The organism is Sphingomonas qomolangmaensis, from assembly GCF_024496245.1.
Classification (GTDB): Bacteria; Pseudomonadota; Alphaproteobacteria; order Sphingomonadales; family Sphingomonadaceae; genus Sphingomonas; species Sphingomonas qomolangmaensis.
The window spans coordinates 965,836-1,081,178 of record NZ_CP101740.1 but is presented as its reverse complement, the minus strand read 5'-3'; the positions used below and the strand labels follow the sequence as shown (position 1 = coordinate 1,081,178).

Below are 115,343 nucleotides of genomic sequence, written 5' to 3'. Positions count from 1 at the left end.
CAGCCGGACGCGGTTGCAGCCCTGGCAGAAATTGCCGGTGAGCGGCGAGATTAGCCCGAGCCGCGTCGACGATCCGTCGACCTGCCAATAGCGTGCTGGGCCGCCGCTATCGTGCGCGTTGCGCACCAGCGCGAAGCGCTGGGCCAGCGTATCGAATACGCGCGTCAGCGGCACGAAGCGGTCGGCGCGATCCTCGTCGATCGCGCCCAGCGGCATCGTCTCGATCAGCGTGAGGTCGTGACCTTCGGCAACGGTCCAGGCGAGGATCGCAGGAAGTTCGTCTTCGTTCAGCCCCTTGAGTGCGACGGTGTTGATCTTCACCGCGATCCCCGCCGCGGTTGCCGCGCGGATGCCCGCAAGCACTTGTCGCAGGTCACCATGGCGGGTGATGTGGCGGAAGCGATCGGGGTCGATACTGTCGAGGCTGACGTTGATCCGCCGCACCCCGGCATCGGCGAGCGCACCGGCGTGTTCGACCAGCCGGGTGCCGTTGGTGGTCATCGTCAATTCGTCGAGCCCGGTGCCGACATGTCGTCCCAGGCGGCGGACAAGGTCGATCGCGTCGCGGCGGACCAACGGCTCGCCGCCGGTGAGCCGGATCTTGCTAACCCCGCGCTCGATGAAGCGTTCGGCGATCAGCGCCATTTCGTCGAGGCTGAGCAGCGCCGATCGCGGCAGGAAGCTCATCTTTTCGGCCATGCAATAGCGACAGCGCAGATCGCACCGATCGGTGACCGAAACGCGCAGATAGCGGATGGTCCGCCCGTGGCGATCGATCAGGGCGGGGGAATTCGGCATCGCGCTACAGCTAAGGCCTGCCCGGCGATGGCACAAGGTGGCGAACCCTTGGGCCAATGTGGCGGCCAGCGTGGATTGGCGCGCGGGGCGGACGCGGCTAAACCCATGGCTCGGCGCGACCTTGTGCCGGGGGAACCCATGCGCACGTGACACAAGCCGATACCTCCGCTGCGCCCCATCTTCCGCTGTTCATCCTGTCGTTTCGGCAGCGTGACGAACTTGCTGCGCTGGCGGCGCGCGGCGGCTGGCGCGTGGTCGCGGCGCGGCGCGACGAGGCGGTCGAGCGGCGGTTTCGCGCGAGCGGCGCCGAACTGGCGGTGGTAGATGCGCGCGGGTCGCTGGCACAAGGACTGGCGGCGGTAGCGGCGCTGGCGGGCGCCGGCGCGTCACGGCCCGAGGCGATCCTGGCATGCGTTTCGCGCGGCGACGTTGGAGCGCTGGGCGATTTCTATTCGGCAGGCGCAACGCATTTCCTGGTCAGCCCGATCGCCGAGGCCGAGTTCCTGCACGCGCTGCGTTTTGCCAGGCGCGGGATCGCCGATGCCGAACGCGCCGAAGACAGGCCCGCCGACATGCTGGGGTGGCGCTACGACCCCGCGCGGCGGACGGTGCAGCTGACCCCCGCGCTGGCGGCGGTGCTCGAGCTGGGCGAGACTCAGACGGTGCGCGCGCTGCTGCGTAAGATCACGCGCGACGAACGCGGGATGCTCGCGCGCGCACTACAACGGCTTGCCGGCGGCACCGTTACGGCCTTCGCGCATGATCTGTCGCCGCTGGGTCGCGTGGTCCAGCACCTGCAGCGCGACGCGCGCACCGGGCGGCTGCAGTCGCTCGTCGAGCCGCTGGGCAATCCGCCCGACGTCGGCGCGGTGCTGCGCGAGACGATGCCTGCGGTGCGCGACGAGCAGGGTGCGCGGCAATGGATCGATCACGCGCTTCTGGCGGGTACTGCGCTACAGGTCGCGGTGGTGACGCTCGCGCGGTTCGATGTCGTCAACATGGCGTATGGCCGCGCGGCAGGTGACCGGCTGCTGCGCGCGGCGGCCAAGCGGATCGAGGAGGCGGCATCGGCGGTGCTGGGGCGGCGGGCGATGGTCGCCAGGCTGGGCGGCGCCGATTTTGCGGTGGCGACGCGCGAGGGCGCGGACGACCTTGGGCGCGTGACGCTGGCGGTGGGGGCAGCGCTGGGGCGGCCGTTCGTGGTGGGCGGCGAGATGGTGCCGATGGGCGCACGGATCGCGACCGCGGCGAGCGCCGAGGGCGACGACGCAACCGCATTGCTCCGCCGTGTCGGCGATGCGCTTGACTCGCGGAGGGGCGAGAGCGGGCGCGACCAGATCGAGCGGCTGGCAACCGAATTGCGCCAGGCGATGGAAGCGGGGCAGGTCGACATCCTGTTCCAGCCGCAGGTGGTGATCGCGACCGGAGCGATCGTCGGGGCCGAGGCGCTGGCGCGCTGGCAGCATCCGGTGCTGGGCGAATTGGGCGCCGAGCTACTGTTCGCGGCCGCCGACCGCGCGGGGCTTGCGCTGGCTTTGTCCGAGCATGTCCAGGCGCTGGCGCTGCGCCGCGCGGCGGGCTGGCCCGCGGCGCTGGGGCGATTGCGGCTGGCGATCAACATCACCGCGGGCGACATGGCCAAGCCCGACTTCGCCGATATCCTGCTCGGGCGGATCGACGCCAGCGGCTTCCCGCGTTCGCGACTGACGATCGAGATCACCGAGAGCGGGTTGATCGAGGAACTCGGCGAAGCAGCGCGGCTTCTCGCCGAACTGCGCCGAGCGGGATGCCGGGTGGCGATCGACGATTTCGGCACCGGCTATTCGAGCCTTGCCTATCTGAAGGCACTGCCGCTCGATTATCTCAAGATCGACAAGCAATTGAGCCAGGATATCGAAGGCACCCCGCGCGACCGGATCGTGGTGCGCGGGGTGATCGACATGGCGCGCTCGCTCGGGCTGGCGGTGATCGCCGAGGGGGTCGAGACCGACGTGCAGCTCGACCTGCTGGCCAAGGAAGGGTGCCAGTATTTCCAGGGGTTCCTGTGCGCGCCCCCGGTCGACGTGGCGGCGCTGGTGGCATTGGTGGAGGGACGGCAATGATCGGATTATGGGCGGTGCCGGTGCTGGTCGCGGTGGCGCAGGTGCCCGAGCCGAGGGTGGCGATCGAAGCGGCGATGCGCGATTCGGCAGCAGGATGGAATGCGGGCGACCTCGACCGGTTCCTGGCGGTATATTCGGATGATCCCGCGACCAGCTTTACCGGGGCCAAGGGTTTGGTGCGTGGCAAGGCGGCGATCCGCGCCCGCTATATCGCGGGGTATCCGGCGATCTTCGGCCCGGCGGCGAAGCACGAGGCGATCCCGGTGCTGTCGTTCGTGTTCGAGGATTTCCGGCTGCTGGGCGAGGGCCACGCGCTGCTCACCGCGCGGTGGCGGCTGGGCGAGGGCCAGACCGGCATGACGACGCTGGTGTTCCGGAGTGAGGATACAGGCTGGCGGATCGTGGCGGACCATAGCAGCTGAGCGGCAACCCCTCTTTCCGTTCGTGCTGAGCTTGTCGAAGCACCGTTCTTCTCGCGTTGGCAGAAGAAGAACGGCGTTTCGACAAGCTCAATGCGAACGGGGAGGGGAACTACCCCGCCGCCTTTGCCAGCCCCCGTGTGATTTGCAGCGCGGCGTTCAGCCTTGCCTTGGGGTTCGCGAACGGGCGGGTGATTGCCAGCTTCATGTCGGGGCGCAGCTTCGCCGACCCCTCGAGCCGCGCGACATAGGCGAGCAGCCCGTCGACATTGGGGAACCGGTCGGCATGGAACGCCACCAAAGCCCCGCGCGGGCCAATATCGAGCTTGGCGATGCACGCGCGCTTGGCGTTGAGCTTGGCTTCCATCAGCACCAGCAGATTCTCGGTCGGCTCGGGCAGCTTGCCGAAGCGGTCGATCATCTCGGCGGCGAACGCCTCGATCCCCGGGCGATCGTCGACATCGTTGAGGCGGCGATACAGCGCCATCCGCAGGTCGAGATCGGGGACGAAGGTTTCGGGGATCAGGATCGGCGCATCGACGGTGATTTGCGGGCTGAACTCGCCGGGCTGCAATTCGCCATCGTCGCGAGTGCGGCCCGCCTTGGCGTCCATGATCGCCTCCTCCAGCATCGACTGGTAGAGTTCGTAGCCGACTTCGCGAATATGGCCGGTCTGTTCGTCGCCGAGCAGATTGCCCGCGCCGCGAATATCGAGATCGTGGCTGGCGAGCTGGAAGCCTGCGCCCAATGATTCGAGGTCTGAGAGCACCTTCAGGCGTTTGTCGGCCGCCACGGTCATCAACCGCTCGGCGGGCGTCGTCATATAGGCATAGGCGCGGGTCTTGCCGCGCCCGACGCGGCCGCGAAGCTGGTATAGCTGGGCGAGGCCGAACTTGTCGGCGCGGTTGATGATCATCGTGTTGGCGCTCGGGATATCGAGCCCGCTTTCAACGATCGTGGTCGACACCAGCACCTCGAACTTCTTGTCGTAGAAGGCCGACATGCGCTCCTCGACCTCGGTCGGGGCCATCTGGCCATGCGCGACCACGTAGCGAATTTCGGGGACTTCGCGGCGCAGATAGTCCTCGATGTCGGGCAGGTCGGCGATCTTGGGCGTGACGAAATAGGCCTGGCCGCCGCGATAATGCTCGCGCAGCAGCGCCTCGCGCACCACCACCGGGTCCCAGGGCATGACATAGGTGCGAACCGCCAGGCGATCGACCGGCGGGGTCTGGATCACCGACAGGTCGCGCAGGCCCGACATCGCCATTTGCAGCGTGCGCGGGATCGGGGTGGCGGTGAGCGTCAGGACGTGGACATCGGCCTTCAGCGCCTTCAGCCGCTCCTTGTGGGTCACGCCGAAGCGCTGTTCCTCGTCGACGACGACCAGGCCGAGCCGCTTGAAGTCGATCCCCTTCGACAGCAGCGCATGGGTGCCGATGACGATATCGACCTGGCCGTCGGCAAGCCCTTCCTTCACCCCCTTGGCCTCGTTGGCGGGGACGAGGCGCGAGAGGCGACCGATGCGGATCGGGAAGCCTTCGAAACGCTGGCTGAAATTGGTGTAATGCTGGCGCGCGAGCAGCGTCGTGGGGCACACGACCGCGACCTGCATCCCCGCCATCGCCGCGACGAAGGCGGCGCGCAGGGCGACTTCGGTCTTGCCAAAGCCGACATCGCCGACGACCAGCCGGTCCATCGGCTTGCCCGCCGAAAGATCGCCCAGCACATCCTCGATCGCGCGGTCCTGATCCTCGGTTTCCTCATAGGGAAAGCGATCGAGGAACGAGGGATAGCCGCTCGAATCGGGTTCGGCGATCTGGCCGGGGCGGGTGGCGCGCTTGGCGGCGACGATGATGAGTTCGCCCGCGATTTCGCGGATCCGCTCCTTCATCTTCGATTTGCGGCGCTGCCATGCCTCGCCGCCCAGTCGATCGAGCGTGGCGGCTTCCTCGCCCGATCCGTAGCGTGACAGGACGTCGAGATTTTCGACCGGCACGTACAGCTTGTCGCCGCCGGCATATTCGAGCGCAACGCAATCATGCGGGCTCTGCCCGACGGGGATCGAGGTCAGCCCCTTGTAGCGGCCGATGCCGTGATCGACATGGACGACGAGGTCGCCCGGCGACAGCGACGACAATTCGGCGAGGAAGGCGTCGGTCGATTTCTTGCGCTTGGTCCGGCGGATCAGCCGGTCACCGAGCATGTCCTGTTCGGTGAGCACCGCGATGCCGGGGGCGGTGAAGCCGTGATCGAGCGGCAGGACGATGAGCGCGACCTTGCCCGCGTCCTTTGCGGCGAGGCCGAGCGCTTCCTGCCAGCTTTCGGCATGGGCCGCGCCCTTGAGGCCATGATCGGCGAGCAAGCCGCCCAGCCGTTCGCGCGCGCCGATCGAATAGCTGGCTAGGATCGGCTTGCGGCCCTCCTTGCGCAGCTTGGCGACGTGCGCGACCACGGCTTCGTACACGTTCGCCTGCGCGGTGCGTTCGGGGGCGAAGTCGCGCGGGCCGTCGACTTCGAAATCGAGCACGGTGGCGCTGGCGGGTTCGTGGAAATGGCTGATCAGATGCGCGCGCGCTTCCTTGAGCAGCCCGGCCCATTCGTCAGCGAGCAGGTAAAGCTGGTCGGTGCCGAGCGGGCGATAGCTGCCGACATCGGTGCTCTGCGCGCGGACGCGGTTGGCCTGATAATCGGCGATCCCCTCGAATCGCGAATCGGCGGCGGCGGGGGCGTTGGCATCTCGGACGACGACGGCATCGTCGGGGAGGTGGTCGAACAGCGTTTCGAGCCGTTCCTCGAACAGCGGCAGCCAATGTTCCATGCCCGCGAGCCGCCGGCCTTCGCTCACTGCCTGGTATAGCGGATCGCCGGTCGCGGTGGCGCCGAAGCGTTCGCGGTAGCGGCTGCGGAAGCGCTTGATGCTGGCTTCATCGAGCAAAGCTTCGGAGGCGGGGAGCAGGGTGAAGCCGTCGATCCGCCCGGTGGTGCGCTGGTCGGTGGGGTCGAAGGTGCGGACGCTTTCGATCTCGTCGCCGAAAAAATCGAGCCGCAGCGCCGAATCGCTGCCCGACGGCCATAGATCGACCAGCCCGCCGCGCACCGCGAATTCGCCCGAGTCATGCACCGTGTCGGTACGCAGATAACCATTGGCCGACAGCAATTCGGCGAGCCGCGCGAGCGAGATCCGCTCGCCGGGGGCGAGCCGCGCGACGAGCTGGCGGATGCGGAACGGGGTGAGCGTGCGCTGGGTCGCGGCGTTGACGGTGGTCAGGAACAGCCGCGGGCGGGTGGGCCGGGTCTGGATCGCGTGCAGCGCGCCCAGCCGTTCGGACATGGTACGCAGCGACGGGCTGGCGCGGTCATAGGGCAGGCAATCCCAGGCCGGGAATTGCAGCACTTCGATTTCGGGCGCGAAGAACGGCACGGTGCCCGCAATCGCGCGCATCTCTGCATCGTCCGACGCGATCAGCACCGCGCCACCGGGTGCCGCACGCGCCAGATCGGCGAGCAGGACGGGGACGAAGCCGGCGGCGACGCCCGACAGGGTAAGCGGCTGGCGCGCGCCGAGAACGGTGGAGATGTCGGGCATTTTGCTCTTTGCTCCCCTCCCCGAAAGGGAAGGGTTGGGGGTGGGTGGCGTGCTCGTGGTACGGATGGAGTGGATGCGCGGCGACGCTATCGCCTGGCCTCGACCCACCCCCGGCCCCTCCCTTCCAGGGAGGGGAGATTTCAGCGCGCGATCGGTACGTAGTTGAGCGTTTCCATCGCCTGCATCAGCGTGCCGCGATAGTGGTCGGGCACTGCTTGCGTCCCCATCGCCCACGCCATGATATCGACATCCTGTTCCTCGATCAGCACCTCGAACTGCTCGATCTCGGCGTCGGTCCAGCCGGCGTGATGCTGGTCGAAGAAGCCGCCGATCAGCAGGTCGGCTTCCTTGGTGCCACGATGCCAGGCGCGAAATCGCAGGCGCTTTATTTTCGTATCGCGGTCCATCATCTCTCCAACGCGGATAGACCGGCGGCGCTGGAAGCGGCCGCCGGCTGGTGTATGGGGGCAGATAGGCATGCGACCCGATCTACTCAATCCATTGTTCGCCGAGGTAACCGTCCTGAAGGGGGTGGGGCCGGCGATGGCCAAGCCGCTCGAGCGGCTGAAGCTGTCGCGCGTGGTCGATGTGGCGTTTCATCTGCCCACCGGCTGGATCGATCGCTGCCCGCGCGACGAACTCGACATGGCCGATGCGGGGCGGGTGATCGCGATCCAGCTGACCGCGGTCGACTATAAATCGAGCGCGGGTCGCGGGCCGACGCGCGCGCATGCGGTCGACGCCAAGGGCAATTATGTCAGCCTGGTCTATTTCGGCGGCCATTCGGGCTGGGTGAAGAAATTGCTCCCGCTGGGCGAGCCGCGCTTCGTGTCGGGGAAGCTCGAGCTGTACGGCCAGGAATTGCAGATCGTGCATCCCGACATCGTCGTGCCGCCCGAGGAGGCGAGCACCGTCGGCGGGCGCGAGGCGATCTATCCGCAGGCCGAAGGCATCAACTCGAAGCGCCTAGCCGCCTTCGCCGCGCAGGCGATCGAGCGCGCGCCCGATCTGCCCGAATGGATCGAGCCGAGCCTGAAGGCCAAGCATGGCTGGCCCGGCTGGCGCGAGGCGCTCGCGAACATCCACGCCGATCCCGCCGATGAAAAGGCGCGTGCGCGGCTGGCCTATGACGAGGTGTTCGCCAACCAGCTCGCGCTGCTGCTGGTGCGCGGCGAGGCGCGGTCGAAGCGCGGGCGGACGCTGGTGGGTGACGGGCGGCTGCGCGACCGGCTCGATCTGCCCTATTCGCCGACCGGCGCGCAATCGCGCAGCATCGGCGAGATCGAGGGCGACATGGCGCAGAACCGCCCGATGCTGCGGCTCCTCCAGGGCGATGTCGGATCGGGCAAGACGCTGGTGGCGACGATGGCGTTGCTGATTGCGGTCGAGGGCGGGGCGCAGGGTGCGCTGCTGGCTCCCACTGAAATCCTCGCGCGCCAGCATTACGAGACGCTGTCGCGGACGCTGACGGGCATTGCCACCGTCGCGATCCTGACCGGGCGTGACAAGGGGCGGGTGCGCGAATCGACGTTGATGGGGCTGGCCGACGGATCGATCGACATCCTGATCGGCACGCATGCGATTTTTCAGGACAGCGTGACCTACAAGGCGCTGGGGCTGGTGGTGGTCGACGAGCAGCATCGCTTCGGCGTCGCGCAGCGGATGCTGTTGCAGGCCAAGGCTGCGGTGCCGCCGCATCTGCTGGTGATGACCGCGACGCCGATCCCGCGCACGCTGACGCTGGCGCAATATGGCGAGATGGACGTCAGCCGGCTCGACGAGATGCCGCCAGGCCGCCAGCCGATCGAAACGCGGGTGCTGTCCGAGGAGCGGCTTGCCGAAGTCGTCGAGGCGCTCGGCCGGCATCTGGAGGGCGGGGGGCAGGCCTATTGGGTGTGCCCGCTGGTCGAGGAAAGCGAGACGTCGGACATGGCGGCGGCCGAGATGCGCGCCGAGACGTTGCGGCGGCGCTTCGGCGATGCGGCGGTGGCGCTGGTGCATGGCCGGATGAAGCCGCTCGAAAAGGACGCCGAGATGGCGCGGTTTTCCGAGGCGCGCGCGGGGGTACTGGTGGCGACGACGGTGATCGAGGTTGGCGTGGATGTGCCCAATGCAACGTTGATCGTGATCGAACATGCCGACCGATTCGGGCTGGCGCAGCTCCACCAGTTGCGAGGGCGGGTCGGGCGTGGTGGCGGGAAATCGGTGTGCCTGTTGCTGCGTGGCGGAACGCTCAGTGAAACCTCGCGCGCGCGGCTTGCGCTGATGCGCGAGAGCAATGACGGGTTCCGGATCGCCGAGGAGGATCTGCGGCTGCGCGGCAGCGGCGAATTGCTCGGCACCCGGCAATCGGGCGAGATGACCTTCCGGCTGGCGGCGCCCGAGATGCTCGGCGAGCTGTTGCCGCCGGCGAATAGCGATGCGCGGCTGCTCGTCGATCGCGACGGGGGCTTGAGCGGTGAGCGCGGGCAGGCGGCGCGGGTGGCGCTGTATCTGTTCGAGCGCGACGCCGCGGTGGGGCTGTTGCGGTCCGGATAGCCCCCCACCCGTTCGTTTCGAGCGAAGTCGAGAAGCGGGGCTTCGGGAACGGTTTCTCGCCTTCGCTCGAAACGAACGGTTCCTTCCACGGGCGCCGGAAGATAGGGCACCCTCCATGGGCAATCTCATTCCAATCCTGGCTGCATTGCTTGGCGGCATCGGCCTAGCGGTACAGCCGCCGACCAATGCCGCGCTTGGGCGCAGCGTCGGCTCGGTGCTCGTCGCCGCATTGCTGTCGTTCGCGATCGGCACTGCGATCCTGTTCGCGATCTGGCTGGCCGCCGACCGGACCCCGCTGGCGAACGTACGGAGCGCCAAGCCGTGGATGCTATTGGGCGGGCTGTACGGCGCCTATTTCGTCGCCGCCGCGGCCTTCGCCGCGCCGCGGCTGGGGCTCGCATCGATGCTGACGATCATGATCGCCAGCCAGCTGGTCGCCGCATTGGTGCTCGACCAGTTCGGGCTGTTCGGGCTCGATCGCGCGCCGGTAAGCCTTGCGCGCGTCGCCGGGGTCGTGTTCGTGCTGGTCGGCGTGGTGCTCGTGCGCCGCGGCTGAGGTTCAGCGCTTGAGCATCGTCGCGAGCAGCTCATAATAGGATGCGCGATCGATCGCGACGTCGAAGCTGCAGCCTATCCGCCCGCCCAATGCCCAGCGTATCTCGGCCACCATCACCCCGATCACCGGCAGCGTCACGCGAATGCGCTGTCCCGCGACATAGTTGGTCTCGAGCCGCGCCATCATCCCGTGCGGCGAAATGTTGACGATCTGCAGCGACAGCGGGCGCGCATCGGGACCGAAGCCGCGCGCGCGATAATCGACCAGGTCGCGTTCGACTTCGCGCTGGTCGGCATAGGATACGGCACTGCTCACACACGCCCCCTGGGTACAGTCCGGCGCCGTATCGCCGGGTACATACACCTAGCTCGCCACGCATGAACCGCATGGCAATAGAGGTACTTAACCGGGGGTTAGCCTAGTCCTTGCGCACCAGCAGCCCGTGATGCTTCTTGCCCGCCGACACGCGGACCGGCGCCTCGCCGATCGACACCACCAGCGCTTCGTCCTCGACCTTGACGCCATCGACGCGCGCGCCGCCGCCCTTGATCAGCCGTCGCGCCTCGCCCTTCGACGCCGCGAGCCCCAATGCGACCATCGCATCGACGATGCCGATCGTCGGCTCGGCGAGAGCATGGGTAGGCAGCGCGTCGCCCGCGCTGCCCTCTTCGAAGGTCCGCCGTGCGGTCTCGGCGGCTTCGATCGCGGCGTCGGTCCCGCGGCACAAGGCGGTGGCTTCGTTGGCGAGCAGCTTCTTGGCTTCGTTGATCTCGGCACCGCCGAGCGCCTCGAGCCGCGCGATCTCGTCGAGCGGCAGATCGGTGAACAGCCGCAGGAAGCGGCCAACGTCGCGGTCGTCGGTATTCCGCCAGAACTGCCAATAGTCATAGGCCGAAAGCTGTTCGGGGTTGAGCCACACCGCCCCCGCCATCGTCTTCCCCATCTTGCCGCCATCGGCGGTGGTGATCAGCGGCGTGGTGAGCCCGTACACCTCGGTCGAATCGACGCGGCGCGCGAGTTCGACGCCGTTGACGATGTTGCCCCATTGGTCCGATCCGCCCATCTGCAGCCGGCATTCGGCGCGGCGCGACAGTTCGAGGAAGTCGTATGCCTGCAGGATCATGTAGTTGAATTCGAGGAAGCTCAGCGATTGTTCGCGATCGAGCCGCAGCTTGACCGAATCGAAGCTCAGCATCCGGTTGACAGAGAAATGCTGGCCGATGTCGCGCAGGAACGGGATGTATTCGAGCGCGTCGAGCCATTCGGCGTTGTCGAGCATCAGCGCGTCGGTCGGGCCGTCGCCAAACACAAGAAATCGTTCGAACACCGTCTTGATCGAGGCGATGTTGCTGGCCAGCGTGTCAGGCGTGAGCAGCCGGCGCGCTTCGTCCTTGAAGCTGGGATCGCCGATCTTGCCGGTGCCGCCGCCCATCAGGACGATCGGCTTGTGCCCAGCCTGCTGCAACCGGCGCAGCATCATGATCTGCACCAGGCTGCCGACATGCAGCGACGGCGCGGTGGGATCGAAGCCGATATAGCCGGGTACCACCTGGCGGCATGCCAGCGCATCGAGCGCGGCGGCGTCGGTCTGCTGATGGATATAGCCGCGGTCGGCCAAAGTGCGGAGCAGGTCGGAGGCGAATTGGGTCATAGCGGGTGCCCGATAGCATGTTTCGGCGATGTGCGAAGCCGGGGTTCCTCCCCTACCTTGTCCAGGGAGTGGAGCGACAAGCGGAACGCTCTCGACTTCGCGCGACTGGCCGCGATAGGGGTGGGCGATGACGGACAACACGCGCATGCTGGCGATCGGACTGATGTCGGGCACGTCGCTCGACGGGATCGATGCCGCGCTGATCGAGACCGATGGCGAAGGCTTTGTGCGCGCGCTGGGGTTCGTCGGTAGCGATTATGACGATTCCGACCGCGCGCTGCTGGCGGCGGCGACCGAGGTCGCGCTCGCGATGGCCACGCCCGGCGAGCATCAGGCGATCGCCGCCGCCGAGCGACTGCTGACGACGCGCCACGCCGCTGCGGTCGAGGCGTTGCTTTCGAAGACCGGGATTGCTCGCGAAGAGATCGGCGTCATCGGCTTTCACGGCCAGACGATCGCGCATCGCCCCGATCGTGGCTGGACCTGGCAGCTGGGCGATGGCGCGGCGCTCGCCGCGGTTACCGGCATCGACGTGGTCGGCGACCTGCGCGGTGCCGATGTCGCCGCGGGGGGGCAGGGGGCGCCGCTGCTCCCGGTCTATCATCGTGCGCTGGCGGGCGATCTCGCACGGCCGATCGCGGTGCTCAATCTGGGCGGGGTGGGCAACATCACCTTCATCGGGCAGGCCGACACGCTGATCGCGTTCGACACCGGGCCCGCCAACGGGCTTATCGACTCGTGGGTCGAGGCCGAGCGTGGGCTTCGCTTCGACACCGACGGGGCACTGGCGTCGGCGGGGCGGGTCGACGAGATCGTGCTGACCAACATGCTCGATCATCCCTATTTCGACGCGCCGCCACCCAAGTCGCTCGATCGCAACGATTTCACGATCCAGCCGGCGCGCGGGCTGTCGCTCGAAGACGGCGCGGCGACGCTGACGGCGTTTACCGCGCAGACGGTGGCCGACGCGCTGCGCCATCTGCCAGCACGCCCGCTCCGCCTGCTGGTGGCGGGCGGTGGGCGGCGCAACCCGACGATGCTGGCGATGATCGCGAAGCGGACCGGACTCACCCCCGAGGCGACCGATAGCCTGGGCTGGGACGGCGACGCGGTCGAGGCCGAGGGATTCGCCTATATGGCGGTGCGGTCGCTCCGCCGCCTGCCGATCAGCTATCCGGGCACCACCGGCGTGGCCGCGCCGCTGACCGGCGGGACGCTGCACCGGGCGGCTGCTGCATGATCGCCGGCCTGATCTTCGCCACCGAACCCGCCGACGACCGCCCCGAGGCGCTGGCGGCGACGCTGCCGTTCGGCGGCATGACCTTGCTCGAATACCAGGCGCGGCTGCTGATCGCGGCGGGGGCGTCGCACATGATGGTCGCAGTGGCGCGCGTGACCCCCGCGCTGCTCGGCGCGGTCAACCGGATCACCCGGCGCGGCGTCGCGGTCGACATCGTCCGCTCGGCCGAGGAAGCCGCGGCGCGCGCGCATCCGCTCGCCAGCATCGTCGTGATCGCCGATTCGCTGGTGACCACCGAACTCGCGGTGCGCGCGATCGCCGCGGCGCAGCCCGACACGCTGATGGTGACCACCGATTCGGCGACCCCGGCGGCGGTCGAGCGAGTCGACGCCGATCATGTCTGGGCGGGGCTCGCCTCGCTCACCAGCGCCCGGCTTGCGGAAATCGCCGAGATGCCGCGCGACTATGACTTTCAATCGGGGCTGCTGCGCGTGAGCGTGCAGGGCGGCGCGGCGCAACTGATGCTGCCGGGCTCGGCGAAGCGCGCGGGGCACGGCGTCGTTCGCCACCCCGACCAGCTCGCCAGCCGCAGCAATGCGGTGCTCGCGGCGCTGGCGAACAGCCGGGTCGACTGGCCCGACCGCTTCGTCTTCACGCCGATCTCGCGGCTGGCGCTGCCGCAGATGGTGGCGCGGGGGGTGCCGGTGTGGGCGGTGATCGCGGGCGCAGCGCTGTTCGCCGCCGGCGGCGTGGCCGCGATGCTGTACCGCCATGTCGCCGCGGGACTGGTCGCGATCGTCGTGGCGATCGCGCTGCTGTCGACGGGCTCGCTGCTGAGCTGGCTGCGCGGCGACGATCAGCGCGCCCGAGTGCAGGAGATCGCGATTGCCGCGGCAGCGGGCACCGGCGCATTGCTGACTGGGCTCGCCACCAGCTGGGACGACGGCAACGCCACCGCATCGGTGCTGGCGCTCGGGCTGTTCGCAGCGGTGGCGATCGCCGAACGGACCGCGATCCGCGGGCCGCTATGGTGGGGCAGCCCCTCGGCCTATCTGCTGGTGCTGCTTCCGTTCGTCCTTGCGGGGTTCGCTGCGGCCGGGTTGGCGCTGGCGGCGCTCTATGCGTTGGCAACGCTTTCTGCTGCTGTCGAAATATTGCGGAAAAAGGCTTAGGCTAGCTTTAACGACATTGCGGCTAAGCGAGGGTCGATGGCGCCTTACCAATTCGATATGCGCGAGAGGGAGCCGGTTCCCGCCGATGTGCTGCTCGCCCAGGCGGCAGCGCACGATACCCGCGCGCGCGCGACGGGGATCGCGGCGGCTCGCGATTTCCTCGCCCCCGAAGCGGCGCGCCTCGACGATCGAACGCGGATTGCGCTGGCTACGCTGCTGCGCACGATGATCGGTACCATCGGCGGCGACCTTCACGGCCATGCGATCCGGCTGTTGACCGACCGCGGAGAAACCGAGGCCGCCGAAGCGATTGCCGATATCGCCGTCGAAGGCCTCCTTGCACGGGTCCAGTCGCATCTGCTGGCCCAAGCCGATGTCGCACGCGAATTGCTCGACCGGGTGGCGATGGACCTGCTCACCGAGCGTCTGGCCGATGGCGAATCGGGCGAGCCGGTGCGCCATATCGATCACGCCGATCGGGTCGTCGCCCAACGCGCGGCGGCCCTGCTGGCGGCCGAAAGCCGGCGGCGTACCCCGGTAGATCAGCCGCCCTACGCTACCGATCTGTCGGCCGAGCTGCACGTCCGAACGGTATGGGCAACCTCCGCGGCGATCGCTGCAACTGGCAAAGGCGACGCAGCGACTCACCGCGCGCTTGCCGACGCTGGACTGCGCAGCCTCGCGGCGCACGACGAGGGCATCCGGCTCGAAGCCGCCGCAATTCGGCTGGCGAATGCGATCGACGCCCCCGAGCCCGACCTGCCCATCCTGCTCGAACAGGCGCTGGGCAAGCGCCGCGTCGCGCTGTTCGTGGCGCTGATCGCGAACGGATTGCGGATTGCGTTCGAAGATGTGCGAACGATCGTCGTGCAGCCGGGCGATGTCCGGCTGTGGCTGGTGCTGCGCGCGCTGGCGCTGCCGCGCCCCGCGATTGCGCGGATCGGCTATATGCTCAGCGAGGCCGACCCGCGCCGGGATATCGAGGCGTTCGCCGATCTGCTCGATCCGCTCGCGGCGGTGGCTCCCCAGGATGCGCTGGCAGCGCTCGCGCCATTGAAGCTGCCCCGCGACTATCGCGACGCGCTGGCGGCGCTGGGATCATGAACGTCTTCGACACGCGTCCGGCGCTCGCGCTTGCGCGGCTCGACGAGCATGGGCGGTTGGTCGCTGCCGATCCACGATTGGCGCAGCTCAACGCGCAGGCGGGGGGCGCGATCGGCGCACCCCTGGCGCTGCCCGCGGTGGCGACGGTCGCGCGGCTGGCGCGGCGGCTCGGCATCGCCTTGGCGCGCCCCGCGATCGTCGCCGATGGCGACGACGATCTCGATTTGTGGGTACGTGCCACGCCCGACGACGAGGCGACATTGCTCCAGGTGAGCGGATGGCGGCTGCGCGAGCCGCAACCGCCATCGACCGGCGCTGCGGCGACCGCCGCGTTCGACGAGGCCGATGCGGATTTTCGCTGGGAAAGCGACGCCGCGATGTGCCTTACCGCGCTGTCGGGCGATGATTCGACCTTCGATGCAGACGCGCTGCTGGGCAAACCGATCACCCGCTTTCTGGTCCTCGACGATGAGAGCGACAGCACCGTTGCCATCCTCGCCGCGGCGGCGGCCAGCACGGGGTTCGTCGACCAGCTGGCGACGATCCGCACCAACGGACGGCGGGTACGACTGTCGGCAAGCGCGCGGCTCGACCCGGCGGGGCGCTTCGCCGGGTTTACCGGCGCGGGCCGCCTCGTCATGCCGATCGCCGATGCCGAACCCGCGATCGACGAAGGCGCCCCCGCCTTTCCCGACACCTTCAGCGAGCGGCTCGAACGCGCGCTGCGGATGCCGCTGACGCGGATCGTCGCGCACGCCGACAGCATCGGGGCGCAGGCCGATGGGCCGGTGAAACCCGAATATGTCGAATATGCGCAGGATATCGCCAGCGCCGCGCGGCATCTGATGGGGTTGGTCGACGATCTGGTCGACCTGCAAGCGATCGAGCGCGCCGATTTCCGGGTCGAGGTCGAGCCGATCGACCTCGCCGACGTCGCCCGCCGCGCCGGCGGCCTGTTGTCGGTACGCGCGGCGAACGCCGATGTGCGGATCGACCGCCCCGATTTTGCCGACACGCTGGCGGCGCGCGGCGAGTTCCGGCGCGCGCTGCAGATCCTGGTCAATCTGGTCGGCAATGCCGTGCGCTATTCGCCGCCCGGCGGCACCGTGTCGATCGCGCTCGAGAAGGTGGGCAGCCAGGCGCGCGTGACCGTGGCCGATCAGGGCAAGGGGATCGCCAACGGCGACCATCACCGCATCTTCGAAAAGTTCGGCCGGGTCGATCCCAACGAACCCGGCGGCACCGGGCTGGGACTGTATATCGCGCGGCGGCTGGCGCGGGCGATGGGGGGCGAGCTTTCGGTCGAAAGCGCGCCTGGACAAGGCGCTCGGTTCACGCTGGCGCTGCCGGCGGGCGACTAAGCCCGCGAGCGTTCAGCGGAGGCGGCGGGCGACCAAGACGAGTACCAGTCCCAGCACCGCCAGGATCGAGCCGTTGAGCACCCAGGGTCGCTGATCAACCATGAAGCTCGAGGCCGGCCAGCGGACGATGCCGAGCCCCTGACCGATCCACAACATCCCCATCAGCGCCATCGCGACGCCGACGATCATCAGGATACGCCGGCGCCGCATCGGCTCAGCGCTTGTCGACGGGAACATAGTCGCGCTGCGCCGGCCCGGTGTACAGCTGGCGCGGGCGACCGATCTTCTGCTCGGGGTCCGAGATCATCTCGTTCCATTGCGCGACCCAGCCGACGGTGCGGGCGAGCGCGAACAGCGCGGTGAACATCGTCGTCGGGAAACCGATCGCCGACAGGATCACGCCCGAATAGAAATCGACGTTGGGGAACAGCTTCTTCTCGACGAAATAATCGTCCTTCAGCGCGATTTCCTCGAGCTGCAGCGCGGTTTCGAACACCGGATCGTTGACGCCGAGCGATTCGAACACTTCGCGCACCGTCTTCTGCATCACCGTCGCGCGCGGATCGTAGTTCTTGTACACGCGGTGACCGAAGCCCATCAGGCGGAACGGATCGTTCTTGTCCTTGGCGCGTGCGATATATTCGGGAATCTTGTCGGGGGTACCGATCTCGCGCAGCATGTTGAGCGCGGCTTCGTTGGCGCCGCCATGCGCCGGACCCCACAGGCAGGCGATGCCCGCGGCGATGCACGCGAACGGGTTGGCGCCCGACGAACCGGCGAGCCGGACGGTCGAGGTCGATGCGTTCTGTTCGTGATCGGCATGGAGGATGAAGATGCGGTCTAGCGCGCGCTCGACGACGGGGTTCACCTCATAGGGCTCGGCGGGTACGCCGAAGGTCATGCGCAGGAAGTTGCCGGTGTAGCTCAGCGAATTGTCGGGATAGAGGAAGGGCTGCCCGACCGAATATTTATACGCCATCGCGGCGATCGTCGGCATCTTGGCGATCAGCCGGTGGCTGGCGACCATCCGCTGGTGCGGATCGGCGATGTCTGTCGAATCGTGGTAGAAGGCCGACAGCGCGCCGACGATGCCGCACATGATCGCCATCGGATGCGCATCGCGCCGGAACCCGCGATAGAATTGCGCCAGCTGCTCGTGGAGCATCGTGTGGCGGGTGATCGTGTAGCTGAACTTTTCGAGCTCGTCGGCCGAGGGCAGTTCGCCGTTCAGCAACAAGTGCGCGACTTCCATGAAGGTCGACTGTTCGGCGAGCTGGCCGATCGGATAGCCGCGGTGCAGCAGCACGCCTTCGTCGCCATCGATATAGGTCAGCGCCGAATCGCAGCTGGCGGTCGAGGTGAAGCCGGGGTCGTAGGTGAACATCCCGGTCTGCGCGTAATATTTGCGGATATCGATGACGTCCGGCCCGACACTACCCTGGCGCACGGGATATTGCTTTTCCCCGATCGTCATCGTCTGGCTGGCGGCATCGCTCATCGCGGTATCCTTTTCATTCATGGTCATTGATCGGCCGATACGGCCAGCTGATCGGCGATACGCCCCAGACTTTCGTCGCGCCCGATCAGGACGAGCACGTCGAAGATACCGGGCGAGGTCTTACGGCCGGTGAGCGCGGCGCGCAGCGGCTGTGCCACTGCGCCCAGTTTCACGCCCTCGGCTTCGGCGACCTCGCGTACCGCCGCTTCGAGCGCTTCCGTATCCCAGGAGGGAAGCGCGTCAAGCCTGGTATGCAGTGCCCCGAGCAGCTGGCTGCCCTTGGCATCGAGCAGCGCGGCGGCTGCTTCGTCGAGTGATAAGGGACGCTTGGCAAACAGGAAGGTTGCGGCGTCGGCAAGTTCGTTGAGGCTGGCGGCGCGCGGTTTCAGCGCATGCATCGCGCGGGTCAGCAACGCGCGATCGGCATCCGATGCCTCGAACGGCAGCCGCGGCGCGGTCAGTTCGACCAGCCGCTCGTCGCTGGCGGCGCGAATATACAGGCCGTTGAGATTCTCGAGCTTCTTCTGGTCGAAGCGCGAAGGCGATTTGCCCACCCCGCCCAAATCGAACCATTCGGTCGCCTGCTCGCGGCTGATGATCTCGTCGTCGCCATGGCCCCAGCCGAGCCGCAGCAGATAGTTCGACAGCGCTTCGGAAAGCACCCCCATCTCGTCGCGATAGGTGTCGACCCCCAGCGCACCGTGGCGCTTCGAGAGCTTCGCACCGTCCGAACCGTGGATCAGCGGGATATGCGCATAGATCGGGTCGGGCCAGCCACCCTCAACCGCGTCCATCGCGCGGATCAGCGCGAGCTGGCGGAAGGCGTTGTTGAGGTGATCGTCGCCGCGGATGACGTGAGTGACGCCCATGTCGTGATCGTCGACCACCACCGCGAGCATATAGGTGGGGGTGCCGTCCGACCGCAGCAGCACGAAATCGTCGAGCTCGGCATTGTTGACCGTCACCGATCCCTGGACGCGGTCCTCGATCGTCACCGCGCCTTCGGTCGGCGCCTTGAGCCGGACGACGAAGGGCACGCCCTCGGGCGCGTCGGCCGCATCACGGTCGCGCCAGCGGCCGTCGTAGCGCATCGGCTTGCCTGCGGCGCGCTGTTCCTCGCGCAATGCGGTCAGTTCTTCCGAGGTTGCGTAGCAGCGATAGGCGTGGCCGGCCGCCAGCAACTGGCGCGCCACCGCGGCGTGGCGATCGGCGCGGGCGAACTGATAAACCTCGTCATCGTCCCAATCGAGCCCGAGCCAGCGCATGCCGTCGAGGATCGCGTCGATCGCGGGCTGGGTCGAGCGCGCGCGGTCGGTATCTTCGATCCGCAGCAGGAACTTGCCGCCGTGATGGCGGGCGAACAGCCAGTTGAACAACGCGGTTCGCGCGCCGCCGATGTGGAGAAATCCAGTCGGTGACGGGGCGAAACGGGTGACCACGGCAGCGTGCTCGGGGGCTTGGCGGATATCGGGTGTTGCGCCCACGCGCGGTTGCTCCCAGACTTGAAAAACGATGGCTTCACGTGCCGCGACCGCCCCTAGCATGCGTGTCGGCTCGCTTCAAATCGCGCCGGGGCCGCGCATTTCAAGGGCGGAGTCGGTGATCGAGCGGTGGCTCGAGGCCGAGCGCGATCAATTGGTGCTGTGGCTGCCGGTGATGCTGGGGATCGGCATCGCGGGGTGGTTCCTGTTGCCCGACATGGCGCGGTGGGGCGCGTTCCTCTCTGCGTGCGGGGCGCTGGCGTTGGCGGGGGTGAGCGTTGCCCGGGGCGGGCGGGCGAGCCGAGCGATGCTGGTCGCCGGCTGCGCGATGGCGGCGGGGTGCGGCCTGGTGTGGTCGCGGGCCGAGCGAGTCGCTGCACCGGTGCTTTCAAGACCCGTGGTGGTGGCGTTCAGCGGGAGAATCGAGCGGGTCGAGCCGATGCCGGCGAGGGAGATCGTTCGCCTGCGGCTGGCGGTGGTGGACGCTGCAGTACAGGGCCTGCCGCCGGTGGTGCGGGTGAACGTCGCCGAGCCTGATTTGCCGCAGAACGTGGGGCGCGGGGCGGTGGTGTCGCTGCGGGCGCGGTTGATGCCGCCGGGTGCGGCGGCGGTGCCGGGGGCGTATGACTTCCAACGGGTGGCGTGGTTCGGCGAACTCGGCGCGACGGGCCGGGCGTTCGCGCCGATCGCGGTGGTTGCGGCGGGCGAGGTGCCGGGGGCGGGACTGCGCGAGCGGCTGACGCGGCATATCCAGGCACGGATCGAGGGGAGCGCGGGCGGCATCGCCGCGGCGCTGGCGACGGGGGATCGCGGCGCGATCGACGAGGCCGATGACGAGGCGCTGCGGCGATCGGGGCTGGCGCATCTGCTGTCGGTCAGCGGGTTGCACGTTACCGCGGTGGTCGGTGCGACGATGCTGCTGGTGCTCAAGCTGCTGGCGCTCAGCCCGGTGCTGGCGCTGCGGTGGCGGTTGCCGATCGTCGCGGCCGGCGCCGCGGCGGCGGTAGCGGTGTTCTATACCTGGCTGACCGGTGCCGAGGTGCCGACGGTGCGGTCGTGCATCGCGGCGCTGCTGGTGCTGGCGGCGCTGGCGATGGGGCGCGAGGCGGTGACGCTGCGGCTGGTCGCGGCGGGAGCGACGATCGTCCTGCTGCTGTGGCCCGAGGCGCTGATGTCGGCGAGCTTCCAGCTGAGCTTCGCCGCAGTGACCGCGATCGTGGCGTTGCACGAACACCGGGTGGTGCGCGGCTGGTTCCTGAAGCGCGAGGAGAGCCGGGGGGCGAGGCTGCTGCGCGGACTGGCGTCGCTGCTGCTGACCGGCATGGTGGTCGAGTTCGCCTTGATGCCGATCGGGTTGTTCCATTTCCACAAGGCGGGGTTGTACGGCGCGCTCGCCAATATCGTCGCGATCCCGCTGACGACCTTCGTCGTGATGCCGCTCGAGGCGGCGGCTTTGGTGTTTGATGCGGCGGGGCTGGGGGCGCCATTCTGGTGGCTGGCCGAGCGGGGACTTTGGGCGCTGCTGTGGATCGCCCACACCACCGCCGATGCGCCGGGGGCGGTGAAGGCGTTGCCTTCGATGCCGCGTGCGGCGTTCGCGCTTATGGTGGCGGGCGGGATCTGGGTGGCGTTGTGGCGGACGCGGTGGCGGTGGCTGGGCGCGGTGCCGCTCGCGATCGGCGTGGGGTGGGCGGTGGCGACGCCGGCACCCGATTTGATCGTCACCGGCGACGGGCGGCATGTGGCGGTTCGGACCGGCGACGGGGGGATGGCGCTGCTGCGCGATCGGGCGGGGGATTATGTCCGCGGGGTGCTCGGCGAGACCGGCGGGACCGACGCCGAATTGTCGGCGCTTAGCGACGATCCAAGGGCGCGCTGCAGCAGTGACCTGTGCCTAGTTCGGCTACCCGCCGAAGGTCGGAACTGGACCATCCTCGCGACCCGCAGCGGTTATCTAGTCCCGATCGCCGACTTCGTCGCGCTGTGCCGCGCCGCCGACATCGTGATCAGCGAGCGGCGCTTGCCGCGTACCTGTACCCCGCGGTGGCTCAAGCTCGACCGTCCGATGCTGGCGCAAACCGGCGGGGTGGCGATCATGCTGAAGGGTGGGGAGGTCCGTACCGTTGCCGGCCGGCCAAGCGACCACCCGTGGCGGCTGCCCCAAACGGTGCAGCCGCCGCGCAGCTTCAATAGCGGCGGAGCAGCCCGGCGAGCTTCCCCTGGACGCGGACCTGATCGGGGCGATAGCGCTGCGGATCGTAGGAGCGGTTCGCCGGATCGAGCCGGACCATCGCGCCTTCGCGGCGGAAATATTTGAGCGTCGCTTCGTGTTCGTCGACCAAAGCCACGACGATCTCGCCGTCGCGCGCGACTTCCTGGCGGCGGATCAGCGCATAGTCGCCGTCGAGAATCCCCGCCTCGACCATCGAATCGCCCGACACTTCGAGCGCATAATGTTCGCCCGCACCGAGCAAGGCCGCCGGGACGGGGAGCATCTGCGCGCTTTCCATCGCCTCGATCGGCAGACCCGCGGCGATGCGGCCGTGGAGCGGAATTTCGATCACGTCATTGGCGGCGCGCGGCGCGGGGCTGGCTGCGCGCGAGGGCGCCGGTGGCGCGGAAGGCAACAAAAGCGACACTACGTCCCCCGTAGAATCGGCCTTTCCGCGCGCGGCGACGGGTCGCTCCGGCATGCGCAGGACTTCGAGCGCGCGGGCACGATTGGGCAGGCGGCGCAGGAATTGGCGCTCCTCCAAGGCCGAGATCAGGCGGTGGACCCCCGACTTCGATTTGAGGTCGAGCGCCTCCTTCATCTCCTCGAACGACGGCGAAACCCCGGTCTCGTTCAGGCGATCGGCGATGAAGCAGATCAGGTCATGTTGCTTGCGCGTCAGCATCAGCGTTCTCCGTCGGGAACAGACGTGGAACGTGTAGGCAACAGCTTCGATCAAGTCAAGCTTGCCTTAACCGATCATCAGGACTTCCACCGAGTCGCCCGCCAGAGCGGCGGGGGCGTGCGGCGCGCGCAGGATCATACAGTCGCTGTGGGCGAGCGTGCGGAGCATCGAACTGTCCTGCCGCCCGGCCGAATAGACGATTCCCCCCTGGATCGTGGCGCGCAGGTGATCGGCGCGGTGATCGTTGGCGGGGAGCGGGCCGGCGAGCGGCAAATGGCGCGTGGCGAGCGGCAGCGTGCCCCCGGCCATCGCCACCACCAGCGGCTTCACGAAGCGAAGCGTGGTGACGAACGCCGCGACCGGATTGCCCGGCAAGCCGATGACAAGCGTGTCGCGCAGCCTGCCTGCGAGCATCGGCTTGCCCGGCCGCATCGCGATCCGCCAGAAATCGATTTGGCCGCCCGCCGCTTCTAGCGCGGGACGGACGAGGTCGTGGTCGCCGACCGAGGCGCCGCCGGTGGTGATCAGCAGATCGGCATCGACGCGGGTGAAGGCGGCCTCGATCGCGGCGCGATCATCGGGGAGGATGCCGAGCTGTTCGATGCTGACGGGCAAGCCCGCAAGCATCGCGGCGACGAGGATCGAGTTCGATTCGGGCAGGCCATCGGGGGGCACGGGCTGGCCGGGGGGGACGAGTTCATCGCCGGTGGCGGCGATCGCGACGCGGATCGTGCGGCGGACGGGAAGCTCGGCATACCCCGCGATCGCCGCGAGCGCGAGCGCCGGCGGGGTAAGCCGGTCGCCCGCCGCGAGCAGCGCTTCGCCGGTGCTGAAGTCGAGCCCGGCGCGGCGGATGTGGCGGCCGACGCTGCCGGGGCCTCCGCCGTCGAGCGTCAGCACATCGCCGTCGCGCGCGGCCTCTTCTTGGACCAGGATGGTGTCGGCGCCCGCGGGAAGCGGCGCGCCGGTGAAGATCCGCACCGCCTCGCCGGGGCCGATGCTGCCGGCAAAGCCGCGCCCGGCGGCGCTTTCGCCGACCACCGCGATCGGGCCGGGGAGGTCGGCGAAGCGAAGCGCATAGCCGTCCATCGCCGACAGGTCGCGCATCGGCTGCGTTCGCTTGGCGGCGATCGGCTCGGCGAGCCAGCGGCCCGCGGCCTGCGCCAGCGGTACGGTTTCGGCGGGGATCGCTGGGGCGAGCGCGCAAAGCCGGGCGAGCGCCTCGTCGAGCGAGATCATCGGGCCGGGTCGCCAGGGGCGGGCGCGTGCCAGTCGCCCGATTTGCCGCCGCGCTTTTCGAGCAGCCGGACGCCGCCGATCGTCATCGCCTTGTCGAGCGCCTTGGCCATGTCGTAGATCGTCAGCAGCGCGACCGAGGCGGCGGTGAGCGCCTCCATCTCTACTCCGGTCTGGCCAGCAGTCGAGACGGTGGCGGTCGCGGTGACGCGATCGTGCGCGATGTCGAGCGCGATCTCGGCCTTCGACAGCGGCAGCGGGTGGCACAGGGGGATGAGGTCGCTGGTGCGCTTGGCCGCCATGATCCCCGCGACGCGCGCGACCGCGAGCACATCGCCCTTGGCGACCGCGCCCTGGCGGATCGCGGCGGCGGCAGCTGGCGACATCGTGATGTGACCGCTGGCGATCGCGGTGCGCTGCGTCGTCGCCTTGTCGCCGACATCGACCATGCGCGCGGCGCCCGCCGAATCGAGATGGGTGAGGTTGGGCATGGCGCTGGGGTAGCGGGGTTCGGGGGAGCGGGGTAGGGGCGCGGCGCCATCGGGCCGTCGCGCGGTCCGTCGGCCAAGCGCGGCCTAGATCGAGGTCGCCACCACATAGGCGCCCACCGCGATGACCATGCCGGCAAAGCCGCGCTCGAGCAGGTTCTTGCGCGTGGCTAGCGGGCGCGCCAGCAGCATCCCGATCGCGGTGCCGACCACGCCGCCGGCAACCAGCAACGCGGTGACAGGCCAATCGACCAGCCCCGATACGATATAGGAGGTCGCGGTCGTCAGCCCCAGCGCGGTGATGACGACGAGCGACGTGCCGATCGCGTAGGGCAGCGGCATCGCGGTGGCAAGGATCAGCCCGGGGACGATCAGGAAGCCGCCGCCGATGCCGAAAAAGCCCGCGGCGAGGCCGACGGTGAGGCCGATCGGGATCAGCCTGGGCAGCAGCGTCGCGGCGCTGTCGCGGGTCAGCCGGACGTTCGGGGCCTCGAGCGTGCGCCGCTTGCGCAGCATCGACAGCCCGACGCCGATCATCAGCACGCCGAACAACGCGAGCAATCGCTGGCCGTCGATCGCCTTGCCGATTTCGGCACCGATCGCCGCGCCAATCATCCCCGATGCGGCAAATACCCCTGCGCAGCGCCATTTGACCCGGCCGGCGCGGGCATGGCCGACGGTGCTGGCAAAGGCGTTGACCGCGACGGCGACGGCGGCGGTGCCGATCGCGGCATGCGCCGACCCGATCCCGACCCCATAGACCAGCAACGGCACCGCCAGGATCGACCCCCCGCCGCCGACCACCCCCAGGATCAGGCCGATCAATACGCCCGATCCCAGCGCGGCGACGATGGTGCCGATATCCATGACGGCTACCCGACCGCGCGCCGGTTCCACGGCATGACGCCGAGGAGGCGGGCCATGCCGCACCAGCCGGTGGCGCCGGCGAAGGTCAGTCCCGCGCCGACGAACGCCGCCAGCGCGAAGAAGCCGGGTGCGACATAGAGGCCGAGCAGCACCCCGGTCAGCACCAGCGCGCCCGCGGTGATTTGGACCTGGCGCATGATCTCGATCGGCTGCGAGCGATCGGCGATGACCGGATGCCCGCCGCCGCGCCAGGCATCGATCCCGCCATCGAGGACGAAGGCGGGGGCGTCGCCCGCTGCATGTGCCAGCAATGCCGCGTTGCCCGATGTGCGCGCGCCCGAGCGGCAATGGAAGACGACAGGCTGGGGCCCTCGGGGCAGGTCGCCGACGCGGGCCAGCGGCAGGTGGATCGCGCCGGGAATGCGCAACCGCGCATGTTCGTCGGCATTGCGGATGTCGACGAGCCGCGCACCCGAATCGATGGCGGCGCGGGCGTCGGCGGGGGAAAGCGTCTTGATCGGCATCGGATCAGTCCTTGCAATATAGCTGGTAGAGGGTGGCGAGCAGCGTTTCGACGCGCGGATCGGCGATGCGATACCAGAGCGTCTGGCTTTCGCGCCGGAAGGCGATCAGCCCTTCATCGCGCATCTTGGCGAGGTGTTGCGAACACGCCGATTGCGACAGGCCGACGTCGCGCGCGAGGTCGCTCACGGTCACTTCGCCATGTTCGACGAGCTTGCACAACAGCATCAATCGCCGCGCGTTGCCGATCGCCTTGAGCGTGTCGGCGACTTCGGCGGCCTTGGTTTCGAACGCGGCCAGGTCGAGCGGCGGCTTCAACATCGTTTCACTCCATTAGGTATTGCTAATGTAGTGCTGCGGCATATATCGTCAAGCAGCAATGGAGACGATCATGAGCAAGCCCTTTATCGAGGCATTTTTCGACGCGCCGACCAACACGATCAGCTATCTGGTCGGCGATCCCGCCACCCATGCCGCCGCGGTCATCGACCCGGTGCTCGACTTCGACGTCGCCAGCGGCATCGCCGACACGCGCTCGGCGAAGCGGATCCTGGCCTTCGCGGCCGAGCATGGCTGGCGGATCGAAATGGTGCTCGAGACGCATGCGCATGCCGATCATCTGTCGGCGGCACCCTTCATCAAGGCGCATACCGGGGCACCGATCGGGATCGGCGCGCATATCCGCGACGTCCAGCGCATCTTCCGCCCGGTTTTCGCGATGACCGATTTGAAGACCGACGGGTCGGACTTCGATCGTCTCTACGAGGATGGCGACCGCTTCGCGATCGGCGAACTCATGGTCGAGGTGCTGCATGTCCCCGGCCACACCCCCGCCGACGTGGCGTATGTGATCGGCGATGCCGCGTTCGTCGGCGATACGCTGTTCATGCCCGACTATGGGACCGCGCGGGCGGATTTTCCGGGCGGCGACGCGCGCACGCTCTATCGCTCGATCCGGCGGCTGCTGGCCTTGCCCGACGAGACCCGGCTGTTCCTGTGCCATGACTACAAGGCGCCGGGGCGCGAGGAGTATCGCTGGGAAACGACGGTGGGCGAGCAGCGCCGGTCGAGCGTGCACGTGCACGACGGGGTGAGCGAGGAAGCCTTTGTCGCGATGCGCGAGAATCGCGACGCGGGGCTGGCGGTGCCCAAGCTGTTGCTGCCGTCGATCCAGGTCAATATCCGCGCGGGGCATTTTGCCGAGGCGACCGCGAACGGCGTGACCTATCTCAAGATACCCGTGAAATGGCGCGATGCCGGCGACCAGCCCAAGGGCTAACGCGGTGGGGGGCTGGAGCGTTGGTGGCTGGCGCGGCGAGCCTTACCCCACCATCGCGCGCGTCGCCGCTTCGACGTCGGCTTGGCGCATCAGCGCTTCGCCGATCAGGAAGCAGCGTATCCCTTCGGCCGCCATCGCGTCGAGGTCGGCGCGCGTGGTGAGGCCGCTTTCGGCGACGAAGGTGTAGCCCGCCGGCGCCGAGTGGACGAGTTCGTAGGTGCGCTGAAAATCGACGCTGAAGTCCTTGAGGTTGCGATTGTTCACCCCGATCAGCTGCGACTTTAGCCGCAGCGCGCGCGCCATTTCTTCGGCGTCGTGGACCTCGACCAGCACGTCCATCCCGCGCTCGATCGCCGCCGCCTCGATCTCGGCCATCGCGCCGTCGTCGAGCGCAGCGACGATGATGAGGATTGCGTCGGCGCCGAGCGCGCGCGATTCGGCGATCTGCCAGGGATCGACCATGAAATCCTTGCGTAGCACCGGCAGGTCGCACGCCTGGCGCGCGGCGATCAGATAATCGTCATGCCCCTGGAAGCCGGGTTCGTCGGTGAGCACCGACAGGCACGCCGCACCGCCCGCGGCATAGGCGCGGGCGTGCGCAGGCGGGTCGAAATCGGGACGGATGAGGCCCTTGGACGGGCTGGCCTTCTTGATCTCGGCGATCAGCGCATAGCCATGGGCGGCCTTGGCGTCGAGCGCGGCGCGGAAGCCGCGCGGCGCGGTCTGGGTGGCGGCGCGCGCGTCGAGATCGGCGATGCTCGCACGGGTGCGGCGCGCGGCGACGTCGATCCGCTTGGCGGCAAGAATATCGTCGAGCATGGTCATACGCGGTCGATCCAGCGGGTGAGGAGGGCGGCGGCGCGCGCGCTGTCGATCGCTTCGGCGGCGCGCGCGGCGCCGTCGGGCAGGCTGTCGACGGTGCCTGCGAGCATCAGCGCGGCGGCGGCGTTGAGCAACACCGCGTCGCGATAGGCGCCGGGGGTGCCGGCGAGCAGCGCGCGCAGCGCTTCGGCGTTTTCGGGGGCCTCGCCGCCGCGGATGCTGGCGAGCGGGTGGCGGGTGAGGCCGGCGTCTTCGGGGGCGATCCGCTCGGGCAGCGCGGCGCTGCCGACATTGGCGACGATGCTGGGACCGGCGCAGGAGAGTTCATCGAGCGATTCCTCGCCAGCGACGACCGCGGCGGCCTCGATGCCGAGCAGGTCGAGCGCGCCGGCATAGACCGGCACGTAATCGGGGCGCGCGATGCCGATGAGCTGACGCTCGACGCGCGCTGGGTTGGCGAGCGGGCCCATCAGGTTGAAGATCGTGCGGCGCGCGATCCGGCGGCGGACGGGGGCGAGCCGCTTGAGCGCGGGGTGGTGGTTGGCGGCGAAGAGGAAGGCAATGCCGAGCTCGTCGAGCGTCGCCTGCGCGCTGGCGGTGGCGCGGTCGAGGTCGAGACCGAGCGCTTCGAGCGTGTCGGCAGCGCCTGCCTTCGACGAGGCGGCACGGTTGCCGTGCTTGGCGACGGGAACGCCGCACGCCGCGACGACGAGCGCGACCGCGGTCGAGACGTTGAGCGTGTGGTGGCCATCGCCGCCGGTGCCGCAGACGTCGATCGCGCCGTCGGGGGCGGTGACGGGGATCATCCGTTCGCGCAGCGCGCGCGCCGCCTCGGCGATCTCGATGCTGGTTTCGCCGCGTTCGCTGAGACCGATGAGGAAAGATTCGATTTCGGGTTCGCCGACGCTGGCGTCGAGGATGGCGGCAAAGGCCTGCGCAGCGGACTCGTGCGACAGAGGGGGGCGGGGATCGGGGAGCATGCTCACATCCCTCTCCCGCTTGCGGGAGGGGTTAGGGGAGGGGGTGTCGGCGAGCGGCCGGGCAGTGAAGAAGTCCCACCCCCGACCCCTCCCGCGAGCGGGAGGGGGGAAGAAGAAAGCAGCCCCGCTTCGCGCAGGAAGTTCGCGAGCATCGCGTGGCCGTGTTCGGTGGCGATGCTTTCGGGATGGAACTGGACTCCGTGGATCGGCAGCGTCGCATGGCGGAAGCCCATCACGCTCGAATCGGCGGCGGTGGCGTTGACCAGCAGCTCGGGCGGCGCGTCGGTGACGATCAGCGAATGATAGCGCGTCGCGGTGAAGGGGGAGGGGAGCCCGGCGAACATGCCCGTGCCGTCATGCTCGACCGGGCAGGTCTTGCCGTGCATCAGCCCGCCGCGCACCACCTTGCCGCCGAAATGCTGGCCGATCGCCTGGTGGCCCAGGCACACGCCAAGCAAGGGCTTGCCGAGGTCGGCGCAGGCGGCGACCAATTCCAGGCTGATGCCGGCCTCGTTGGGGGTGCAGGGGCCAGGCGAGATCAGGAACGCCTGTGCGTTGGTGGCGATCGCCTCGCGCGCGGTCAGCGCGTCGTTGCGCTCGACGCGGACCTCGACCCCCAGCTCCATCAGATAATGGACGAGGTTCCAGGTGAAGCTGTCGTAATTGTCGATGACGAGGATCATGGATGCCCACTTAGCGCGATTGCCCGGCGGCGCAATCGGTGGGCTTTCGTTCAGCTATCGGCAACCTTGGCCGCGCGAAGGTCGTTGGGGCCATATGGAGATATCGATGAATCGCTGGATGTTGCTTGCCGCCGTGATCGTGGCCCCGCTGCCCGCGCTCGCACAGGACGCGCGCGAGCCCGGCCGGCCGCCGCAGCGCGTGCGCAACGTCCAGCTGGTGGGCGACGAGAAATGCCCGCCCGCCGTGGGCGACGAGATCGTGGTGTGCGGGCGGATCGATCCGGGTGAGGTCTATCGCATCCCCGAGGAATTCCGCGAGCGTCCGGCGAACCCCGCGAACACCGCATGGGCGGTGCGCGCCGAGCAGATGATGCAGGACAATCGCGCGGGGCTGCCCGATAGCTGTTCGCCGGTGGGTACCGGCGGGCAGACCGGGTGCAACGCGCAGTTCATGGACAATTGGCGCGCGCAGCAGCGTGATCAGCGGCGGCGCGATAATTTGGTGCCTTGACGGCTTTCGGTCATTCCGGCGAAAGCCGGAACCCAGAGCCTGTGGCGGAAATCCTGGATCCCCGCCTGCGCGGGGATAACGGGGGAGCCTATTGCCCGAACCGCGCCTCGCCCGCCCGCGCGACCGCTTCGCGCGCCGCGGCAAACAGCGCGCCCGCCTTGGCTTCGCATTCGCGTTGTTCGGACGCCGGGTCGCTATCGGCGACAATCCCCGCGCCTGCCTGGACGTGCATGACCCCGTCCTTCACCAGCGCGGTGCGCAGCACGATGCAGCTGTCCATCGATCCGTCGGGCGAGAAATAGCCGACGCCGCCGGCATAGGCACCGCGTGCCTCGGGCTCCAATTCAGCGATGATCTGGCAGGCGCGGACCTTGGGCGCGCCGCTGACGGTGCCCGCGGGAAAGCCCGCGAACAGCGCGTCGATCGCGTCGGCGTCGTCGCGCAGGGTGCCGACGACGTTCGAGACGATGTGCATGACGTGGCTATAGAATTCGACGGTGTAGCTGTCGGTGACGCGAACGCTGCCCGCGCTGGCGACCCGCCCGGTATCGTTGCGGCCGAGATCGAGCAGCATCAGATGCTCGGCGCGCTCCTTGGGATCGGCGAGCAGGCTGGTGCGGTTGGCTTCGTCTTCAGCCGGCGTCTTGCCGCGCGGGCGGGTGCCGGCGATCGGGCGGATCGTGACCTCGCCGTCGCTGACGCGCACCAGTATCTCGGGGCTCGACCCGGTCAGCGCGAAGCCGGGCAGGTCGAGATGATAGAGGAAGGGCGACGGATTGATCCGCCGCAGCGCGCGATACAGCTCGATCGGCGGCAGCGCGAAGGGCGCGGTGAAACGCTGCGCCAGCACGACCTGGAAGATGTCGCCCGCCGCAATATATTCCTTCGCCTGTGCGACCATGGCGGCGTAGGCGCCGGGGGCCAGAACAGGGGTGGGCTCGGCCGGCGGCGCGTCGCTGCGCGCGGCGGCGGGTAGCGGGGCGTTGGCGAGCTTGGCCGAGACCGCGTCGATCCGCTCACACGCGACATCGACATCGCCCTCGGGCCAGACCGGCGCGACGATGAACAGCGCATCGGCCAGGCGATCGAACACCAGGATCACGGTGGGCCGCACGAAGATCATGTCGGGGATGTCGACCGCGCGCGCATCGGGGCGCGGCAGGTTCTCGACCAGGCCGATCGTCTCATAGCCGAAATAGCCGACCAGGCAGGCGAGCGCGCGCGGCAGCTCGGGGGGCACGTCGGCGCGGCAGGCAGCGACCAGTGCGCGCAAGGCACCCAGCGTGGGGCCGTCGCACGCCGCGAAGGCCTCGCGATCGGTGAGCCAGTCGCGATTGATCTCGGCGGCATCGCCGGCGGCGCGGAACACCAGATCGGGGGCGAGGCCGATCAGGCTGTGGCGCCCGCGCACCGCGCCGCCTTCGACCGATTCGAGCAGGAAGTCGCCGCGCCCGGGCTCGATCAGCTTGAGCGCGGCGGCGACGGGGGTTTCGGTGTCGGCGAGCTGGCGACGCCAGACCAGCGCCGCGCGGCCATCGGCAAGCGCGGCGCGGGCGGCGTCGACCCCCTCGATCACTCGCCCGCGCCGGTCAGCGAGTTGCGCAGGCGGGCGACCGCTGCGTCATCGCGCTTCACGCCGACGGTCGCACGCGCGGCGGCGGTGAACTGCTGGACATATTCGCGGCCGATGACGCTGCCCAGGCCCTGACGCGTGGCGTTGATCGCATTGGTGTTGCCCTTGGCATCGCCGCGCTCGATCCCGGTGACCGAGACGATGAACCAGCCTTCGCCATTGGGGGCCTCAAGCAGCTTGGCGGTGCCCTGCTTCATGCTGAACATCAGCGCGACCGGCGGCGGCAACTGTTCGCGCCGCGCGGCGAGATCGGCGCGCGACACGTTGATCGACTGGACCTCGGGACCGTTGACGCCCGCCGCGCGGATCGCCTGCGGCAGCGCGGTGCCGCGGTTGACGTTCTGGATCACTGCCAGCGCCTGGCGACGCGCGGCCTGCTTGGCCTGGTCGCGCTGCCAATCGGCGACGACCTGGTCGCGGATCTGCGCGAGCGGGCGCGGCGCCGCGGCGATGATCCGCTCGACACCGACGACGCCGAAGGTGCCGTCCTCGCCCAGCTGCACCAACTGCGGCGCATCGCCCTGTTCGGCGGCGAAGCCCGCCTCGAACAGCCGTGCGAAGCGCGGGTCGGGGCGCCGATCGGGGGCGTCGGGGTTGATGCCGCTGGCGATCACCGGCGCGGTGCGCTGCGCCTGGAGCTTGGTGTCGCTCATCAGCTCGTCGAAGGTCGCACCGTCGTTGATGCCGGTATCGAGCGTTTCCTGCACCGCGGTGAGCGCTTCGAGCGCCTTGCTGCGGCGGATTTCGGTGACAAGTTCGTCGCGCACCGAGGCGAGCGGGCGGCCGGCGCTCTGCGCGACCCCGGCGACACGGATCACGTGCCAGCCGAAGGGCGAGCGCACGGGGCCGGCGACGCTGCCGTCATTGGCGGCGAAGGCGGCATCGGCGACCGCGGGCGCGCTGCGGCCGGCTAAGTCGGGCTTCGCGACGTTGGTGAGCGTGGTGGCTTCGAGCCCGGCGGCGCGCGCTGCGGCCTCGATCGAAGTGCCGCCGCGCACCGCCTGCGCGATGCGGTTGGCGGCAGCCTGGTCGGCGACGATCACCTGCTGCAGCGTGCGCGTCGCGCTGGGGGCGTAGCGATCGCCCGCGGCGCGATACGCCTCGGCGATCTCGGCGTCGCTGACCTGGACGGTGCCGCCGAACTGCTCGGGCGAGACGACGGCGTAGCGCAGCACGCGGCGCTGGGGCACGTTGTAGCGAGCCCGGTTCGACGCGTAGAATTTGGCGAGGATTTCGGCCGACGGTGCGGCGATGCCCGCGGTGCTGGCGGGAACCAGAGCGATCTGGCCCGCGCGCTTTTCTAGCAGCAGCGAGGCATAAGGTGTGGCAAGCTGCGCGGGAACCTGGCTCGCGCCCTGCGTCGGGGCGAGCAGCCACTGGGCGTAGAGTTCGCGGCGGATGTCGTCGCGCAGATCGGCCTGGCTGATCCGCTGCGTCGCCAGCGCGCGCTCGAAATTGGCCTGGCTGAACTTGCCGTCGAAGCCCTGGAACGCGGGAATGCTGGCGATTTGGCCGTCGATCAGCGCCTTCGACGCGACCATACCCGATGCCTGCGCGAACAGGTCGAGCGCCATGCCGTTGACGGTGCGGTCAATCACGCTTTCGAGCCCGCCTTGCGCGATGAAGGCGTCGATATCGATCGTCGGCTGCTGCTGGCGCACCGCATCGAGCGCGAGCCGGGTGCGTTGCTGCAATTCGGTATCGGTGACCGCGCCGTCGCCGACCTCGACCACCGTGGTGCCGGCAGCGCCGGTGGGGGCGACGTTCGAAATGTCGCTCAGCCCGAATGCCAGCGCGATGACCGCGAGGATGCCGAGCGTGACGATCACGCCGAGCCGCGATTTGGTGATGCGCCGGAAGAAGCTGAGCATGAAGAACCGATCACTGCAGGAAGATAGAGCGCGGTGCTTTAGGGCGGTCGGGGCCCGCCATCAAGCTTGTGCGGCGTCGTCCAATTGCTATCGCTCGGGCAACAAGGAACGAGCGGGGATACGAGATGACGCGACGCAAGCTGGTGGCGGGCAATTGGAAGATGCACGGGATGCGCGCCGATCTGGTCGAGGTCGAGGCGATCGCGGCCGCCGCCGCGGCGCACCGCCAAATCGACGTCGTGCTGGCGCTGCCCGCGACGCTGATCGGCCCGGCGGCTGCGTATGCCGGCCCGCTGGCGATCGGTGGGCAGGACTGCCATGCCAACCCCAAGGGCGCGCATACCGGCTGCCTTTCGGCCGCGATGCTGCACGAGGCGGGGGCGAGCGTGGTGATCGTCGGGCATAGCGAGCGCCGCGCCGACCAGAACGAGACCAGCCAGGACGCCTGGGCGAAGGCCGAGGCTGCGCGCGCGGCGGGGTTGCGCGTGATCCTGTGCTGCGGCGAGACCGAGGCCGAGCGCGACGCCGGGCGCGCCGAGCGCGTGGTGCAGGCGCAGATCGAGAAGTCGGTGCCCGAGGATGCCAATGGCGACTGGTTCACGCTCGCCTATGAACCGCGCTGGGCGATCGGGACGGGGCGCACCCCTACCCCTGAGGAAATCGCATCGATCCACGCGATCGCGCGCGCCAAGATGCGGCAATTGGTGGGCGATGCGGCGGGGGGGATCCGCATCCTCTATGGCGGATCGGTGACCGGCGACAATGCCGCGAGCATCCTGGCGACCCCCGAGGTCGACGGCGCATTGGTGGGCGGTGCCAGCCTGACCGCGGCGAAGTTCGTGCCGATCATCGAAGCCGCGGCGGCGGTATGAAGCGGCGGGCGGTACTGGTGGCGCTGGGGCTGCTGCTGGCGGGGTGCGCGGGCGGCGGCGGCGCGCAGACGGTGCATGTCGTCCGCCATTTCGATACACCCAAGGGCGTGCAGGACGCCGAGCTCACCGCACAAGGCGAGGCGCGCGCGCAGGCGCTGGTACGCTGGTTCGCGGGCAAACCGCTCGATGCGATCTTCGTGACCCCCTTCCGCCGCAGCCGCCAGACGATCGCGCCGCTCGCCGAGGCGCGGGGGATCGTGCCGGTGGTGTATGATTGGGAGCAGCAGGCGGCAGCGGTCGCGCGGATCCGCGCGGGCGGTGGCGCGGTGCTGGTGGTGGGGCATAGCAACACCGTCCCCGAGCTGGTCGAGGCGCTGGGCGGGGTCAGGCCGCCGGCGATGGTGCACGAGGATTTCGGGGGGATTTGGACGGTGGGCGCCGGGGAGACGGTGAAAGGCGTGGTGGAGTAGGTTCTTCTTCTAAAGCCCTCTCCCGCCTGCGGGAGCGGGTTGGGTGAGGGCCTTCTCCTTCTTTTGCCGCCCCGCTCGCGACGAAAGACCCTCACCGCTGCGACTAGGGGCCGCAAGTGCGACCCCTCACCGCTGCGACTAGGGGCCGCAAGTGCGACCCCAAGTCTCGCCCCCTCTCCCGCAAGCGGGAGAGGGTAGTTAGGCGTATCGCGCCTTCAGCATCGCCCACGCGGCACGCAGCGCATAGGCGTCGCCGCCCTTCGGCCGCCCGGGCTTGGCCACCGGGCGCCAGGCGAACACGTCGAGATGCGCCCACGCCGCCTCGGCAGGGACGAACCTGCGCAGGAACAACGCCGCGGTGATCGCGCCCGCCAGGCCGCCTTCGGGGGCGTTGACCAGGTCGGCGATGTCCGATTTCAGCATCTCGTCATACGCATCCCACAGCGGCATCCGCCACATCGGATCGGCATGCGCCTTGCCCGCCGCCAGCAGCGCGTCGGCGAGCGCGTCGTCGCCGGTGAACAGCGGCGGCAGGTCGGGGCCAAGCGCCACCCGCGCGGCACCGGTTAGGGTGGCGAAGTCGAGGATCAGCTCGGGCTTTTCTTCGCCTGCCCTTGTGAGCGCGTCGGCGAGGATCAGCCGCCCTTCTGCATCGGTGTTGGTGTTCTCGACCGTCAGCCCCTGGCGGCTGCGCAGCACGTCGCCGGGGCGGAAGGCGTTGCCCGCGATCGCGTTCTCGACCGCGGGGATCAGCAGATGGAGCCGGACGGGCAGCCGCGCCTGCATCACCAGCTCGGCCAGCGCGAGCGCGTGCGCTGCGCCCCCCATGTCCTTCTTCATCAGCCGCATGCCCGCCGAATTCTTGATGTCGAGCCCACCCGAATCGAAACACACGCCCTTGCCGACGATCGCGATGCGCGGTGCGTCGGGGCGGCCCCAGACGAGCTCGATCATCCGCGGCTCGCGGCCTCGCCCGGCTGCCTGGCCGACGACATGGACCATCGGGAAGCCGCGTTCGAGCTCGGGGCCCTTAGTGACGGTGAGCGCCGCGCCGTAGGTTTTGGCCAGCACGGAGGCTTCGGCTTCGAGCTCGGCGGGGCCGAGATCGCCGGCGCCGGTGTTGACCAGGTCGCGAACCTTGGCGGTGGCGCGTGCGAGGCGCAGCGTCTCGTCGATCCGGCCGGGTTCGCCGGTGAGCAGCACGCGGTCGCCAGTCGGCGGTTCGCTGCGATAGCGGTCGAAGCGATATTGGCCGAGCAGCCAGCCGAGCATCGCGACGCCGGGCTCGTGCCCTTCGACGCGGTACGTCCCCTCGGGCAGCGTCTCGGCGAGCCGCGCCAGGCACCAGGGCGAGAGCGACGCAGTGTTGGCGACGATGGTGACGACCGACCAGCTTTCCGGCGCATCGCCGGGCAGGATCGCGCTGGCATAGCCGGTCGGCTTGAGCCGCTGCGCGGCGATCGCGGCGCGGTGGCGCGCGGGCTGGCGCGACAGCCAGTCGTCATAGCCTGCGGGGTCGACGAGGTGGATCGCATGCGCGGGCTGGCTGCGATCGGGGGCGAGGCAGGGGGTAAAGTCGGTCATTGCGGGGGAAGGTAGGGGGGTGGGGGCCGAACTACCACCCAAACCGTCGTCACCCCAGCGAAGGCTGGGGTCTCGGGCGGTAGGCCCAGCGCTTCGTCGTGAGAGACCCCAGCTTTCGCTGGGGTGACGGTGTGCGGTAAGGGCTTCGGAGTTTTAAACCGGCACCCCAAACAGATCATGCTCGTCGGCGTCCTCGATCCGCACGCGGATGATGTCGCCGGGCATGCGGCCGAAGGTGTCGCGCAGATGGACTTCGCCGTCGATCTCGGGCGCGTCGGCTTGCGAGCGGCCAGTCGCGCCGCCTTCGTCGTCGACCGCGTCGAGGATGACGTCTAGCTCGCGGCCGATCTTGGCCTGGAGCTTGGCCGCCGAGATCGCGGCGGTGCGCTCCATGATGCGCGCGTAGCGTTCTTCCTTCACCTCCTCGGGTACGGCATCGGGCAGCGCATTGGCGGCGGCACCCTCGACGGGTTCGAAGCGGAACGCACCGACGCGGTCGAGCTGGGCCTCATCGAGCCAGTCGAGCAGATATTCGAAATCGGCGTCGGTCTCGCCCGGGAAGCCGACGACGAACGACGATCGGATCGCGATGTCGGGGCAGATCGCGCGCCAGGTCTTGAGCCGCTCGAGCACCTTGGCCTCATTGGCGGGACGGCGCATCCGGCGAAGCACGTCGGGCGCGGCGTGCTGGAAGGGGATGTCGAGATAGGGAAGCACCAGCCCCTCGGCCATCAGCGGGATGACCTGGTCGACATGCGGATAGGGGTAGACATAATGCAGCCGGACCCAAGCCCCCAGGCGGCCGAGTTCGCGCGCCAGATCGGTCATGTGCGGCACGACCTCGCCGCCCTTCCAGGCGCGCGGTTCCTTGCGGATGTCGACACCGTAAGCCGAGGTGTCCTGGCTGATGACCAGCAACTCGCGCGTCCCCGCTTCGATCAGCTTTTCGGCCTCGCGCAGGATCGCGTCGGGGCGGCGGCTGGCCAGATCGCCGCGGATCGACGGAATGATGCAGAACGAGCAGCGGTGGTTGCAGCCCTCCGAAATCTTCAGATAGCTGTAATGGCGCGGCGTCAGCTTGAGGCCGCTTTCGGGCACCAGGTTGAGGAAGGCGTTGGGCGGCATCGGCGCGTGATCATGGACCGCGCCGACGACGGCTTCGTACTGGTGCGCGCCGCTGATCGCCAGCACGTTGGGGAAGCGCGCGCGGATCATCTCGGCCTCCTGCCCCAGGCAGCCGGTGACGATCACGCGGCCATTGGCCGCCATCGCCTCGCCGATCGCCTCGAGGCTTTCCTCCTTGGCGCTGTCGAGGAAGCCGCAGGTGTTGACCAGCACGACATCGGCACCGGCATAGTCCTGAGACAGGCCATAGCCGTCCGAGCGCAGCTTGGTGAGGATGCGTTCGCTGTCGACCAAGGCCTTGGGACAGCCGAGCGACACCATGCCCACGCGGGGCGGTTCAGGAAATTGGGTTGCCATGATTGGGGGCGCACATAGTGCGGGTCGCGGCAAAAAGCGAGCCATCCGACCAATTCGTCACCCCAGCGAAGGCTCGGGTCTTTTGCGGCGGGGCGCGTGCGTCGTTACCGGAAGGCCCCAGCCTTCGCTAGGGCGACGGTCGTACGGCGGCGGGATATCAATTCGTCCGGAACAGGAAGAACGCGCCCGCCGCGATCAGCGCGAAGCCGATGCCGTGGTTCAGCGTGATCCGCTGGCCCAGATAGGTCACCGAAAAGATTGCGAAGATCGTCAGCGTGATGACCTCCTGCATTCCCTTGAGCTGCGCCGCCGAATAGACGTTGCTGCCCATCCGGTTGGCGGGCACCGCGAGCATATATTCGGGCAGCGCGATCAGCCAGCTCACCGCGATCACCGCCCATAAAGCGGCGCCCTTGTGCTTGAGATGGCCGTACCATGCGAAGGTCATGAAGACGTTCGAGCCGATCAGCAGCGCGATCGGCCAGATCCGCGCGGTTTCCATCACTGCGCCCCCGTCACTGGTTGCCCATACCCTGGCGTGGCAGGATTTCGACGATGACGTCTCCCTGGTGCAGCGTCTGCGCCTCGGGGGCGCTGAAGCCATAGACCTCGCCGCCGCGATAGATGCGCAGACCAAGCCCGGTGGTGATCGCCGAAAGCGGCTGGTTGACCTCGTCGAGGCGTACCGCGCGTTCGGAGAGCTGGACGCGGCCTTCGTAGGAGGCGAGGTCCATCATGTAATCGGCGATGTGGCGCCCCGAGCACGAGCTTGCGAGCAGCAGCCCGGCAAAGCTGACGGGGTTGATGACCGTCGTCGCTCCCGCCGCGCGCGCAGGGAGTTCATTGTCCTCGGCCTTGACGATGATGCTGATCGGCAGGTCAGGGGCGAGGTGGCGCGCGGTGAGCAGGATCAGGATCGAGGTGTCGTCGCGCCCGCCGGCGACGATCATCGCGCAGGCACGCGCGACCTGGACGTCGATCAAGGTCGCGTCGCGGGTGGCGTCGCCGAGAAGGACGTTGCAGCCGCGCTCTCCGGCGCGCGCCAGACGATCGGCGTCGCCATCGACCACGACGATGCTCGCGGGATCGCGCCCGCGGGCGATCAGCTCCTCGACGGCTTCGGAGCCGGTCTTGCCATAGCCAGCGATGACGATGTGCCCGTCAAGATTGCGTTGAATACGTGCCATGCGCCATTTATCCCAGCCGCGCTTGAGAACGAAATTATAGGTGGTGCCGATGAACAGCACGACCACGAACACCCGGATCGGGGTGACGATCAGCGCATCGAACAGCCGCGCCTTTTCGGTCACCGGCGCGATGTCGCCATAGCCGGTGGTGGTGATCGAAATCATCGTGAAATAGACGACGTCGGCAAAGCTGATTTGCCCGTCATAATTGTCGCGCAGCCCTTCGCGATCGAACCAATGCACCGCGATCGCGATGCCGACCAAGGTCAGCACTGCGAGCACGCGCCAGGTGATAGCAAGCCAGACCGGGGTCGAGGATTTGCGCTTGAGCGTGCCCGGATGGAGCGGCTTCGTCATCAGCTGCGCGCCGGCAGGCGGCTGAGCGGATCGACCGGGGTACGGCCCTGGCGAAGCTCGAAATGGAGCTCGGGGCGGTCGGCGGCGCCCGAATCGCCCGACAGCGCGATCCGCTGGCCGCGCTTCACCGATTGACCGCGCTGGACGAGCAGGTCCCCGGCATGGCCATAGACCGAGGTCAGCCCGTCGCCATGGCGAAGGATCACCAGCCCGCCGAGCGCAGGGATATCGCTGCCGACATAGGCGACGACGCCGTCGGCGGCGGCGAGCACCGGGGTCTGGAGCGGGACCGCGATCTTGATGCCGTCGTTGCGCTCGCCCGACGCGCCGGGGCCGAAGCGGCGGACGACGCGGCCTTCGACCGGCCATTGGAAGCCGCCGCGCAGCCGCGCGGGCTCGGCAACCGCGGCGGTCGAGGGGAGTATCCGCTTCGACGACGCGCTCGGCCGGGTCGGCGCGGTGTTGGCGGCGAGCGCGGGTTCGCCGCCGGTGATGATGTCGTCGATGTCGAGGCGGAAGGCCTGCGCGCGCTCGGCGGCGCTGCGCGGGATCGCCTCGCCGGGGATCAGCACGCGCTGCCCGGTGCGCAGGATGAAGGGCTCCTCGAGCATGTTGGCGGTGACGATCCGCCCCCAATCGACGCCATAGGCGCGTGCGATCGCGATCCCGGTCTGGCCGCCGCGCACCAGGTGATAGCGCCCGCCGGGGATGGCGAGGCGCTGGCCGGCGAAGATCGTGAAGGGGGGCGCAAGGCCGTTGGCGCGCGCGATCGCTTCGGAGCCCGCGCCGGTCTTGGCGGCGATGCCGCGCAGCGTGTCGCCCGAGGCGACGATGTAGCTCGTGGGCGCGACGCTGCGCGCATCGGGGGCGACGCGGCGGGCTTCCCAGGCAGGGGGCGGCGAGGGGAGTGCGGTGACGTCTTCGGCAAGCGGCTGGCGGACGGTTTGCGGCGGTGGCTGCGCTACGGGGTCGCGCTGGCCGGTGCCTGGGATGCAGGCGGCGAGGACAAGGGGGAGGACAAGGGGGAGGACAAGGGGGAGGACAAGGGGGAGGACAAGGGGGAGGACAAGGCTTCCCACCACCGTTCGCACTGCGCTTGTCGAAGTGCCGTTCTTCTTGGGCGATCGGGGCGCGAGAGAAGAACGGTGCCTCGACAAGCTCAGCGCGAACGGCGAGGGGGTGGTGTGCGCATTAGGCCAGCCAGGTTGCCCCGCCCCGCGCTCGGTTCTCGCCATCCGCTGCCCCTTCATTCGCGATACGCCTGTGCGAGCATAGCGAGCGACGGGCGATGCGTAAGGTCCAGATGCAGCGGCGTGACCGCGACATAGCCGTCCTGGATCGCTTCGAGATCGGTCGAATGCGCCGGCGTCTCGACCGTCGGCCCAAGCCCGAACCAGTGATAGTCATAGCCGCGCGGATCGCGGTTGGTGATGATCTGCAGCCGGCCATAATCGCGCAGGCCCTGATCGGCGACGCGGATGCCCTTGACCCGGTCGGCGGGGAGCGCGGGAAAGTTGATGTTGACCAGCGTGCGCGGCGCCCAATCGAGCGGCATCAGCGGTTCGAGCGCGCGGCGGCCCCAGGCGGCGGCGGCGTCGAACGGTACCGAATCGCCCATCGCCTCGCGCGCATAGACCTGGCTGAGCGCGATCGAGCGGACCCCGGCAAGCGCCCCCTCCATCGCCGCCGAGACGGTACCCGAATAGGTGACGTCCTCGGCGAGGTTCGCGCCGCGATTGACGCCGGACAGGATCAGGTCGGGCTGGTGGTCGGCCATGATCTTGGCCAGCGCCATCATCACGGCATCGGTCGGAGTACCATCGATCGCGAAGCGCTTGTCGGCGAAGCGGCGGATGCGCAGCGGGCGGCTGAGGGTGAGCGAATGGCCGGCGCCCGATTGCTCCTCGGCGGGAGCGACGACCCAGACATCGTCGGAAAAGGTCGCGGCGAGGGTCTCGAGGATCTTCAGCCCTGGGGCGTCGTAGCCGTCGTCGTTGGTGATGAGAATGCGCATCGCTCAATCCTCCCCGAGCTTGCTTGGGGAGGGGAAACATCGCGTAGCGATGGTGGAGGGGCAAAGCCGCAACCGACCGGCTCGGCGAAAGCCCCCTCCACCACCGGCTGCGCCGGCGGTCTCCCTCCCCGTTCCGGGGAGGATCACTTGGGCTCCAGCATCGTCAGGCCGCCCAAATACGGCTGCAGCACAGGCGGCACCCCGACCGCGCCGTTGTCCTGCTGGTAATTTTCGAGCACCGCGACCAGCGTCCGCCCCACCGCTAGTCCCGAGCCATTGAGCGTGTGGACGAAGCGCGTCGCCTTCTCGCCTTCGGGGCGGTAGCGCGCGTTCATCCGGCGCGCCTGGAAATCGGTGCAGGTCGAGACGCTCGAAATCTCGCGATAGCGCGTTTGGCCGGGGAGCCACACTTCGAGGTCGTAGGTGCGCGCCACCGAGAAGCCCATGTCGCCGGTGCAAAGCTTCATCCGGCGGAAGGGCAGCCCCAGCGCCGACAGGATGCCCTCGGCATGGCCGGTCATCGCTTCATGCTCGGCGTCGGAGGCTTCGGGAGTGGTGATCGCCACCATCTCGACCTTTTCGAACTGGTGCTGGCGGATATAGCCGCGGGTGTCGCGCCCCGCCGCGCCGGCTTCGGAGCGGAAGCACGGGGTGAGCGCGGCGAAGCGCAGCGGCAGCTCCTTCTCCGCCAGGATCTGGCCCGCGACGATGTTGGTCAGCGACACCTCGGCGGTGGGGATCAGCCAGCGGCCATCGGTGGTGCGGAACAGGTCTTCGGCGAATTTGGGAAGCTGGCCGGTGCCGTACACCGCCTCGTCGCGCACCAGCAGCGGCGGCACGACCTCCTCGAAGCCATGCTGCTGCGTCAGCGTGTCGAGCATGAACTGGCCGAGCGCGCGGTGCAGCCGCGCGACAGGGCCGCGCAGCAGCGTGAAGCGCGCCCCCGCCATCGCCGCGCCGGTCTCGAAATCAAGGCCGATCGCCGGGCCGATTGAGTCGTGTTCGCGGGCCGGGTAAGCGAAGCTAGCAGGCTCGCCGCGCACATGGACCAGCGCGTTATCGTTTTCGCCATCGCCCGGCGGTACGTCGGCGGCGGGGAGGTTGGGGATCGCGGCGAGCGCGGTGTCGAGCTCGGTCGCGAGCGTCTTTTCCTCGGCTTCGAGCGCGGGCATCGCTTCCTTGAGCGTCGCGACCTCGGCCATCAGCGCGTCGGCGGCGGCGTGGTCGCCCTTGCCCTTGGCGGCACCGATCGCCTTGGAGGCTTCGTTGCGGCGCGCCTGGCCCGCCTGCAGCTGGGTAAGCACCGCGCGGCGTCGCTCGTCGAGCGCGGCCAGCGCCTCGGCCTGCGCAGGCAGGCCGCGGCGGGAGAGGCCCTCGTCGAAGGCGGCGGGGTTTTCGCGGATGGAGCGGATATCGTGCATGGCCGCCGCTATGGCCCGGCGGCGGGGGGCGGCGCAACCCGTCGGCGCGGCGGCGCGTTATTGCGGCTCATGCCAATCCAAAAAGGAGATCCCGATGCAGGTTCCGCACAAGGCATTCGTCGTCGTCGCCGATGGCCGCAAGATGCTGTTCCTTCGCAACGAAGGCGACGCAGTGCATCCCAATCTGGTGGTCGAGCGCGTCCGCGAGCAGGACAATCCGTCCGACGGCGAGCAATCTACCGACCGACCGGGCCGGGCGTTCTCGAGCGTCGGCGCGGGGCGCAGCGCCTATGAGGAGACCGACTTCCACCAGCTAGAGGAAGACCGGTTTGCAGCGCACACCGCCGAGCTCCTCAACAAGCGCGCCCTGACCAATGATTTCGAGACGCTGATCATCGTCGCGCCACCCAAGACGCTCGGCGAGCTGCGCAAACATTATCACCAGGAAGTGCAGACGCGGCTGGCCGGCGAGATCGGCAAGGATCTCACCGGCCATAGCATTCCCGATATCGAAAAGGCGCTGCTCGCCGCCGATTGACCGCGGCGGATCGGTCCCGGCGGGGCGCGAAGGGGGTCAGGCCCCCTTCGCTGCCTTCTTGCCGAAGCGACCGCGCGCAACCAGCGCTGCGGCGGCGCCACCGAACAGCAGCAGCATCGGCGGCGCGGGCACCGGGGTAGGGTTGCCCGACGAGGTGCCCGGGGGGTTGGGGTTGTGCCCCCCGCTCGACCAGCCGGGCTTGTCGGGCTTGTTGGTGTTGTGGTTCTCGTTCTCGTTGTGGTTGTTGTTCTCGTTAGTGTTCTGGTTGTTGTTACTATTGTTGTTCTGATTGCTATTATTGCTCGAATTATCGTTGTTCGAGCTGTTGTTGTTATTCGAACTATTATTGTTGTTCGAGCTATTGTTCGAGCTGTTGTTGGCGTTGTTCTGATTGTCGATCACGACGTTCGATCCGCCGCTCGAACTGGAACTCGAGCTCGAGCTCGAGGTCGACGAAACCACGATGCTGCCGCCTCCGCCGCCGCCCACAAAGCCGCCGCCGCCGAAGAACCCGCCGCCGCCGCCGGTGAATCCGCCCGACCCACCGACCAAAATAGGGCCGCCGCCGGTGCCGCCGCCGCCGATCATCGGCGCGGCGCCGCTCGACCCGAGATAGGGCTCGGGAAGCGGGATCGGCGCGCCCTGGCTGGTCACCGTCACCGTCTGCGGTTCGCAGGCGGCGGTCTTGGTGATCACCCGGCGCACCAGCTTCGTGCCGGGGACCGCCGCATATTGGGCTCGCTTGCGCGCGACGCGCGTTTCGGCGACGCGGCTTTCGATGACCCGCTCGGTGCGCGCGGTATCGACCGCATGGACCGCGCCGCCGCCGACGATTGCCCCGCCGCAGGTGAACGCGCAAAGTTTAGCAACAGCCATCCGTACCGACATAGCGTCATCTCTTCTCGTTTCCGCAGGGTCGCGAGCGATCCGACGGGGGAGGCAACCAGATGTTGCCGATACGATGACTGTGCAGATCGAAATATTAAGATCAACGTCGTTAACCACGATCTACCCACCAACTGTCAGAAAATGCGAGGGTACGCCGTCGGCTTCATGGTTAACGTCCGGTATTGGGACGAGATTTCGAGGCTGGCGATGCAATGGGCAGATACCGAGCCGGCCGGCGCCGACTCACTCGCACCCCGGCGCGGGGCATCGCGCGTTGGCGCCAAATTGGAAGATAATTGCCGGAAAAGATGGGCTTTCGTCGCTTGTGATGCGCCCGCGGCACTCGTATAGGCCGCGACAGGGCAAATGCAGGCGTGCCACAGCCATTGGGGGCCGACACGGCAAGCCGGTGTGGAGAGTGGGATGGCAACGGTTTTGGATCGATTCAACGACCCCGAGAAACCGGGCTCGCCGGCAGCGAATGACGGCGATGCCATCGGCTATCGCCCAAACGCCGGCGAACCCTTCATGAATGAACGGCAGCAGGCGTATTTCCGCTCCAAGCTGCATGCGTGGAAGGAGGCCATCCACCAGGAGGCGAAGGACACGCTCAGCCAGTTGCAGAACGACTCGCTGCGCGAGGCCGACCTGACCGACCGCGCGTCGAGCGAAACCGATTGGTCGATCGAGCTGCGCACCCGCGATCGTCAGCGCAAGTTGATTTCGAAGATCGACGCTGCGCTCCGGCGGATCGACGACGGCGAATATGGCTATTGCGAAGTGACCGGCGAGCCGATCTCGCTCGCGCGGCTCGAAGCACGGCCGATCGCGACGATGACGGTCGAGGCGCAGGAGCGTCACGAGCGTCAGGAAAAGGTTTCGCGCGAGGAATGATCGGCCGCTGGCGACCTTCGCCAACGCCGCTTTAACGCTTTCGACAAGGATTGCTGCTTAACTATGGTGGCGATCCGCACCGCCACGAGTATTGAGCATCACCATGGACCGTTACGCACAGGACCCCGATTCGATCCCCGACGGGGACGAAGACGGCGAGGCACAGCGCAATACCTCGCGCGACAGCCTGTTGCTCACCGCAACGCTGCGCACCGATGCTGGTGCCAGCAGCGTCCGCGTGCGCAATCTGTCGGCGGGCGGGCTGATGGCCGAATATGCGATTGCCTTGCCCAACGGCACCGCGGTCGAAATCGATGTGCGCGGGATCGGCTGGGTGGCGGGCAAGGTGGCGTGGGCGACCGATGGCCGGTTGGGGATCGCGTTCGATTCGCCGATCGACCCAAAATTGGCGCGCAAGCCCGTAGGAACGGGCGCCAAGACCCCGATCTATCTGAAGCCGCCGCTGCGTCGTTGAGCCGCCGCACGGCCGAAGCCATGCGGCAGCACCGACGGCCTGCTTACTGGGTCGTCATTTCTTCCTTCACCCGAAGCTTGGCCCGCTTGAGGTCGCGCAACACCGTCGGATCGGGGAGCGGCCGCTGCGACTCGGCCGTGATGCGGCGATCGAGCGTGGCGTGCTTGGCTTCCAGGGCGGACAGGTGCGGACTGTGCATGGCTGCGTTCTCCGGTTGGTGGTGGGGGATAGCGAGTAAAACACCGATCGCGGCGCTTGTCGCCTCGCAAAAACGATGCGATCGACGTGCCGTGCGGAAATCGAGCCCCGATCCAAATCGGCGCCGGCAGCATGGGCGCGAGGGACAAGCGATGGACGAGGCCGAACTGCTGCGCCGCCTGGAAGCGCTGCGCGTCGAACATCGCGATCTGGACGCCGCGATCGCCGCGATGACCGACACCGGATCGACCGACCAGCTGCAGATCGCGCGGCTGAAGAAGCGCAAGCTTCGACTGCGCGACGAAATCGCGCTGGTCGAGGACGAGATGATCCCGGACATCATCGCCTGAATTAAGAAATCCACCCTCGCGCCGTTTTGGGACAGGCGGGTGCCCGCCGGGTTTTGGCGGTTTCGGGCCTCGCCGGCTTGTGGCACGCCCGGGCGATGGACCCTGACGGCACGCTACGCATCGAACGAAGGCTGATCGACTCGCTTTATGTCGAGGCGATGCTGCTGGCCGACGAGGCGCGCGGCTATTTCGACGAAGGCGGCAAGGGCGACCGCGATGCGCTGGCGCCGCTGGCGCGGGTGTCGTTCTCGTGCGAGTCGCTCAAGCTTACGACCCGGCTGATGCACGTAATCGCCTGGCTGTTGACGCAGCGCGCGGTGGCGGCGGGCGAACTCTCGCCGCGCGACGCGCTCGACCGTACGCGAAGGCTGGGCGGCGCGCCCGCCAGCGACGATGCGGCGATCGCGGCGATGCCCCGCGCGGCGGGCGCGCTGGTGCGCGCGAGCATCGACCTGCATCGGCGGGTAGCGCTACTCGACTCGGCGCAAGCGCGACCGCGGTTCGCCCCAAGCCCGGCGCGATCGATGATCGACCGGCTCGCCGGGGCGTTTTAAGGGGGCGGTAAGCGGCAGGCTTCGTTGATGAAGCGGCCAACGCCGGTGCCGCGGGTTGAGCGAATTAACAGTTGCTTAGGCCAATGATCGTTACGTGTATGATCTTTGGGAACGGTCGCGATGGATACCGCAACGCGCGGCAAGCTGGGTAACGGTGCTACATCGTTTCGGTGGTTGTTCGAGCCCGCGGGCGAGGTCAGCGACGCTGGCCGGTCGTTCCTGCTCGGCCAATTGCTGAGTGCGCCGGCCGCCGCGATCATGGGATCGCTTTGCGCGATCGTTATCGTCACCGTGGCGCTGCTGCGCAGCGGCCACCCCGTTTACGCGATCCTGCTGGGGCTTGAATGCACGCTGATCGTCTGGCGCTTTGCCGACTGGAAGCGGCGCGAGGCAAATCTCAGGGCAGATGCCACGCTGGTACCGACGATCGACACGTCGGTATTGTTGTCGGTGCTGTGGTGTACGCTGCAGGGCATCTCGGCGTTCGTGATCATGTCGGACGACGATCCGGTGATGCGCGTGCTGTCGGCCACGCTTGTGATGGCGCTGATCGGACCGATTTGCGCGCGCAACTACGCGGCGCCGCGCTTCGCGTTCCTGCTCATCCTCCTGTGCGACCTGCCCTTCGTCGCCGGGGCGCTAGCGTCGCGCGAGCCCTGGTTGGCGATCATCGTGCTCATCACGCCGCCCTTCCTGCTCGGCGCGATGCAGATCATCACCACCTTTCACCGCGCGATGCTTCGGTCGCTCGCCGCCGAGGCGCGCAATCTGCGCCTCGCGCAACATGACTCGCTCACCGGCGTCCTCAACCGGCAAGGCATGGATGCCGCCCTCAGCGAGATCGCGCCCGACAATGCGCGCACGATGGCGCTGCTCGCGATCGACCTCGACGGTTTCAAGCAGGTCAATGACAACCATGGCCACGGCGCCGGGGACCTGCTGCTGATCCAGGTCGCGCGGCGCATCGAGGCCGAACTCTCGGGCGAGCATCTGCTGGGCCGAATGGGCGGCGATGAATTCATGGTGGTGATGCGCAACGTCGCGCCCGCCGAGGTGCAGGAGTCGGTCGAAAGCCTGATCGCGGCGATCTCGCACCGGCCCTATGAATTGGGGAGCGCGGCCGTCGTTCGCGTCGGCGTCAGCATCGGTTTCGCCTGTACGCCCGAGGATGCAGCAACCACGGTCGATCTGCGGCTTCGATCGGATGAGGCGCTCTATGCGGCGAAAGGCGCGGGGAAAGGCGTGGGGCTGCGATATCGCGAGCACGTCGACGAAGCCGCGGCTGCCCCCGACGCGGGACAGCTCAGCTCGAAATTTGCACGGTTGGATAGCGGCACGCGCTACTGCGGATAGCGGCCTGCCGCCGGCTATTCGGCGAGAACCCGATCGTCGAACAGCCCGAACGCCAGCGTCGAGGCGTAGAACGCCACCGCGCGGTCGCGGGGCATGGTGCCCGCCCATTTGCGCATGTCGAAGGCGGCGTTCTGGAGCGCCATCAGGATCTGGCTCGCCACCAGCGGGTCGATCGCGCGGATCGATCCTTCGGCGATGCCGTCGCTCATCGTGCCCGCGAAGCGGCGGGCGATGCGGTTCGAATGGTCGATCATCGTCTGGCGCACCTCGATCGGCAGCCCCGACAGCGCCGTGGTGCGCAGCAAGGGCCCGCGTTCGGAGAACTGGATGTCGAGCAGGGTGGCCAGCGTCGCCGTCAACCGCTGCCAATGGCTGCCACCTTGGTCGTCGGCCTCGCGCTGGGCATCGGTAATCGTGCCGAAGCTGCGCTTGTAGCATTCGATCACCAGATCGTCCTTGGCGTCGAGATGGTGGTAGAAGCTGCCCTTGGTGACGTTTAGCTCCGACGCGATGCGCTGGACCGAGGCGCCGCGATAGCCGAGTTCGTTGATCAGCCGCGTGGCGGCGAGCAGGAAGCTTTCGCGGCTCGAGGTCGACTGGCCATGCGTCAAGTCGAGCGCGGTAGGCGCCCAGTGCTCGCCAGGGCCGCCGATGCCGTGGCGGAAGACGTCCATCACCCGCGCCTCGACGCGCGGATATTGATCGATGCCGTAGCGATCTAGCCAAACGTTGAGCCAGAAGCTGTTTTCGAGCAGCACATGCGCGCGCGCGCCGTTGAGATCGGTATGCGCGCGCGATTGCGGCGTGCCGAACAGGCTGCGTGTCTTGCGGAACACCTCGCGCCAGCCCGCGAGCAAGTGCGCCTTGAGCGGCTCCTCCATCGCGCGAAGGTCGGAGAGGATCGCGAAGTCGGTTTCCTCGCCCGTGCGGATGCGGGTGAGGCGGGCCATGTTGATCGCGAGGAAGCGTTCGACGCGCCGTTCTGGCGTCGGCTGTTGCAGGGCTTCGTCGAGCATCGCCAGCAAGGTGGTGAGCGTCTGGTCGAAACAGGCGGCGGCAAGGTCTTCCTTGCGCTTGAAATAATAGGTCACGCTGGTGGTGTTGAGCCCGACGCGGCGCGCGACGTCGGCAAAGGTCATCCCCTTCGCCGATTGCTCGTTGATCGCCTCGGCCGCCGCCGCGAGGATCGCGTCGCGCTTGGCCTGGAAGCGTTTGGTACCTGTTTCCGTCCCCTGTCGGACGCTCTGCGGGGCGTTCATCGAACCAGAGTAGCGGGTTCGTTTCGAAGAAACAGTGTTTTTTTCATCACCGGTAGACGCGGCCACCGTAACGGCAAAAGGCACGGGACGATGCTTTACCGAAGATCGGGTATGGTCTAATCGGAAAAAAACCGATGCGCGCGAGAGGATGGCCGATGGATTTCACGCTGAGCGACCGCGAGACGCATTTCCGCGATCGGGTGAAGGCGTTCATCGACCGCCATATCGCCCCGCGCGACGCCGAGTATCACGCCGACATCGCCGCGGGCGATCGCTGGGCACCCTCGAAGCTGATCGAGGAGCTCAAGCCGCGCGCGCGCGAAGCGGGGCTGTGGAATCTCTTCATGCCGCCGCATTCGGGGCAGGTGCATGTCGACGACAGCTTCGCGTTCGAGGGGACGCAGCTAACCAACCTCGAATATGCGCTGTGCGCCGAGGAAATGGGGCGAATCCATTGGGCGAGCGAGGTGTTCAACTGCTCGGCCCCCGACACGGGTAACATGGAAGTGTTCCATCGCTATGGCAGCCGCGACCAAAAGGAGCGCTGGCTGGGGCCGTTGATGGACGGCGCGATCCGGTCGGCGTTTCTGATGACCGAACCCGCTGTCGCCTCATCCGACGCGACCAACATCGAAACCGCGATGGTCCGCGATGGCGACGACTACGTGATCAACGGGCGCAAATGGTGGTCGTCGGGCACCGGCGATCCGCGCTGCAAGGTGGCGATCGTGATGGGCAAGACTGATCCAGAGGCCAAGCGCCACGCGCAGCAGAGCATGATCCTGGTGCCGCTCGACACGCCGGGCGTGAAGATCGAGCGGATGCTTTCGGTTTATGGGTATGATCACGCGCCGCACGGGCATGGCGAGGTCGTGCTTGAAAACGTGCGCGTTCCGGCGAGCAACCTGTTGCTTGGCGAAGGGCGCGGGTTCGAGATCGCGCAAGGTCGGCTGGGGCCGGGGCGGATCCATCACTGCATGCGTACGATCGGTACCGCCGAGATGGCGATCGAACTGATGGCGAAGCGGCTGCTCAGCCGTACCGCGTTCGGCAAGCGGATCGCCGACCAGTCGGTTTGGGAACAGCGGATCGCACGCGCGCGGATCGATATCGAGATGACCCGGCTGCTGTGCCTGAAGGCCGCCGACATGATGGACAAGGCGGGCAACAAATCGGCGCAGCTCGAAATCGCGATGATCAAGGTGCAGGCGCCGATGATGGCGCTGCAGCTGCTCGACGATGCGATCCAGGCCTATGGCGGCGCGGGGGTGTCGGGCGACACCCCGCTGGCGGGCGCGTGGGCGAGCCTGCGGACGCTGCGTTTCGCTGATGGGCCCGACGAGGTGCATAATCGAGCGATCGCGCGTGCCGAGTTCGGGAAATATGCGGTTTGAGCTGTGTGCTTGCCCCTGGCGTCACCCCAGCGAAAGCTGGGGTCTCGTGCGGCCAGGGGTGCGCTTGGTAACCGAGAGACCCCAGCTTTCGCTGGGGTGACGAGAGGGGTGTGACAGCGTGAAAGCAGCCGTTCTGCACGAGGCGAAGACCCCGCTGGTCATCGAGAAGGTGCGCGTCGACAAGCCCGGCCCGCGCGAGGTGCTGATCCGCACCGCGGCGGTGGGGGTGTGCCGATCCGACCTGCACTTCATCGATGGCGGCTTTCCCCATCCGGTTCCGACGATTCCCGGGCATGAGGCAGCGGGCGTGGTCGAGGCTGTGGGCGAGGGGGTGTCGAGCGTGAAGCCCGGCGACCATGTCATCACCTTCTTTACCGCCTTTTGCGGGGCGTGCGAATTCTGCATCTCGGGCCGGCCTTCGCTTTGCATCGATTCGTCGACGCGGCGGCCAGCCAATGCCGAACCGCGGCTGCGGCTGTCGAGCGGGCAGGCGTTGGCGCCGTTCCTGAACCTGTCGGCGTTCGCCGAGATGATGCTGGTGCACGAACATGCCTGTGTCGCGATCAGCCGCGACATGCCGCTCGATCGCGCGGCGTTGCTCGGCTGCGCGGTGATCACCGGCGCGGGGGCGATCTTCAACGACAGCAAGGTGAAGCCCGGCGAGAGCGTCGCGGTGATCGGTGCGGGCGGGATCGGTGTGTCGGCGATCAACGCCGCCAAGATCGCGGGTGCGGGCATGATCGTGGCGATCGATCCGGTCCCCGAGAAGCGCGAGCTGGCGCGCAAGATGGGCGCGACGCATGTGTTCGACTCCGCCGACGACGGGTTGGTGAAGATGCTGCTCAAGCTCACCGATGGCGGGGTGCATTATGCGATCGAGGCGGTGGGGCGCCCTGCGACCGCCGAGCTTGCCTGGAACCTCCTGCGCCGCGGCGGCACCGCGACGATCCTGGGGATGATTTCCCCCGGCCAGTCGGTGAGCATTCCCGGCCACACCTTCCTGACCGGCAAGAAGCTGCAAGGATCGCTGCTGGGATCGACGCAATTCCCGATCGACATGCCGCGATTGGTGCAGATGTATCTCGACGGCAAGCTCGACCTCGACACGATGGTCGCCGAGCGGATCGGCCTCGACCAGGTCAACGACGCGATGGCGAAGCTGCGGACCGGCGACACCGCGCGATCGGTGATCGTGTTCGCATGAGCGCGCTGGCTGAAGAAACGATCGACACCGCCGCGCTCGAACGGTGGATGCGCGCGCAAGACCCCGGCTTTGCCGGGCCGGTAGCGCTCACCAAATTCGCCGGCGGGCAATCGAACCCTACTTATCGCGTCGATACGCCAGGGGGCAGCTATGTGCTGCGTCGCCAGCCCTTCGGCGCGCTGCTGCCCTCGGCGCATGCCGTCGATCGCGAGTATCGGCTGATCGCCGCGCTCCATCCCACCGGCTTTCCAGTCGCGCGGCCCTGTTTCGGGCTGTGCGACGATCCGGCGGTGATCGGGTCGAAATTCTACATGATGGAATTGGTCGAAGGGCGAACCTTGTGGGACGGGACACTGCCCGACATGCCCCGCGCCGACCGCCGCGCGCATTACGAGGCGATGGTCGATACGCTCGCCGACCTGCACGCGATCGATTACGCGGCGGCGGGCCTCGGCGATTTCGGCAAGCCCGGCAATTATTTCGAGCGCCAGGTCGCGCGCTGGACGCGGCAATATCGCGCGGCGCAGACCGACGATATCCCCGCCGCCGAAGCGCTGATCGACTATCTCGCGCGCACCGTGCCGCCGCAAACGCGTACCGCGATCGTCCACGGCGATTATCGCATCGACAATATGATCTTCGCGCCGCAAGCGCCGCGCATCCTGGCGGTGCTCGATTGGGAGCTGTCGACCTTGGGCGATCCGCTTGCCGACTTCGCCTATTTCGCGATGAACTGGGTGACCGAGCCCGAGGGGCGGTCGGGGGTGATGGGGCAGACCGGCGGCGACACCGGCATCCCGACTCTCGAGGAAGTGACCGCACGCTATTGTGCGCGGACGGGGCGCGACGATGTGCCCGACCTCAACTGGTATTTCGCCTATAATCTGTTCCGGCTGATGGGCATCGTCCAGGGGATCAAGAAGCGTTGGCTCGACGGCAACGCCTCGAACGCCGCCGCCGAGGCGACCGCCGCGCGGGTGCCGTTCCTGGCCGAGGCGGCTTGGGGGTTTGCGGTGAAGGCGGGGGCATGACGATGCAGGCAAGGTTCGAGGGAAAGTCGATCATCGTCACCGGCGCGGGATCGGGGATCGGTCGCGCGGTGTCGCGCGCCTTCGCCGGCGAAGGTGGGCGCGTGGTGTGCGCCGACCTGACCGAGGGGTGCGAGGAGACCGCGGCGTTGATCGCCGCAGATGGCGGCACCGCGCTGGCGATCCGAATCGACGCGGGCAGCGAGCCCGATGTCGAGCGGATGGTCGCGCTGGCGTGCGAGGCACATGGCGGGATCGACGTGGTCCATGCCAATGCCGGCATCTCGGGCGGTATCGCCGGCTTGTTCGAGGGCACGCCCGAGCAATGGACCAAGATATTGCGCGTCAACCTGATCGGCCCGTTTCTGGCGATCAAGCACGCCGCGCCGCGGATCGTCGAGCGCGGCGGGGGCGCGATCGTCTGCACCGCCAGCGTCGCCGGCTTGCGATCGGGGGCGGGCGGAGTGCCCTATTCGGCATCGAAGGCGGGCGTCATCAGCCTGGTCCAGACGAGCGCGCAGCAACTGTCGGGCAGCAACGTGCGGGTCAACGCGGTCTGCCCTGGGCTCGTCGAAACCGGCATGACCAAGCGCGCCTATGACTATGCGCGCGAAAAGGGAGTCGAGGACCGGATCGGGCGGCTGAACCCGTTGCGGCGCGGCGGCGAGCCCGAAGAGATTGCGCGCGTGGTGTTGTTCCTGGCCTCGGATGAAGCGAGCTATGTCAACGGACAGGCGATCGCGGTCGATGGCGGGCTTTCGTCGAGCCATCCGGTGACGCGGCAGGAGTTCGGTAAGACCGCGGCCTAGCGCATGTCTTGCCAGCGTCATTTTGTCGCGGCAGACCAATGCCATGATCCGTCGCCTTGCCCTTATCGGCGTCGTCCTGGCGCTGTCGCCCGCCGCCGCGCAGCAGCGGCCTCTCGCAGTGTCACCACCGCCGCCGCCACCGCCGCCTTCGGTGCCGCCGCCGGTCGTGGCGACATCGACCGGGCAAATGATCAACCGGCAAAAGCTGCTCGACTACCGCCCGGGCGACGTGCGCTGTGGCAGCGAGACGATCCACCCCGAGCGCGTAGAGCGGCCGCTGACCATGTTGCGCTATGGCGACGTGCCGGCGATTCCGGTCATGCTTCGGTTCCGTATCGATAGTACAGGACGGCCGCTGAGCATTGTTCGCGAGAGCGAGCGTTTCCCCGAGAACGATGACCTGTTGCCGAGCTTCGCAGCGTGGCAATTCCCCGATGGCGCACGCGCGGATTGCAGCATCAGCTTCTACCCGGTGGCCGAACCGATCGAAACGGTGAGCCCAGCGGCTGCGCGCCGCTATCTAGCGCTCGGCGGGTTTCGGCCCGGCCAGGCGCCGCGACCATTGTGGGACCGGGCGCAACTGCCGGGAGGATGCGTCCAGCGGTGGCCGCAACTGCTCACGCAAAGCTTCCCGCGTTTCGATACGATTGCCGCGCCGCCCGCGTCGCTCTCGGCAACCTTCCTGGGGTTCGACATCGATGGCGAGGGGGTACCGACCAACATCCGGACGCTCGACAGCGACGGCAACGCAGCGCTCGATGTCGCTGGGCGCGAGGCGATCGCCAAGTGGCGCTATGCTGAGGGGCCGCGGAGTGGTTGCACCTATCCCTACCATCGCAGGCAGCAGGTGCCGCTGGCGCCGCCCGAGGCCCCCGATCCCGCAGCGCTGCGCGATCCCGCGGCGCGCTGCGACACCGCCGAAGCATGGCAGACGCCGCCGGTGCTGACCTTCCCCGATCCCTATCGCAAGCGCGCGATCGAAGGCTGGGCGATTATCGCGTTCGACGTCGCGCCCTGGGGCGCGACGGGCAATGTCCGCGTGCTCGCGGCCGAGCCGACGAGCGATTTCGGCGACGCCGCCAAGCGCGTGGTCGAGCAATCGCGCAAGATGGCGTCGGAGACCGGCGCGTCGGGCTGCACCGAGCGCGTGCGCTTCGCGATGACTAGCGACTGATCCGCGCGGCCTCGGCGCGGCGCATCGGCATTGCGTCGATCGTATCGCTCAGGAGCGACATCGCGATCGGATCGGTGCGGCGAAGCTTCAGCCCGCCGTCCTTGCCCAGCAGCACCGCCTGGAACTCGCGCTCGGACACGCCGTAACGCTGGCGCAGGCGCCCCGCATAGTCGCGCACCCCCGATACCGAATCGCCGATGACTTCGATGACGTGCAGATCCCGCTCGGCCATCGCGTTCTTGTCGAGCAGCCGCCGCTGGCTCGCGAGATCGGGGTCGTCGCGCGATGGCGCGAAGACGATCAGCACGCGGCGTTCCCATTGCAGCGAATAAAGCGAGGCGGGGGCGGCCTGGACGGCGGCGGCGATGCCGAGGGGAAGGAGCGCTTCGATCATCCTGCCATAACGCGTACCCGGCGGTTCGGTGCCCGCGATCAATCGCGCAATCGGATCAGCCCCTCCTGCGCGCAGCTCGCCACCAGTCGCCCGTCGCGGGTGAAGATGCGTCCGCGATTGAAGCCGCGGGCATGCCCCGCCCAGGGGCTGTCGGTGGTGTAGAGCAACCATTCGTCGAAGCGGAAGGGCTCGTGCAGCCACACCGCATGATCAAGGCTGGCGGTTTGCAGCCGGCCCGACATCCAGTTGACGCCGTGCGGCAGCATGCACGTGCCGAGCAGGCTCATGTCGCTGGCATAAGCGAGCATCGCGCGGTGGAGCGCGGGATCGTCGGGCAGCGGCGCGGCGACGCGGAACCAGCTATGCTGCTGCGGCGCCGAGGGTTCGGGCGCGAACCAGTTGCGTGGGTTGGTCGGGCGGATCTCGATCGGGCGCGACCGCAGAAAGAAGCGGCGGAGCTTTTCGGGCACCTGCTCGCGGATTTCCTCGCGAAGCTCGCTGTCGCTGCGCAGCGTGTCGGGATCGGGGACGTCGGGCATCGCATCCTGATGGTGCAGCCCTTCTTCGGGGAGATGGAACGACGCGATCATGTTGAGGATCGGCGCGCCGCGCTGCATCGCGATGATCCGGCGATTGGCGAAGCTGCGTCCGTCGAAATCGCGCACGACGCGGTAGATGATCGGGTGATCCTCGTTGCCCGGACGCATGAAATAGGCGTGGAGCGAGTGCGCGACCTTGGGCGCCTCGACCGAGCGCTGCGCCGCCTGGAGCGCCTGGCCGATCACCTGTCCGCCAAACACCCGCCCGGTGCCGCCAGGCTGGCGCGCGCCGCGATACAGGTCGGTGTCGATCTCCTCGACGTCGAGCAGGTCGACGAGCTGCGCGACGAGCGCTTGCGGGGTGGTGGCGCGTTCGTTGGGTTCGGTCATGCGATGCGCGCTCAATAGCCGCTTTCGCGCGCCAGCGCATCGGCGTGATAATTCGCATCGCCGAACATCTCGGCGAGCACGCGCGCACGCTTCATGTAGAAGCCGATGTCATATTCGTCGGTCATGCCGATGCCGCCGTGCATCTGGATACCCTCCTGCACGCTGAGCGTGGTGGCGAGGCCAGTCATCGCCTTGGCGACCGCGACTGCCTGGCCGGCATGCGGGCTGGCGGCGTCGAGCAATTGCTGCGCCTTGAGCACCGCGGCGCGCGCGACTTCCATCTCGGCATAGAGGTGCGCCGCGCGGTGCTGGAGCGCCTGGAAGCTGCCGATCGTCTGGCCGAACTGCTTGCGCTCCTTGAGATACGCGACGGTGAGGTCCATCGCGCCGCCGCCGACCCCGAGCAACTCGCCCGACGCGCCGGTCCGTCCCGCCGCGAGCAGACGATTGAGGACTTCGCGGCCGTTGTCGACGTCGCCTACCACCGCATCGGCATGGAGCTCGATGTTGGCAAAGGTGATGCGCGAGGCTAGGCTCGAATCGGCGAGGCGTTCGGGCCGGATGTCGAGCGCGGCTGTTTTAGCGTCGATCGCGAACAGCGTGACGCCGTCCTGGTCGGTTTCGCTCCCCGAAGTGCGCGCGGCGACCAGGATCAGGTCGGCGACATGCGCGTGGGTGACGAACTGCTTGGTGCCCGACAGGCGGAAACCGTTGCCCGATCGCTCTGCGGCGAGTGCGATACCGTCGCCGAACTTCGCGCGTTCGTCGATCGCGAGCGCGGCGATCGTGTCGCCCGCGAGGATGCCGGGATAATGGCGATCCGCGTGCGCGGTGCCGCGCAGCGCCTCGACCGCGGCGACCGCGGTGGTGAGGAACGGCGAGGGCGAGAGGTTGCGGCCGATTTCCTCGAGCACCACGCCCGCCTCGACATGACCGAGCCCCATGCCGCTTTGTGCCTCGGGGATCAGGATGCCGGTGAAGCCCATCTCGGCGAACTGCTTCCACAGGTCGCGGCTGAAGCCGGTGGGGTCGTTCGCGTCGCGCAGCGCGCGCAGGTGCGCGGGCGGCGCATGCTCGGCGATGAAGTCGCGCGCGGTGTCGCGGAGCATGGTCTGCTGGTCGTCGAGGTAGAGGGGCATGGTCAACTCCGTCATCCCAGCGAAAGCTGGGATCTCGTGCCGCAAGGGCGCGCTTCGTCACTGAGAGGCCCCAGCTTTCGCTGGGGCGACGACATCAGGATAGTCAGGTAGGCAAATCCAAAATCCGTTTCGCGACGATGTTGAGCTGGATCTCGCTCGTCCCGCCCTCGATCGAATTGGCCTTCGTGCGCAGCCACGCGCGCGCCGCCGCGCCGCCGTTCGAGGCATCGCTTTCCCATTCGAGCGCGTCCGATCCGCCCGCCGCCATCTGCAATTCGTGCCGCGCCTTGTTCAGTTCGGTGCCGTAATATTTCATCATGCTGGGCTGTGCGGGGTGCGCGCGGCCGGCCTTCAGTTCATCGACGAAGCGCTCGGACATCGCCCCGAAGGCGCGCGCGCGGACCTCGAACAGCGCGATCGACGCGCGCAGCAGCGGATCGGCGAGCCGCCCCCGATCGTCGAGCCCGACCGCCGCGATCGCGCCCTCGATGAGCGGGTTGCCGCCGCCTGCGCTGGCAAGGCCCATGCCCGAGATCATCTCGCGCTCATGCCCCAGCAGATATTTGGCGACGTCCCAGCCCTTGTTCTCGTCATGGATGCGGTTGGCCTTGGGGACGCGGACATTGTCCATGAAGGTTTCGCAAAAGGGCGAATAGCCCGAGATCAGCAGGATCGGCTTGGTCGAAACGCCGTCGCTTGCCATGTCGAACAGCACGAAGCTGATGCCGCCCTGCTTCGATTGCTTCGAGGTGCGGACCAGGCAGAAGATCCAGTCGGCCTTGTCGGCATAGCTGGTCCACACCTTTTGCCCGTTGACGACATAATGATCGCCCGCGTCCTCGGCGGAGGCGGCGAGGCTGGCGAGGTCGGAGCCGGCATTGGGTTCGCTATAGCCCTGGCACCAGCGGATTTCGCCGCGCGCGATCTTGGGCAAATGGTCGAGCTTTTGCGCCTCGGTGCCGTATTTGAGCAGGGCCGGCCCGAGCATCGAGATGCCGAAGCTGTTGAGCGGGTTGCGGCAATGCAGTGCCGCCATTTCCTCGCGCAGTGCCTTGGTTTCGGCGGGGCTCAGGCCGCCGCCGCCATATTCGGTCGGCCAATCCGGAACCGTCCAACCACGCGAGGCCATCGCTTCGAGCCATTCGCGCTGACCCGGCTGGAAATCGGGGTTGCGCCCGCCCCAGCAGATATCCTTGTCCGATCGCACGGGTGTGCGCATTTCGGGCGGGCAATGCGCTTCGAGCCAGGCGCGGGTTTCGCTGCGGAAATCGGCGAGGTCGGTCATGCGGATGCTTCCAGCTGCTGATGGATGAGCGCGGCCACTTCGATCGCGCGGTGATCCTGGTGGAGATCGGCGATGACCTGGACCCCGGTGGGCAGGCCGCCCGCCAGCCCGACGGGCATGCAGGTGACGGGCAGGCCCGGATAGGTGGCGAGCCCCGCCCAGGCGAGATGCGCGTCATAGGGGGCGGTGGTGCCGTCGATGTCGAGCGTGCGATCGGCTAGCGGGCTGTGATCGTGGGCGAAGGCCTGGCTCGCGGCGGGCGGCGCGATGACCGCGTCGAATTCGGCGAACAGCGCCCCCCAGGCGCGGGTGTTACGCGCCTGGGCGTCGAGCATGCTCAACCATTTGAGCAGCGACGGCAGCGTTGCGTGGAGCGAGGGATCGCTGCGCGCGAAGGTGACGCCGAGCAGATCGCCATAGCCGGCATGCTGGCGCGCCAGATCGGGGAGGAGATCGCTGCTTCGGACGACTTCGACCCCCACGCGTTCGAGTGCGGTCGCTGCGCGTTCGACGCCCTCGACGACCGCGTGCGCGGTGCGCGCTTCGGGATGCTCGGTGAGCACCAGCACGCGCTTGGGCGGGGTTTGCGGACGGGGGAGCGGAAGGGTGGTGAGCAGGTCGACCAGCCGCGCGAGGTCTTGCGGGTCGCGCGCGATCGGGCCGATCACGCCCAGCACCGTCTCGGCGCCGTCGGTGCCCGGATAGCGATGACCATAGGTCGAAATCGCGTTCCAGCTGGGCTTGTGCCCCCAGACGCCGCAGAAATGCGCGGGCACGCGGATCGAGCCGCCGATGTCGCTGCCGAGCTCGATCGGCACCATCCCCGCCGCCACCGCCGCCGCGCCGCCGCCCGAGCTGCCGCCGGGGGTGCGCGTTGGATCGAGCGGGTGGCTGGTGCGTCCATGGATCGAATTGACCGATTGCCAGTCGCCCAGTCCCTTGGGAACGTTCGACTTGCCTAGGATGACGGCGCCGGCAGCCTTGAGCCGCTGGACCGCGAGCGCATCGGTCACGGCGATATTGTCGCGGTGCTGCGCGAAGCCCCAATGCGTGGGGAGGCCGGCGATGTCGAACGCCTCCTTCACCGTCATCGGCACGCCGAGCAGCGGCGCGGTATCGCCCGCGGCAAGGCGCGCGTCGGCGGCGTCGGCGGCGGCAAGCGCGCGATCGAAATCGCGGACGGGGATCGCGTTGATCGCGGGATCGAGCGCCTCGATCCGCGCGATCGCGGCGAGGGCTTGCTCGCGCGCAGTGGTGGTGCCGGCGCGGATCGCCGCGGCGATGGCGTGCGCGGTGGAGGGCGGGGTGCTGGTCATGCTAACGATTCCGTTCGTCCTGAGTAGCCGGCGAGTAGCGGCGCAGCCGCGTATCGAGGCGGCGTATCGAAGGATGGGTCGACGCGCGCGGCGGTGCTTCGATACGCGCCCTCGCTCCGCCCTCTGCGAGGGCTACTCGGTCGCTACTCAGCACGAACGGGGCAGGGGGCGCTATTTCCCCCTTTGTCGCGCTCAATTGAACCGCTCGCCTTTCTCGGCCTTGTCGCGCAGCAGCTTTGCGACCTCGAAGCCGTGCTTCTCGAGTCCCGCGACGATCTTCTTCAGCCCCTCGGTATCGGCCCAGAACATCGGGCCGCCGCGATAGACCGGCCAGCCATAGCCGTAGATCCAGACGACATCGATGTCGCTCGCGCGCTGCGCCATGCCCTCTTCGAGGATCAGCGCGCCTTCGTTGACCATCGGATAGAGCGTGCGCTCGACGATTTCTTCGTCGGTGATGTCGTGCTGCTGCGCACCTTCGCGGACGCGGAACTCCTCGATGATCTCCGCGACGCGGGGGCTGGGCGACGGGTTCCGCTTTTCGTCATAGTCGTAGAAGCCCGCCTGGGTCTTTTGCCCCCAGCGCTTTTCGGCGGCGAGCGCGTCGCGGATGTTCTCGATGCGGGTCGGGTCGCGGTGCCAGCCGATGTCGACGCCCGCCAGGTCGCTCATCTGGAACGGCCCCATCGGCATGCCGAACGCGACATGCACCTTGTCGATCTGTTCGGGGGTGGCCCCCGCCATCAGCAACTTCATCGCCTCGACCTGGCGCGGCATCAGCATGCGGTTGCCGATGAAGCCGTGGCAGACACCCGAGACGACCGCGACTTTGCGGATCGTCTTGCCCAGCGCCATGACGGTGGCGAGCACGTCGTCGGCGGTCTTGGCGCCGCGGACGACTTCGAGCAATTTCATCACGTTGGCGGGCGAGAAGAAGTGCATCCCCAGCACGTCCTGCGGGCGGGACGTGCTCGCGGCGATCTCGTCGACGTTGAGATACGACGTGTTCGAAGCGAGGATCGCGTGGGGCTTGGCGATCTTGTCGAGCTTGCCGAACAGCTCCTTCTTGACGTCCATATTCTCATAGACCGCCTCGATGATCAGGTCGCAATCGGCGAGGTCTTCGAGGCTAAGCGTCGGGTTGAGCGCGCCCATCGCCTGCTCGACCTGGTCGGGGGTGATCCGGCCCTTGGCAGCCGAGGCCTCGTAATTCTTGCGCACCGTCGCGGTGCCGCGGTCGAGCGCTTCCTGCTGCATCTCGACGATCGTCACCGGGATACCCGCCGACAGGAAATTCATGCTGATCCCGCCGCCCATCGTGCCCGCGCCGATGACGCCGACGCGTTTGATCGGTCGCAGCGCGATGTCGGACGCGATGCCGTCGATCTTCGATGCCTTGCGTTCGGAGAAGAAGATGTGGCGCTGCGCCGCCGACTGGACGCCGAACATCAGCTTCATAAAGCTTTCGCGTTCGAACTGCAGCCCTTGCCCGAACGGCACCTGCGTCGCCTTTTCGACGCAGGCGATGTTCGCCTCGGGCGCGTCGAAGCCGCGGAAGCGGCGGGCGTTGGTCTTGCGGAAATCGGCGAAGACCTGCGCGTCGGCGGTGGCGGTCTTTTCGCTGGCGCGCGGCAGCGGGCGCGCCGCGGCGACCTCGGCGGCGAAAGCGAGCGCGTCGTCGAGCAGGCTGGCTTCACCCGCCAGGCGATCGACGAGCCCGGCTTCATGGGCTTGGCTCGCCGAGATCGGATCGCCCTTGGCGGTCATTTCGAGCGCGAGTGCGACGCCGGCGACGCGCGGCAGCCGCTGGGTGCCGCCGGCGCCGGGAAGCAGCCCAAGCTTGACCTCGGGTACGCCCAGCTTCGCCGAGGGCACCGCGATGCGGTAATGGCACGCCAGCGCGACCTCGCAGCCGCCGCCGAGCGCGGTGCCGTGGATCGCCGCGATCACGGGCTTGTCGAGCCCCTCGATCGAATCGACCAAGGTCGGGAGCAGCGGCTCGACCGGGGGCTTGGAGAATTCGGTGATGTCGGCGCCCGCAAAGAAGGTCTTGCCCGCGCAGGTGATGACGACCGCGTGGATCGAATCGTCGCCGGCAGCTTCCTTGAGCGCGGCGTCGATCCCGGTACGGACCGCGGCGCCGAGCGCGTTGACCGGCGGATTGTCCGAGGTGACGACGAGGATGTCCCCGTGGCGGGCGGTGGTGATGGGCGAGGTCATGGGCGTGATTTCTCCGATGGTCCGGCGAAGGGAATTGGGGGCGTAGGATGGCGTTGAGCGGGGCGGGATGCAGGCGCGGCGATCGTCATACGAAATGCGTACCTTTCATTCGAAACCGGCGCAACCGGGCGCTGCCGACAGGCGTGGTTCCTCTATTGCCTTGAGTGTGCGGCGAATCAATACTAACCTTGTGCAACAGGGTAACAGCCCAAACCCGACATTCAACTATCGGAGAGAATGCCTTGCCCCAAGACCCGCTCGTCGCGCTCGATCCCGCCTGGCCCAAGATGTCGCTGGCGCAGGTCGAGGCGCTGCTGACCGCGCCGGGGCAGCGATTCGAATATGAGACCGTCGATATTCGCGGCGTGCCGACGCGGGTGTGGAAGCAGGCCCCAGCGAGCCTGGCGCTGCTCACGATGTTCTCGCGCAGCCATGGCGCGCGCGAGTTCCTGATCCACGAGGACGAGCGGATCACCTACGACGCGCATTTCCGCGGCGTCGCGCATCTGGCGCACAAATTGGTGGGGATGGGGATCGGCCGCGGCGACCGGGTCGCGCTGGCGATGCGCAACCTGCCCGAATGGACCCAGGTCTTCTTCGCGGTGACCGCAATCGGCGCAGTCGCGGTGCCGCTCAACGCGTGGTGGACCGGCGGCGAGCTCGAATATGGCGTCAATGATTCGGGCGCCAAGCTGCTGATCGTCGATGGCGAGCGGCATTTGCGGCTCGCGTCGCATTACCCCGCGATGCCCGCGGTCGAGCGGGTGCTGGTCACCCGCGCCAAGGCGCCGCTCGAAGGGAAAGCCGAGCCGTTCGAGGCGCTGGTGGGTGTGCCGACCGACTGGGCGACGCTCGGCGAGCTCGCGCTGCCCGAGATCGCGATGACGATCCAGCCCGACGACGACGTCGCGATCTTCTATACCAGCGGCACCACCGGTCACCCCAAGGGTGCGATCGGCACCCACCGCAACATGCTGTCGAACATCTTCACCGCGGGCTACGCCACGGCGCGGATGATGCTCCGCAGGGGCGAGATGCCGCCGCCCGCGCCCGAGCCCAAGACCAGCCTGATCGTCATCCCCTTTTTCCACGTGACCGCCTGCAGCGCGTTCCTGATGGGCAATGTCGCGGCCGGGGGAACGATCGTCCTGATGCGCAAATGGGACACGATCGAAGCGTATAAGCTGATCGAGCGCGAGCGTATCCATGCCACCGGCGGGGTGCCGACGATCGCGTGGCAATTGCTCGAACATCCCGATCGCGCGCATTATGACCTGTCGAGCCTCGAGACGATTTCCTATGGCGGTGCCCCCTCGGCACCCGAATTGGTGCGGCGGATCTACGAAGAGTTTGGCGCGCTGCCGGGCAATGGCTGGGGCATGACCGAGACGATGGCGACGGTGACCAGCCACCAGGGCGAGGATTATCTCAACCGTCCCGACAGCTGCGGGCCGCCAGTGCCCGTCGCCGAGCTCAAGATCATGGCGCCCGATGGCGAGACCGAGCTCGGGGTCGGCGAGGTCGGCGAATTATGGGCGCGGGGGCCGATGATCGTGAAGGGCTATTGGGAGAAGCCCGAGGCAACCGCCGAAACCTTCATCGATGGCTGGGTGCGCACCGGCGACCTGGCGAAGCTCGACGACGAAGGCTTTTGCTACATCGTCGATCGCGCCAAGGACATCATCATCCGCGGCGGCGAAAATATCTATTCGATCGAGGTCGAGAACGTCCTCTACGCGCACCCCGCGGTGACCGACGCGGCGTTGGTGGGGGTGCCGCACCGCATCCTGGGCGAGGAGCCCGCCGCGGTGGTGCATCTGTGCCCCGGCTGCGAGGCGAGCGAGGCAGAATTACAGGCCTGGGTCGGGAAGCATCTGGCGGGATTCAAGGTGCCGGTGGCGGTGAAGTTCGTCGATTCGGTGTTGCCGCGCAACGCCAACGGCAAGATCCTGAAGAAGGAACTGCGCGCGATGTTCGAGGGGGTCGAGGCTTAGGCCCTCGCTGCCGGTGTATGAATGACGCCATATATCGTTGAGATTGTTGTTCCTGCCGATGGTTAATTGGCAGATTGCTAACGCTCGCGCGATTTGTACCAATGCAAGACTGGGCGCCTAGGCCCGGCGAATAGCGTTCGTAACCGCGGTGCCAGCGCGTACCGTTAGGAATGCGTTTACCACTTCTCCCCGCGGCAATAGCGATCGGCACGATGCTGCTGTGCGTGCCAGCGGCGGCGCAGGGCGAACGGTTCCAGCAGCTGCGAGAACAGGACCTGCGCGTCGCGAGCGTCGCCTATCGGTTGGCGGTTTCGGGCAGCGCGCTGTGCCCCGCGGCGACCGAGCCGCAATCGGGGGTCGTGCTGCACAGCCTGACGCAATATGCCGCAGGCGACCGCGCGGCGGCGGCCGAGCATCTGGGGCTGGGCGATGGCGTGACGGTGTTGGGGGTGGTCGCGGGAAGCGCTGCCGATCGCGCCGGGCTGTCGGCGAAGGACGTGGTGCTGTCGATCGGCGGGGCCGTGCTGGCGGACGCTACGCCGAGTGGCGCGGCGAGGCTGCTGGCCGATGCGCTTGCGCAGGGCGCGACGACGATCGTCGTCGCGCGCGGCGGCGGCAATCGCGAGCTTCGCCTTGTCGCCGAGCGTGGTTGCCCGACGCGCGCCGAACTGCTCACCGATGCCGGGGTCAATGCCTGGGCCGATGGCGAGCGGGTTATGTTGACGACCGGCATCGTCGCCGAGACGCAGACCGACGACGAGCTGGCGATCGTGATCGCGCACGAGATGGCGCATAATATCCTGCGCCACCGCAGCCAGCTGGGGGCGAGCGCGGCGCAAAGCGCGCTGCTGCCGGGTGCCGGATCGCCGGCGGCGATGCAGGCGGCGCGCGAGACCGAGGAGCAGGCCGACCGGTTCGCGGTCGGGATCGCGGGGGCGGCGGGCTATGACCTGGCGCAGGCGGCGCCGTTCCTCGAACGGCTGCTGGTCAAGGCCGGCCTTGCACGGGCGGCGGCTGACACCCACCCAGCGGGCGACCGGCGGATCGCGTTGCTGACCGCCGCCGTCGCCGAAGCGACCGGGCAGTCGGTTCAGCGCTGAGGCACGGCGCGCATCGCGGGGAAGACCTCGGCCAGGTCCCGCGTCTCGGGCAGGATATAGACGATGCCCACGGTGCCCGCGAAGGCCGGCGCGACGACGCCGTCGTAGAACGCCTCGGGCACGTTGATGCAGCCATAGGATATCCGGTTGTCGGCAGCAGTCGGGCTCGCGAGCCGCTGGCGGCGGCGGTCCTTTGCCTTGCCGTCGATCACGCGATGGAGCGACAGCGCCTTGTCGTAATCGATCCAGAGAATATCCTGATCGAGATCGTGGCCGAGCGCTGCCTGGTACCGGCCTGCGGGAGTGGTGCGCTCGTGCGGCAGGATCGCCGTAAGGCGGCGCTGCCCGATGCCAGGCGCCGAATCGTCGCCGACCGCCGAGCCGAGCAAGGCCGCGGCTGCTCCCGTGACGCTGCCGTCGCGTGCGAAGACGAAGACGCGCGCGGCGGTCTTGTCGATGATTGCGAAGGGCAGGTTCTGGTGGTCGCGCGAGGCGACCACCCAGTCGGCGAGCGTGCGCGCCTTGTCCGACGGTAGCTCGACCTTGAAGTCGGCGCGGCGCGCGGGTTCGCCGCCGGGATCGGCGCGCGCGGCGACCAGCGGCGAGGCGATGGCGGTCGCCAGCACCACCGCGATCGCCGCGCGTCGCATCGCCTTAATTGCGCGCCTGCTTGCGCGGATAGACCGGCACCGCGGGCGCGGGGAGGAAGGCGTTGCCGCTCGGGCGGGTGCCCGGCCGGCTGACCGGCGCCTGCTCGACCGCTGGCTGGGTCCAGGCGGTCTGCATCCGCGGCATCGTGACGCCGATACCGTTGACGCTCAACTGCGCGATCGCAGGTGCGGCGGGGACCAGCGGCCCCACCCCGGTGAGGACCGCGGTGTAGAGTGGCGGGATGACCACCGGGATGACCGCGACCGGCGGCACCGGGCTGGGGACAGGGACGACGGGAACCCCCGGGATCACCACCACCGGCGGGACGGTCCCCGGCGGCGCGATGACGACTGGCGGCACGATGACGGGCGGTACCACCACGACGGGCGGTACCACGGGGGGAACGACCGGCGGGACGACCGGCGGCGGCGTCACCACGGGCGGTACGACGGGAGGCACCACCGGCGGCGGCGGCACCACGGGTGGCACTACGGGCGGCGGTGGCACGACGGGTGGGACCACCGGCGGCGGCGGTACGACTGGGGGCGGCGGCGTCACGACCGGGGGAACCACGGGCGGCACCACGGGCTCTTCGGGCGGCGGCGGAGGGGGCGGCACGACGGGCGGCGGCGGCGGCACGACGGGGGGCACGACCACCGGCGGTTCTTCGGGCGGCGGCGGCGGCGGCGGAGGCGGTGGCACCACGACCGGCGGCGGGATCACCACCGGCGCGGGGGTGATCGTCCCGAAGGTTGCGAAGGTGGCGACGCAGCACGACCCCGCCAGCGCGTAGAGATTGGCGTTGGGACCGCCCAGCGTATAGCCGCTGAAGGTGATGCCGCCGCTCACGCCCACCGTCGGGTCGTTGAAGGTCGCCACCGCGTCGGGCCCGGCGACGAGCGTCACCCCGGTGGGCAGCCCCGCGCCGGTGGTGTTGAAGCCGTTGAGGACGGTGTTGGGGCTGCCGTCGTCGACCTTGTTGCCGTTGGGGAACACCAGCATCCGCTGCGTCAGCGTCGCGCCTTCGGTGAGGACGAAGCGATTGGCGAAGTCGGTCGGCGCGGCGTACGAGATCGGGTTGTAGTTGAGCGTGACCGGCGCGACGGTGACGGTCACCGGCGGCGCGAGGGGGGCGAAGATGATCGTGCCGAGGCCGGTGCCGTTGCCGCCGCTGATCAAGGTCAATCCGACGGGTAAACCAAGACTTTGCGCAGGGATCGTCGAACCGCGTGTGAGCGTCACCGCGGCTTCGATATGGACGTCGTTGCCCGAGCACAGCGCGATGTTGCCGTCGGTCGTGGTGATCGCACGGCGGACATGGACGTCGCGGCCGGCGTTGAGCAGCACGCTGCCATTGGTGGTGGTGACCGGCGCATCGACATTCACGTCGCGGCCGCAGCAGGCGACCAGATTGCCGTTGGTCGCGGTGATCGCCGCGTTGATGTTGACGTCGCGAAAGGCGTTGAGCGTCAGCGTCGTCGGCGCGCCCGATGCGCTCCAGGCGACCGCGTCGTTGACGAAGATGTCGCCATTGCCGCCGGTGGTGTCGGGCACCATCGTGCTGATCGTCACGCTGCTGGTGACCAGCTGCGCGGACAGCGTCGCGCCCGAGATGTTGCCCCCGGTCGCGGCGATGATGAAATCGGCGGGATCGATCAGCCAGGTGCCCGTCTTCCCCGCCGGCGCTGCGGTAGTGACGCGGACGCCGTCGGCGATATTGACGCGCGCCGCCGAGGTTTCGATGAAGCCGCCGTTGCCGCCGGTCGGGGCGCTGGCATCGAGCACCCCCGCGACATTGGCGGTACCGCTCTGCATGTCGCCGAGCAGCACGATCCGCCCGTTGCGGCTGCCGAGCGTGCGCGCTTCGATCACCCCGGTGTTGTTGACCACGGTGCGCAGCAGCTGGCCCGCCGCCTGCGCGGTGAGCATCACCCGGCCGCCATCGGCGCGGATCAGCCCGCCATTTTCGACCAATGCGTCGATCGCGCCGCGATCGACGGTGACGTTGAGCAGCCCGTCGCCCGCGACGTCGAGCGTCACGCCCTGGCCCGCGGCAAGCGCCACGCTGCCCAGCCGCGCGACGATCGTCCCCTGGTTGCTGACGCTCGCGCCGAGCAGGGCGACATAGCCGCCGTCGCGCGCGGTGATCGTGCCGCGGTTGAGCACCGCAGCACCGCTCGCGCCCGCGAAATTATAGCGCCCCGCCATGAAATCGGCGTTGGCGATGTCGAGCGTCGAGGCGACGAAGCCGCCGACATTGACCTGCGCGCCCTGGCCGAACAGCACGCCGTTGGCGTTGACCAGGAAGACCTTGCCGTTGGCCGACAGGTTGCCGAGGATCGCCGAGGGGTCGGTGCCGGTGACGCGGTTGAGCGCGACCGCGTTGGCATTGGGCTGGTTGAAGCGAACGCTGTTGCCCGCGCCGATGTTGAAGCTCGACCAATCGATCGCGGTGGCGGCGCTCGACTGGTCGACGGTGACCGATCGCGCGCCGGTCGAGATCTTCGCGGCGCCTGCGACCACGGTGCCGCCGGTCGGCAGCGTCTGCGCCCAGGCGGTGCCAGCAAAGGCGAGCGCGCCGGTGGTCAGCGCGATACGTGCGAGCCCTACCAAGGCGGTGGAGCAGGAGAGGCTGGTGCGGGTGCGGTGGATGTTCATGCTGACGGTCCTAGGCTTTGAGGTGGCGGTGCGCCGCGGATGCGACGCTGCCGTCAGAAGAGTTTGACGATCTGGAACCAGAAGCGCCCCGCGCGGTCGGGGCCCGAAGTGACCCGCTGGTCGCCGAGCCGATGGGCATAGGTGCCGCGCAGGATCAGTCCGCCGGGCAGCCCGGCGCTCAGTCCCGCACCGATCCCGCTGCGGCTGCTGCGATTGGGGCCGGCAAAATACGGGTCGTGCGCGAAATCGACGACGCCGGCGTCGATGAAACCGAACGCCTGGAGATCGACGGCGTCGAACGCGATCAGGTCGCTGAGGCCGAGCCGCGCTTCGGCGGTGACGATCACCCCCTGGTCGCCGAACGCCTCACCCTCGGGATAGGCGCGGACGCCGTAAGCGCCGCCCAACTGCATCTTTTCCGAGGTGTCGAGATTGTCGAAGGCATATTGGCCGCGCACCGAGGTATAGAGCGACAGCGGACCCGAGATCGTCTGCAGCCGCGCGGCGGCGAAATCGAGTTTGCCGAACCCGCCCTGGGTGCGCCCCGCGCGACCGTCGATCGCCCGTTCGTCGGCGTTGAGGATGTTGAGGTCGCCATAGCTCAGCCGCGCCGAGACCGAGCTGATGCCGCCGCCGGCGAAATCGTCGCGGCCATCGGCATCGATGCCGAGCGAGGCGATCCGGCTGTTGCGGTTCGACTGGGTCGAGACGAGCCCGATCCGGTCTTCGAACCACTTGGCGTCGAGCGCGCCGGTCAGATAGACGTTGAGGTCGCGCGACCGGATCACTGGATAGCGTGCGTAGAGGCTCGCGATGTCGGCGGCGCCATCGGCATCGAGCCGTTCGAATTCGCGGCCGAGCTCGTAGCGGATATGCGCATAGGATGCGCCGAGCGTCAGGTCGCCGACGGGAAGCTGATACGCCAGCCGCCCATACGCCAGCCCGCCGCTCGAGGCGAGGATGCGCGCGCTGAGCAGGTCGCCGATCCCGAGCGGATTGGCGAGATTGATCGTGCCGCCGCCGCGATATTCGCCGGTGTAGCGATTGCCGGCATTATCGGCCTCGATGCTGCCGCTGATGCTGCGCCCCGGGGTGACGTCAACGAGCAGGTCGGAGGTGCCGACCGCGGTACCGGGGCTGAGCGTCGATCGCACGCCGACCCCGGGCAGGTCGGAAAGCAGTAGCAGCCGCCTCTCGAGCGGCGCGCCGGTGACGATGTCGCCGCTGTTCAGGCCACGGAGCCGACTTTGCACCACCCCGTCGGACACCCGGCTGGTGTTGTTGACGTCGATCTTGCCATATTGGCCCTCGATCACCGCGACGGTGACGGTGCCCGACTGGACGTCCTGTTCGGGGATATAGGCCTGGGCGAGGAAATAGCCGCGCGCCTGGTAATAGGCCGAGATGCGCCCTGCGACGCTGCGCATCTCGCCCAGCGTCAGCGTGCTGCCCGGAACGAAGCCGCTCGCCGCGAGCAAGGTTTCGGGCGGAAACAGCGTCGCACCGGTGATGCGCAGCGCGTCGATCCGGATCGCCTCGCCCGAAACCTCGGGCTGCGGCGCGGGCACGCGCGGCTGGAGATCGATGTCGGGGGTCGCCTTGGGGATCAGCGGCGCAGGGGGGATCTGCTGGAGCTGCTGACCCGCGCCGATCGACTGCGCGATCGCAGCGGTCGAACAAGTCATCAACGCAACGCATACTATTCCGAATTTCAACAAGACTGCCTCGACATTCGGCCGCACAAGATAAAGCCCGCACCCGCCCGCAGCTGGGAGGGGGTAGGGGCGCAGTCCTTAGCCTGGCTGAACACCGCCGATGGTCGGATTGCCCCTTCGGGCTATGCGCTATCCAATAACAACTGGTTTATATTGGTGTCGTCGGCAAGTAACCTTGCCTGGGTTGCTATCCGCCTTGCAAGTAAAGCGCCGCGACAATGTCGAACATTATCAACAGTTTCGTTGATGACCGAAGTAGGGGGCGGGGTTGGGGGTGGGCGCCAAGTATATTTTCATGCGCTCGGCGGGGTGCCCGGCCAGAGCCGGTCCGCGCTCGACTGCCGACTCGCGAAGGCAGGCCGATACTGCACGGGGGCGAGCGATCGGATCGGAGATTCCCGCGTTCAGCCAAGCGCCGCGCGGCGGCTGCTTCAGGCTACCGCGGCGTAGACGGCGTCGGGCAGCGTGACCGCGGGCAGCTCGCGAAAACCGGGCCGCGCGAGCAGATAGCCCTGGATGTAGCGGATACCCAGGGCGCGGATTGCGGCGTATTCGGCCGGAGTCTCGACCCCCTCGGCGATCACGGTGATATCGAGCGAGGCGGCGATGCGCACGACACCCTCGACGATTAACCGGCGCGGCACGCTGGCGTCGAGATTGCGGATCAGTTCCATGTCGAGCTTGATGATATCGGTCTGGAATTTGGCGAGCAGCGCCAACCCGGCATGGCCCGCGCCGAAATCGTCGGTCGCGGTGGCGAAGCCCATCTTGCGATAACTTTCGACGATATGCTGGACATGGTCGGTGTCGGTCATCTCCTCGCCCTCGGTGAACTCGAAGATCAGCCGTTCGGGTGGAAAGCCCGTAGCCGCGGCGGTTTCGAGCGTGAGCTGGATGCAGGCCGCGGGAGAATAGACGGCGTTGGGGAGAAAATTGATCGAAAGCCGCGCGTCGGTGTCGAGAATGCCCGCGGCGACCGCGCCTTCGATCGCGGCGACCCGGCATTGCTGGTCGAACGAATAGCGGTTTTCGTCGGTGACGCGCGCCAGCACCTCGGCAGCGCCCGCGCCGTCGGTACCGCGCACTAGCGCCTCATAGGCGAACACGTCGCCGGTCTGCGCATCAACGATCGGCTGGAACGCCATGGCAAGGTCCATGGTATGGCGTTCCGATTTGCAACCCTGACAACCAGCCGGCACGCTCTGTCCTCTCTGTGGGTGCTCGTGTTTAGGGGGCGAAAGCTAACGAGCCGTGAAATTGGCGCGTTGTTTGGCAAAGGTTCGGTTAGTCATGTCACCAACCGAGGCCGCTTGATAGAGGCAGTTCAACGCCGCGCGCGGTTGGCGGCGGCGATGTGATCGACCACCGATACGTGCAGCGGGCGATCGAAGCTGACCCCGATCTCGCCGGGCTTCACCCAGCGAACGTCGCATTTGATCGCCTGCAGCTTGTCGATCGTCACATAGATCGCCTGGCCGACCTGGAACTGGCGGAACGTGGCGATCCGTGCGCCGCTCGCCGAGATATCGAGCAGCTCGACCGAGTGCTGCCCCTGATAGGGTTCGGAAATACGGCCCTGTGCCGACAGCGAGAGTCGGCAATGGGCGCGCTGTTCGCTCGGTTCGTCTGCGGTGTTGCGCATGGTGCGCTCCTTCGCGGGAATACGCGGCGTACGAAAACGCACCGTAGCGCGGAAAGATCACCGAAAGCTTAGCGGCGCGGCTCGATCACCTGCCGCATCGCGATGCGCCAGCCGTCGAGTCGTGCCTGGCGCACATCCTCGTCGAGCGCGGGGGTGAAGGTTTCGACACGGCCACGCATCGCCGCGGCTTCGACGAGCGTCGCGAACCAGCCGCAGCCGACGCCGGCAAGCATCGCTGCACCCAGCGCAGTGGTTTCGGTGAAGCCCGGCCGCTCGACCGGCAGCCCGAGCATGTCGGCCAGATCCTGCGCCATCCAGTCGTTCGCCACCATGCCGCCATCGATCCGCAGCGTCGCCCAATCGGCGCCGTCGGCGGCGAAGGCGGTTTTCAGGTCGTGGCTCTGGTGCGCCATCGCCTCGAGCGCGGCGCGCACCAGATGCGCGCGGCCGGTGGCGAAGCTGAGCCCGGTGATCGCGGCGCGCGCGGCGGGCTCCCACCATGGCGCGCCGATGCCTGCGAGCGCGGGCACGAGGTAGACGCCGCCATTGTCGGGCACCGATCGCGCTAGCGCTTCGGTTTCGTCGGCGCTTGCGATGATCTGGAGCGAATCGCGCAGCCACTGGATCAGGCTGCCCGCGACGAACACCGATCCTTCGAGCGCATAGGTCCGCCGGCCGCCGAGCTGCCACCCGACGGTGGCGAGCAGCCGGTGGCGCGAGGTGGGCGGGGTGTGGCCGCAATTGGCGAGCACGAAGGCGCCGGTGCCGAAGGTCGCCTTGCTCTGGCCGGGGGTGAGGCAGGCCTGGCCGATCGTCGCAGCCTGCTGGTCGCCCGCCATGCCGCAGATCGCGATCAGCCCGCCCAACAGGCTCGTTTCGGCGAGCTGACCGGCGTTGTCGACGATGCGCGGCAGCGCGGCGCGCGGCACGCCGAACAGGTCGATCAGCCCGTCGTCCCAGCTGCCGCTGCCCAGCGCCATCAACAAGGTGCGCGAGGCGTTGGTGGCGTCGGTGATATGCTCGCCATGGGTGAGCTTCCACACCAGCCAGCTCTCGACCGTCCCGATCGCCAGCCGCTCCCCCGCCGCGCGCAGTTGCGGCCAATGCTCGAGCGCCCAGGCGATCTTGGTGCCCGAGAAATAGGGATCGAGCAGCAGCCCGGTCCGCGCCTGGACGCCGGGCTCCTCGCCCGCCTCGCGCCAGGTGCGGCACATCGCCGCGGTGCGGCGGTCCTGCCAGACGATCGCAGGCGCCAATGGTTCGCCGGTGTCGCGGTCCCAGAACACGATCGTCTCACGCTGGTTGGCGATGCCGATCGCGGCGATCCGATCGGGGCCACCGGCGCGCTCGACCATCGCTCGGGCTACGCCGAGCGAGCGCTGCCAGATTTCATCGGCGTCGTGCTCGACATGGCCGGGCCGGGGATAATGCTGGGTGATGTCGGCGGCGGTGGCGGCGTGGCAACCGCCGTCGCGCGCGAACAGCATCGCGCGGGTCGAGGTGGTGCCGGCGTCGATGACGAGGATGTAGTCGGACATCGGGGGAGGCTAGCGGTACGGGCGGCGGCGGCCAATGGTATTGGCAAAACCACAACCGTTCGTCCTGAGTAGCCACTGAGCGAAGGCGAAGGGGCGTATCGAAGGATCGCTCGCTTGGGGCAATGTCCTTCGATACGGGTCTTCGCCAAGCTCAGCACCTACTCAGGACGAACGGGGTGGGGGAAATCCCTTCCGCAATCGAACCAGGATTACACGTCCCCGCAATCGCGCTAGGGTTGCCGGGTGAACAATCTTTCCCCGCCCGCCGAACCCGCTTTTGCGGAACAGCCGACCGACCCCGTCGCGGTCCCCGGCACCCTCGCTGTTGCAGCCGCCGAAGAAGAGGTACCCGACGAACCGATGCGGCGCGACCGGTTGCTCGCCGCGCTCACGCTGATGGCGGGGGTGGGGTTGTTCCTGGCGATTCCCTTCGCGCTCAAGGCAGGGTCCGAATTCTTCATGCCGCTCACCGCAGCGATCGTGATCGCGATCGCGCTGGTGCCGTTGCTCGAATGGCTCGAGCGCCGACGGGTGCCCGCGCCGCTGGCGTCGCTGACCTGCGTCATCCTGTTCCTGGGGGTCGCCAATGGCGCGCTCGCCTCGATCGTCGTGCCGGCTTGGCAATGGGTGCGGATCCTGCCCGAGCGGATCGAGCAGATTCAGTCGAACATCGCGCCGCTGATCGATTTCTATTCGAACGCCGAGCGCTTCGTGAACCGGACGATCGAGAATTTCGCGACCGCGCCGGCGCGCAAGACCGCCGAGGTGACCACCGCCGCGCCGCCGACCGGGCTGCTCGACCTGGTCGGCACCTCGGCGCCCTCGGCGATCATCGAGATGTTCTTCGCGATCCTGGTGATCTATTTCTTCCTGAGCGGCTGGACGCGGCTGCGGCGCAACGCGATCACCAGCCGGACGAGCTTCGGCGGCGCGATCGCCACCGCGCGGGTGATCCAGGACGTGGTCGACGACACCTCGGCCTATCTGGGGACGATCACCGTCATCAACCTGCTGCTCGGGCTGATCGTCGCCGCCGCGCTGTACGTCATCGGCATGCCGACGCCGTTGATGTGGGGCGGGATCGTCGCGCTGCTCAACTACATCCCCTATTTCGGGCCGGTGATGGCGGCGCTGCTGCTCGCGCTGGGCGGACTAATGACCTATGACGATATCTGGCTGGCATCGCTGCCCGCGATCATCATGGTCGGCGCGCATCTGATCGAGGCGAATGCGATCACCCCGCTGATCGTTGGCCACCGGCTGACGATCAACCCCATCATGATCCTGGTGTCCTTGAGCTTCTGGGGCTGGGTGTGGGGCACTACCGGTGCGCTGCTGGCGGTGCCGCTGCTGATCATCATCCAGACCGTCCTCAAGGCCGCGGGCAAGCCCGACATCGCCGGTTTCCTGTTCGAACACGGCACGCTGGTGAAGGAGCCGCCGCGTTCATCCACAGCCTTTGTGCAAAAGCGCGAGCAATCGAGTTGACACCCCTGCGAGGCCCGGTTAGACGCGCCTCCTCACCGAGCAAGCGGGTGTAGCTCAGTTGGTTAGAGTGCCGGCCTGTCACGCCGGAGGTCGCGGGTTCGAGCCCCGTCACTCGCGCCACTCGGTGAGCATTTATCGAAGCCCGGCCCTCGCAAGAGGGTCGGGCTTCCGTCGTTTCGGGCGGGTTGCACGCCGGCGAAATAGCGCGAACATCGCGCGGCGATCATCGGCGCGCTTCGGATCGGCCGGGCAGGGGAGGGCGTGACCATGGCATCCGACGCGCGATCGACCGCGATGCTGCCGCTGGCGGGCGTCGAGCTTGGCGGCACCAAATGCATCGTGACGCTGGCGCACGGCCCTGGCGTGATTCTCGACCAGCATCACGTGGCCACGACGCTGCCCGCCGAGACGCTGCCGGCGATCGTCGCGGTGCTCGAGGGGTGGCACCGGACGCAGGGCTTTGGCGCGCTTGGAATCGCATCGTTCGGGCCGCTGGGGCTCGATCCGCGATCGTCGCGGTATGGGCAGATCCTCAACACCCCCAAGCCCGGCTGGTCGGGCGCCGATGTGCTGGGGGTGCTGACCTCGCGCTTCGACGTGCCGACCGGGCTCGATACCGACGTCAACGGCGCCGCGCTCGCCGAAATCCGTTGGGGGTGTGCGCAGGGCTTGGGCGATTTTGCCTATGTGACGGTAGGGACGGGGATCGGGGTCGGGCTGATCGTTCACGGCCGGCCAACACGCGGGATCGGGCATAGCGAGATCGGCCATGTGCGGCTGCCGCGAACGCCTGGCGACCGGCTCCCGAGCGTCTGCGCTTTCCATCCCGATTGCGTCGAGGGGCTGGCATCGGGCACTGCGCTTCGCGCGCGGCTGGGCGGTCGTGCGCTGCGCGACGTCGCGCCCGATGATGCTGTGTGGGTGCCGATGGTCGATGCGATCGCGGCGATGTGCCACGCACTGCTCTGCACCACCGGCCCGCGCCGGATCGCGATCGGCGGGGGGGTGGTTTCGGGCCAGCCGCATCTGCTGGCGCGGATCGAGGCAGCGCTGCGGTCAAGCCTGAACGGCTATCTCGAGCTGCCGGACGAGCCCATGGTGGTCGCGCCGGCGTTGGGCGCTGACGCCGGGCCGCTCGGATCGATCGAACTCGCCGCCCGTGCGTTGGAGACGCCGCGTTTCGCCGAACAGGAATTTCGTTCAGTTTAGTCGGAACGTGTTCGACCGGCGGTTGGTTACCCTTGTATCCAGCCCTACCGGAGATTGCCCTTGCTGTTACGAACGACCTGCATCCTTTCTGCCCCTTCGGACGCTAGTGCGGAGGTCGATCGAATAGATGTAGGCGCGTTGACGGCAGGAGCCGCGGCAGGATTCGGCGCGTTGCTTTGGCCGACGCAGGGGGCTTTCGGCGCCGACAGTGGCCTGCCCGTGGGGTTGCAGCGCCGGTGCGCAGATGCCGGACTGGCACTGCTGCTCGATATCGACCTGGCGCGGTTTCCGATCGAGCATCCTTTGGTGGCGCAGCACCCGGCGTTTTTCGCATTGCGGCGGAGCACCGGCCGCGAGGGGCCGGTCGATCCGCGCGTTTCGATGCCAGCTTCGGGCGAAGCGCGGGCGCGGCTGCGGGCCGAGGGCGCGATCGATGCGTTGCTGCCGGCGATCGCCGACCGGCTGATCGAGCTGCTCGATGTCGGCGCGCGGGGGTTTCGCTTTATCGATGCCGACCGGATCGCGCCCGAATTTCTGACCGCGCTGGTTGCGCAATTGCGGGGGCACAAGCCCGACGTGATGACGATCGCACGGGCCGCGGCTGGCCCGCAGGCGCTGGTGAACACCGGGCTCGACGGCGTGGTGTCGTCGTTCGGCGCTTGTGATCTTCGAGCGTCCCGGTTGGTCGAGGAGCGGCAGGGTTCGGCTGCGGCGCTGATTGCCGAGCCATCACCGGGGCAGCTCGCCGACGCGGATATCGCGCGCAGCCTCAACGCCGCCGCCGCGCTGTCGGACGGGCTTATCGTGCCGCTCGATATTCTGGCGCGCTGTCCCGACCTCGCCAAGCGCGCGGTCGATGTCGTTCGCCAGGCGGGGGCTTTCGCCGGCGAGATGCGACGGCTCAACGGCGCGGCGAGCGCGGTAGCCGCGTTCCTGCGCGCCGACACGAGCGACGTTCGTGATTGCGGCGCGGCGATGCTGGTTCTGATCAACATGACCGCCAAGACGCAGCCCGCGCCGGCGTCGTCCGACCTGCTGTCGGCAGCGGGGGCCGCCTTCGAGCGCTTCGGCGATGAAGCGTTCGTCGAACTGCAACCCGGGGAAGTACGAATGACAACCGCCGATCGCGCGAAGCCGATCCTGCTGAACTCCGCCGCCAATGGCGCGGCGGCGGCGGCGCAGACCGCTCGTCTGGTGATCGAGGATGTGTCGCCGATCGTCGAAGGCGGGTTTCCCGTCAAGCGCGTCGTCGGCGAGGCGATCACCGTCGACGCGACGGTCTTCGCCGACGGGCATGAACAGCTCGCGGTAGAACTGTTGTGGCGCGCGGCCGACGCCAGCGAATGGTCTGCGGTGCCGATGGCGGAACTGCCGAACCTGCGCTGGCAGGCGAGCTTCGCCACTACGCGGATGGGTCGGCATGAGTTCGTGATCGAGGCGTGGCTCGACCGCTTTGGTGGCTTCACGCGCGATTTCCGGAAGAAGCTTGACGCCGGGGTGGCGACATCGGTCGATCATGCCGAGGGGCGGCTGCTGGTCGAGCAGGCGCGCGACCGGTCGAAGGGGTCGCCCAAGAAGGAGCTGGGCAAGTTCGCCACCAGCCTGAAGCGCGACGATAATGCGGCGCTGCTGCTGTCGGACGAACTCGCCACGGCGATGGGGCGTGCCGATGAACGCCCGCACCGGTTGCGCTCGCCTGTCCAGCCGGTCGATGCCGAGCGGCTGACCGCGCGCTTTTCGAGCTGGTACGAACTGTTCCCGCGCTCGCAATCGACCGTGCCAGGGCAGCATGGCAGCTTCGACGATGTCATCCCGCGCGTGCCCGCGATCCGCGACATGGGGTTCGACACGCTGTATTTCCCGCCGATCCACCCGATCGGCACCGCCAACCGCAAGGGGCCGAACAACACGCTGACGCCTGCGCCTGGAGATCCGGGCAGCCCCTATGCGATCGGCGCGCCCGAGGGCGGGCATGACGCGATCCATCCCGAACTGGGCAGCCTCGAGGACTTCCTCCGGCTGGTAGATGCCGCGCGCGGTCACGGGCTCGAGATCGCGCTCGATTTCGCGATCCAGTGTTCGCCCGATCACCCGTGGCTCAAGGAGCATCCGGGCTGGTTCGCCTGGCGGCCCGACGGGTCGATGAAATACGCCGAGAATCCGCCCAAGAAATACCAGGATATCGTCAACGTCGAATTTTACGCCAAGGACGCGGTGCCTGGGCTGTGGACCGCGCTGCGCGACGTGGTGCTGCTGTGGATCGAGCGCGGGGTGAAGACCTTCCGCGTTGATAATCCGCACACCAAGACGCTGCCGTTCTGGGAGTGGATGATCGGCGATGTCCGCGCGCGGCATCCCGAGGCGATCTTCCTCGCCGAAGCCTTCACCAAGCCAGCGATGATGTACCGGCTGGCCAAGGTAGGCTTCTCGCAAAGCTACACCTATTTCACCTGGCGCGATGAGAAGGCCGAGCTGACCGACTACATCATCGAGCTGACGACGACGCCGCCCAAGGAATTCTACCGGCCGCATTTCTTCGTCAACACCCCCGACATCAACCCGCTGTTCCTGCAGACATCGGGGCGTCCGGGCTTCCGCATCCGCGCGGTGCTCGCGGCGACGCTGTCGGGGCTGTTCGGCGTCTATTCGGGGTTCGAGCTGTGCGAGGCCGCGCCGGTGCCGGGCAAGGAAGAATATCTCGATTCGGAGAAGTACGAGATTCGCCAGCGCGACTGGACCGCGCCTGGCAACATCATCGCCGACATCACGCTGCTCAACCGCCTGCGCCGCGCTTATCCAGCGCTGCAGACGCATCTGAACACGCGCTTCTATGCCGCGCACAACGAGCGGATCATTTACTACGCCAAGCCTGCGCCCGACGGCGCCGACATGATCCTGGTGATGGTCAGCCTCGATCCACACAACCCGCAGGAAGCCGATTTCGAGGTGCCTTTGTGGGAGTTCGGTCTGTCGGACACCGCGAGCATCGCGGTCGAAGACCTCGCCGAGGGCCATCGCTTCGACTGGCACGGCAAGACCCAGCACATCCGCCTCGATCCCGATCACCCCTATCGCATTTGGCGCATCGCGCCCGGAGAAACCGCATGACCGCGCTGAACCAGGATCCGCTCTGGTACAAGGACGCCGTCATCTATCAGGTGCACGTCAAGTCCTTCTACGATTCGAACGACGACGGCATCGGCGATTTCGCCGGGCTGATGGCGAAGCTCGATTACATCGCCGAATTGGGCGTCACCGCAATCTGGCTGCTGCCCTTCTACCCGAGCCCGCGCCGCGACGATGGCTATGACATCGGCGAATATCGCGAGGTCAGCCCCGATTACGGGACGATGGACGACGCGCGCGCCTTTATCGAGGCGGCGCACGCGCGTGGAATGCGCGTGATCACCGAATTGGTGATCAACCATACCTCGGACCAGCACCCCTGGTTCCAGGCGGCGCGCAAGGCCCCGCCAGGCAGCCCCGAGCGCGACTTCTATGTCTGGTCGGACACCGACAAGCTGTATTCGGGTACGCGGATCATCTTCTGCGACACCGAGAAGTCGAACTGGACCTGGGACGACGAGGCGCAGGCTTATTTCTGGCATCGCTTCTATTCGCACCAGCCCGACCTCAATTTCGACAATCCCAAGGTGCTCGAGGAAGTGCTGTCGGTGATGCATTTCTGGCTCGACGCCGGGGTCGATGGGCTGCGGCTCGATGCGATCCCCTATCTGATCGAGCGCGACGGCACCTCGAACGAGAATCTGCCCGAGACGCACGAAGTGCTGAAGAAAATCCGCGCCAATCTCGACGCGCATTATCCCGACCGGATGCTGCTGGCCGAGGCCAATATGTGGCCCGAGGATACCCAGCAATATTTCGGCGACACCAACGACCAGGGCTATGGCGACGAATGCCATATGTCGTTCCATTTCCCGCTGATGCCGCGGATGTACATGGCGGTGGCGCAGGAGGATCGATTCCCGATCACCGACATCATGCGCCAGACCCCCGATATTCCCGACAACTGCCAATGGGCGATCTTCCTGCGCAACCATGACGAGCTGACGCTCGAAATGGTGACCGATCAGGAGCGCGATTATTTGTGGAACACCTATGCCGCCGACAAGCGCGCGCGGATCAACCTGGGCATCCGTCGCCGCCTCGCGCCCTTGATGGAGCGCGATCGTCGTCGGATCGAGCTGATGAACGCGCTGCTGCTGACGATGCCGGGCACCCCGGTGCTGTATTATGGCGACGAGATCGGGATGGGCGACAACGTGTATCTCGGCGATCGCGACGGCGTTCGCACCCCGATGCAATGGTCGTCGGATCGCAATGGCGGCTTTTCGCGCGCCGACCCCGCCAGCCTGACGCTGCCGCCGATCATGGACCCGCTCTATGGCTATCAGGCGGTCAATGTCGAGGCGCAGGAGCGCGACCAGCATTCGATGCTCAACTGGGTCAAGCGGATGCTGGCGGTCCGACGCGAGCATCAGGCGTTCGGGCGCGGCACGCAGCGTTTCCTGCGGCCGGCCAACCGCAAGATCCTGGCGTATCTGCGCGACCTCAACGGCGAAGTGCTGCTGTGCGTGGCCAATCTGGGGCGCACCGCGCAGGCGGTCGAGCTCGACCTGCACGATTTCGTCGGGCGGACCCCGGTCGAGATGTCGGGCGGGGCGACCTTCCCGGCGATCGGCCAATTGCCCTATCTGCTGACGCTGCCGCCTTATGGCTTCCTGTGGTTCAAGCTGTCGGTCGACGAAGCCGCGCCCGAATGGTCGAGCGCCGCGCCGGGGGTCGATGTCGAGCGCTATACCTTCGTGCTTCGACCCGAATTGTCGGGGGTGACGCAGGGGCGCAACGCGCAGGTGCTCGAAGGCGAGATCCTGCCGAGTTATGTCGCGCATCGCCGCTGGTTCGGGGAGAAGGACGAGACGATCGGCCAGGTCCGAGTCGCGCGGACGATCGCGCTGCCGCAGGCGACCGATCTGGTGCTGTCGCTGATCGAGGTCAGCACCGGCGCGGGAACGCAGACCTATACGCTGCCGCTGGGCATCGCGTGGGAAGGCGAGCAGCACGGGCCGTTCGCCTCGAACTTGGCGATCGGCCGGGTGCGGCGCGAGCGGCGGGTGGGGCTGCTGACCGACGGGTTTGCGGTGGCCGAATTCGCCGAGGCGGTGATCGGCGCGCTCAAGCGCGGCGACAGCGTCGCGGTCGAGGGCGGCACGCTGCGCTTCGCCGGTAGCGACGCGCTCGACATCGAGCCCGATGCGGTGCCCGAATGGATCGGGGCTGAGCAATCGAACAGCACGATGGTGCTGGGCGAACGCGCGGTGCTCAAGCTGCTGCGCAAGGTGCAGCCGGGGATTCACCCCGATGCCGAGATGGTCCGCTATCTTGCGGCCAGCGGCTTCGAGAATGTGCCCGCGATCCTGGGCGAGGTCTGGCTCGACGAGGGCGAAGCATCGACCTTGCTGATGCTGGTCCAGCGCTTCGTCTATAATCAGGGCGATGGCTGGGCGTGGACGCTTGGCGTGCTCGACCGTCTGGCGACCGATGCCGACTGGAATTCGTCGAACTACGAGAATTTCGCGGCGAATATCGGGCGGCGGCTCGCGCAGATGCACGGCGTGCTGGCGGAACCGAGCGACGATGCCGCCTTTGCCCCCGAGGCGATGACGCTCGCCGATGCCGATAGCCTGTCGGGGCGGATCGAAGGTCAGGTCGACAAGGCGCTGGGGTCGCTGGCCACCGCGACGTTGGGCGAGAATGACGCCGAAGCCGCCGCCTATCTTCGCGACAATCGTTCGGCGCTGATGGAGCGGATCAAGGCAGTCGCGCGCCAGGCCGAAGGGCGCACGCGCACGCGCATTCATGGCGACCTGCATCTGGGGCAGATGCTGGTGACGGGCAGCGACGTGATGCTGATCGACTTCGAAGGCGAGCCGGTACGCTCGCTCGACGAGCGCCGCGCCAAGGATCTGCCCGAGCGCGACATCGCCGGCGTATTGCGCTCGTTCGACTATGCCGCCGCGGTCGCCGAACATGCACGCCCCGCGATGGCCGAGTCCGACGAGGCCCGCACCGATGCGCGCTACGATGCGTTCCGTCGCAGCGCCGCCGAGGCGTTCCTGCAAGGTTATCAGGGCGTGTCGGAAGCGATCGACGAACCGTTGCTCGATCTGATGGTGCTCGAGAAGGCGGCGTATGAAGTCGCCTATGAGGCGGCCAACCGGCCCGCCTGGATCGGCGTGCCGATCGCGGGACTTGCGCGCGCCGCGCGCGGCCTGTTGCAGGAGGGTGCATCGTGAGCGGCCGCGACGAATTGCTGAGCGCCACCGCGGCCTTGCTCGAAAGCCGGCTCGACGATCCGTTCGCGATGCTCGGCGCGCATGATGGCGAGGTTCGCACCTTCCAGCCGGGGGCCGAGGCGGTGACGCTGATCGCGCGCGATGATGGCCGCGCGATCGGCGCGTTGGGCGAACTTGCCCCCGGGCTGTTCGTCGGCAGGCTGGAAGAGGACGTGCCCTATGCGCTGCGTATCGCCTGGCCGGGCGGCGCGGTGCAGGAGACCGAAGATCCTTATGGCTTCGGGTTGGTGCTGGGCGATCTCGACCTGCATCTGTTCAACGAGGGGCGGCATCTCGAGCTCGCCCGCGTCATGGGCGCGCATCCCCGGACGATCGAAGGGGTGGGCGGCGTCGCCTTTTCGGTCTGGGCTCCCAATGCCCGCCGCGCGTCGGTGGTCGGTGACTTCAACGGCTGGGACGGCAGGCGGCACCCGATGCGGTTGCGCCGGGGCACCGGCGTGTGGGAGCTGTTCGTCCCGCGCATCGGAGCTGGCACGCATTACAAGTTCGAGATTGCCGGGGCCGATGGCAGCATCGTCCAAAAGGCCGATCCGCTCGCGCGCCAGACCGAATTGCCGCCCGCGACCGGATCGATCGTCGCGCCGGTGCCCGACTATGCCTGGTCCGATGGCGATTGGCTTGCCGAACGCGCCGTGCGCCATGCGCCCGATGCGCCGATTTCGATCTACGAAGTCCATCCCGCGTCGTGGCTGCGGCCGGGCGATGATCCGACGGGCACGCTCGACTGGCAGGCGCTGGGCGATCGGCTGATTCCCTATGTGGTCGATATGGGGTTCACCCATGTCGAGTTGCTGCCGATCATGGAGCATCCCTTCGGCGGCTCGTGGGGCTATCAGCCGCTGTCGCAATTCGCGCCCTCGGCGCGGTTTGGGCGGCCCGACCAGTTCGCCGCGTTCGTCGATGCGTGTCATCGCTTGGGGATCGGCGTGATCCTCGATTGGGTGCCCGCGCATTTCCCCACCGACGCGCATGGCCTTGCGCAGTTCGACGGCACGCCGCTGTACGAACACGCTGATCCGCGCGAGGGGTTCCACCAGGATTGGAACACGCTGATCTACAATCTCGGGCGGCGCGAAGTTTCGGGCTTCCTGCTCGCCTCGGCTTTTTGGTGGCTCGAGACGTTCCATATCGACGGGCTGCGCGTCGATGCGGTCGCCTCGATGCTGTACCGCGACTACAGCCGCAAGGCCGGCGAATGGGTACCCAACATCCATGGCGGGCGCGAGAATCTCGAATCGGTCGAATTCCTCAAGCGGATGAACAGCGTCGTCGCCGAGCGCTTCCCCGGCGTCATGACGATCGCCGAGGAATCAACCGCGTGGCCGGGCGTGTCGGCGCCAGTGCCGCAAGGGGGCCTTGGCTTTTCGTACAAATGGAACATGGGCTGGATGCACGACACGCTCCAATATGCGGAGCGCAACCCGATGTATCGCCGCTGGCACCATAACGAGCTGACCTTCGGGATGGTCTATGCCTTTTCCGAGAAGTTCGTGCTCCCGATCAGCCATGACGAGGTCGTCCATGGCAAGGGATCGCTGATCGGCAAGATGCCGGGCGATCGCTGGCGCAAATTCGCGAATCTGCGCGCCTATTTCAGCTTCATGTGGACGCATCCCGGCAAGAAATTGCTCTTCATGGGCTGCGAGATCGCGCAGGACATCGAATGGAACCACGACACCCAGGTGGCGTGGGAATTGCTCGACCAGCCCGAGCATGCATCGATGCAGCGGCTGCTGCGCGACCTGAACCACCTCTACACCGCGGAACCCGCGCTGCACGCGCACGACACCGATCCGGCTGGCTTCCAGTGGATCGTCGGCGCCGATGCCGAGCGCAGCATCCTGGTCTATGCGCGTCAAGGCGGGCCGGGCGACGCGCCGGTGGTGGTGGTCATCAACATGAGCCCCGAACCGCAGCATGGCTACAGCATCGGTCTGCCGCGCGCGGGCCGGTGGCGCGAAGTGCTCAATAGCGACGCCGACATCTATGGCGGCGGGAACATCGGCAATGGCGGGATGGTTCATGCCACCGACGACCCGGCCGACGGTCAACCCGCCAGCGCCGCCATCGTCGTACCGCCGCTTGCCGGCATGGTGCTCCGTTTCGAAGGAACCGACAGTTGAATTCCCTACCCGACCGGCTCGAATCCGGGTCTGCCTATCCCTTGGGCGCGTCGTTCGACGGCCTTGGCGTCAACTTCGCGGTGTTTTCGGCGCATGCCGAGAAGATCGAGCTGTGCGTGTTCGACGAGACCGGCAAGCGCGAGCTTCGTCGCTATGAACTGCCCGAATGGACCGACGAAGTCTGGCACGGCTATCTGCCCGAGGCGGGGCCGGGGCTGCTCTATGGCTATCGCGCGCATGGCCGCTATGCGCCCGAGGAAGGGCATCGCTTCAATTCGAACAAGCTGCTGCTCGATCCCTATGCGCGCAAGCTGTCGGGGCCGGTGCGCTGGACCGACGCGCTGCACGGCTATCAGGTGCGATCGCGCCGCGAGGATCTGAGCTTCGATCGCCGCGACAGCGCGATAGCGATGCCAAAGGCGGTGGTCGTCGACGATCATTTCGACTGGTCGCGCGACGTGAAGCCCAACACGCCCTGGTCCGAAACGGTGATCTACGAGGCGCACGTCAAGGGGCTGACCAAGCTGTTCGACCTGGTGCCGCCGCGTGAGCGCGGTACCTATGCCGCGCTCGGCCACCCCAAGGTGATCGAGCATCTCAAGCGCATCGGCGTGACCGCGCTCGAGCTGATGCCGATCCATGCCTTCACCCAGGACCGCTTCCTGCAGGAAAAGGGGCTGCGGAATTACTGGGGCTATAACACGCTCGGCTTCTTCGCCCCCGAGCAGAGCTATTTCGCGACCGACACGCAGGACGAATTGCGCCGCGCGGTGCGCCGCCTGCATGCCGCCGGGATCGAGGTGATCCTAGACGTCGTCTACAACCACACCTGCGAAGGCTCCGAGCGCGGGCCGACGCTGTCGTGGCGCGGGCTCGACAACGCCACCTATTACCGGTTGCTGCCCGATAACCTGCGCTATTCGATCAACGACACCGGCACCGGCAACACGCTGAACCTCACCAAGGCGCGGGTGATCCAGATGGTCGCCGACAGCCTTCGCTATTGGGCGACCAGCTTCGGGATCGACGGCTTCCGCTTCGATCTGGGGCTGACGCTGGGGCGCGAGGATGACGGCTTCGATCCGGGGGCGGCGTTCTTCGACGTGCTGCGCCAGGATCCCGTGCTGGGGCGGCTGAAGCTGATGACCGAGCCGTGGGACATCGGCCCCGGCGGCTATCAGCTCGGCAATTTCCCGCCGTCGTTCGCCGAATGGAACGACAAATATCGCGATACCGTGCGCAAGTTCTGGCGCGGCGATCCTTCGCAGCGCGGCGATCTGGCGGCGCGGCTGGCGGGGTCGGGCGACCTGTTCGACCGGCGCGCGCGGCGCCCCTGGGCCAGCGTCAACCTGATCGGCGCGCATGACGGCTTCACACTCTTCGATACCGTCGCCTATGAACAACGCCACAATGAGGCGAATGGTGAGGATAATCGCGACGGCCATTCGGAGAATTACTCGCGCAATTGGGGTGCCGAGGGGCCGACCGAGGATCGCGACATCAACGACGCGCGCCAGCGGGTGATGCGATCGATGCTGACGACGTTGTTCACGTCGCTCGGCACGCCGTTGCTGGTGGCGGGTGACGAGTTCGGCCGGACGCAGCACGGCAACAACAACGCCTATTGCCAGGACAACGAGATCAGCTGGCTCGATTGGGAGCAGGCCCGCTCGCCCGAGGGCGAGGCGCTGATCGACTTCACCGCGCGGCTGACCGCGCTTCGCCGCCGCTATCCGATGCTGCGCGCGGGCAATTTCCTCTATGGCGATGGCGCGCCGGGGCAGGGGATCGACGACCTCGAATGGTGGGACGAGCGCGGCGAGCAATTGTCGCCTGAAGATTGGGACAATCCCCAGGGCCGCGCGCTGGTGATGCGCCGGTCGATGCGGCTCGAGAATGGCGAGATCGAGCTGGTGTCGTTGCTGCTCAACGCATCGCCCGAGCCGATCGTGTTCAAGATGCCCTCGCCCGGCGGCGCGCGGATGATCGTGATCGACAGCGCCAAGCCCGACCAAGGCGCGATCGAGGTCCAGGACGAGTATGAGGTCGGCCCGCAGGGCGCGGCGCTGGCCACCCGGACGATGGCCCCCGAATGACCTTGTGGGGACCGACGCTGCTTGCGGCCGATCGCACTCGCTTTCGCCTGTGGGCACCCGATCGCGATGCGGTGACGCTCGAGATCGACGGTGCCGCGCCGGTGGCGATGGCGCGCGAGGCCGATGGCTGGTTCGGCGTCGAGGCGGCGGCGGGGGCGGGCACTCGCTATCGCTTCCGGCTCGATGCCGATCTGGCGGTGCCCGATCCGGCATCGCGCGCGCAGGCGGGCGGTGTCCATGGCTGGAGTGTCGTGACCGATGCCGACGCTTATGGCTGGCAGACCGCCGATTGGCGCGGGCGTCCGTGGGAAGAGGCGGTGATCCAGGAGGTGCATGTCGGTACGCTCGGCGGGTTTGCCGGGGTTGCCGAAACGTTGCCCGCGCTCGCCGCGTTGGGTGTGACCGCGATCGAGTTGATGCCGGTCAACGCCTTTGGCGGCACGCGCAACTGGGGCTATGACGGCGTGCTGCCCTTCGCCCCCGCCGAAAGCTATGGAACGCCTGACGATCTCAAGGCGCTGATCGATCGCGCGCATGGCCTTGGGCTGATGGTGTTTCTCGACGTCGTGTATAATCACTTCGGCCCTGACGGGAATTATCTGGGGGCGTATGCCAGCGGCTTCTTCGATGCCGATGTCGACACCCCCTGGGGCGGCGCGGTGGCGGTCGAGACACCCGCGGTGCATGCGTTCTTCCGCGAGAATGCGGCGATGTGGCTCAATCAATACCGCTGCGACGGGCTGCGCTTCGATGCGGTGCATGCGATCGGCAACGAGGATTTCCTCGATCGGCTGGCGGGCGAATTGCGCGCCGCCGTGGGACCCGACCGGCATGTCCATCTGGTACTCGAAAATGAAAACAACGACGCCGATCGCCTGACTTCTGAGCGTTACGACGCGCAATGGAACGACGATTTCCATAATGTCATGCATGTGCTGCTGACCGGTGAGACCAGCGGCTATTATGCCGACTTCGCCGAGCGTCCCGCCGAACGGCTGGCCCGCTGTTTGGCTGAAGGGTTCATCTACCAGGGCCAGGGATGGCCCAACCACGCGGGCGAGCCGCGCGGCAAGCCGAGCGGGCACCTCCCGCCGAGCGCGTTCGTGTCGTTCCTGCAGAACCACGACCAGATCGGCAACCGCGCAATGGGCGAGCGGCTGACGCTGCTGGCCGACCCCGCCAAGCTGCGCGCAGCTACCTCATTGCTCCTCTTGTCGCCGCAAATCCCGTTGCTGTTCATGGGCGACCAGGATGGCAGCGAAGCGCCGTTCCTGTTCTTCACCGATTTTCAGGATGATCTGGCTGACGCGGTACGCGAAGGCCGCCGCCGCGAGTTCGCGCAGTTCGCGGCGTTCGCCGATCCGGCGGCGCGCGAGCGGATACCCGATCCCAACGCCGAGACGACTTTCGTGCAATCGCGTGCGGTGCCGGGGCCGGCGGTGGCGGAATGGCGCGCGTTGTACGCGCGGCTGCTGGCGCTGCGGCGCGAGGCGATCGTGCCACGCCTGAAGGGCGCGCGGTCGATCGGGGCCGAGGTGATCGGCGAGGGCGCGGTGGTGGCACGCTGGCGGATGGGCGATGGCGCGACGTTGACGCTGGCGATCAACTTGGCCGATGCGAGCGTGGGCTTTCCCGAGATCGCCGATCCGTTGTTCGTGCTGGGGAACGCCGGCGCGCCCGGCAGCTTCGGCGCGTGGATCGAACATTGAGCGCGCTCCACAGGCTGGCCGAGGCCGCCGGATTGCAGATCGATTGGGAAGATGCGCTGGGCGAGGCGCAGCGCGTGTCCGATACGTCGCTGGTCGCGATCCTCGCGGCGCTGGGCTACCCCGCCGATAGCGACGTCGCGATCGCCGATAGCATCGCCCGGATCGTGCATGACCGCGACGCCGCGTGCAGCTTCGTGTCGGCGGTGGTGGGTGAGGCATTTGCCTTGCCCGCGGCGTGCGGCGAGGCTGGACCTGCCGAACTGCTGTTCGAAGACGGCACCCGCCGCGAGATCATCGTCGAGGCGACCCCTGCAGGACTTCGAGTGCCCGCGATCGACGCCATCGGCTATCACCGCCTGCTCCTCGGCACGCGCGAGATCGGCGTCGCGATCGCGCCGCCGCGCTGCTTTTCGGTCGCCGATGCGGCGGGAGACCGGCGGTTGTGGGGACCCGCTGTCCAGATCACCGCGCTTCGCGACGACAGCGACAGCGCGTTCGGCGATTTCGGAGCGTTGGTGTCCACCGCGCGCGCGTTTGCCGAACGCGGGGCCGACGCGATCGCAATCAGCCCGGTGCATGCGCTGTTTCCCGCCGATGCCAGCCGGTTCAGCCCTTATGCGCCCTCGACGCGGCTGTTCCTGAACGTTCTGTATGCCGATCCGGCGTTGGTCGGCGCAGAAGCCACACCCTCCGACGATAACGACCTGATCGATTGGGTCGTGGCGATCCCCGCCCGGTTGCGCGCGCTCCGCGAAGCCTATGACCGCCGAACCGATGCGGTGCGCGCCGAGGTTGCAGCCTATGCCACTAAGGGCGGCGACGAGCTCGAACGCCATGCCCGCTTCGATGCATTGCACGCGCATTTCTTCGAAGCGACCGGCGCGCATGGTTGGCGCGACTGGCCCGCCGAGTATCGCGACCCCGATGGCGCGGCGGTCGCTCGCTTCGCCGCCGAGCATGAAGATGCGGTCGGCTTTTACTTGTTCCTGCAATGGCTCGCCAAGCGCAGCCTCGATGCGGCGCAGCGCGCCGCGATCGATGGCGGCATGGCATTGGGGCTGATCGCCGATCTGGCGGTGGGGATGGATTCGGGGGGCAGCCATGCTTGGAGCCGGCCCGACGATCTGCTGACCGGCCTGTCGATCGGCGCGCCCCCCGATCTGCTCGGCCCCGACGGGCAAAGCTGGGGAATCACCGGCTTCTCGCCGATCGCCTTGCGGCGCACCGGATTCGAACCCTTCATTGCGACGCTGCGCGCGGCGCTCGATCATGCCGGCGGTATTCGCATCGATCACGCGCTGGGGCTGCGCCGGCTTTGGGTGGTGCCCGAGGGGGCATCGGCCAGGGAAGGAGCGTATCTCGCGATGCCCGTCGACGACCTGTTCCGGCTGATCGCGCTCGAATCGCATCGCGCGCGCGCGGTGGTGATCGGCGAGGACCTGGGCACCGTCCCCGAAGGATTCCGCCCGGCGATGGACGAGCTCGCGATGCTCGGCATGCGCGTATTGTGGTTCGAACGCGACGGGGAGGGCGGCTTCCTGCCCGCCAAAGACTATGCCGCCGATGCCGCGGCAATGACGGGGACGCATGACCTAGCGACTGTCGCTGGCTGGTGGAGCGGGCGCGATATCGAATGGCAATGGCAGCTCGGGCGCACCTCGCGTGCTGCCGACGAAACCGCCGACCACGCCGCACGCGCCGAGGAACGCACCAGGCTTTGGGAAGCATTCGTCGCCGCCGGCGTGGCAAAGGGGCCGCAGCCCGCCCCCTGCGACAGCGCGCCTGTCCTCGCCGCCGCGCTCGCCTTCATCGCGCGCGCGCCATCGGTGCTGGCGATCGTGCCGATGGAGGACGTCATCGGCGCGATCGAGCAGCCCAATTTGCCCGGCACGATCGATGAACACCCCAATTGGCGTCGCCGCATGCCCGCCGCCACCGACGCGCTGCTCGCGCGTCCCGACATTTCCGCGCGCCTCGCCGCGTTCGATGCCGAAAGAAGCTCATGACCCCGCGCGCCACCTATCGCTTCCAGTTCCACAAGGATTTCACCTTCTCCGATGCCGAGGCGCTGGTCCCGTATCTCGCTGAGCTCGGCATCAGCCACCTCTATGCCTCACCGATCACCACCGCGCGCGACGGGTCGACGCACGGCTATGACGTCGTCGATCCGACCGCGATCAACCCCGAGCTTGGCGGCGAGCCGGCGTTCCGCAGCCTGGTCGCGGCGCTGCGGTCGCAGGGGCTGGGCATCATCATCGATATCGTCCCCAATCACATGGGGGTCGCGGGCGGTGGCAATCATTGGTGGAACGACGTGCTGGCGCGGGGCCAGGCGAGTGAGCATGCGCGGGTGTTCGACATCGACTGGCGGCGCAAGCTGGTGCTGCCGATCCTCGGCGATCCGCTGCCGACCGCGCTGGCGCAAGGCGACATCACGCTCGAACGTGACGGCGATGCATGGTTCGTGTCGGCATATGGCGAGCATCGCTTTCCGATCCGCCCCGAGGATCAGGTTGGCCTCGATGCGTCGGCCGACGTCGCGGCCCTGCTCGACCGCCAGCAGTACCGGCTGGCGTCGTGGCGCACCGCGAACGACGAACTCAACTGGCGGCGCTTCTTCACGATCAACGAACTCGCCGGGGTGCGGATCGAAGACCCGGCGGTATTCGAAGCGGCGCACGCGCTGTATTTCCGGCTATATGCCGAAGGGTTGATCGACGGCGTCCGCGTCGATCATGTCGATGGGCTCACCGATCCCGCGGGCTATTGCCGCCAGTTACGCGCGCGGCTCGATTCGATCGCGCGCCCGACCGATGCCCCCGCCGGTCCCGCGTACATCGTCGTCGAGAAGATCCTCGGCCCGGGCGAACCGCTCGCGACCGACTGGGGCATCGACGGCACCAGCGGCTATGATTTCATGGAAGAAGTCGCCGCGGTATTGCATGCCCCAGAGGGCGAGGCTCCGCTCGGTGCGCTGTGGGAAGAGATCAGCCGACGTTCCGCGGCGTTCGGCCCCGAGGAATTGCTGGCGCGCCAGGACATGCTGTCGTGGCAGTTCGAGGGCCAGCTTTCGGGCTGTGTCGCTGCGTTCGCGCCCTTGGCCGAGCCCTTGGGGTTCACCGCCGCCATGGTCCGCCGCGCGATCGAGCGCTTGCTTTGGGTTTTCCCGGTCTATCGCACCTATGGCACCGGCGACGCCGCCCCCGCGATCGACGAACCGATCCGCACCGAGGCGCGCCGCCGCGCCGCGCGCTTCGTCCCGCCGGGCGAGGGGCCGGTGATCGATGCGATGCTCGCCTGGCTCGCGGGCAATGGCCCTGGCGAATCCGCGCAGGGCGCCGACGCGGTGCGCCGCTTCCAGCAACTCTCGGCACCGATCGCGGCCAAGGCGGTCGAGGACACCGCCTTTTACCGCTATGGCCGGCTGCTCTCGCGCAACGACGTCGGCTTCGACGCGGCGTGTTTCTCGATGCCGATCGAGCGCTTCCACGCCGTCGCGGCGGCGCGCGGCAAGGACTTTCCCGGCGCGATGCTCGCGACCGCGACGCACGACCACAAGCGCGGCGAGGACGTCCGCGCGCGGCTCGCAGTGTTGAGCGAGATCCCCAACGTCTGGCGGGACCACGTCGCGACCTGGGAGCGGATCGTCGGCGACGACGGCATCGACCCCGCCGATCGCTACATGCTGTACCAGACGCTGTTCGGCGCCTGGCCCGAGGGGCTCGCGCCGACCGATACCGCAGGCCTCGCCGCCTTCGCCGAGCGCGTCAATGCGTGGCAGGAAAAGGCGCTGCGCGAAGCCAAGCTGCGCTCGTCGTGGGAAGCCCCCGATCAAGACTATGAGGCGAGCGCCCGCGACCTGGTCGACCGCCTGCTCGATCCCGCGCGATCGCCCGAGTTCCTCGGCGACATGGCGAGCCTGGTCGCGCTCGCCGCGCCCGCCGCGCAGGCCAACAGCCTGGTGCAGACCGCGCTCCATTATGCCGTGCCCGGCGTCCCCGATTTGTATCAGGGCACCGAATTGTTCGACCTCAGCCTGGTCGATCCCGACAATCGTCGCCCGGTCGACTATGATCGAGTGCGCGCGATGCTGGAGGGCGACGCGAGCGAGAAATTCGCGCTGATCCGCCGGCTCCTAGCGCTCCGGCGCGACCATCCGGCGCTGTTAGCAGTCGGCAGCTACACCCCGATCCGCGTCACCGGATCGCGTGCGGCGCATGTCCTTGCCTTCGAACGTCGCAACGGCTCGGCACGCCTGGTCTGTGCGGTAGCATTGCGGTGCGGTGCGGCCTTGCAGGATGGTGCTGCGCTAGTGCCGCCCGCGGATTGGTGGGGCGATACCGCGCTGGCGATCGACGGCGAGGCGGTTGCGGTCGCCGGGCTGTTCGAACGCATCCCGGTGTACCTCGGCGGGTCGCCGCAATAGCGCCGTTCCAGCGATGACACCGCCGCCTGTCCCCATCCTCTATAGCTTCCGTCGCTGCCCCTATGCGATGCGCGCGCGCCTGGCGCTCGCGGTGAGCGGCACGCGCCACGAACTGCGCGAGGTCAAGCTGTCGGCCAAACCCGACGCGATGCTCGCGGCGTCGCCCAAGGGGACCGTCCCCGTCCTCGTGCTGCCCGACGGAACGGTGATCGACGAAAGCCTCGCGATCATGCGCCATGCGCTGGCGCAGCGCGATCCCGAGGGGTGGCTCGATCGCGACCAGCCTGCGCTGATCGCGCGTAACGACGGCGCGTTCAAGCACGACCTAGATCGCTACAAATATCCCGAACGATCGGGGTCGGTCGCGGTCGAGCATCGCCAGCGCGCGCTAGATTTCGTGCGCGAGCTCAATGAGCGCCTCGCCGATGGGGGGGAGCTTGGCGGGCGCACCCGCGGCCTGGCCGATGCCGCGATTATGCCCTTCATCCGCCAGTTCGTCGCGGTCGACGCTGCCTGGTTCGAAACCCAGCGGCTTGCCCGCGTCGAAACCTGGCTGGCAGGGCATCTCGCATCCGATCTGTTCGCCGCGATCATGCACCGCGCGCCGGTCTGGGCGCCGGGAAACACGCCGGTGTTGGTCGGCGCATAGGTCGTCGGTGCCGGTGCGGAACACCCGCCACGCCTTGCCCGTTCGAACCACGTCGCCGCCAACCGACGCCATGGTGGCTTTCCCGACCGCGCCCCGGTTATGATCGCCGCAACCGGGTGCGCAGCCACGCGCCATTTCCGAAGGACCGCCCATGACGATCATCGTCCACCATCTCGAAAATTCGCGCTCGCAGCGCGTGCTGTGGCTGCTCGAGGAACTCGCGCTGCCCTATGAAGTGAAGCGCTACGAGCGGAACAAGGCGACGATGCTCGCCCCGCCCGAACTTCGCCGCGTCCATCCGCTCGGCAAGTCGCCGGTGATCGAGGATACCGCGCCCGCGGGGGGCGGCACGCCGCAAGTGGTCGCCGAAACCGGCGCGATCGTCGAATATCTGGTCGACAAGGCCGATGGCCGGCTCGGCGAGCCAGCGCACCGTGCGGCGCTGCTGCGCTATCGCCACTTCTTGCATTATGCCGAGGGCTCGCTGATGCCGCCGCTGCTCGTGAAGCTCGTGCTCGCGCGCGTGCCGCTGTTCGGCAAGGCGGCGCAAAAGAAGATCCAGCCGATGATCGACGTCCATCTCGACTATGTTGAGGCCGAGCTCGCCAGCCGCCCGTGGTTCGCCGGCGACGCCTTCACCGCCGCCGACGTGATGATGAGCTTCCCGCTCGAAGCCGCCCGCAGCCGCGCGGGGCTAAACGCCTCGCGCCCCGCGACGATCGCGTGGCTGGAAACGATCCATGCCCGCCCGGCCTATCAAGCGGCGCTCAAGGCCGGCGGGCCCTACGCCTACGCCTGATCGTCAGCCGCGGCGGATCGGTTCGCCGAACTCGTCGAAGCTCGTCGGACCGGTCACCGGCGGCAGGTCGTGCGGCGCTACGTGGGTGCCGTAATCCTCGGGCTCGGGGGCATCGAGCCGCCCGCCTTCCCATTTCGCGACCACCGCGCTCGCCACCGCATTGCCGACGACGTTGGTCGCCGAGCGGCCCATGTCGAGGAAATGGTCGACCGCCAGGATCAGCAACAATCCCGCCTCGGGAATGTCGAAGAACGCCAGCGTCGCGGCGATCACCACCAGCGATGCGCGCGGGACGCCGGCAACGCCCTTCGACGTCACCATCAGCACCAGCAGCATCGTGATCTGCTGCCCCAGCGTCAGATCGATGCCATAGGCCTGCGCGATGAACATCGTCGCGAAGGTCATGTAGATCATCGACCCGTCGAGGTTGAACGAATAGCCGAGCGGCAGCACGAAGCTGGCGATCCGCGGCGGCACCCCGAACTTGTCGAGCGCCTCGAGCGTGCGCGGATAGGCGGCCTCTGACGAAGCGGTCGAGAAGGCCAGCAGCAACGGCGCGCGGATATAGCCCACCAGTTGCAGGATTCGCGGCCCCACCACCAGGAACCCCGCGCCGATCAGCAGCAGCCACAGGATGCCCATACCGAGGTAGAAGGTGCCCATGAAATAGGCGAGGCTCATGATGATTCCCGGCCCGCGCTCGGCGAGCGTCCCGGCGACTGCCGCGAACACCGCGAAGGGGGCAAAGCGCATGACGTAATTGGTCACCTGCAGGATCACCTGCGCCAGCGCCTCGATCCCGCGCACCAGCGGCGCGGCCTTTTCACCGACCGCGGTGATCGCGACGCCGACGAACAACGAGAAGACGACGATCTGGAGGATCTCGTTGTCGGCCATCGCCTCGACGCCCGAGGCGGGAACGATGTGGGTGATGAAATTCTTGAGGTTGAACGCCCCGCGCTCGACCCCCGATGCCGCATCGGCGGGCGGGATCGGGATCGCCAGCCCGACGCCCGGCTCGAACAGATTGACCAGGAACAGCCCCAAAGTCAGCGACACCAGGCTGGCGCAGATGAACCACCCCACCGCGCGAAAGCCGACGCGGCCCAGCGCCGCGGTATCGCCCATATGCGCGATGCCCGCGACCAAGGTCGCGAACACCAACGGCGCGATGATCATCTTGATCAGCCGCAGGAACAGCGTCGTGACGATCGAGAAATATTCGGCATATTGCGTCAACTGCGCGTCGCCCGGCCCGCCGCCGTCGGTGAGCGACAGGTTGAGCGCAAGGCCGACGATGATGCCGAGCACCAGGCCGATCAGAATGTAGAGGGTCAGGCGCTTGGCCAAGGGGCAACTCCGGATTCAAACAAGGCGGTCAACCAAGGGGATTGCGACGCGCGGGTCAAGCGCCGTAATCGGGGTCATGTCTCCCAAAATGCGAAGTCCCGACCTTGCGATTGACCGTTTTCCGGTCCCTTCGATGCTGCGGCAAGTTGGCGCGCTTAGAATGCCGGATATCATCGAAGCCTCTGAAGCCGGTTCCTTGGAAGTGCTGTTCGACCAGATTCCTTCGGGCTGTCCTGGCGCCCGGCCCTCGTTCGCGACGATCGCTCCGTTAACGGCTGTGGAGCGGGTGCGCGCCATCGTCGCCAGCTGGTTAGGACCGCAAACCCGTCCGGTCCGACTCCTATTGCTCGATAAGAGCGCCACGGCGAATTGGGCACTTGGGTGGCATCAGGATCGCACCGTCGCGGTACGCACGCGACGCGAGGTCGCTGGGTTCGGCGCTTGGACGCAAAAGGCGGGAGTACCGCACGTCGCGCCGCCAATCGACGTGCTGCAACGGATGATCACGGCTCGGCTACACCTCGACGATATCGATGAGGACAACGCGCCGCTCTTGATCGCGCCGGGGTCGCATCGGATGGGACTGATCCGTGAAAGCGCGATAGATGCTGCGGTTGCGACGTGCGGGACCGCACCCTGTCTGGCCGATCGCGGCGACGTGTGGCTTTACAGTACGCCGATCCTGCATGCTTCGGCGCGCGCGGCACCCGGCAGGCGTCGGAGGGTTATCCAGATCGACTTTGCCGCGTTCGATCTGCCCGGCGGGCTTGAATGGACGACTTGAGCCACGCCCGCACCTCGCATAAGCGTCGCGCATGACATCGACCAACGACATCCGCCGCTCGTTCCTCGACTATTTCGCGAAGGAGGGGCACGTGCGCGTGCCATCGGCGCCGCTGATCCCGCAAAACGATCCGACGCTGATGTTCGTCAACGCGGGTATGGTGCCGTTCAAGAACGTCTTCACCGGGCTCGAGACCCGGCCCTATCTGACCGCAACGTCGAGCCAGAAATGCGTCCGCGCCGGCGGCAAGCACAACGACCTCGACAATGTCGGCTACACCGCGCGGCACCACACCTTCTTCGAAATGCTCGGCAATTTCTCGTTCGGCGACTATTTCAAGGAACAGGCGATCGTCCATGCCTGGACCCTGCTGACGCGCGAATGGGGGCTGTCGCCCGATCGGCTGACCGCGACGGTCTATCACACCGACGACCAGGCGTTCGAATTGTGGAAGAAGATCGCCGGGCTGCCCGAGCACCGCATCATCCGCATCGCCACCGCCGACAATTTCTGGGCGATGGGCGAGAACGGGCCGTGCGGGCCGTGCTCCGAAATCTTCTACGACCATGGCGATCATATTCCGGGTGGCCCACCGGGAAGCCCCGACGAGGATGGCGATCGCTTCGTCGAAATCTGGAACCTGGTCTTCATGCAGCATGTGCAGGAAGCCAATGTCATCGTCGGCGACCTGCCGCGTCCCTCGATCGACACCGGCATGGGGCTCGAGCGAGTCGCCGCGGTTTTGCAGGGCGTCACCGACAATTACGACACCGATACCTTCAAGGCGCTGATCGCCGAATCGAGCGCGCTCACCGGCAGCGCACCGACGCCCGAAACCCAGGCGAGCCATCGCGTCATCGCCGATCACCTGCGCGCATCGGGCTTCCTGGTCGCCGACGGCGTGCTGCCCGCCAATGAAGGGCGCGGCTATGTGCTGCGGCGGATCATGCGACGCGCGATGCGCCACGCGCACCTGCTGGGCGCCAAGGACCCGCTGATGCACCGGATGGTCGGCAGCCTGGTCGCCGAAATGGGCGCGGCCTTCCCCGAACTGGTGCGCGCGCAGCCGCTGATCGAGGCGACCTTACTCCAGGAGGAAACGCGCTTCCGCCAGACGCTGGTCAACGGGCTGCGGCTGCTCGACGAAGCAACCGCGGATATGCCGAGCGGCGCGACGCTCGCGGGCGAAACCGCGTTCAAGCTCTACGACACCTATGGCTTCCCGTATGACCTGACCGAGGATGCACTGCGTGCGCAGGGCTTCACCGTCGATCGCGCGGGCTTCGATACCGCGATGGGCGAGCAGAAGCGCGCCGCGCGTGCCGCATGGAAGGGCTCGGGCGAAAAGGCGTCGGACGATCTCTGGTACGACCTCGCCGAAGAACATGGCGCGACCGAATTCATCGGCTATTCGGCCGAAGAAGGCGAAGCCGCCGTCGTCGCGATCCTCCGCGACGGCCAGAAGGTCGATCGCGCGGGTGCGGGCGACAGTGTCGAGCTGATCGTCAACCAGACGCCCTTCTATGGCGAAAGCGGCGGGCAGGTCGGCGATGCCGGCAGCGTCACCGGCAATGGCATGGCGGCGACGATCACCGACACGCGCAAATATCTCGGCCGCGTCTTCGCGCACCAGGCGACGATCACCGCAGGCGAGATCGCGATCGGCGATGCCGTCCACCTCACCGTCGATCACGCCCGCCGCGCCGCGATCCGCGCCAATCATTCGGCGACGCATCTGTTGCACGAGGCGCTGCGCCAGACGCTGGGCAAGCATGTCGCGCAAAAGGGCAGCATGGTCGCGCCCGAGCGGCTGCGCTTCGACTTTTCGCAGCCCACCGCGATCGATCCTGCGCAGCTCGCGGCGGTCGAGGCCGATGTGAACCGCCATATCCGCGCCAACGGCCCGGTCTCGACCCGACTGATGACCCCCGACGAGGCGATCGCCGAAGGCGCGATGGCGCTGTTCGGCGAGAAATATGGCGACGAGGTCCGCGTCGTGTCGATGGGCGCCGACGATGATGGCGGCACCTATTCGCTCGAATTGTGCGGCGGCACGCACGTTCGCGCGCTGGGCGATATCGGCGTGTTCAAGCTGGTGGGTGAGGGCGCGGTATCGTCGGGAATCCGCCGCGTCGAGGCGCTGACCGGCGAGGCGGCGCGCGCCTATCTCAACGCGCGCGACGAGAAATTGCGCGAGGCGGCCTCCGTTCTCAAGACCACCCCCGACGACGTCCCCGCGCGCGTCGCGGCGTTGGTCGAAGAACGCCGCCGGCTCGAGCGCGAACTCGCCGATGCCAAGAAGGCGCTGGCGCTGGGCGGCGGTGGTGCGGCTGTCGGGCCAGATCTGGTAGGGTCGGTTAATTTCATCGGCAAAGTGCTCGATGGGCTAGAGGCCAAGGCGCTGCGCGGCGCGGTCGATGAAGAGCGCGCGCGGATCGGTTCGGGGGTGGTGGCTTTGGTCGCTGTGAACGACGGTCGCGCGTCGGTTGCGGTCGGGGTGAGCGACGACCTCGTCAGCACGTTCAGCGCGGTCGATCTGGTGAAGGCTGCGGTCGCGGCTTTGGGCGGGCAGGGCGGCGGTGGCCGGCCCGATATGGCGCAGGGCGGCGGGCCCGATGGCGAGAAGGGCGGTGAGGCGCTCGCGGCGGTGCGGGGGTTGCTCGAGAGCTGACCTCACTCACCGTTCGCACTGAGCTTGTCGAAGTGCCGTTCTTCTCCTGCGCTATCGTAGAAAGAAGGACGGTGCTTCGACAAGCGCAGCACGAACGGGGAAGGGGAAGTGCGAAACGAACAGCGAGGCGGTTGTTGCCCGCCCCACCCCCGCTCAATTCTCCACCGCGCGTTCCCCGCGCACCCGCCGGATCCGCGGATCGCGGTCCAACCCTGCCGCCAGCTTGATCTCCTTGCGCATTTCGTCGCGCTTTTCGTGGATCGACGCGATCACCGGCCCCACCGCGACCCCTAGATCGACCAGCACCGCCTCGGACAATTGCAGCGAGCTCTCGAGCGTCTCGGGCACCGCGTCGGTCGCGCCCGCGCGGTACAGCGCCGCGGCGTGGTTCGCATCGCGCGCGCGGACGATGATCGGCAGCGCGGGCACCCAGCCGCGAACGCGGCGGGTGAGCCGGATGCTCAGCACCGGATCGTCCATCGTGATGATCAGCGCCTGCGCATGGCCCAGGTCGAGCCGGTCGACCATGTCGCTGCGCGCGACGTCGCCGAAGCGGACGTTATAGCCCTCGATCCGCGCGGCGTTGACGACGTCGATATCGGCCTCGATCGCGATATAGGGCTTCTCGTGCGCGCGCAGCATGTCGGCGACGGTACGCCCGACGCGGCCGAACCCGATGATGACCGTGCCCTGTTCGTCGGCCAGCGCCGCGGGCACCGCCTCCTCGCCCATCTGGCGCTCGATCTGGCGCGCCATCAGCCGCCCCGCTTTGGCGAGCAGTGGGGTGATCGTCAGGCCGATCGCGGTCACGGTGGTCCAGAAGGTTGCGGTCGAAGGTTGGATCAGCCCCGCCGCGGTGGCGGCGGTCAGCACGATCAGCGTGGTTTCCGAAGGGCTCGCCATCAGCACCCCGGTCTCGGCCGAGGTGCCCGCGCGCGCGCCCGATACGCGCAGCAGCAGTGTCGTCACCACCGCCTTGACCAGCATCACCCCGGCGATCGCCGCGAGCAGTTCGGGCCAGTAGCGCGCGACCATCCGCAGATCGAGCTGCATCCCGACCGAGATCAGGAACACCCCGAGCGCGAGCCCCTTGAAGGGCGAGATGATTGCCTCGACCTCGCCATGATATTCGGTCTCGGCGACCAGCAGCCCCGCGAGCAGCGCGCCGACGATCGGCGACAGCCCGGCGGCGGCGGTGGCGACGCTGCCGACGATCACCACCAGCAGGCTGGCGGCAAGGAACAGCTCGGGGCTCTTGGTGCGCGCCGCCTGCGCGAACAGCCGCGGCAGGATGAAGCGCCCGCCAAGATACAGGATCACGACGGTGATCCCGCCCGCGATCGCGACCTCGCTCAACCCGCGCAGCCCTTCGCCCGCGGCGGTGGGCGCGAGCGCGCCGAGCATGAAGATGATCGGTACCAGTGCGACATCCTCGAACAACAGCATCGCGAAGGCGACGCGGCCGACCGGGCTGGTCATCCCCGCGATCGGCAGCACCAGCGCGGTCGACGACAGCGCGAGCGCGAGGCCAAGGCCGATCGCGCCGCCCCAGGGCTGGCCGAGTAGGTGGAGCGCGAGGCCGATCACCAGCCCCGAAATCAGCAATTCGGCGGCACCGATGCCGAACACCATTCCGCGCATCGCCCATAGCCGCTTGAGCGAAAGCTCTAGCCCGATCGAGAACAGCAGCAGGATGATGCCGAACTCGGCGAAGGGCGCGATCGCCTCAGGGTCCGAGATGCTCACATAATAGAGCCACGGGACCTGGCCGATCATCGACCCCAGCGCATTGGGACCGACGAGGATGCCGACCAGGATGAAGCCGATGACCGGGCTGATACGAAAGCGCGCAAAGGCCGGGATCACCAGCCCGGCGGCACCGAGGATGACCAGTGCGTCGGAAAGGCCGCTATTTTGAAGATCGAGAGCCATGCCGTGACGTTAGAGCGCGGGGCGCCGTGTGATAACCTCAAATCTCGCGCGGTTTAGTCAAACAATTCGCCCTGCGCCCCTGCCGGGCGGCGGAACAGGTCGGTGCGCAGGCGGACGCGCTCGCCGACGAGACCATATTTGCGGCAGGCGATCGCGAAGCGCGTGCGAAGCAGATCGGCCCATGGCCCATGGCCTTGCATCCGGCTGCCGAACCCCGGATCATTGTCGCGCCCGCCGCGCAGCGACTGGATCGTCGCCATCACTTTGGCTGCGCGATCGGGGAAATGCGCGTCGAGCCAGGCGCGGAACAGCGGCGCGACCTCGTGCGGCAACCGCACCGGAATGAAGAATGCCGCCCTGGCACCGGCGTCGGCGGCGCGTTCGAGGATATGCTCGATCTCGTGATCGGTGATCGCGGGGATCACCGGCGAGATCGAGACGAAAGTGGGGATACCCGCGGCGGCCAGCGCCGCGATCGCCTTCAGCCGCTTCTCAGGAGAGGGCGCGCGCGGCTCGAGCGTCATCGCGATCCGCGGATCGAGCGTGGTGACCGACACCATCGCCGCCGCCAGTCCCTGCGCCGCCATCGGCGCGAGCAGGTCGATATCGCGCGTCACGCGATCCGATTTGGTCGTGATGGTCAGCGGATGCCGCGCCTGTGCCAGCACCTCGATGCACTCGCGCGTGATCCGCCATTCGCGCTCGATCGGCTGATAGGGATCGGTGTTGGTGCCGAAGGCGATCGGCTTGCAGACATAGCCGGGCTTGGCGAGTTCGGCGCGCAGCAGCGCGGGCGCGATCGGCTTGGCGAACAGCCGCGTCTCGAAATCGATCCCTGGCGACAGGTCGTGATAGGCATGCGTCGGCCGCGCGAAGCAATAGATGCAGCCATGCTCGCACCCGCGATAGGGGTTGATCGAGCGATCGAACGGGATGTCGGGTGAGCTGTTGCGCGCCAGAATCGTCCGCGGGGTTTCGATCGTGACGGTGGTGCGGACCGGCGGCGGTGCCCCATCGATACCGTCGCGATCGTCGAGCCAGTCGCCGTCGTCCTCGCGAGCGTTCAGGTTGAAGCGCGCGCTGGTTGTGTTGAGCGTTGCGCCACGGGCGGGGCGGGGGACCGGCATGTCCGAGCGGTAGCACAATGTCAGGAACGAAGGAAGAACATCGCTCCCCTCGCTGCAAGGGAGAGGTCGGGGGTGGGTAGGGGCCTGACGATACGGCTACCGGCCATCGCCGGACCGCCGTATCGCGGTACTCGACCCACCCCCAGCCCCTCCCTTTCAGGGAGGGGAGCCATTACGTTGCGCGCCGCCCACGGGGCCCGCCTCATTCAGGCTAGGTGCCGGGCAGTGCCCATCGCAGCTTGGTTACGAACACGCCGGCGACCGCACTTCCATCGCCATCGCGAGCCGGCCTGAACTTCAGCCTGGAAAATACCCTGCAGGACGCTGCGTCTAGGCTTTGAACGCCGCTGGTTTGTACGATCGAACAGCCAGTGGGCCGGCCTTTACTATCGACGTCCATCGAGAGGTGGGTGGTCCCCTCCAGCCCGGCACGACGAGCGTCTGCCGGGTAGTCGTCGTCGGTCATGAACGACGCGCTCGGCAAGGGCCGCGGCGCGGTTCCCGTGGTTTGCTGGTCAGCGGCTTGGCCCATGCTGAGCATGGACATTGTCGCGGCCAACAGGATCCCAATACCGGTAGTCGACATGCAGGCCCCTCCTTACTTGTTGTCCAATCCCATTGGCACGGCCACCTGACGACGAGCGCGGCGGAATGTGGCAACTACCGCTCCAGCAACCGCGGCATCAGCTCGACGAAATTGCATGGGCGATGCCGGCTATCGAGCTGCTGCGCCAAGATCCCGTCCCATCCGTCGCGCACCGCGCCGGTCGATCCAGGCAGCGCGAAGATATAGGTGCCGCGCGCGACGCAGGCGGTGGCGCGCGACTGGATCGTCGAGGTGCCGATCTTGTCGAAGCTCAGCCAGCGGAAGAGTTCGCCAAAGCCGGGGATCAGCTTGTCGGCGACGCGCTCGACCGCCTCGGGGGTTACGTCGCGTCCCGTCACCCCGGTGCCGCCGGTGGTGAGGATGCAGTCGATCTCGGGATCCTCGATCCAGGCGTGGAGCCGCGCGACGATCGTCTCGACATCGTCGCGAACGATGTCGCGCGCGGCCAGCACATGGCCGAAATCGGTCAATCGCTGGACCAGTACATCGCCCGAGCGATCCTCGGCCAACTGGCGCGTATCCGACACCGTCAGCACCGCGATCCGTACTGCGATCGGCGCCGCCGCGGCGCTATCGGACACGGTAGTTGGCGCTTGCCCCCTTGGCGGCGCGGCCGTTCACCGCGCTCTTGCCCGGCAGCCCGGGAAAGCGCGGCCATAGCCCCTGCGACAACGCGGTGCGGCTGTCCGATGCCTTGCCGCCCTGCGCTTCGTACATCCAGTAGTTGCGCAGCACCGTCATGACATAGCCGCGCGTCTCCCAATAGGGGATCGACTCGATGTAGAGCAGCGGATCGCCCCCATCGCGCGACGACAGGTTCCACGCCTCGACCGGGGTGGGGCCGGCATTATACGCCGCGATCACCTTGGGCAGCAGCCCCCCGGTGGTGGGCATGTCGCGCAGCTTTTCGAGATAGCTCTGCCCGACCTCGATATTGGTCGAGGGGCGCGACAGCGCGGAACGGTCGATGACGATCCCCTTCTTGCGCCCGATATCGGTCGCCGCGGCGGGCATGATCTGCATCAGGCCATAGGCACCCGCGGGGCTGACCACAGTCGACTGAAAGCGCGATTCCTGCAGCGCGTGCGCATAGACCAGCGACTTGTCGACCCGCCAGCCGCCGTCGGGGGTCCAGTTGGGAGCAGGGTAGCGCGCCGCGACCTGCGGGGTCGAGCCACGCGGGGCGTTGTGCGAAAGCCAGATTTGCGTCGCGGGCAGGTTCATCGCGCCGGCGACGCGCGCGAGCGACGCATATTCGGCAGGATCGCCGATCCGCGCCTGGTGGCGGACCACGCTGGCGGCGAGCACGTCCTCGTCGATTTCCATCAGCGCAGCGGCGATGCGGACATTGGGCCGGCGCTCGAGCGCGGTCCAGTCGGCGCCGGCGGGACGCGTCGGCACCCGGTCGGTCGCCTCGGCGATCCCCAGCGCCTGGCGCGCTAGCATGCCGTAGAAGGTTTCGTTGAACTGCGCCGCGCTCTGTAGCCGCGCCTGGACCAGGTCGGGGCGCGCCGCCGCCATGTCGGCGCGCGAAGCCCAATAGAGCCCGGCGGCGCGCAGATCGACGTCCTTGGCGCGCTGCGCGACCGCGGTGAACGCCATCTGCGCCGCGGCATAATCGCGCTGGCGCCACGCCGCCAAGCCCTGCACCCAATCGGCCTGCGGCACCCATTCGCCGCTGCCGCGCTGCGCGAGCGCGGCGAGCCGGCGCGCGGCGCTGTCGTCGCCGGTCAGATAGTGGATCCACGCCACGCGCTGCTGCCATTCGGTCAGGCATTCGGGGCTGAGGCGATCGGCATATTCGGCGACCAGCGCTTCGCCCGCCGCGCCCAGATCGTCCTTGATGATCGGTTCCATCCGCTGCGCCAGTTCGGCGGCGGCGGCGTCGTTCGCGACCGATTTGACGCGGATGCGGTTGGGCGCGCCATCGAACCACATCAGCCGCTGTGCGGTGGGGAGCGTCGGCAGCGTCTCGGCGCCGCGCACCTTGGCGAGCCGCGCGAGGCTCTCGGCATGCGGCAGCTCGGGCGCCTCGGCGAGCAACGCCTGCAGCGGGAGCAGCTCGACCTTGGGCGATCCCTTGGCGGTGTAGAGTTCGGCGCGCGCGATCGCGTGGAGCGGCCCCGGCCGCATCGCGTCGAGCTGGAGCTGTGCGTCGCTCCAGCGCTCGGCGCGGATCGCCGAGAACACCTGGCGATAAGCAGTACGCTCGGCGTCATCGAGCTGCTTGGGCACCGCAATCGCGGCGGTGGTCGCGCCGCGGCGGGTGGGGATCTGGTCGTCGTCGGTCGCATGCGCGGCCGCGGGTGCGGCGATCATGGCGACGGCGATAATGGCGCGGATACTCACGTGCGCTTTCCCCTGAGCAACAATTGCAAATCTTTCCAGGCCTCCCGCTTGTGCGCCGGGCTGCTCAGCAGGAACCGGGGGTGCACGCTGGAGATTGCCGAGAACTTGGCCTGCCGGTGGTTAATGTCATGAAAACAGGCACGAGCGTTAGCGCGGTCCGTCCCGAGGAACGCACGGCTCGCCGATTGCGACAGCAGCAGCACCGTTTTGGTGCCCGCCAGCGCCGCCAGATGCTGCGCGCGCGCGACCAGGGCGGGCTGGTCGTCGGCGGGGATCGACTGGGCGAGCGGCGCGGCGAGGCACAGCGTCGTCAGGTAGACGTCGCCCCGACTGCGGCCGATCGCGGCGAGCATCCGATCGAGCAGCCGCGCTTCGGCATCGAGCAGCAACCGATCGCCGGTGGGATGGTCGAGCATCACCATCAGGTCGGCGGTAGGATCGCCTTCGCCCGCGACGAGCGGCGCGTTCCACTTGGCTTCGGGCGCGCCTTCGCCAAGGCGCCACGCGAGGAAAGCCTCCAGCGTTTCTGGAAATTCCGCCTCGGCCTCGGCCGCACCGGGTTCGGCAGCAGCGACCGCCGTTGCAGGCGGAGTCCGTACCGGCGCGGCGAACCAGTCACGGACCTGGTCTTCGACGAGCACATCGACCCCGGCATCGGCCCACCATTCGAGCGCGCTCGCGGTGGCGGCCTGCCAGTCGTTGTGTTGATCTGCCCCCATACCCACCTACCCGACGGCAGCTTGACCTTTGGGTCAATCTGCGTGCACCGAACTTCTGCCAGGGCGGTGCCTTGGCGCGACGACCGGGTGGCGGTCAATGCCGGCACGCGAAGCGCGGCACGCTGGGATCACGCCGCCGAATGGAGACTGGGATGAGTGAACGCGAGTCGATGCCTTATGATGTCGTGATCGTCGGCGCGGGGCCTGCCGGCCTTTCCGCGGCGATCCGGCTCAAACAGCTCGCGAACGACGCCGGCAGCGAGCTGTCGGTGTGCGTGCTCGAAAAGGGCTCCGAGGTCGGCGCGCACATCCTGTCGGGGGCGGTGATCGATCCCAAGGCGCTCGACGAATTGCTGCCCGAATGGCGTGAGATGGGTTGCCCGCTTGCGCAGACCCCGGTGACCGAGAACCACCATTGGGTGCTCTCGAAAAAGGGCAAAAGCTCGCTCCCCGAATTCGCGCTGCCGCCGATCATGCACAATGAAGGCTGCTACACCGGATCGCTCGGCAGCCTGTGCCGCTGGCTCGCCGAACAGGCCGAAGGGCTTGGGGTCGAAATCTTCCCCGGCTTCGCCGCCGCCGAGATACTGTTCGACGAAGACGGATCGGTGAAGGGCGTCGCCACCGGCGACATGGGAATCGCCAGGGACGGCACGCGCAAGCCCGATTGGCAGCCCGGGCTCGAGCTCCACGCGCGCTACACCTTCTTCGCCGAAGGGGTGCGCGGGCATCTGTCGAAGGAGCTGATGCGCATCTTCGACCTGCGCAAGGATTGCGATCCCCAGGTCTATGGCCTCGGCGTCAAGGAACTCTGGGACCTCGCGCCGGGCAAGCACGTTCCCGGCCGAGTGATCCACACCCAGGGATGGCCGCTCAGCGAGACGCAAGGATCGAACGGCGGCGGTTTCCTGTATCACCAGGCCAATGGCCAGATCGCCTTGGGCTTCGTCACCTGGCTCAACTATTCGAACCCGCACCTCTCGCCCTTCCACGAAATGCAGCGCTGGAAGACCCACCCCGAGATCGCCGCGATCCTCGAGGGCGGCAAGCGCGTGTCGTACGGCGCGCGCGCGATCAACGATGGCGGCTTCCAGTCGGTGCCCAAGCTCATCTTCCCCGGCGGCGCGCTGATCGGCTGTTCGGCGGGGTTCGTGAACGTGCCGCGGATCAAGGGCACCCACACCGCGATGAAGACCGGGATGATGGCCGCCGAGGCGGCATTCCAGGCGGTCGCCGCCGATCGCCGCGGCGATGAGCTCGCCGCCTATGCCAGCGCCTATGAGGGCAGCTGGGTGCGCGAGGAACTGCGCCGCGTCCGCAACGTCGTGCCGCTGGTCAAGAAGCATGGCGACCTGATCGGGTCGGGGTTGTCGGGGGTGCATATGTGGGCCGAGCATCTGGGGGTGAAGATGCCCGGTACGATGCGCCACCATCCCGATCACGAAAGCCTGTGGCGCGCCGAAGACGTCGCCAAGATCGCCTATCCCAAGCCCGATGGCGTGCTGACCTTCGATCGCCTCTCGTCGGTGTTCCTGTCGAATACCAATCACGAGGAGGACCAACCGGTCCATCTGACGCTCAAGGACCCTGACGTACCGATCGCGCACAACCTGCCCTTGTACGACGAGCCGGCGCAGCGTTATTGTCCCGCGGGTGTGTATGAAGTGGTGGGCGAGGAAAACGGCGATCCCAAGTTCGTTATCAACGCGCAGAACTGCGTCCACTGCAAGACGTGCGACATCAAGGACCCCACGCAGAACATCAACTGGGTGGTGCCCGAGGGCGGCGGAGGGCCCAATTATCCGAACATGTAGGCTGGGCATCGCCGGCGCAGCGATCGCCGCGATGCTGGCGGCGTCGCCCGCGCTCGCCGCCAACGACCCGCCGACCGGCGCCAGCCTCGCCGCCTATGTCCGCGCGCGCGCCGCCGCCGCCGATGGCGCGGCCGACATCGCCGCGCGCGGTTATGCGATCGCGCTCGCCGACGATCCAGGCAACGAAGTCATCGCGATCCGCGCGTTTCGCGAAGGTATTGCGGTCGGCGATTTCGACCTCGCGCGTCGCGCGCTCGCGGTGCTCGAACGCTCGAACGTCGCGCCCGCCGATACGGTGATGCTGCGCTACGCCGATCGGGTGCGCGCGCGCGACTGGCCGGCCGCGCGCGCCGCCGCCGCGCAGGTGGCGCAAGGCCCGCTCGATTTCGTCGGGCCGGTGCTGCTCGCCTGGGTGGCGTTCGAGGAAGGCGCCGCCGACCCCGCTGCCGAGCTCGCCGCCGCCGAAGCCAATGTCATCTCGCGCCGCTACGCCGCCGAAAACCGCGCGCTGCTGCTGATCGCGCAAGGGCAGTATGCGCAGGCCGCCGATGCGCTCAGCGCATTGCTCGGCAACGACCAGGCCAGCCTCGATCTCCGGCTGAACGCCGCGCAGCTGTTCCAGGGCAAGCGCCAGGGCAAGCTCGCGCGCGAATTGCTGGGCGGCAGCGATCCGGTGCTGGTAGCGCAGCGATCGTCGCTTGGGCGCGGCGCGAAGGCGGGGGCGGCGTTCGGCGCGTCGCGACTGTTCACCCGGCTCGCCGCCGATCTGGGCCGCGACGAAGCGTCGCCGTTGTCTATTTTGCTCGGCCGCACCGCGCTGCTGCTCGATCCGACCGACGATCGTGCGCGGCTGCTGCTCGCCGACACGCTGTCGCAGCAGGGGTTGGGGACCCGCGCGCTCGCGCTGCTCGATTCGATCGGCGCCAAAAGCGCGTTCGCCAGCGTCGCGCAGGCGGCGCGCGTGACCGTGCTGACGCGGATGGAGGACGAGGCGGGGGCGCTCGCCGCAGCCAAGGCGCTCGCCGACGCACCCGGCGCAACGGTGACCGAGGCGCAATCCTATGGCGACCTGTTGGTCGACCAGAATCGCTTCGACGATGCCGCTGCCGCCTATGCAACGGCAATGGCGCGCGCGGGCGATGGGGCCGATTGGGTGCTCAATCTCCAGCGCGGCGGCGCCCTCGAACAGGCGGGACGCTGGGACGAGGCGCTGCCCTATCTTCGCCGCGCGGTCGAACTCGCGCCGCAGGAGCCGGTGGCGCTCAATTATCTCGGCTATGCACAGGTCGAACGCGGTGAGAATCTGGCCGAAGGGCAAAAGCTGCTCGAACAGGCGCGGGCGCTGCGTCCCGACGATCCCTCGATCACCGATTCGCTCGGCTGGGCCTATGTCCAGCGCGGCCAATGGGACAAGGGGCTCCCGCTGCTCGAACAGGCTGCCGCCGCCGAGCCCGGCGACGTCACGATCAACGAGCATCTGGGCGACGCCTATTGGCGCACCGGCCGGCGCTACGAGGCGCGCTACGCCTGGCGCGCCGCGGCGGTCCATGCCGAGGGCGACGATGCCAAGCGGCTCGCGGGCAAGCTCGCCGACGGGCTCGCCCCGGTGACCGCGGCGCGCTGACCCGATGATCGTCGAAGCCGCGCCCGCCAAGCTCAACCTTGCGCTCCACGTCCGCGCGCGGCGGGCCGATGGCTATCACGAGCTCGAAACGCTGTTCGCCTTCGTCGCCGATGGCGATGTCGTGACGATCGACCCCACCGGCGCGCCGGGGCTGACGCTGACCGGGCCCTTCGCCGCCGGCCTGTCGGGCGAGGGCGACAATCTGGTGCTGCGCGCCGAACGGCTGTTCCGCGCGCGCGTGGTCGATGGCCGGCCAATGGCGATCCTGCTCGACAAGCGGTTGCCCGTGGCGTCGGGGATCGGCGGCGGATCGGCCGATGCCGCCGCCACCCTGCGCGCGCTGGCGCGGCTTGAGGGGGTAGCGATCGACGATCCGCGGCTCTTCGGATGCGCCGAGGCGCTGGGGTCCGACGTGCCCGCCTGTTTGCTCGGCAAGACCGCGCTCGGGCGCGGACGCGGCGAGTTGCTGCTGCCGCTCGATGGGCTGGCGGCGCTGCCCGCGTTGCTGATCAATCCCGGTGTTGCGGTGTCGACCGCTGCGGTGTTCGCGCGCTGGGACGGGATCGATCGTGGGCCGATCGGGCAGGGCGATCCGCTCGCGGCGGCGCTTGCCGGGCGCAACGATCTCGAGCCGCCCGCGCTCGCGCTCGCGCCGGTGATCGCCGAAATACTGGCGTTGCTCGCCGCGCAGCCGGGGGTCCGGCTGGCGCGGATGTCGGGGTCGGGGGCGACATGCTTCGCGCTGTTCGATACCGCCGATCAGCGCGCCGCCGCCGCCGCGCGAGTGCGCGCCGCGCACCCCTGGTGGTGTCTCGAAACGGTGCTCGCGGGACAGCCGGGCGTTCCATGCCGGGACCAGGCCGCCGCATGACCCCCCGGTATCCTTCGGTTAACGCTTTGGCGCGTATCTTGCTGGACGCCGGACAAGCGAATCCTACGCCGGGAGCGGATCGTTCGCTGACGGCCTGCGCCTCACGGCCACGTCGTGGGAAAGCGGAAGGGCGGCGCGTGCAAGCGTGCCGCCCTGACGTTCCCGTATGATCGAGCTTTCCACCACCAACCATATCGCGACGCTGACGCTCAATCGCCCCGCTGCGCGCAACGCGCTGCGGATCGCCGATTGGGACGCGCTCGCCGCCGCGATCCGCGACCTGCCGCTCACCGTCCGCGCGCTGGTGCTCCATGGCGGGGCCAGCTTCTGCGCCGGCGCCGACCTGCGCGAACTCGAGACGCTGCGCGACGACAGCGCGATGCGCCCGCGTTTCCGGATCGCGATGGCGACCGCGATCGAGGCGCTGGCGGCTTGCCCGGTGCCCGTGATCGCCGGCATTGCGGGCGGCTGCTATGGCGCCGGCGTCGCGCTTGCGATCGCTGCTGATATCCGCATCGCCGCGCCCGATGCCGCCTTCGCCACCACCCCCGCACGGCTCGGGATCGGCTATCCCGCGACCGACGTCGCGCGGCTGGCGTCGCGAATGGGCCAGGGCCATACCGCGCGGCTGCTATTCTCGGCGCAACCGATCACCGCCCACGAAGCGCTGCGGATCGGGCTGGTCGAGCAGCTCGCCGACGATCCGGTCGCCGCCGCGCAAGCGCTCGCGGCAACGATCGCCGATAACGCCCCCGCCGCTGTCCGGCTGCTCAAGCGCGTGCTTCGCCACCCCGACGAGGCAGGGCACGACGCCGCGTTCGAGGCGCGCTTCGGCACCGCCGCCTTCACCGAAGGGCTCGCAGCGTTCGCAGGTAAACGAAAGCCCGATTTCCCATGAGCCATCCCCCGGTCGCGATCCTCGAAGGCGCGAGCGACATCCTGCTGCTGTGCGATCACGCCTCCGACGTCGTACCCGAGGGGGTCGATCTCGGCATCGATCCGGCGCTGCTCGCCAAGCATATTGCGGTCGATATCGGTGCCGCGCCGCTGACCGCAGCGCTCGCCGCGCGGCTCGGCGCGCCCGCGCTGTCGGGGACGGTGTCGCGGCTGGTGATCGACCTCCACCGCGAGCCCGACCACCCCGCGCTCGTTCCCACCGCGAGCGACGGCCACGCGGTGCCGGGCAATGTCGGCATCGACCGCTTCGACCGGATCGCGCGCTTCCACGCGCCCTATCACGCCGCGCTCGCCCGCCAGATCACCGCGCGCCGCCCACGGCTGCTGGTGGCGATCCACAGCTTCACCCCCCGGCTCGAGGCCGGCGGCGAAGCGCGCGCGATGCATGCCGGCATCCTCTACAACCGCGACGATCGCGCCGCGCGCGTGCTGCTCACCGAGCTTCGCACCGCGGGGATCGCAACCGGCGACAACGCGCCCTATTCGGGGCGCCTGGTCAACACGACGCTCAACCGGCACGGCGAGGGCAGGGGGATCGCGTGCGTCTCGATCGAGATCCGCAACGACCTGATCGCCGATGCCGCAGGTGTCGAGCGCTGGGCCGACCTGCTCGCGCCGATGATCGAAAAGGCGCGTAACAGTCTTGCGTTCGGGGTCGCCCCTACGCAATAGGCTTGCGCATGACCGACCAAGCCAAACCGCGCTTCGACAAGACGAAGCTCCCCAGCCGCCACGTCTCGCTCGGCCCCGAGCGCGCGCCGCATCGCAGCTATTATTACGCGATGGGGCTGCACGAGCAGGATATCGCCCAACCTTTTGTCGGCATCGCCAGCGCAGGCAACGACAGCGCGCCGTGCAACACCACGCTCAACGACCAGGCCGACGCCGCGCGTGCGGGCGTGATCGCCGGCGGCGGGATGCCGCGCCGCTTCAACACGATCACCGTCACCGACGGGATCGCGATGGGGCATCAGGGGATGAAGTCCTCGCTGGTGAGCCGCGAAGTCATCGCCGATTCGATCGAGCTCAGCATGCGCGGCCATTGCTATGACGCGTTCCTGGGCTTTGCCGGCTGCGATAAGTCGCTGCCGGGCATGATGATGGCGATGCTCCGCCTCAACGTTCCCGGCATCTTCGTCTATGGCGGCTCGATCCTGCCCGGTCGCTTCCAGGAGCGCGACGTCACCGTCGTCGACGTGTTCGAGGCGGTGGGCCAGTATGCCGCGGGCAATTGCCCGCTCGCGCAGCTGACCGCGCTCGAGAAGGTCGCCTGCCCCGGCCACGGCGCCTGCGGTGGCCAGTTCACCGCCAACACGATGGCGTGCGTCGGCGAGGCGATCGGGCTGTCGCTGCCCAATTCGAACATGGTGCCCGCCCCCTATGACAGCCGCGAGGCGATCGCGATCGCCGCAGGCGAGCAGGTCATGAACCTCGTCGAGCGCAACCTTCGCCCGCGCGACATCGCTACCCGTGCCGCCTTCGTCAACGCGGCGCGCGTCGTCGCGGCGACTGGCGGCTCGACCAACGCCGCGCTCCATTTGCCCGCGATGGCGAGCGAAGCCGGGATCGAGTTCGACCTGTTTGACGTCGCCGAGGCTTTCAAATCAACGCCGTACCTCGCCGACCTCAAACCCGGCGGCAAATATGTCGCCAAGGACATGCACGCCGCCGGCGGCGTCTACATGCTGATGAAGACGATGCTGGCGGGCGGCTTGCTCGACGGCGAATGTCTCACTGTCACCGGCCGCACGCTCGGCGAGAATATCGACCAGGTCACCTGGAACCCCGACCAGAAGGTCATCTACGACGTCAAGACGCCGATCACCCCAACCGGTGGTGTCGTCGGCCTGCGCGGATCGCTTGCCCCCGACGGCGCGATCGTCAAGGTCGCGGGGTTGCACCGGCTGCAGTTCGAAGGCGTCGCGCGCTGCTTCGATTGCGAGGAAGACGCCTTCGCCGCGGTCGAGGCGCGCGACATTGCCGAGGGATCGGTGGTGATCATCCGCTACGAAGGCCCCAAGGGCGGCCCCGGCATGCGCGAGATGCTGTCGACCACCGCCGCGCTCTACGGCCTGGGGCTCGGCGAGAAGGTGGCGCTGATCACCGACGGGCGCTTCTCGGGCGGCACCCGCGGCTTCTGCATCGGTCATGTCGGCCCCGAAGCCGCCGAAGGCGGGCCGATCGCGCTGATCGTGGATGGCGACACGATCCGTATCGATGCCGAGGCTGGCACGATCGACCTCGACGTGCCCGAAGCAGTACTAGCCGAGCGCCGCGCCGCTTGGCGTCCGCGCACGAACGACTATCAGGCGGGCGCGTTGTGGCGCTATGCCCGGACGGTGGGCCCCGCCAGTCGCGGCGCGGTCACCCATCCGGGGGCAGCGAGCGAAACCCATGTCTATGCGGATATCTGAACCAGCACGTACCGCCGCCCCCCTGCGCCTCAAGCGATGCGGGGCGGTGGCGTTGTTCGCGCTCGCCGCCTGCTCCGAAGCCGAACCCCCGATCGCCAACGAACCCGTCATCGCCAATATCGACGAACAGGTCCGCGTCGCGCGCGCCGCCGACAGTCGGATCCTGTGCGCGCCGCGGGGCGCCGAGGGCTTCGCGCCCAATTGTACGATCGAGCGGATCGTCGACGATAGGGGCACGCTGCTCACGCTTCGTCTGCCCGATGGCGGCTTTTACCGGCTGCGCGTCGCAAGCGACGGGAGCGGCGTGGTACCGGCAGACGGCGCCGAACCCGCCAGCGTCTCGATCGTCACCGACGGACTGATCGAGGTCGCGATCGGCGACTCGAAGTTCCGCCTGCCGGCAATCGTCGAGGAGGGCGCGGCGAAGTGAACCCCGCGCTTGCCGGCGCGTCGATCGTCACCGCGGCGCAAATGCGCGCCGCCGAGGTTGCGTGCTTCGCCGCGGGCGTGTCGCAGGTCGCACTGATGGAACGCGCCGCGCGCGCGGTGGCGCAGCAGGTCGCGCGGTTCGCCCGGTCGCGACCGGTGCTGGTGCTCGCAGGACCCGGCAATAATGGCGGCGATGGATTTGGCGTTGCGTGGGTTTTAGCCGAGTGGGGCTATGACGTCACCGTTGCAACGCTGGGCCAAGATTGGAATGGGGCCGCCGCAGTCATGCGCGATCGCTGGACCGGACCGACCACCGATCTCGACGACGCCACCCCGCGACCGGTGCTGGTCGACGGACTCTTCGGCATCGGCCTGACGCGCCCGATCGCCGCCCCGGTACGCGGTCGACTGGCCACGCTCGCCGCCGCCGCCGAGCTGGTGGTCGCGATCGACGTCCCCTCGGGAAGTTTCGCCGACCAGGATGCGAGCGATGGCGTCGAGGCCGACATCACCGTCGCGCTAGGCGCGCTCAAGCCCTGCCATGTCGTCGGCGATACCGCGCGCTGCGGCCATTTGATCCTCGCCGACCTCGCGATCGCGGTGCCGGGCGACACGCGGTTGATCGCACGCCCCGTGTTGCACCCGCCGTCGCGGGCCGATCACAAATATACCCGCGGGCTGGTGATCGTGATCGGCGGGACGATGCCGGGCGCCGCGCGGCTCGCGGCAGGGGCAGCGGCGCGCGGCGGCGCGGGCTATGTCGTGCTGGCATCGGACGATGCGCGCGTGCCCTTCGACGCGGTGGTGTCGCGCAAGCCCGACGCGATCGCGGCGATGCTGGCCGACCCGAAACTCGGCGCAGTGTTGATCGGACCGGGGCTCGGCCGCGACGACGAAGCTCGCACGCGCTCTGAAGAAGCCGCCGCAAGCGACTGTCCGCTCGTCATTGACGGCGACGCGCTCGCACTGGCATCGATCGACCAACTCGCTTGCCGCACCGCCCCGACGATCCTCACCCCGCACAGCGGCGAGTTCGACCGGCTCTTCGGCACCGGCGGCGGCAACAAGCTCGAACGCACCCGCGATGCCGCGCGGCGATCGGGCGCAATCGTCGTCCACAAGGGTGCCGACACCGTCATCGCCGCGCCCGATGGCCAAAGCATCGTCGCGCACCCGCCCGCCTGGCTGTCGACCGCGGGCACCGGCGACGTCCTTGCGGGGATTGCTGCCGCACGGCTGGCGGCGTCGCGCGACCCGATGCGCGCCGCGATCGAGGCGGTTTGGCTCCATGCGCGTGCGGCAAGCCTTGCAGGACCGGCGTTCGTGGCCGATGGGCTCGCCATGCATCTTCCCCAAGCAATCGCCGAATGTCTGTAGACTCTGATCCAATCGTCCGCGTAGCCGCGCGCGGCGAGGGCGTCACCGCCTCGGGGCG

At 68.0% G+C, this 115,343-nt stretch carries 95 protein-coding genes, 1 tRNA gene and 1 pseudogene (2 of these 97 only partly in view); 49 read left to right on the top strand and 48 right to left on the bottom strand.

Annotated elements, in window-relative coordinates; all coding sequences use genetic code 11:
- Nucleotides 1-798 carry the 5' portion of a GTP 3',8-cyclase MoaA gene (gene moaA / locus NMP03_RS05120; protein ID WP_256507442.1) on the bottom strand. The gene continues 201 nt to the left of window position 1, outside the view, so 798 of the gene's 999 nt are visible here — the first part of the coding sequence; it begins with the start codon at nt 796-798; its stop codon lies off the left edge, out of view.
- Nucleotides 799-944: 146 nt separating this feature from the next.
- Between moaA and NMP03_RS05115 the strand changes: the two genes are divergently transcribed.
- Nucleotides 945-2,900 (top strand): putative bifunctional diguanylate cyclase/phosphodiesterase, encoded by a 1,956-nt coding sequence (locus NMP03_RS05115; RefSeq protein ID WP_256507441.1) that lies wholly within the window; start codon nt 945-947, stop codon nt 2,898-2,900.
- Nucleotides 2,897-3,322, top strand: a complete 426-nt coding sequence (locus tag NMP03_RS05110) for a YybH family protein (protein WP_256507440.1) — start codon at nt 2,897-2,899, stop codon at nt 3,320-3,322. Before NMP03_RS05115 ends, NMP03_RS05110 begins: the two co-directional genes overlap by 4 nt.
- A gap of 109 nt (nt 3,323-3,431) precedes the next feature.
- On the opposite strand, the gene mfd is transcribed toward NMP03_RS05110, so the two are convergent.
- Both mfd and NMP03_RS05100 read right to left on the bottom strand, forming a co-directional pair.
- A complete protein-coding gene (mfd, locus tag NMP03_RS05105; RefSeq protein ID WP_256507439.1) occupies nt 3,432-6,908 on the bottom strand; it encodes a transcription-repair coupling factor in 3,477 nt (1,158 codons plus the stop codon).
- Between the two features lie 140 nt (nt 6,909-7,048).
- Entirely contained in the window at nt 7,049-7,315 is a 267-nt protein-coding gene (locus NMP03_RS05100; protein WP_256508017.1) for an FAD assembly factor SdhE, read from the bottom strand.
- Nucleotides 7,316-7,385: 70 nt separating this feature from the next.
- Between NMP03_RS05100 and recG the strand changes: the two genes are divergently transcribed.
- Together recG and NMP03_RS05090 are read left to right on the top strand one after the other, a co-directional pair.
- The gene (gene recG, locus NMP03_RS05095; RefSeq protein ID WP_256507438.1) at nt 7,386-9,446 is read left to right on the top strand and encodes an ATP-dependent DNA helicase RecG; all 2,061 of its coding nucleotides are present in this window, start codon (nt 7,386-7,388) and stop codon (nt 9,444-9,446) included.
- A 115-nt stretch (nt 9,447-9,561) separates the two neighbouring features.
- Nucleotides 9,562-10,002, top strand: a complete 441-nt coding sequence (locus tag NMP03_RS05090; RefSeq protein WP_256507437.1) for a DMT family transporter — start codon at nt 9,562-9,564, stop codon at nt 10,000-10,002.
- Between the two features lie 3 nt (nt 10,003-10,005).
- On the opposite strand, the gene NMP03_RS05085 is transcribed toward NMP03_RS05090, so the two are convergent.
- Nucleotides 10,006-10,317 carry a PilZ domain-containing protein gene (locus NMP03_RS05085; RefSeq protein WP_256507436.1) on the bottom strand — a complete coding sequence of 104 codons (312 nt, stop codon included), beginning with the start codon at nt 10,315-10,317 and terminating at the stop codon, nt 10,006-10,008.
- Nucleotides 10,318-10,420: 103 nt separating this feature from the next.
- Nucleotides 10,421-11,653: a tyrosine--tRNA ligase gene (gene tyrS, locus NMP03_RS05080; RefSeq protein ID WP_256507435.1), complete on the bottom strand. Its 1,233-nt coding sequence runs from the start codon at nt 11,651-11,653 to the stop codon at nt 10,421-10,423.
- A gap of 145 nt (nt 11,654-11,798) precedes the next feature.
- On the opposite strand from tyrS, the gene NMP03_RS05075 reads away from it, so the two are divergent.
- From NMP03_RS05075 to NMP03_RS05060, 4 genes are read left to right on the top strand one after another with little or no spacing between them, the layout of a single operon-like run.
- Nucleotides 11,799-12,893 (top strand): anhydro-N-acetylmuramic acid kinase, encoded by a 1,095-nt coding sequence (locus NMP03_RS05075; RefSeq protein WP_256508016.1) that lies wholly within the window; start codon nt 11,799-11,801, stop codon nt 12,891-12,893.
- Nucleotides 12,890-14,065 carry a hypothetical protein gene (locus NMP03_RS05070; protein ID WP_256507434.1) on the top strand — a complete coding sequence of 392 codons (1,176 nt, stop codon included), beginning with the start codon at nt 12,890-12,892 and terminating at the stop codon, nt 14,063-14,065. The genes NMP03_RS05075 and NMP03_RS05070 overlap by 4 nt, the downstream gene beginning before the upstream one ends.
- A gap of 36 nt (nt 14,066-14,101) precedes the next feature.
- A complete protein-coding gene (locus tag NMP03_RS05065) occupies nt 14,102-15,169 on the top strand; it encodes a hypothetical protein (protein WP_256507433.1) in 1,068 nt (355 codons plus the stop codon).
- Nucleotides 15,166-16,530, top strand: a complete 1,365-nt coding sequence (locus NMP03_RS05060; protein ID WP_256507432.1) for a sensor histidine kinase — start codon at nt 15,166-15,168, stop codon at nt 16,528-16,530. The genes NMP03_RS05065 and NMP03_RS05060 overlap by 4 nt, the downstream gene beginning before the upstream one ends.
- 12 nt (nt 16,531-16,542) lie before the next feature.
- Here the strand turns inward: NMP03_RS05060 and NMP03_RS05055 are convergent, their stop codons facing one another.
- From NMP03_RS05055 to gltX, 3 genes are read right to left on the bottom strand one after another with little or no spacing between them, the layout of a single operon-like run.
- The gene (locus tag NMP03_RS05055; protein ID WP_256507431.1) at nt 16,543-16,740 is read right to left on the bottom strand and encodes a hypothetical protein; all 198 of its coding nucleotides are present in this window, start codon (nt 16,738-16,740) and stop codon (nt 16,543-16,545) included.
- Nucleotides 16,741-16,744: 4 nt separating this feature from the next.
- Entirely contained in the window at nt 16,745-18,004 is a 1,260-nt protein-coding gene (locus NMP03_RS05050) for a citrate synthase (RefSeq protein ID WP_406698422.1), read from the bottom strand.
- Nucleotides 18,005-18,051: 47 nt separating this feature from the next.
- Nucleotides 18,052-19,572, bottom strand: a complete 1,521-nt coding sequence (gene gltX / locus NMP03_RS05045; protein ID WP_256507430.1) for a glutamate--tRNA ligase — start codon at nt 19,570-19,572, stop codon at nt 18,052-18,054.
- Here gltX and NMP03_RS05040 point away from each other — a divergent pair.
- Nucleotides 19,541-21,094: pseudogene (locus tag NMP03_RS05040) on the top strand (ComEC/Rec2 family competence protein); the annotation flags it as partial. The gene gltX and the pseudogene NMP03_RS05040 sit on opposite strands and share 32 nt — an antisense overlap.
- Nucleotides 21,095-21,695: 601 nt before the next feature.
- On the opposite strand, the gene lexA reads toward NMP03_RS05040, so the two are convergent.
- The 6 genes from lexA to NMP03_RS05010 all read right to left on the bottom strand — a co-directional run bounded on the left by lexA (nt 21,696) and on the right by NMP03_RS05010 (nt 25,840).
- Nucleotides 21,696-22,406: a transcriptional repressor LexA gene (lexA, locus tag NMP03_RS05035; RefSeq protein ID WP_256507429.1), complete on the bottom strand. Its 711-nt coding sequence runs from the start codon at nt 22,404-22,406 to the stop codon at nt 21,696-21,698.
- Between the two features lie 66 nt (nt 22,407-22,472).
- Nucleotides 22,473-23,645 (bottom strand): molybdopterin molybdotransferase MoeA, encoded by a 1,173-nt coding sequence (locus tag NMP03_RS05030; RefSeq protein WP_256507428.1) that lies wholly within the window; start codon nt 23,643-23,645, stop codon nt 22,473-22,475.
- Nucleotides 23,642-24,133 (bottom strand): cyclic pyranopterin monophosphate synthase MoaC, encoded by a 492-nt coding sequence (moaC, locus tag NMP03_RS05025; protein ID WP_256507427.1) that lies wholly within the window; start codon nt 24,131-24,133, stop codon nt 23,642-23,644. The genes NMP03_RS05030 and moaC overlap by 4 nt, the downstream gene beginning before the upstream one ends.
- A gap of 84 nt (nt 24,134-24,217) precedes the next feature.
- The gene (locus NMP03_RS05020) at nt 24,218-24,997 is read right to left on the bottom strand and encodes a sulfite exporter TauE/SafE family protein (protein ID WP_256507426.1); all 780 of its coding nucleotides are present in this window, start codon (nt 24,995-24,997) and stop codon (nt 24,218-24,220) included.
- A gap of 5 nt (nt 24,998-25,002) precedes the next feature.
- A complete protein-coding gene (locus NMP03_RS05015; RefSeq protein ID WP_256507425.1) occupies nt 25,003-25,521 on the bottom strand; it encodes a rhodanese family protein in 519 nt (172 codons plus the stop codon).
- Nucleotides 25,522-25,525: 4 nt separating this feature from the next.
- Complete coding sequence (locus NMP03_RS05010) at nt 25,526-25,840, bottom strand: ArsR/SmtB family transcription factor (protein ID WP_256507424.1); 315 nt, start codon at nt 25,838-25,840, stop codon at nt 25,526-25,528.
- 70 nt (nt 25,841-25,910) lie between these two features.
- Here NMP03_RS05010 and NMP03_RS05005 point away from each other — a divergent pair, with 70 nt between their 5' ends.
- Nucleotides 25,911-26,798, top strand: a complete 888-nt coding sequence (locus tag NMP03_RS05005) for an MBL fold metallo-hydrolase (RefSeq protein WP_256507423.1) — start codon at nt 25,911-25,913, stop codon at nt 26,796-26,798.
- 42 nt (nt 26,799-26,840) lie between these two features.
- Here the strand turns inward: NMP03_RS05005 and trpC are convergent, their stop codons facing one another.
- Genes trpC through NMP03_RS04990 form a run of 3 tightly spaced genes read right to left on the bottom strand, consistent with a single transcriptional unit; the run spans nt 26,841 to nt 29,283 of the window.
- On the bottom strand, nt 26,841-27,623 hold the full coding sequence (gene trpC, locus NMP03_RS05000; RefSeq protein WP_256507422.1) for an indole-3-glycerol phosphate synthase TrpC: 783 nt from the start codon (nt 27,621-27,623) through the stop codon (nt 26,841-26,843).
- The gene (gene trpD / locus NMP03_RS04995; RefSeq protein WP_256507421.1) at nt 27,620-28,600 is read right to left on the bottom strand and encodes an anthranilate phosphoribosyltransferase; all 981 of its coding nucleotides are present in this window, start codon (nt 28,598-28,600) and stop codon (nt 27,620-27,622) included. The genes trpC and trpD overlap by 4 nt, the downstream gene beginning before the upstream one ends.
- Before the next feature lie 2 nt (nt 28,601-28,602).
- Nucleotides 28,603-29,283 carry an anthranilate synthase component II gene (locus tag NMP03_RS04990; RefSeq protein WP_256507420.1) on the bottom strand — a complete coding sequence of 227 codons (681 nt, stop codon included), beginning with the start codon at nt 29,281-29,283 and terminating at the stop codon, nt 28,603-28,605.
- A 106-nt stretch (nt 29,284-29,389) separates the two neighbouring features.
- On the opposite strand from NMP03_RS04990, the gene NMP03_RS04985 reads away from it, so the two are divergent.
- On the top strand, nt 29,390-29,794 hold the full coding sequence (locus NMP03_RS04985) for a hypothetical protein (RefSeq protein WP_256507419.1): 405 nt from the start codon (nt 29,390-29,392) through the stop codon (nt 29,792-29,794).
- 88 nt (nt 29,795-29,882) lie between these two features.
- Here the strand turns inward: NMP03_RS04985 and NMP03_RS04980 are convergent, their stop codons facing one another.
- Together NMP03_RS04980 and NMP03_RS04975 are read right to left on the bottom strand one after the other, a co-directional pair.
- A complete protein-coding gene (locus NMP03_RS04980; protein WP_406698240.1) occupies nt 29,883-31,370 on the bottom strand; it encodes an anthranilate synthase component I family protein in 1,488 nt (495 codons plus the stop codon).
- The gene (locus tag NMP03_RS04975; RefSeq protein WP_256507418.1) at nt 31,367-33,298 is read right to left on the bottom strand and encodes a peptidylprolyl isomerase; all 1,932 of its coding nucleotides are present in this window, start codon (nt 33,296-33,298) and stop codon (nt 31,367-31,369) included. The genes NMP03_RS04980 and NMP03_RS04975 overlap by 4 nt, the downstream gene beginning before the upstream one ends.
- A 125-nt stretch (nt 33,299-33,423) precedes the next feature.
- Here NMP03_RS04975 and tpiA point away from each other — a divergent pair, with 125 nt between their 5' ends.
- Nucleotides 33,424-34,170 (top strand): triose-phosphate isomerase, encoded by a 747-nt coding sequence (tpiA, locus tag NMP03_RS04970; protein WP_256507417.1) that lies wholly within the window; start codon nt 33,424-33,426, stop codon nt 34,168-34,170.
- Entirely contained in the window at nt 34,167-34,640 is a 474-nt protein-coding gene (locus tag NMP03_RS04965) for a phosphoglycerate mutase family protein (protein ID WP_256507416.1), read from the top strand. The genes tpiA and NMP03_RS04965 overlap by 4 nt, the downstream gene beginning before the upstream one ends.
- A gap of 198 nt (nt 34,641-34,838) precedes the next feature.
- On the opposite strand, the gene NMP03_RS04960 is transcribed toward NMP03_RS04965, so the two are convergent.
- From NMP03_RS04960 to serS, 7 genes are all read right to left on the bottom strand, one after another.
- On the bottom strand, nt 34,839-36,224 hold the full coding sequence (locus tag NMP03_RS04960) for a leucyl aminopeptidase family protein (RefSeq protein ID WP_256507415.1): 1,386 nt from the start codon (nt 36,222-36,224) through the stop codon (nt 34,839-34,841).
- 153 nt (nt 36,225-36,377) lie between these two features.
- A complete protein-coding gene (rimO, locus tag NMP03_RS04955) occupies nt 36,378-37,706 on the bottom strand; it encodes a 30S ribosomal protein S12 methylthiotransferase RimO (protein WP_256507414.1) in 1,329 nt (442 codons plus the stop codon).
- A 157-nt stretch (nt 37,707-37,863) separates the two neighbouring features.
- Nucleotides 37,864-38,208, bottom strand: a complete 345-nt coding sequence (locus NMP03_RS04950; RefSeq protein ID WP_256507413.1) for a DMT family protein — start codon at nt 38,206-38,208, stop codon at nt 37,864-37,866.
- A gap of 13 nt (nt 38,209-38,221) precedes the next feature.
- The gene (locus NMP03_RS04945) at nt 38,222-39,250 is read right to left on the bottom strand and encodes a potassium channel family protein (protein WP_256507412.1); all 1,029 of its coding nucleotides are present in this window, start codon (nt 39,248-39,250) and stop codon (nt 38,222-38,224) included.
- Nucleotides 39,250-40,329 carry a M23 family metallopeptidase gene (locus NMP03_RS04940; RefSeq protein WP_256507411.1) on the bottom strand — a complete coding sequence of 360 codons (1,080 nt, stop codon included), beginning with the start codon at nt 40,327-40,329 and terminating at the stop codon, nt 39,250-39,252. The genes NMP03_RS04945 and NMP03_RS04940 overlap by 1 nt, the downstream gene beginning before the upstream one ends.
- Nucleotides 40,330-40,496: 167 nt before the next feature.
- A complete protein-coding gene (gene surE / locus NMP03_RS04935; protein ID WP_256507410.1) occupies nt 40,497-41,264 on the bottom strand; it encodes a 5'/3'-nucleotidase SurE in 768 nt (255 codons plus the stop codon).
- 143 nt (nt 41,265-41,407) lie between these two features.
- Nucleotides 41,408-42,685 carry a serine--tRNA ligase gene (serS, locus tag NMP03_RS04930; protein ID WP_256507409.1) on the bottom strand — a complete coding sequence of 426 codons (1,278 nt, stop codon included), beginning with the start codon at nt 42,683-42,685 and terminating at the stop codon, nt 41,408-41,410.
- A 94-nt stretch (nt 42,686-42,779) separates the two neighbouring features.
- Here serS and NMP03_RS04925 point away from each other — a divergent pair, with 94 nt between their 5' ends.
- Nucleotides 42,780-43,223, top strand: coding sequence for a host attachment family protein (locus tag NMP03_RS04925; protein WP_256507408.1), 444 nt, complete (start codon nt 42,780-42,782; stop codon nt 43,221-43,223).
- Between the two features lie 36 nt (nt 43,224-43,259).
- Here the strand turns inward: NMP03_RS04925 and NMP03_RS04920 are convergent, their stop codons facing one another.
- Nucleotides 43,260-44,099: a hypothetical protein gene (locus NMP03_RS04920; RefSeq protein WP_256507407.1), complete on the bottom strand. Its 840-nt coding sequence runs from the start codon at nt 44,097-44,099 to the stop codon at nt 43,260-43,262.
- 435 nt (nt 44,100-44,534) lie between these two features.
- Between NMP03_RS04920 and dksA the strand changes: the two genes are divergently transcribed.
- Together dksA and NMP03_RS04910 are read left to right on the top strand one after the other, a co-directional pair.
- Nucleotides 44,535-45,005: an RNA polymerase-binding protein DksA gene (dksA, locus tag NMP03_RS04915; protein WP_256507406.1), complete on the top strand. Its 471-nt coding sequence runs from the start codon at nt 44,535-44,537 to the stop codon at nt 45,003-45,005.
- Between the two features lie 103 nt (nt 45,006-45,108).
- Complete coding sequence (locus NMP03_RS04910) at nt 45,109-45,480, top strand: PilZ domain-containing protein (RefSeq protein ID WP_256507405.1); 372 nt, start codon at nt 45,109-45,111, stop codon at nt 45,478-45,480.
- Nucleotides 45,481-45,523: 43 nt separating this feature from the next.
- Here the strand turns inward: NMP03_RS04910 and NMP03_RS04905 are convergent, their stop codons facing one another.
- Nucleotides 45,524-45,679 carry a YdcH family protein gene (locus tag NMP03_RS04905; RefSeq protein WP_256507404.1) on the bottom strand — a complete coding sequence of 52 codons (156 nt, stop codon included), beginning with the start codon at nt 45,677-45,679 and terminating at the stop codon, nt 45,524-45,526.
- A 151-nt stretch (nt 45,680-45,830) separates the two neighbouring features.
- Here NMP03_RS04905 and NMP03_RS04900 point away from each other — a divergent pair, with 151 nt between their 5' ends.
- The 3 genes from NMP03_RS04900 (at nt 45,831) to NMP03_RS04890 (ending at nt 47,935) form a co-directional block, all read left to right on the top strand.
- A complete protein-coding gene (locus NMP03_RS04900; RefSeq protein WP_256507403.1) occupies nt 45,831-46,028 on the top strand; it encodes a YdcH family protein in 198 nt (65 codons plus the stop codon).
- Between the two features lie 95 nt (nt 46,029-46,123).
- Nucleotides 46,124-46,582: a DUF1465 family protein gene (locus NMP03_RS04895; protein WP_256507402.1), complete on the top strand. Its 459-nt coding sequence runs from the start codon at nt 46,124-46,126 to the stop codon at nt 46,580-46,582.
- A 120-nt stretch (nt 46,583-46,702) separates the two neighbouring features.
- A complete protein-coding gene (locus NMP03_RS04890; RefSeq protein ID WP_256507401.1) occupies nt 46,703-47,935 on the top strand; it encodes a GGDEF domain-containing protein in 1,233 nt (410 codons plus the stop codon).
- A 14-nt stretch (nt 47,936-47,949) separates the two neighbouring features.
- Here the strand turns inward: NMP03_RS04890 and NMP03_RS04885 are convergent, their stop codons facing one another.
- Entirely contained in the window at nt 47,950-49,194 is a 1,245-nt protein-coding gene (locus NMP03_RS04885) for a TetR/AcrR family transcriptional regulator (protein ID WP_256507400.1), read from the bottom strand.
- Between the two features lie 155 nt (nt 49,195-49,349).
- On the opposite strand from NMP03_RS04885, the gene NMP03_RS04880 reads away from it, so the two are divergent.
- From NMP03_RS04880 to NMP03_RS04860, 5 genes are all read left to right on the top strand, one after another.
- Nucleotides 49,350-50,588 carry an acyl-CoA dehydrogenase family protein gene (locus NMP03_RS04880; protein WP_256507399.1) on the top strand — a complete coding sequence of 413 codons (1,239 nt, stop codon included), beginning with the start codon at nt 49,350-49,352 and terminating at the stop codon, nt 50,586-50,588.
- Between the two features lie 118 nt (nt 50,589-50,706).
- Entirely contained in the window at nt 50,707-51,792 is a 1,086-nt protein-coding gene (locus tag NMP03_RS04875) for a Zn-dependent alcohol dehydrogenase (protein WP_256507398.1), read from the top strand.
- Nucleotides 51,789-52,823 carry a phosphotransferase family protein gene (locus NMP03_RS04870; protein WP_256507397.1) on the top strand — a complete coding sequence of 345 codons (1,035 nt, stop codon included), beginning with the start codon at nt 51,789-51,791 and terminating at the stop codon, nt 52,821-52,823. The genes NMP03_RS04875 and NMP03_RS04870 overlap by 4 nt, the downstream gene beginning before the upstream one ends.
- 2 nt (nt 52,824-52,825) lie before the next feature.
- Complete coding sequence (locus NMP03_RS04865; protein WP_256508013.1) at nt 52,826-53,629, top strand: SDR family NAD(P)-dependent oxidoreductase; 804 nt, start codon at nt 52,826-52,828, stop codon at nt 53,627-53,629.
- Between the two features lie 43 nt (nt 53,630-53,672).
- Nucleotides 53,673-54,803 carry an energy transducer TonB gene (locus tag NMP03_RS04860; protein ID WP_256507396.1) on the top strand — a complete coding sequence of 377 codons (1,131 nt, stop codon included), beginning with the start codon at nt 53,673-53,675 and terminating at the stop codon, nt 54,801-54,803.
- Here the strand turns inward: NMP03_RS04860 and NMP03_RS04855 are convergent.
- From NMP03_RS04855 to NMP03_RS04830, 6 genes are all read right to left on the bottom strand, one after another.
- Nucleotides 54,793-55,197: a DUF4174 domain-containing protein gene (locus tag NMP03_RS04855; protein ID WP_256507395.1), complete on the bottom strand. Its 405-nt coding sequence runs from the start codon at nt 55,195-55,197 to the stop codon at nt 54,793-54,795. The genes NMP03_RS04860 and NMP03_RS04855 overlap by 11 nt on opposite strands.
- Nucleotides 55,198-55,235: 38 nt before the next feature.
- Nucleotides 55,236-56,126: an acyl-CoA thioesterase gene (locus NMP03_RS04850; RefSeq protein WP_256507394.1), complete on the bottom strand. Its 891-nt coding sequence runs from the start codon at nt 56,124-56,126 to the stop codon at nt 55,236-55,238.
- An 11-nt stretch (nt 56,127-56,137) separates the two neighbouring features.
- Nucleotides 56,138-57,265 (bottom strand): acyl-CoA dehydrogenase family protein, encoded by a 1,128-nt coding sequence (locus tag NMP03_RS04845; protein WP_256507393.1) that lies wholly within the window; start codon nt 57,263-57,265, stop codon nt 56,138-56,140.
- 103 nt (nt 57,266-57,368) lie between these two features.
- Entirely contained in the window at nt 57,369-58,550 is a 1,182-nt protein-coding gene (locus tag NMP03_RS04840; protein ID WP_256507392.1) for an acyl-CoA dehydrogenase family protein, read from the bottom strand.
- On the bottom strand, nt 58,547-59,866 hold the full coding sequence (locus NMP03_RS04835) for an amidase family protein (protein WP_256507391.1): 1,320 nt from the start codon (nt 59,864-59,866) through the stop codon (nt 58,547-58,549). The genes NMP03_RS04840 and NMP03_RS04835 overlap by 4 nt, the downstream gene beginning before the upstream one ends.
- Before the next feature lie 192 nt (nt 59,867-60,058).
- Nucleotides 60,059-62,086 (bottom strand): 3-hydroxyacyl-CoA dehydrogenase NAD-binding domain-containing protein, encoded by a 2,028-nt coding sequence (locus NMP03_RS04830; protein WP_256507390.1) that lies wholly within the window; start codon nt 62,084-62,086, stop codon nt 60,059-60,061.
- 287 nt (nt 62,087-62,373) lie between these two features.
- Here NMP03_RS04830 and NMP03_RS04825 point away from each other — a divergent pair, with 287 nt between their 5' ends.
- Together NMP03_RS04825 and NMP03_RS04820 are read left to right on the top strand one after the other, a co-directional pair.
- Nucleotides 62,374-64,080, top strand: a complete 1,707-nt coding sequence (locus NMP03_RS04825; protein ID WP_256508012.1) for a class I adenylate-forming enzyme family protein — start codon at nt 62,374-62,376, stop codon at nt 64,078-64,080.
- A gap of 170 nt (nt 64,081-64,250) precedes the next feature.
- Nucleotides 64,251-65,180 carry a M48 family metalloprotease gene (locus NMP03_RS04820; protein ID WP_256507389.1) on the top strand — a complete coding sequence of 310 codons (930 nt, stop codon included), beginning with the start codon at nt 64,251-64,253 and terminating at the stop codon, nt 65,178-65,180.
- Here NMP03_RS04820 and NMP03_RS04815 read toward each other — a convergent pair.
- The 6 genes from NMP03_RS04815 to NMP03_RS04790 form a co-directional block, all read right to left on the bottom strand.
- A complete protein-coding gene (locus NMP03_RS04815; RefSeq protein WP_256507388.1) occupies nt 65,171-65,830 on the bottom strand; it encodes a L,D-transpeptidase in 660 nt (219 codons plus the stop codon). The two genes, NMP03_RS04820 and NMP03_RS04815, sit on opposite strands and share 10 nt — an antisense overlap.
- A gap of 4 nt (nt 65,831-65,834) precedes the next feature.
- A complete protein-coding gene (locus tag NMP03_RS04810) occupies nt 65,835-68,489 on the bottom strand; it encodes a two-partner secretion domain-containing protein (protein ID WP_256507387.1) in 2,655 nt (884 codons plus the stop codon).
- Nucleotides 68,490-68,542: 53 nt separating this feature from the next.
- A complete protein-coding gene (locus NMP03_RS04805) occupies nt 68,543-70,174 on the bottom strand; it encodes a ShlB/FhaC/HecB family hemolysin secretion/activation protein (protein ID WP_256507386.1) in 1,632 nt (543 codons plus the stop codon).
- Nucleotides 70,175-70,635: 461 nt separating this feature from the next.
- Nucleotides 70,636-71,361 carry an EAL domain-containing protein gene (locus NMP03_RS04800; RefSeq protein WP_455153313.1) on the bottom strand — a complete coding sequence of 242 codons (726 nt, stop codon included), beginning with the start codon at nt 71,359-71,361 and terminating at the stop codon, nt 70,636-70,638.
- A gap of 167 nt (nt 71,362-71,528) precedes the next feature.
- Complete coding sequence (locus NMP03_RS04795) at nt 71,529-71,846, bottom strand: PilZ domain-containing protein (RefSeq protein WP_256507385.1); 318 nt, start codon at nt 71,844-71,846, stop codon at nt 71,529-71,531.
- Between the two features lie 68 nt (nt 71,847-71,914).
- Nucleotides 71,915-73,384 carry a glycerol kinase gene (locus NMP03_RS04790; protein ID WP_256507384.1) on the bottom strand — a complete coding sequence of 490 codons (1,470 nt, stop codon included), beginning with the start codon at nt 73,382-73,384 and terminating at the stop codon, nt 71,915-71,917.
- Between the two features lie 243 nt (nt 73,385-73,627).
- On the opposite strand from NMP03_RS04790, the gene NMP03_RS04785 reads away from it, so the two are divergent.
- From NMP03_RS04785 to NMP03_RS04730, 12 genes are all read left to right on the top strand, one after another.
- Nucleotides 73,628-74,872 carry an AI-2E family transporter gene (locus tag NMP03_RS04785; protein ID WP_256507383.1) on the top strand — a complete coding sequence of 415 codons (1,245 nt, stop codon included), beginning with the start codon at nt 73,628-73,630 and terminating at the stop codon, nt 74,870-74,872.
- A gap of 43 nt (nt 74,873-74,915) precedes the next feature.
- A tRNA-Asp gene (locus NMP03_RS04780) sits at nt 74,916-74,992 on the top strand.
- Nucleotides 74,993-75,139: 147 nt separating this feature from the next.
- The gene (locus tag NMP03_RS04775; RefSeq protein ID WP_256508010.1) at nt 75,140-76,081 is read left to right on the top strand and encodes an ROK family protein; all 942 of its coding nucleotides are present in this window, start codon (nt 75,140-75,142) and stop codon (nt 76,079-76,081) included.
- Nucleotides 76,082-76,219: 138 nt separating this feature from the next.
- The gene (locus NMP03_RS04770) at nt 76,220-79,189 is read left to right on the top strand and encodes an alpha-1,4-glucan--maltose-1-phosphate maltosyltransferase (protein ID WP_256507382.1); all 2,970 of its coding nucleotides are present in this window, start codon (nt 76,220-76,222) and stop codon (nt 79,187-79,189) included.
- Entirely contained in the window at nt 79,186-82,398 is a 3,213-nt protein-coding gene (treS, locus tag NMP03_RS04765; RefSeq protein ID WP_256507381.1) for a maltose alpha-D-glucosyltransferase, read from the top strand. The genes NMP03_RS04770 and treS overlap by 4 nt, the downstream gene beginning before the upstream one ends.
- 68 nt (nt 82,399-82,466) lie before the next feature.
- Nucleotides 82,467-84,581, top strand: a complete 2,115-nt coding sequence (gene glgB, locus NMP03_RS04760; protein WP_256508009.1) for a 1,4-alpha-glucan branching protein GlgB — start codon at nt 82,467-82,469, stop codon at nt 84,579-84,581.
- On the top strand, nt 84,578-86,677 hold the full coding sequence (glgX, locus tag NMP03_RS04755) for a glycogen debranching protein GlgX (RefSeq protein WP_256507380.1): 2,100 nt from the start codon (nt 84,578-84,580) through the stop codon (nt 86,675-86,677). Before glgB ends, glgX begins: the two co-directional genes overlap by 4 nt.
- Nucleotides 86,674-88,386: a malto-oligosyltrehalose trehalohydrolase gene (treZ, locus tag NMP03_RS04750; protein WP_256507379.1), complete on the top strand. Its 1,713-nt coding sequence runs from the start codon at nt 86,674-86,676 to the stop codon at nt 88,384-88,386. Before glgX ends, treZ begins: the two co-directional genes overlap by 4 nt.
- Entirely contained in the window at nt 88,383-90,392 is a 2,010-nt protein-coding gene (malQ, locus tag NMP03_RS04745; RefSeq protein ID WP_256507378.1) for a 4-alpha-glucanotransferase, read from the top strand. Before treZ ends, malQ begins: the two co-directional genes overlap by 4 nt.
- Nucleotides 90,389-92,812, top strand: coding sequence for a malto-oligosyltrehalose synthase (treY, locus tag NMP03_RS04740; RefSeq protein ID WP_256507377.1), 2,424 nt, complete (start codon nt 90,389-90,391; stop codon nt 92,810-92,812). The genes malQ and treY overlap by 4 nt, the downstream gene beginning before the upstream one ends.
- Nucleotides 92,813-92,879: 67 nt before the next feature.
- Nucleotides 92,880-93,461 carry a glutathione S-transferase gene (locus tag NMP03_RS04735; RefSeq protein ID WP_256507376.1) on the top strand — a complete coding sequence of 194 codons (582 nt, stop codon included), beginning with the start codon at nt 92,880-92,882 and terminating at the stop codon, nt 93,459-93,461.
- A 151-nt stretch (nt 93,462-93,612) separates the two neighbouring features.
- Nucleotides 93,613-94,260: a glutathione S-transferase family protein gene (locus tag NMP03_RS04730; protein WP_256507375.1), complete on the top strand. Its 648-nt coding sequence runs from the start codon at nt 93,613-93,615 to the stop codon at nt 94,258-94,260.
- A 3-nt stretch (nt 94,261-94,263) separates the two neighbouring features.
- On the opposite strand, the gene NMP03_RS04725 is transcribed toward NMP03_RS04730, so the two are convergent.
- On the bottom strand, nt 94,264-95,610 hold the full coding sequence (locus NMP03_RS04725; protein WP_256507374.1) for a dicarboxylate/amino acid:cation symporter: 1,347 nt from the start codon (nt 95,608-95,610) through the stop codon (nt 94,264-94,266).
- A gap of 160 nt (nt 95,611-95,770) precedes the next feature.
- Between NMP03_RS04725 and NMP03_RS04720 the strand changes: the two genes are divergently transcribed.
- Together NMP03_RS04720 and alaS are read left to right on the top strand one after the other, a co-directional pair.
- A complete protein-coding gene (locus NMP03_RS04720) occupies nt 95,771-96,394 on the top strand; it encodes a phytanoyl-CoA dioxygenase family protein (protein ID WP_256507373.1) in 624 nt (207 codons plus the stop codon).
- A 31-nt stretch (nt 96,395-96,425) separates the two neighbouring features.
- Nucleotides 96,426-99,065 (top strand): alanine--tRNA ligase, encoded by a 2,640-nt coding sequence (gene alaS / locus NMP03_RS04715; protein ID WP_256507372.1) that lies wholly within the window; start codon nt 96,426-96,428, stop codon nt 99,063-99,065.
- A gap of 153 nt (nt 99,066-99,218) precedes the next feature.
- On the opposite strand, the gene NMP03_RS04710 is transcribed toward alaS, so the two are convergent.
- From NMP03_RS04710 to NMP03_RS04685, 6 genes are all read right to left on the bottom strand, one after another.
- A complete protein-coding gene (locus tag NMP03_RS04710; protein ID WP_256507371.1) occupies nt 99,219-100,997 on the bottom strand; it encodes a cation:proton antiporter domain-containing protein in 1,779 nt (592 codons plus the stop codon).
- 53 nt (nt 100,998-101,050) lie between these two features.
- Nucleotides 101,051-102,124, bottom strand: coding sequence for a PA0069 family radical SAM protein (locus NMP03_RS04705; RefSeq protein ID WP_256507370.1), 1,074 nt, complete (start codon nt 102,122-102,124; stop codon nt 101,051-101,053).
- Nucleotides 102,125-102,335: 211 nt separating this feature from the next.
- A complete protein-coding gene (locus NMP03_RS04700; RefSeq protein WP_256507369.1) occupies nt 102,336-102,710 on the bottom strand; it encodes an energy transducer TonB in 375 nt (124 codons plus the stop codon).
- A 74-nt stretch (nt 102,711-102,784) separates the two neighbouring features.
- Nucleotides 102,785-103,312: a molybdenum cofactor biosynthesis protein B gene (gene moaB / locus NMP03_RS04695; RefSeq protein ID WP_256507368.1), complete on the bottom strand. Its 528-nt coding sequence runs from the start codon at nt 103,310-103,312 to the stop codon at nt 102,785-102,787.
- Nucleotides 103,302-105,050: a lytic transglycosylase domain-containing protein gene (locus NMP03_RS04690; RefSeq protein WP_256507367.1), complete on the bottom strand. Its 1,749-nt coding sequence runs from the start codon at nt 105,048-105,050 to the stop codon at nt 103,302-103,304. Before NMP03_RS04690 ends, moaB begins: the two co-directional genes overlap by 11 nt.
- A gap of 26 nt (nt 105,051-105,076) precedes the next feature.
- A complete protein-coding gene (locus tag NMP03_RS04685; protein ID WP_256508008.1) occupies nt 105,077-105,799 on the bottom strand; it encodes a uracil-DNA glycosylase family protein in 723 nt (240 codons plus the stop codon).
- A gap of 152 nt (nt 105,800-105,951) precedes the next feature.
- Between NMP03_RS04685 and NMP03_RS04680 the strand changes: the two genes are divergently transcribed.
- From NMP03_RS04680 to NMP03_RS04640, 9 genes are all read left to right on the top strand, one after another.
- A complete protein-coding gene (locus tag NMP03_RS04680; RefSeq protein WP_256507366.1) occupies nt 105,952-107,613 on the top strand; it encodes an electron transfer flavoprotein-ubiquinone oxidoreductase in 1,662 nt (553 codons plus the stop codon).
- Nucleotides 107,614-107,644: 31 nt separating this feature from the next.
- On the top strand, nt 107,645-109,237 hold the full coding sequence (locus NMP03_RS04675; RefSeq protein WP_256507365.1) for a tetratricopeptide repeat protein: 1,593 nt from the start codon (nt 107,645-107,647) through the stop codon (nt 109,235-109,237).
- A gap of 4 nt (nt 109,238-109,241) precedes the next feature.
- Nucleotides 109,242-110,108, top strand: a complete 867-nt coding sequence (locus tag NMP03_RS04670; RefSeq protein WP_256507364.1) for a 4-(cytidine 5'-diphospho)-2-C-methyl-D-erythritol kinase — start codon at nt 109,242-109,244, stop codon at nt 110,106-110,108.
- Between the two features lie 166 nt (nt 110,109-110,274).
- On the top strand, nt 110,275-111,006 hold the full coding sequence (locus NMP03_RS04665) for an enoyl-CoA hydratase/isomerase family protein (RefSeq protein ID WP_256507363.1): 732 nt from the start codon (nt 110,275-110,277) through the stop codon (nt 111,004-111,006).
- Nucleotides 111,003-111,737 (top strand): N-formylglutamate amidohydrolase, encoded by a 735-nt coding sequence (locus tag NMP03_RS04660; protein WP_256507362.1) that lies wholly within the window; start codon nt 111,003-111,005, stop codon nt 111,735-111,737. The genes NMP03_RS04665 and NMP03_RS04660 overlap by 4 nt, the downstream gene beginning before the upstream one ends.
- Before the next feature lie 8 nt (nt 111,738-111,745).
- On the top strand, nt 111,746-113,479 hold the full coding sequence (gene ilvD, locus NMP03_RS04655; RefSeq protein ID WP_256507361.1) for a dihydroxy-acid dehydratase: 1,734 nt from the start codon (nt 111,746-111,748) through the stop codon (nt 113,477-113,479).
- Complete coding sequence (locus NMP03_RS04650; protein ID WP_256507360.1) at nt 113,466-113,909, top strand: hypothetical protein; 444 nt, start codon at nt 113,466-113,468, stop codon at nt 113,907-113,909. Before ilvD ends, NMP03_RS04650 begins: the two co-directional genes overlap by 14 nt.
- Nucleotides 113,906-115,285 (top strand): NAD(P)H-hydrate dehydratase, encoded by a 1,380-nt coding sequence (locus NMP03_RS04645; protein WP_256507359.1) that lies wholly within the window; start codon nt 113,906-113,908, stop codon nt 115,283-115,285. Before NMP03_RS04650 ends, NMP03_RS04645 begins: the two co-directional genes overlap by 4 nt.
- A protein-coding gene (locus NMP03_RS04640; RefSeq protein WP_256507358.1) for a class I SAM-dependent RNA methyltransferase crosses the window boundary here: on the top strand, nt 115,276-115,343 show its beginning. The gene runs 1,132 nt beyond the window's last position; only the first 68 of its 1,200 coding nucleotides appear in the window; its start codon is at nt 115,276-115,278; its stop codon lies beyond the right edge, outside the window. Before NMP03_RS04645 ends, NMP03_RS04640 begins: the two co-directional genes overlap by 10 nt.

Coding starts and splice junctions, on each gene's coding strand:
- NMP03_RS05110 (WP_256507440.1), top strand. CDS start 2,897: ATGATCGGATTATGGGCGGTGCCGGTGCTGGTCGCGGTGGCGCAGGTG.
- mfd (WP_256507439.1), bottom strand. CDS start 6,908: ATGCCCGACATCTCCACCGTTCTCGGCGCGCGCCAGCCGCTTACCCTG.
- NMP03_RS05100 (WP_256508017.1), bottom strand. CDS start 7,315: ATGGACCGCGATACGAAAATAAAGCGCCTGCGATTTCGCGCCTGGCAT.
- recG (WP_256507438.1), top strand. CDS start 7,386: ATGCGACCCGATCTACTCAATCCATTGTTCGCCGAGGTAACCGTCCTG.
- NMP03_RS05090 (WP_256507437.1), top strand. CDS start 9,562: ATGGGCAATCTCATTCCAATCCTGGCTGCATTGCTTGGCGGCATCGGC.
- tyrS (WP_256507435.1), bottom strand. CDS start 11,653: ATGACCCAATTCGCCTCCGACCTGCTCCGCACTTTGGCCGACCGCGGC.
- NMP03_RS05075 (WP_256508016.1), top strand. CDS start 11,799: ATGCTGGCGATCGGACTGATGTCGGGCACGTCGCTCGACGGGATCGAT.
- NMP03_RS05070 (WP_256507434.1), top strand. CDS start 12,890: ATGATCGCCGGCCTGATCTTCGCCACCGAACCCGCCGACGACCGCCCC.
- NMP03_RS05065 (WP_256507433.1), top strand. CDS start 14,102: ATGGCGCCTTACCAATTCGATATGCGCGAGAGGGAGCCGGTTCCCGCC.
- NMP03_RS05060 (WP_256507432.1), top strand. CDS start 15,166: ATGAACGTCTTCGACACGCGTCCGGCGCTCGCGCTTGCGCGGCTCGAC.
- NMP03_RS05055 (WP_256507431.1), bottom strand. CDS start 16,740: ATGCGGCGCCGGCGTATCCTGATGATCGTCGGCGTCGCGATGGCGCTG.
- NMP03_RS05050 (WP_406698422.1), bottom strand. CDS start 18,004: ATGACGATCGGGGAAAAGCAATATCCCGTGCGCCAGGGTAGTGTCGGG.
- gltX (WP_256507430.1), bottom strand. CDS start 19,572: ATGCTAGGGGCGGTCGCGGCACGTGAAGCCATCGTTTTTCAAGTCTGG.
- lexA (WP_256507429.1), bottom strand. CDS start 22,406: ATGCTGACGCGCAAGCAACATGACCTGATCTGCTTCATCGCCGATCGC.
- NMP03_RS05030 (WP_256507428.1), bottom strand. CDS start 23,645: ATGATCTCGCTCGACGAGGCGCTCGCCCGGCTTTGCGCGCTCGCCCCA.
- moaC (WP_256507427.1), bottom strand. CDS start 24,133: ATGCCCAACCTCACCCATCTCGATTCGGCGGGCGCCGCGCGCATGGTC.
- NMP03_RS05020 (WP_256507426.1), bottom strand. CDS start 24,997: ATGGATATCGGCACCATCGTCGCCGCGCTGGGATCGGGCGTATTGATC.
- NMP03_RS05015 (WP_256507425.1), bottom strand. CDS start 25,521: ATGCCGATCAAGACGCTTTCCCCCGCCGACGCCCGCGCCGCCATCGAT.
- NMP03_RS05010 (WP_256507424.1), bottom strand. CDS start 25,840: ATGTTGAAGCCGCCGCTCGACCTGGCCGCGTTCGAAACCAAGGCCGCC.
- NMP03_RS05005 (WP_256507423.1), top strand. CDS start 25,911: ATGAGCAAGCCCTTTATCGAGGCATTTTTCGACGCGCCGACCAACACG.
- trpC (WP_256507422.1), bottom strand. CDS start 27,623: ATGACCATGCTCGACGATATTCTTGCCGCCAAGCGGATCGACGTCGCC.
- trpD (WP_256507421.1), bottom strand. CDS start 28,600: ATGCTCCCCGATCCCCGCCCCCCTCTGTCGCACGAGTCCGCTGCGCAG.
- NMP03_RS04990 (WP_256507420.1), bottom strand. CDS start 29,283: ATGATCCTCGTCATCGACAATTACGACAGCTTCACCTGGAACCTCGTC.
- NMP03_RS04985 (WP_256507419.1), top strand. CDS start 29,390: ATGAATCGCTGGATGTTGCTTGCCGCCGTGATCGTGGCCCCGCTGCCC.
- NMP03_RS04975 (WP_256507418.1), bottom strand. CDS start 33,298: ATGCTCAGCTTCTTCCGGCGCATCACCAAATCGCGGCTCGGCGTGATC.
- tpiA (WP_256507417.1), top strand. CDS start 33,424: ATGACGCGACGCAAGCTGGTGGCGGGCAATTGGAAGATGCACGGGATG.
- NMP03_RS04965 (WP_256507416.1), top strand. CDS start 34,167: ATGAAGCGGCGGGCGGTACTGGTGGCGCTGGGGCTGCTGCTGGCGGGG.
- NMP03_RS04960 (WP_256507415.1), bottom strand. CDS start 36,224: ATGACCGACTTTACCCCCTGCCTCGCCCCCGATCGCAGCCAGCCCGCG.
- rimO (WP_256507414.1), bottom strand. CDS start 37,706: ATGGCAACCCAATTTCCTGAACCGCCCCGCGTGGGCATGGTGTCGCTC.
- NMP03_RS04950 (WP_256507413.1), bottom strand. CDS start 38,208: ATGGAAACCGCGCGGATCTGGCCGATCGCGCTGCTGATCGGCTCGAAC.
- NMP03_RS04945 (WP_256507412.1), bottom strand. CDS start 39,250: ATGACGAAGCCGCTCCATCCGGGCACGCTCAAGCGCAAATCCTCGACC.
- surE (WP_256507410.1), bottom strand. CDS start 41,264: ATGCGCATTCTCATCACCAACGACGACGGCTACGACGCCCCAGGGCTG.
- serS (WP_256507409.1), bottom strand. CDS start 42,685: ATGCACGATATCCGCTCCATCCGCGAAAACCCCGCCGCCTTCGACGAG.
- NMP03_RS04925 (WP_256507408.1), top strand. CDS start 42,780: ATGCAGGTTCCGCACAAGGCATTCGTCGTCGTCGCCGATGGCCGCAAG.
- NMP03_RS04920 (WP_256507407.1), bottom strand. CDS start 44,099: ATGGCTGTTGCTAAACTTTGCGCGTTCACCTGCGGCGGGGCAATCGTC.
- dksA (WP_256507406.1), top strand. CDS start 44,535: ATGGCAACGGTTTTGGATCGATTCAACGACCCCGAGAAACCGGGCTCG.
- NMP03_RS04910 (WP_256507405.1), top strand. CDS start 45,109: ATGGACCGTTACGCACAGGACCCCGATTCGATCCCCGACGGGGACGAA.
- NMP03_RS04905 (WP_256507404.1), bottom strand. CDS start 45,679: ATGCACAGTCCGCACCTGTCCGCCCTGGAAGCCAAGCACGCCACGCTC.
- NMP03_RS04900 (WP_256507403.1), top strand. CDS start 45,831: ATGGACGAGGCCGAACTGCTGCGCCGCCTGGAAGCGCTGCGCGTCGAA.
- NMP03_RS04895 (WP_256507402.1), top strand. CDS start 46,124: ATGGACCCTGACGGCACGCTACGCATCGAACGAAGGCTGATCGACTCG.
- NMP03_RS04890 (WP_256507401.1), top strand. CDS start 46,703: ATGGATACCGCAACGCGCGGCAAGCTGGGTAACGGTGCTACATCGTTT.
- NMP03_RS04885 (WP_256507400.1), bottom strand. CDS start 49,194: ATGAACGCCCCGCAGAGCGTCCGACAGGGGACGGAAACAGGTACCAAA.
- NMP03_RS04880 (WP_256507399.1), top strand. CDS start 49,350: ATGGATTTCACGCTGAGCGACCGCGAGACGCATTTCCGCGATCGGGTG.
- NMP03_RS04870 (WP_256507397.1), top strand. CDS start 51,789: ATGAGCGCGCTGGCTGAAGAAACGATCGACACCGCCGCGCTCGAACGG.
- NMP03_RS04865 (WP_256508013.1), top strand. CDS start 52,826: ATGCAGGCAAGGTTCGAGGGAAAGTCGATCATCGTCACCGGCGCGGGA.
- NMP03_RS04860 (WP_256507396.1), top strand. CDS start 53,673: ATGATCCGTCGCCTTGCCCTTATCGGCGTCGTCCTGGCGCTGTCGCCC.
- NMP03_RS04855 (WP_256507395.1), bottom strand. CDS start 55,197: ATGATCGAAGCGCTCCTTCCCCTCGGCATCGCCGCCGCCGTCCAGGCC.
- NMP03_RS04850 (WP_256507394.1), bottom strand. CDS start 56,126: ATGACCGAACCCAACGAACGCGCCACCACCCCGCAAGCGCTCGTCGCG.
- NMP03_RS04845 (WP_256507393.1), bottom strand. CDS start 57,265: ATGCCCCTCTACCTCGACGACCAGCAGACCATGCTCCGCGACACCGCG.
- NMP03_RS04840 (WP_256507392.1), bottom strand. CDS start 58,550: ATGACCGACCTCGCCGATTTCCGCAGCGAAACCCGCGCCTGGCTCGAA.
- NMP03_RS04835 (WP_256507391.1), bottom strand. CDS start 59,866: ATGACCAGCACCCCGCCCTCCACCGCGCACGCCATCGCCGCGGCGATC.
- NMP03_RS04830 (WP_256507390.1), bottom strand. CDS start 62,086: ATGACCTCGCCCATCACCACCGCCCGCCACGGGGACATCCTCGTCGTC.
- NMP03_RS04825 (WP_256508012.1), top strand. CDS start 62,374: ATGTCGCTGGCGCAGGTCGAGGCGCTGCTGACCGCGCCGGGGCAGCGA.
- NMP03_RS04820 (WP_256507389.1), top strand. CDS start 64,251: ATGCGTTTACCACTTCTCCCCGCGGCAATAGCGATCGGCACGATGCTG.
- NMP03_RS04815 (WP_256507388.1), bottom strand. CDS start 65,830: ATGCGACGCGCGGCGATCGCGGTGGTGCTGGCGACCGCCATCGCCTCG.
- NMP03_RS04810 (WP_256507387.1), bottom strand. CDS start 68,489: ATGAACATCCACCGCACCCGCACCAGCCTCTCCTGCTCCACCGCCTTG.
- NMP03_RS04805 (WP_256507386.1), bottom strand. CDS start 70,174: ATGACTTGTTCGACCGCTGCGATCGCGCAGTCGATCGGCGCGGGTCAG.
- NMP03_RS04800 (WP_455153313.1), bottom strand. CDS start 71,361: ATGGACCTTGCCATGGCGTTCCAGCCGATCGTTGATGCGCAGACCGGC.
- NMP03_RS04795 (WP_256507385.1), bottom strand. CDS start 71,846: ATGCGCAACACCGCAGACGAACCGAGCGAACAGCGCGCCCATTGCCGA.
- NMP03_RS04790 (WP_256507384.1), bottom strand. CDS start 73,384: ATGTCCGACTACATCCTCGTCATCGACGCCGGCACCACCTCGACCCGC.
- NMP03_RS04775 (WP_256508010.1), top strand. CDS start 75,140: ATGGCATCCGACGCGCGATCGACCGCGATGCTGCCGCTGGCGGGCGTC.
- treS (WP_256507381.1), top strand. CDS start 79,186: ATGACCGCGCTGAACCAGGATCCGCTCTGGTACAAGGACGCCGTCATC.
- glgB (WP_256508009.1), top strand. CDS start 82,467: ATGCTCGGCGCGCATGATGGCGAGGTTCGCACCTTCCAGCCGGGGGCC.
- treZ (WP_256507379.1), top strand. CDS start 86,674: ATGACCTTGTGGGGACCGACGCTGCTTGCGGCCGATCGCACTCGCTTT.
- treY (WP_256507377.1), top strand. CDS start 90,389: ATGACCCCGCGCGCCACCTATCGCTTCCAGTTCCACAAGGATTTCACC.
- NMP03_RS04735 (WP_256507376.1), top strand. CDS start 92,880: ATGCGCGCGCGCCTGGCGCTCGCGGTGAGCGGCACGCGCCACGAACTG.
- NMP03_RS04730 (WP_256507375.1), top strand. CDS start 93,613: ATGACGATCATCGTCCACCATCTCGAAAATTCGCGCTCGCAGCGCGTG.
- NMP03_RS04720 (WP_256507373.1), top strand. CDS start 95,771: ATGCCGGATATCATCGAAGCCTCTGAAGCCGGTTCCTTGGAAGTGCTG.
- alaS (WP_256507372.1), top strand. CDS start 96,426: ATGACATCGACCAACGACATCCGCCGCTCGTTCCTCGACTATTTCGCG.
- NMP03_RS04710 (WP_256507371.1), bottom strand. CDS start 100,997: ATGGCTCTCGATCTTCAAAATAGCGGCCTTTCCGACGCACTGGTCATC.
- NMP03_RS04705 (WP_256507370.1), bottom strand. CDS start 102,124: ATGCCGGTCCCCCGCCCCGCCCGTGGCGCAACGCTCAACACAACCAGC.
- NMP03_RS04700 (WP_256507369.1), bottom strand. CDS start 102,710: ATGTCGACTACCGGTATTGGGATCCTGTTGGCCGCGACAATGTCCATG.
- NMP03_RS04690 (WP_256507367.1), bottom strand. CDS start 105,050: ATGATCGCCGCACCCGCGGCCGCGCATGCGACCGACGACGACCAGATC.
- NMP03_RS04685 (WP_256508008.1), bottom strand. CDS start 105,799: ATGGGGGCAGATCAACACAACGACTGGCAGGCCGCCACCGCGAGCGCG.
- NMP03_RS04680 (WP_256507366.1), top strand. CDS start 105,952: ATGAGTGAACGCGAGTCGATGCCTTATGATGTCGTGATCGTCGGCGCG.
- NMP03_RS04675 (WP_256507365.1), top strand. CDS start 107,645: ATGCTGGCGGCGTCGCCCGCGCTCGCCGCCAACGACCCGCCGACCGGC.
- NMP03_RS04670 (WP_256507364.1), top strand. CDS start 109,242: ATGATCGTCGAAGCCGCGCCCGCCAAGCTCAACCTTGCGCTCCACGTC.
- NMP03_RS04665 (WP_256507363.1), top strand. CDS start 110,275: ATGATCGAGCTTTCCACCACCAACCATATCGCGACGCTGACGCTCAAT.
- NMP03_RS04660 (WP_256507362.1), top strand. CDS start 111,003: ATGAGCCATCCCCCGGTCGCGATCCTCGAAGGCGCGAGCGACATCCTG.
- ilvD (WP_256507361.1), top strand. CDS start 111,746: ATGACCGACCAAGCCAAACCGCGCTTCGACAAGACGAAGCTCCCCAGC.
- NMP03_RS04650 (WP_256507360.1), top strand. CDS start 113,466: ATGCGGATATCTGAACCAGCACGTACCGCCGCCCCCCTGCGCCTCAAG.